Raw genomic sequence first — 115,343 nt, 5'->3', positions numbered from 1 at the left:
TTGCGAGGCTGCACCGTATAATGGAATCAGTTAATATGTTAACATATCAATATTATAAGATAATTGAGATTGTTCGTTAATATACTGACTGAGGAGGAATGAAGATCTATGGAAATTCAGAATTATAACCAGTGCTATGAACAGGCGGTTGTTGATCTGTGGAACGCCTGTCTGCCCTGCGATCCGCTGACCTTACAGAAATTCCGCAAGCAGGCGCTGCTGGACGACAACTTCGATCCATCGCTGTGCTATGTGGCGATGGCGGATGAGAAAGTCGTCGGCTTCCTGTTGGCCACCCGCCGCAAGTTTCCTTATCTGGAACGGGGAACGGAGCCGGACCGGGGCTGGATCAACGTCTTATTCGTCGAAGCCGGACATCGCCGTCAGGGAATCGGCCGGGCTTTAGTCGAAAGAGCCGAAGCCGACATGAAGGCGCGCGGCGCTAAAAACGTCACGGTCGCCGCGTACAGCCCGAATTATTTCTTCCCGGGCATCGACAAGCAGAACTATCCGGAATCGGCCGCCTTCTTTGATGCAATGGGCTATCAAAGCGGCGAGGAAAGTTACTCGATGTGCAAGGATCTGCATGGTTACCAGCTCGATGAAGCGGCGCTGGCCCGCAAGGCGAAAGCCGAAGCCGCTGGTTTCCGGTTCATTCCGTTCAGCTGGAAATATTGCGTCGACCTGCTTGAATTTGCCAAGGTGGAATTCGGCGGCGGCTGGAAGCGCAACCTGCTGATCAGTATGCAGAACAATCTGGCGGAAGACAACGTGCTGCTGTGCGTTGATCAAAACGATCAGCTCGCCGGCTTCTGCATGCGTCAGATCGACGGCAATCCGATGCGGTTCGGTCCGATCGGCGTCATGGCCAGCCAACGCAACTGGGGCTTAGGCAGTATTCTGCTCGATCTGATGCAGCTGGAAATGGAGAAGCGCGGTATCTATCACATGTATTTCGTCTCCACCGACGCACCGGGACGCCGTTTCTACGAGCGTCATGGAATCACCGTTTTCCGCACCTTCACCGATTACCGCAAGAATTTGGATTAACCGAAATCCGCACAAAAAGCATGCTCTATTAAAGAAAGGAAGAACACATTATGACCTCAATCCAACGCGTCGTCAGCATCGGCGCACATTCGCTGGACGCCGAGCTGATGGGCGGACCGCTGATCCTCAAATATGCCCGGCAAGGCGCGCACTGCACGCTGATCCACGTCACTCAGGGAAGGCTGGAAGATCCGGCCGCGACGGAGGAAGCGAAGCAGCAGTATCTCAAAGATCTCTTGACCATGAATCAGAAAGCTGCGGAAAAGCTGGGCGCCGACACGATCTGGCTTGGCTACGTTTCCAGCAATATGCCTTCGCTGGAGGACTTCGCTCAGCGGATGGAGCAGTATTTCGTCGATGAGAAAGTCGACCTGGTCATCACCCATTGGCGCGGTTCAATGCATCCGCGGCACATCAACACTCACGACGCCGTCGTCACCGCCGTCAAGCGGCTGCGTGAAAAAGGCAATCCGATCCGCCTGGTCTACGGCGAAACGTTTGAGGATCTCGTCGGCTTCCTTCCGCAGGCCTACTTCACGCTGAATCCAGAGGAAGTGACCCAGTGGTACGACGCAATGAAGGAATACGCCGTCTTCCGCGGCGAGGTCAACGACTTTCCTTACCAGCAGTATTATCCGACAATCGGCAAAGTCCGCCAGATCGAATCCAACAACAGCGGCTATACCGTCGCGTATATGTACGCCAGTCTGATCGAACCGCAGCTGTGGTAAAAAGAGAGGAGAAATAACCATGGGTAAAATTGTAGTCCGCGTCGATGACCGGCTGATTCACGGCCAGACCATCGTCGCCTGGTGTCCGACCTTGGCGATCCAGGAAATCATTGCGATCGACGATGAAAGCGCCAAAAATCCAATGCTGAAATCGATCATGACGATGAGCGTGCCGCCGCTTTATAAAACGCACATTGTCACCACGGAGGAAGCCCGCAGCCTGTTAAGCCAGGACAGCGGCACCAACCGGCTGGTCATCGTGCGCTTCCCAAAGCAGCTGGAAGAACTGGAAGACACCGTTCTGAAAGCTGACTTCGTGATGCTGGGCAACATTGCCAAACGTCCGGATTCCGTGCATAAGGTTTCCGGTGCGACCGGCATCTTCTATCTCAGCCAGCAGGACGTGGAAGTGATCGACGCCTTGAGCGCCAAAGGCGCAGACGTCTGCTTCCAACAGCTGCCGAACACTACCCGGACAAGCTGGGACGCTTTCCGCAAAACGATTGAATAGAAAGTCAGAGGGGTAATTATGTCAATCATTCAAATCATCCTGATCGCAATCTTTGTGTATCTGGGATCCATCGGTTCTATCGTCGGCAACACTATCGGCTGGTACACTTTAGGCCGTCCGTTAGTCGCGGCGCTGGTCGTCGGCGTCATTTTAGGGGATATTCAGACCGCCATGGTCGTCGGAATTCCGTTACAGATCATGTATATGGGCAACGTCACGCCGGGCGGCGCGGTTGCCTGGGACTTATCGTATGCCACCTACATCGGCGTCGCTGCGGCGATCGTCTTCGGTCAGGGGATGGACGCGACCGGAACGATCGGTCTGGCTGTGGTCTTCGCCGGGATCGGCGGACTGGTCGGCCAGGTCATGTGGAATTTGTCGTATGCCCTAAACCTGCCGCTGAACCGGGTTGCCGCAAAATATGCGGAAGCCGGGGATACCCGCAAAATGATCGTTCCAAACGTCTTCATGGGTCAGGCAATCGGTTTCTTATGCCGTTTTGTTCCGGCGGTGCTCGTTCTGACGTCGATGACCGCAGCTTCCGGCCAGGCTGATTTCGCAACGCTGATTCCGGGCTGGGTCACCACCGCACTGAGCATTTTCGGCGGCATGATGGCTTCGTTGGGAATGGGCATCATCTTATCGTTCTTATTAAAGAAGAAATATCACATCGTCATCTTCTTAGCCGGATTCATTCTCGTCACTTATTTCGGTTTAAGCACGATGGCGGTCGCGGTTGTCGCGATCATCACCGCGGTTCTCTACTATGTCGCAGCCTCCTCGTTGGCTGATCGGAAAGGAGCTTAATCATGGCTAAGAAAATCAGTGAAAAAACATTAAAGAAATCCTTCCGGACGTGGTTTTTCTGGAACGGCTGTTCCCAGCAGGCAGAATCAATGCTGGGCATGGCGTTCGGTCAGGCGATGGCCCCGGTCATTGAAGAATTATACGACACGAAAGAAGAACGGGCAGCTGCGCTGCAGCGTCATATCACATTGTTCAATACTGAAGCACAGGTCGGTTCCATCTGCAACGGCATCGTCTGCGGTCTGGAAGAGGCCAATGCCAATGGTCAGTGTACTCCGGAACTCATCAGCAGCGTCAAAGTTGCCTTGATCGGCCCGACATCCGCCATCGGCGATTCGCTGTGGGTTGCGACGATCATCCCGATCCTGCTGACAATCTGCCTGTCGATCTCTCAGGCTTCCGCCAATATGCTTTGGCTGGGACCGGTCATCTACATGCTTGTCTATCCGATCGGCACCTGCGCGCTGAGCTGGTTTCTGTTCAAGCTGGGCTATAAGTCCGGACTGGAAGGGATGCAGACGTTTATGGCGACAGGCCGGCTGAATTTACTGACGGACACGATGACCGTGCTGGGCCTGATCGTCGTCGGCGCCCTGACCGCTTCCTTCGTTTCCTGCACGCTGCCGATTCAGATCGTCAAAGACGTTTATGACGCCACGACCAACACGATCCTGGAAAGCCAGGTGCTGTTCAACGCCGATTCCGTACTGAACTCCATCTTCCCGCAGATCCTGCCGCTGGGCCTGACATTAGGCGTCTATGGTTTGTATGCGAAGAAGAAATGGTCGCCGTTGAAATTGATGGGGCTGATCCTTGTTCTGGCGTGTGTCCTGACCTTCATCGGTTATGCCACCGGTTTCTACGCGTAAATCCGTAAACTGAATTCATCCATCCTCTTTTGGACAGATGAGGAAACACTCTCAGCGCTGCTTCACTCACAGCGCTGAGTTTTTTTGTGGAAAAAGGACAGCGGTGACGCGCTGCCCTGATCTAATCTGTACTCTCTGTTTTAAAATGGGAAACAAGGCTGCGCGACGCTGATGTTTCGCATTCGTTTGCGAACCGCAATCTGATCGACGTTCTCAGTCGCTTTCCTCATCGGGTTGTGCAGACATTCATCCGCATTTCTTGCCTGAACAGCCTTAATGCACTTCTGGACCTCATCGAGCTGATCAGCTGGTATGCTGTACCGTCGTACACAAACTTTCTGACACAATTAGCGGAAAGCTCTTCACGATTCATGATCGGTTTGATTTTGACTTTCTGCCTGATTACCAACATTCTCTGCCGACGTTATTACGCCGGATAGATGAAGGAAAGCATTGTTTGCGGCGGCGTCCTGTAAGGTCGCAAGCAGCGCGTCCGCATAGCCGCCTAAATTTCCGATCAGTTCCTCCCTATTTATTAATTCAATTTCAAAAGGTTCCTGCGCGGTGCTTAAAATATCATAGAGAGCGTCGAGATTATTTCCATAATAATCGGGAAAGGCAAGCTGGTCTTTAAGCTGCCGATGCAGCGTCTGTTTATCCCGGCATTCGCGTCCGTCAATCAAAGCACGCTTCATTCGTTTCCCCTCACCGCTTCAAAGCTTGCGTAATGATCATCCGAATAATAGATCAGACCGTCATCGGAAAAGACAAGGCGTTCCTTTCCCCGATAACCACCTTGATAATCAATGTCGCATTCATACCAAGTCCGGCCGTGAGCGTTGGGAAGCAAACCTTCGCGGTTGCCGAAGCGGTCGCCGCCGATGGATTTGCCTTCGGCTACGTCCCACAGATTTCCTTTCGCGTTATCCCAGCCCAACGCCTGAGCTTCTTTTTTCGTGATGTAATTCTCCGGCAGATGTCCATAGGTTTCCAGATACTCCGCGACTTCCTCCTTCGTGGAATACCAGCCGTCCTCCTGAACCGTTATTGTTTCTTCCATCGGCTGGGAAGTGGCCGGCGGGATCTGCGGCACCGACGTCGAAGCACATCCCAACAAGCTCAGCATCGCCCATAACGCCAAGCCTAATTTAAATCGCAGTTTCATAAACACGCTCCTTTTTTAACATCATAAAACAAAATAGAGAAGAACGCAAAGTCCATTCTTCTCTGTTTCACGGCAAAATAAGTTATGCTTCCCCTTCCCTCCTCTTTTTATAAGGAATCCCTTGAAGTCCTCCTTTTTCCAGTGTTAAAATAGGGGCGTTGTTTGCCGCGGAAGGCAAACAAAGAAAGAGGGGATTTGTTGATGATCATCGAAGGAAATCCAAAAGAACTCGCCGCGATGGAGCAATTCCATAACGGCAATCGTCAGGCCGGGTTGGCGCTTCAGGAAGAATTCGCCGCCGCTTTCCGTGAAGAGTACAAGGAAAAGGACCATTGTCCTTGCCGGAAAGCTTGCCGCTATCATGGCAACTGCAAGGAATGCGTCGCCATTCACCGCGCCCATCAGGAACATGTGCCGAATTGCATGCGGCCGCTGATCAACAAGAAGCTTAAGCTGCTTTCCGAATTGACGGAGCACACCCTCGCCCGCGAAATCGAAGCACCGCAGGAAATTGAACGAAAAGAATTCCAGACGGTTAAATAAAGAAGATTCTTTCCACATCCCTGAGCCTTAATCTGAGCAAGCTCAGCTGGCCTGGCGAGAAACAGCCTGAAACTTCCTGCAACAGGAAATCTCAGGCTGTTTTTTTATTTCTGTTTCCAAGCTGGGGAAAATGATAAGTGAGTCGATCCAGTTACAACTGAGAATTAGAGTGGAGCTGGGCTGCGAACTCCGCCAATCCACTGCTTTCCAGAATAAATTTCAGCAGTTCCTTTTCTTCGCCGCTTCCATCACGTTCTCCACGATCTGCGGGTTCAGAAAGACCAGACTGCTGCGTTCGGCGCCGAACACCGCTTCGCCCCACACAACTTCGTCGTCTTCCGTTTGCGCTAAATCCCGAAAGTCGCGGCTGCAGAAGGTTTTTATTTCGGCCATCAGCTGGGCAGCGCAAGCTTCCCGCCGGCGGACACAGGCTTCTGCTTCCTCGCTCGGAATCAGCCAGGCGTCGGCCAGAACTCCGCCCCGGGTAATCGGGTAGTCCAAAAAGGTTTCCGGCCCCCTGTGTTTGGCCTGAAGTTTTCGTTTCTGCGGCCGGATTCTTTTCTTTTCTGGATTCACCGGCACGTCCGCTTAGCGCCGGTCATTGCGCTGAACGATATTCAAAAGACGCAGAAATTGTGTAATCGCGACCGCCAGCGCCGCAACATACGTCATCGCCGCCGCTGACAGCACTTTCTTGGTTGAGCCTACTTCCTCGCTTGTCAATAAGCCGCAGTTTTCAATCGCGGCCACTGCCCGGTGGCTGGCGTCAAATTCAGTCGGCAGTGTGACCAACTGGAACACAACGCTCAATGCAAAACAAGCCACGCCGATATACGCGATCGTGATCGCCGAGCGCCCCATATTGGAGAAAATCAATCCCATCAAAATCAACGGCGTGGACATCCGGGAACCGATATTCGTCAGCGGAATGATCGCGTTGCGAATCCTTAACGGTGCATATCCATGGGCATACTGGATCGCATGTCCAGCTTCATGCGCGGCCACACCGACCGCGGCGGTGGAAGCAGAACCATAAACTGAATCGGATAACCGGATGACATTCGTGCGGGGATCGAAATGATCGGTCAGATTTCCTGATATCCGCTCGATCCGGACATCATACAAACCGTTGGCATCCAGCACTTCCCGTGCCGCGTCATAGCCGGTCATCCCGTTGCGCGTGCGCTGCTGGCTATATGTGCGGAACGTCGAATTCACCCGGGCGCTGGCCCACATGGAAAATCCAATCGCCGCCAGAACCAGCAAATAAAAAATATCGTAAAATGCGTAGAACATAAACATTCCTCCCTATCAGGCAGGTTTATTCTACACGATTTTACGATACTTTCCACTAGACAACCGCACGGCTTTGTCAATCCCGGTGACAAACCGGGAATTTTATAACGAAACTAACCAGGAATCGTTCTTTCCATTAAAACTTGCTTATCCTTATCTAAAGCTCGATAGATCCCCGGCCAACAGGAAACAGACGCCTCCGGAATTTCCAAGGTGATCAGCGCAAAATCATCATGTCCCTGTTCCACAGTCCACGTCAAACCGTTATTCAGCTGGGCTTCCACCCGATCTACACGCGGATCCCTGCGCACGATCACTGCCATATAAATTCCGTCGTTTTCCATCCTTTGAAGATCACAGGCTTCCTCCGGATTCATCACAAGGTTGATCTTGTTTCCCTCGATTTCTTTTGTTGCAGAGGATCACGGATAGATCTGTTCCTCAACAAGGTTTCCCTGCGCATCATAGGCCCGGTAGGTTCCCTCCCATGTCGCCTCTTCAGAGTTTTCCAGTTGCTGGATCTTGATTGAAAAATCATGCTCCCATTGATCAAAAACAATTACTGGCCGGCCTTTACCGGGATCCATTTCCACCTTCATGATTTCAGGCTGGCTGCGATGGATGACAAACAACTGATTTTTCCCATCACTCAGTCCGTCGATTTGAAATGCTTCGTCAGCATCCGCATAATCATTGTGTGTGCTCCCTCCGGTCGTGATATAAAAGATACCTGCCGTCTTCTCAGCGCCATGCAGCGCATATTGATGATCGTTCGCATACAGATAATAATAACGATCCCCAATTTGAACCTCGTCGATCTTTTCAGCCGGGCTGAAATACAGTCCCCGCAGCGAATCTTCCACACATGCCTGGGGTGATAGATAATAACCGCTAATCCATCCCAACAATACAAGTGTGATCAGAATCAAGGCTATGCCTGCCACAATCTCTCTTTTCCGTTTCATTTTTTCAGCTCCCATTCCTTCAGGTCTAACGACACCCGCTGTCCGTCGATCAAGGAAAGCTCAATTACATCGGAAGCCGGCGCTGTAAAAGTAAGCATCCCTTTCGAGCCGAAGAAAGAGGTCGCTTCAAAATAAGGATAAACTGGAAGGCTGTCGTCTCCATTTTGGATAGAGAAGAAGTTCACCGACCAGCCGGAACGAGAATAGGACAGCTTATTGCGGATATGATACGTTAAGATCAACTCGCCTTCATCAGATTTCCAAAGGGCGTCCAAAGTCACGGTATGTCCGGCTAATTCAATCTTTTCATTTACGGTCGCGATCTTTTCGGCATGTTCAGGGGTCATAGGCAAAAGGTATTGAATTTCATTCCATCCTGCAGTAAGCAATAAATAAACGAAGACAATCCCGGCAATCGCCGCACAGGACATCGTGATCAGCCAGAGCCATCCTAAAAGCGGATGATGAATTCGGTTCAGTTCCCGCCCAACGGCCTGTGGATCCCCCATTCTCGCTGCCGCTTCCGCCTGCGCCTGTTCCAGGGTTAAGCCCTCTTCCTGCATCAGATCCTCAACGCTGTCCTGCAGATGAGCGCGCAATTCATCGCCGATTCTGCCGCGGTCCAGAAAGAAATGAACCTGCGCCGTTACGGCTTGGACATAAGTCTCAATCGGATTCATGATCCGCTGCCCTGAAACGAAAGCACCTGATTGACTGCGGAAGAAAAGCTTTCCCACTGTTCCTGCTGAGCTTCCAGCTGCTTGACGCCCCGAGCCGTAATGGTATAGTACCGGCGCGTCCGCCCGTTCACCGTTTTGCTTACCGAACGGATCCAGCCTTCATTTTCCATTTTGTGCAGAATCGGATACAATGTGCCTTCCTTAAAATCAAACGCGTCATTCGACCGGTCTTTGAGCGTCTTGATCAATTCATAGCCGTAGCGTTCCTGTTCCTTCAACAAACTTAATACCAACAAAGCGGAACTGCCGGCGATCAAGCCTTTATCATAATTCATAAACAACCTCCTTCCATACCTAGAATTTCTATGCTTCTATTATACATAGTTCTTCAAGGTATAACAAGGCATTATCTATCAATACTTCATGCTTTGTGATCAAGAGGATTCGATGCCAAAATAAAAGCTGTGTTCCTGATGATTCAAGCACACAGCTTACCATTAGATTCAGCCACTTCCCCTCATTTCAATCCAGATAAAAAACAGATGTGCCGCAGCTTTGGGGGAAAATCTGTTTTTTCGCGCCAGCGCTTCCTGAATCCGTATTATCATCATTTCGGTATTGCATTTCTGATCCCGCGGCAGATTTTCAACACATTCATTGATATCCCCCAGACAAACGCCCTTGCCCTCAGCTTGCCTGTCGTCTTCCCTCTGATTTACCGCAAAGACTTCGCCTCAGATAAAATCGAAAGGAAAAGCAGATGTTGTTTCATTCATGGTTTCAACTTCTTTTGTTTACCAAGTGTCAGAAGTCCCGCAAGCTCCATTCCATAGGCGATGAAGCTGACGAGCATTCCCCATTTTCCATATTGAATCACCATCAAAAGGAACAATCCCAGACCAAACTCCGCCAGCCGCTTCACCGAATCATCTGCGAATAACCGCCGGAACAGCTGGGCCAGAATCAGGAAAACCACCACCAGTTCAATTAATGCCAGAATTAGCTCCAGCGGACCAAGAGAAGCATAAGCGGCGCTCAATATCGCGGCCGATGCCGCAGGAAGCTGGGCAGTCTGACCGCTGACCTCCAGTAAACCATACTGAATCAGCGGAGAATAGCTGGCCATCGTCACGACAAACGTATTGATCAGCGCATAGCCGCCATAAATCAGACTGATTCTGCCGAGCGAAGCCGGACGAAAACGGCGAAAAAACAACGCGGCGGTCAGCGTCCAGGTCAAGACCGCCGTGATCAAATAAAAGACCGTGGAGGTGGGCGTATCCAGATTCAGCGACCAGGCATTTTTAAACACATTCAAGAACAGATTGGCGGTTAAGTAAAATGTGGCTCCAAACAAGACGCCTGGGATTTTCGGTTTCTCTTTCGCCGTGAGAATCAACGTGAGCGGCAGAGCCAGCCCCATAACGCCCAGGACTGACAACAAAATCAATTTGAGCATGATTCAGTCCTCCTTCCTCTTTGAAACCGATGGATCAGCGGGCCCGTCGTGACAATGGAAATCACCGTACCGACGCCCGCGATGCCGCCAGCCAGACAGCCCAGCACCGTCAGCGCCAGATCCGCGCCCCAGCGCAGAATCGAATACGATATGCCCAACCGGGCCTGTGCTGCATGAAGCAGGCTGTCCAATCCGTTCATCCCCAACTGACAGCGGATCAACATCGCGAGGCTGAACGCATATACCATTTGCCCGAGGAGGAAGACAAGCAGGCGTCCGGGCAAAGTAAACCCGGCGATCAGACTGCCGGTCAGGGCCACTGTGCCGTCAATCGCGAAGCCGGTGACCAGCGCTGAAATCACAGTACCGGCCCCGAAGTAGTTCCGTGCAGTCAGAAACGCCGCCGCAATCAAAACCAGATTGTACAGCCGCGACGCCTGACCATAGCTGATATGCAGCTGGCAATGCAGACCGTCCTGAAAAACCGTGACCGTGTCCGAGCCGATATTCGCGTTTAAGATCAAGCCGACGCCCACGCCGATGCCCACGCCGGCCAGCGCCGCCAGGACCGCTGTCTTCCATCTCAGGCTAGAGATCCGCTCCATTCGTTTCAATCACCCGCTTATACCAGTCAAAGCTCTTTTTCTTAAACCGTTTCCGGCTGCCTGTGCCGTCGTCGTTCAGATCAACATACACAAACCCATAACGTTTGGACATTTCATTGGTCGTGCAGCTGACAATGTCGATCGGTCCCCATGCGCAGTAAGCGAACACCTCGACGCCGTCGCGGATCGCTTCCTTGATCGCCTTAAGATGCTCACGCAGATAATCAATCCGGTAATCATCCTCAACCGTTCCTGCTTTCAGCTCATCCAGCGCTCCCAGTCCGTTTTCCGCAATCATCAGCGGCAGCTGGTAGCGGTCATAGTACACGTTGAGCGAATTGCGCAGACCCAGCGGATCAACGCACCAGCCCCAAATCGAAGCCGGAAGCAGCGGGTTGCGGGAGATATCGTTCAGATCGGCCGTGTTGTGAACCGCTGAATTCATTCGCGAGTAATAATAGCTGAACGCCATATAGTCGGCGGTATAGTTGTGAATCAGATCCAGTTCCTCCTGCGTCATCACGATGTTCAGCTGATGATCCTCAAAATACCGCAGCGCATAGCCCGGATACTGTCCGCGGATCCGCACGTCGCCATAGAAAAACTGACTCATCTGATTCTTCTGCAGGGTGCTGAACACATCCTCCGGCGACGCGGTTTCCGGATAGCAGTTATGATCGGAAATCATCATACCGAGCTTGAATTCCGGATCGATCTCCCGTCCCAGCCTGGTCGCCAGCGAACAGGCCACAAACTGATTGTGAATCGCCTGGTATTTCGCTTCTTCCAGATTGTCGACCTGATCGCACAGAATTCCCAGAGAATTAAACGATTCGACATAAATCAGGTTGATCTGATTGATCAGAATCCAATATTTCACCTTTCCCCGATAGCGCTCAAAACAAGTCCGGGCAAAGCGGGCGTAAAAGTCGATCAGGCGTTTATCGCGCCACCCGCCGTATTCCGTCACCAGCTTTAACGGCAGTTCGTAATGAAACAGCGTAATGATCGGCTCCATGCCATTGGCTACAATCGTGTCGATCAGGTCGTCGTAGAATTGCAGACCTTCTTCGTTGGGCTGCTCGTCGTCGCCTTTGGGATAGATCCGCGCCCAGTTGATCGAGGTGCGGAAGGCTTTCAGTCCCAGCTGCTTCATCAGCGCCAGATCGTCCTTGTAGGTGTGATAAAAATCAATGCCGCTGCGCTTGGGGAACTGCCAGTCCTCCCTGATCGCTAATAATTCATTTAACCGGGTGCTGGTCATTTCTGAATCCGCATCGCGCTTGCCGCCGCGGACTAAATGGGGATCGTGCCAGTCCACGTCGGGTACGGACAGCCCTTTGCCGCCTTCCTGCCATGCCCCCTCTGCCTGATTGGCTGCAATCGCGCCGCCCCATAAAAAATCGTCTGGAAATCCGTGTTTCATCGCTTCCTCCTTCTTCAAGTTTTTGACTTCTGCGTTTTTACTCTGTATTCTGCTTTCGCAATTCACTTTATTGTTTTACTTCCGTTTTTAATTTTGCATTTTACTTTCACCTTTTGTTTTGTGTATTTCTACCCGCTTTCGTGACGGCCTTTCCGAGGCTTGCTTGTTCAGTCTGAAATAGTCTGACCTGAAATAGTCTGATTGGAAAAGAAGCTGCCTGGAATGCAGGCAGCTGTCTGTCGTTTATGCGTGCCGCAGGAAATACAGTTCGCTGAGCTCTTTGATCAGATCGATCGTCGCCATTGTCGTCATCAAATGATCCTGAGCATGCACGACGATGATCGAAAACTCGGCGTGCATCTGTCCGGCGGCTTCCTCCTGAAGCATCGCGTACTGCGCTTTGTGAGCCTCGTTAATTTTATTTTCCGCTTCTTCCATCTTCGCTTCATAGCCGGCATGATCGTTCTGTTTCGCCGCTTCCAGCGCTTCGTAAGCAGAGCTTTTTGCGTCCCCGGCATACGAGATAATTTCAAAAGCTGTCATTTTGATATCGGTCATGTTTCTGCCTCGTTTCTTTTGTCTTATGCGGATGCGTTGGCGGACGCTTCCAATTCAGCGGCTTCCCCGCTTTCCTGCTCGATGCAGCGTTTTTCATAGATCTTGAAGAACGGATAATAGATCACCCAGTCGATCGCAAACATCACGACGACTAACAGGCAGGAACGCCAGTCCAGCGTCGAGATGAACGCGCCCAGCACGGTCGGCGTTGTCGAGGTCAAAAACAGGAACGAATGATTGACCAGCCCCAGCGAGGTACACAGCCAGCCCAGCAGGATATTGGCCGATGGCGCTAACATGAACGGAATGACCAGAATCGGATTCAGGAAGATCGGCAGGCCGAAGATCACCGGCTCGTTGATATTGAACAGCGATGGAATGATCGCCACCTTGCCGACGGCGCTGAGCTGTTTCGACTTACTCTTGACGCACATTGCGCACAAGGCCAGCGTGGAGCCCGCTCCGCCGATGCAGGAATAATACGCCCAGAACGACTGGGTATAGACGTGCGGCAGAGCATTCAGCGCGGTACCGGCCGCGAAGGCTTCGGCATTGGCGGTCAGCGTGACCAGCTGGAGCGGATCCAGAAGCGGCCCGACGACCGTCGTCGGATGAATGCCGAACGAGAACAACAGGTTTTCAAACGCGGTCAGCACGGTGACGGCGACCGGGTTTTCCACCGCCACGGTAATTAACGTGAAGATGTACTGCCACAGCTCCGGCAGCAGCTTGCCGAAAGCCAGCTGGGAAATCACGCTCAGTGCATAGAAGAGTATCAACGCGTAGACATATGGGAAAATCGTACTGAACGTATTCTCAATGACCTGCGGGACGCTGGGCGGCATGTGAATCGTCCAGCCCTTCTCAATCGAAATCCGCATGATTTCCACCGATCCCAGAGCGACCAGACAGGCGACCAGAATGCCGACGGAGCCTAAATAGGCAATCGACATCGCGCCGGAAATAACCGGTGAGGCGATCAACAGATATATCGAGGTTGCGCACACCGCGAAATTGACGGCGTTCTTTTTATAATGCTCGGCCAGCGAATACGCTACGGTGAAACAGATGAAAATCGAGATGATGCCCAGCGTCGCTCCATACGGCGCATAACAGATGTCCTTGAAGTTCGTCGACATCTGGAACCAGGCGTTCATGAAGGCGTCAAAGAAACCGACGCCGGTCGCGTAGCCTTCCTGCCACGGACACTTGTAGATTAAGAAAGCAATGCCGCCGACAAACGTAAACGGCAGCGCGCTGACGACGCCGTCGCGCAGCGCCAGAAAGTGCGGTTCGGTTCCGAAGAAGGTCGCCATCGGCATACATAATTCTTCAAACCGGTCGAGGAATTTCTTTTTTTCGTGCTGTTGTTTCGCCATGGAATAAAGTCCCCCTTTTCCCTTTTATTTTTGTTTTGCCTGTTCGCAGCGGCGAATCTGATCCAGAATCGCCTTGCCATTGCAGCGGCCGAAGTCTGCCGGTTCAATGTTCATGACCGTTAAGCCCTCATACGGCTCGGCCAGACTCTGCACCGTTTTGATCTGATAGCGGATCTGCGGCGCCAGCAGGACATAGTCATATTTCCCCATGACCTTCTTCGCCTCCGACAGCGACTTTGCTTCGATTGTCCACGGTTCGTCGCTTGTCAGGTTTTCTTTCATTTTCTGCAAGACGACGCTGGTGCTGGAACCGCAGGCGCAGACCAGTAAAATGTTCATTGCATTACCCTCCTCTTGGCTTCTGATTTATTTATACCACCGGAAAGAAAACGGTGCAGGAAAGGAGTTCCCTATCGAAAAGGTAAACTTTATTTGAAGAATTTACCTTTGTGTTAAAGAAGATAAAGGCAATTTCAAATTTTATAATTGTTTATAATGAAAAAGAAAAGAGGGGCGTTTTATGTACGAAAAAGACCGGCTGATTCTGCTTCAGAAGCTGATGGCTTCCTCGGAACCGCTGTCCAGCTCGGCGCTGGCTTTTACGCTGAACGTCAGCGTCAAGACATTGTTGAAATACATCAATCAGCTCAAGGATGAATTGATGGAAAACGGGGCTGATATTTTAATCAAGCGCGGATCAGGATCGGTATTGATCGTCTACGATCCGGATAAATTCAATCATTATGTCCAGTCTTTAAGCGTGGGGGAAGTCAATGACGTCGGCTCTCCGGAAAACCGCAAAAAATATCTGCTTGCCCGGCTGATCACAGAAAATGAATATCTCAATTTATACGATCTGGCCGATGAAATTTATATTTCTCCTTCCTCGCTGCGCAAGGATCTCAAGGAGCTGAAGCCGACGCTGGAACGCTATCATCTGACACTGCAGCACAGTCACAGCAACGGCTATCGGATCACCGGCAAGGAAAAGGATATCCGCCGATGTCTGTCCAAGGAAGCGTCGATCAGCGGAATCATCGACTTTCTGCCGCAGGAGACCAGTTACAAATCGAAGCAGCTGAGCCTGATTCAGCACGTCATCGCGGAATCACTGATGAACGCGAACATTTCGATCACCGCCGATTCCTGCAGCGCGCTGTCGCTGCATATTCTGATCGCGATCAACCGCGTGGAAACCAACAATATCATCAATCAGGAAGTCAGCGAAGCCATGCGGCAGTCGCTGGAATACAAAACAGCGATTGATATCAACCGCTCGATCGAGGAAATTTTCCATGTGTCGCTGCCGGAAGCGGAGCTGTGTTATTTTGCCTTCCATATCAACGGGAAAAAGAAAATCAACGCCGATCATGGAAGTCTGGGTGAGGATCTGCCGCAGGACGCCGTTGTTTTTTATAATTTATTTCTGCGCAATATCTTGAAGCTGTCCAAAATCGATTTGTTTGAGGATAAGGATCTGCGGGCGAATCTCTTAACGCACATCGTGCCGTTTCTGCACCGGCTGGAAAATAACATGCAGGTCACGCAGTCGAATCTGTCGTCGATCCGCGACGAGTTTCCGTTCGCCAACGAGCTGGCGGTCTGCGGCCTGTCGTTTATTCCCAGAAAATATGGCATCGCCGTGTCCGAGGAAGAAATCATGTACTTCACGCTGCACATCGCGCTGGCTCTGGAGCGGGGCCCGGAAGCGCGGGTAAAAGTGAATATCGCCGTGATCTCCAACGATATTTCCAGTTTGTTTAAGCTGATCGCTTACCGGCTAAACAAAACGCTGGCGGATTTTATCAATCTGGTCAAGCTGTTCGATGCGAAATCGCTGGATGCAGAGGAACTGAAAAAGTTCGACGTGATTCTTAATGCCACGGAAATGAATCTGCGTTTCGATAAACCGACGTTAAAAATCCAGCCAAGTCTTTCGGAGAATGATCTGCATATCCTGCGCCTGCTGCTGAACAATCTGAATGAGAAGTTTCATCTGGACAAACTGATCCGTCCCGAGCTGTATCTGGAAATCAGCGCTTCTTCACGGCAGGAAGCCTTGATGAAACAAATTGAACACATTCGAAAAAGTTTGCCGCTGCCTGCGAATTTCTATGATTCCGTCGCCGCCCGGGAGCGCATGGGGACAACCGAATATAATAATAAAATTGCGATTCCGCATCCGTTAAACCCGGAACAGCTGCCGAATTTTATCTCCATCTGCAAGCTGAAAAAACCGGTGACGTGGAATGCGAAACCGGTTCAGATTATTTTCTTGGTCTGTATCAATGAGAATCAGGCATTGACACGGATTTTCTTTGATAAAATCTCCAAAATTATTCAAAATAGTCATCTGGCTTTTGAATTGTTGGAAACGAGAAATTATGATGAATTCATGGCAAAGTTCAGTCAGTTCTAAAGGAGGGATTTGATGTTTACTGCATTTCCCAGCTGTCAGTTTCAGGCTGCCCATCCGCAAACTGCCGCTGAAATAAGGGATTATCTTCAATGTCGCTGGAACGCTGAAACGACGGGCTGCTGCCGGAGTGAGGGATTGAAGTTTCAGTCCGGCGATACCCTGATCACGGTTTGTCTCAGCTGCACAGCGATTCTTAAAGAACGATTTCCTTCTTGTTCAGTCATAACACTTTATGACTTGTTGGAGCAGGATTGTGAGTTTCTCTGGCCTGATGTGCACGGACAGGTCATCACGCTGCAGGACTGCGCCCGGGCAGATGTCCCTCTGCGCCGTCAGGTTCGCAGCTTGCTGGCGAGAATGAATTATACCGTGCATGAAATGGGTGAGACAGCGCCGCCCACCTGCGGCACCCTTTTGATGAATCCGATCAGCGAGCGAAATCTGCAAAGCGCCCCGACTTACTTCAAAGCGCTGCAGGCTCAGGTTAAAATTCTGGATTTTGCCAAGCAGCAAAAGCTTTTGCAAGCTCAGGCTGGTTACTATCCTGACAAACGAGTGGTCGCCTATTGCAACAGCTGTTATCAGGCGCTGGGTTCTTTGGATATCGAGCGTTTCCATCTGTTAGATCTTATTTTTATGAAAGACTGATCTATAAATGAATCCAAACTTTGAACCTTTTTACTGCGATCAGAAAGCGTATATCCCTGTGTCGTCATGATATTCTTCAGCTCATTTTCAATTTATTTGCGAATTTCCATCCTTTGTTTGTCATATACAAAAGCGGAATGATGAGAAATAGAGGCATCTGCGGCTATCCCGGAGGCGATCTCAAAAACATTGCGGCCGGCACGACTGTTTCAAGATTGACCGCAACGGAGTAATTTTTACGAATATCAGTTATCAAACCTCGCTTTTTATCTGTATAAAGCAGCGTGTCGGCAATCCGAATCTATGTATTAAATCAGCTGCACTCTCACGTCAGAAACATCCCATTTTGAGAAGCTGTACATCGTAATTCATAGACTCATCACTTTTTCCAAATTAACATGATCTACCTTAATCCCCATGTATTATCGTGAATATTTAAAATAGTTAGTTAAGCCTGCGATCGAATAACGAATGAAACAATCTTTTTGCCTTTCTTGAATTAATTTCAGCGTTGATCTGCTTTTATTCCAACTCAATAAAATAACACAAAAAAATCCTCTGCTCCCTAGAGGAACAAAGGATTGATAATTCATTGTTCTAAATTAGCGCTGAACACGTCCAGAGCCGTCACCGCCTGCCAGCGCTTCGACTTCCTCGGCGCTGACCAGATTGAAATCGCCGTTGATCGTGTGCTTCAACGCCGAAGCCGCAACCGCGAATTCCAGAGCTTCACCCTGCGTCTTCTTGGTTAACAGGCCGTGAATCAGACCGCCGGAGAACGAATCGCCGCCGCCGACCCGGTCAACAATCGGATTGATCTCATACCGCTTGGACTGATAGAATTCCTCGCCGTCATAAATCAACGCCGACCAGCCGTTATGCGTGGCGGAGAAGCTTTCGCGCAGCGTTGTGCAGACCGTCTTGAAACCGAACTGGACGCGCATCTGCTCAAAGATTGTCTTGTAGCCGTTCAGATCCAGCTTGCCGCTGGAAACATCCGTTCCTTCCGGCTTAAAGCCCAGGCACAGCTCCGCATCTTCTTCATTGCCGATGCAGACATCGACATACTGCATCAGATCCTTCATGACCGCCTGCGCTTCGGCTGGTGTCCACAGCTTTTTACGATAGTTTAAATCGCAGGAAACAGTAACGCCGTGCTTCTTCGCCGCAATGCAGGCCGCTTTGGTCAAAGCCGCGCCGTTGGCGCTGATCGCCGGCGTGATGCCCGACCAGTGGAACCAATCGGCCCCCTCCATGATCGTATCGAAATCGAAATCATCGACCGAAGCCTCGGCAATCGAGGAACCCGCACGATCATAAATAACCTTGGAAGCCCGCATTGAAGCTCCGGTTTCCAGATAATAGATGCCTACCCGATTACCGCCGCGGGCGATGTAGTCGGTATGCACGCCATACCGGCGCAGTGCGTTGACCGCCGACTGACCGATTTCATGCTTCGGCAGCTTGGTGACATAATACGCGTCATGACCATAATTAGCCAAAGAAACCGCGACGTTCGCTTCGCCGCCGCCGTAAACGACGTCAAAGGAATCAGATTGAACAAAACGAGTATTGCCCGGCGTGGACAAACGAAGCATAATTTCGCCTAATGTAATGATTTTCATAATTGAGATTTACCCCTTTCCTTATGCCGCATTTTTCAGATGAATCGCAAAGCCGCCGATTTCACCTTCAAAGTAAGCAAATTTCAGATGCCCCCTGGCATCGAACTGTTTCGTTTCTTCAACGAATTTATAACCCCGTGCTTCAAAGTAACGGACAGCGCGATCCACAGAATTCACGGTATAACAGATATGCCCATGCGTTCCGCGGCCGTTTTCATTCATCACTTCCACGGTCTCGCCCGCAAAGAAGCTCTTGGATGTGGCGCGGACATCGCACTGAAGCAGACCTGCCATTTCGTTCGCAATCCCTTCAGAGGTTGACGGCGTAGCGTTGATGCCGACATGATCCAGCTTCAGACCCAGCATCGTCTTAACTGCGTTCTGCGTCAGTTCCTTAATCTTATCGAATTCACCGTTGGCAATCAGCTTGGAATCGATCATCCAGGTGCCGCCGCAGGCCACGATCCGGTCGTAAGCCAGGTATTCGCAGATATTATTTTCCTTAATTCCGCCGGTCGGCATGAAGTTGACGTTCACATACGGAGCCGCCAGCGCCTTAATCATTTTCAGGCCGCCTAACGGCTCAGCCGGGAAGAATTTCACCGTGGTTAAGCCAAATGACAACGCTGCTTCAATATCGCTGGCATTCGCGCAGCCTGGCAGAATCATGATGTTTTTAGACTGGCAGTAACGGACGATCTCCGGATTCAGTCCCGGCGAAACGATGAACTTCGCTCCCGCTTCGATCGCATCGTCGACCTGCTTGGTCGTCAGAACGGTGCCTGCACCCAGGATCATTTCCGGGAACTTTTCATTGATGATCTGCATCGCCTGCCTGGCATGTTCAGTACGGAACGTCACCTCGGCGACAGGCAGACCACCCTCGCACAACGCCCTGGCCAGCGGTTCAGCATCCTCGATCCGGTCGATTTTGATGACCGGCACAATGCCGATCCGGCTGATTTTTTCTAAAATTGCATCCATGATTTCCACTCCTTTTTTTTATGAGTTGATACACTTCTAGTATACATGCTTTCCCCGGTTTGTAAAGAGATGTTCTAAATTTTTTTTAGATATTTAGTAATATGCTAAAAATATTTTAGGTTTCATCCGGACTATCTTGACATTTATCCACTCCTCTGAAACAATATTCATTAGAGAAAAAGGAGGAATTCGCAGGTGAATTCGATCGAAGAACAACGTCTGCTTTTTTCCCAGATTCTGGATCTGCTGGAACATCATTTCGGACCGCAATGCGAAATCGTGCTGCATGACAACACGAAGGATTATGCGCACACGATCATTGATATCCGCAACGGCCAGATCAGCGGAAGAAAGATTGGCGACGGCGGCGGCGCCTGGGGACTGGAGGTTCTCTCCAGCGAACAAACCGACACTCACCGCTATAATAAAGTCATGGTGACCGACGATGGCCGGATCATCCGCAACAGCTCAATTTTCTTTCAGGACAGCGAAGGGAAGAATATCGGTTCACTGTGTCTGAATACCGACATCACGCCGCTGGTGGAAGCTCGAAAAAATCTGGACGCATTTACCCTGCTTCCGCAGGAAGAAAAAAAGATCGGCGAGGAACCGTTTACCAACGACGTCAATCAGATTCTGGAGCTGCTTCTGCAGGAATGCCGCAAGCGCATGGACAAGCCTGCCAGGGAAATGAATAAGGAAGAAAAGATGGAAATCGTTCGATTCCTTGATCACAAGGGCGCTTTCCTGATCACAAAGAGCGGTGATAAGATCTGCGCCTTCCTCGACATTTCCAAGTTTACGCTTTACAGCTATCTGGATACCATCCGCAAGGAAGATAAGGAATGAATCCCACGCTGCGCAGCGCCGGATTGACCGGCCTGAAGTGCCTTAACGAAGCGGGTTATGAAGCCTGGTGGGTGGGCGGCTGCGTTCGCGACGCATTGTTGGAACGGCCGGTGCAGGATATCGACGTAACGACCTCCGCTTTGCCTGAACAGACGATCGCCTGCTTCCGCAATGCTGGATACCTGGTGATTCCGACGGGGTTGAAGCACGGCACAGTGACGGTCATGATTCACGATTTCCCGATCGAAGTCACGACTTACCGATCTGATGCCGGCTGCCACGATCACCGGCATCCCGAATCCGTTCACTTTTCACGATCTTTACAGGAAGACTGCGCGCGGCGGGATTTTACGATCAACGCGCTGTGCTGGCATCCGGATCTCGGACTGCGGGATTATTTCGATGGCCAGCAAGACCTGAAAAACAAAATCATTGCCTGCATTGGCGATCCGGTGCAGCGATTTGACGAAGATGCGCTGCGGATTCTCAGGGCGCTGCGGTTCGCTTCCACCCTGGGATTTACAATCCATCCTGACACGCGTTCCGCGCTCTTTCATCAGAAAGAACTGCTGCGGGTGTTGTCTGCCGAGCGCATTGCCCGGGAAATGGAAAAGATGGTCGTCGGACTTCGCTGGCCGGAAATCTTCGCCGGCAATCATGAAATTCTGGCGGTTCTGTTTCCTCAGCTTCCCGCCCTGCAATCACCGCAGGCGATTCAAAAAGCGTTCGACGCATTCCGATTCTGTCCGCCGGTGACGCTGCCCCGGCTGGCCTGTTTCTTTCTGGAATTGCCGCAAGCGCCGTTGACCTATTGCATTGATCAGGCTCATCATTGGGCTGGGCAGCTGAGGTTTTCCAATCGAAACAAGAAGAATCTGATCCAGCTTGTCCAATATCAAAATCGCCTGCTTCCCCAGGATCGGATTGGTTTGCGGCTTCTGATCAGCGAACTTCCGGATTTGGTCGTGGAATGGATCCAGCTTCAACAGGGCTTAAACCGGCTTACGCCGCAACAAGCCGCTCGCCTGATCGCCGCCAGTGAAGAAATTCGCGGCCAGGACTGCCTGACCCTCAAGCAACTGGCGGTCAACGGCGCCGACTTGATCGCCGCCGGCTGTCCCCGCCCCCAGATCTCCGCACTTTTAACGCAAACGCTGAAAGCGGTGATGGAAGATCAGATTCCGAATCAAAAAGAAGCACTTCTGAGCTTTGTCCATCAACAACGAAAGCCGGAACACCCCGAGTAAACACTCTGGGCTCCGGCTTTTTTTGTCTTCTTCATGTTTTTTGAAAACCAACTTTTTTTCTGACTCCCGTTAATTCCAGTTGGTCGTGAAATATCCGTTTTCCTGAATGAACTCCAACGTGCGCCACATTTCCACCGCGCGGGTTAATCCTTGTTCGTAATCCGGCAGCGGCCAGCGGAAGAACTCAAAGGTCGCAGTGCCTGGATAATTGATCGCATTGAGCGCTTCAATAACTTCAATCCAGTTCACCGTACCAAAACCGATTGGCAGATGCTGATCCTTTTTCCCGTTGTTGTCATGCAGATGCACTTCGTACAGCTTCTTTCCCATGCGCTGGATCGTGGCCGGGATATCCACGCCGTCCACATTCGCGTGGCCGACGTCCAGACAGAAACCGACATTCTCCAGATTCACTTCTTCTACCAGCGCAATCAATTCGTCGATCTGACTGTAAAAACGCCCGCCATAGATATTCTCGATTGCCAGCCGGATTCCTTTTTCAGCAGCCCGCTGACCAAACCAGCGCAGGTTTTCCACAACCCGCCGGTGCGTTTCTTCTGCACCCCATTTTTCTAACGAAGCTTGATGAACGATTTTATTTTTCTTAAATCCCCCGTCTGAAAAAGTCCCCGGATGCACAACGAACACCCCCGGTTCCAATACACTGTAAATATCCAGACTTTTCTGCATATAATGACGGACCCGTTTCTGTTCAGGATCGTCCTCGTCCAACACGGAACCGACGAAATGATAAGACGACAGCTTCATCCCTTTTTGGACAGCCAGCGCATGAATCTGATCGGCAAATTCCTGATCTTCGGCATCCTTTTCCGGATACACCTCCTGATCCCAATAGGTATTGAACGTATGAATGCCTAATTTCAACGCCATTTCCATGAGCGTGTCCGCCTTGTTGAGATCCAGCTTGCCCTCGGCGTTGACAAAATCAAAGTGCAGTGAACATTCCCGCATGTTTCCCTCCTGTTTCCGCTCTCTGTAAGCAGAACCTTTCTGTTTTTATTATACGGCCAATCCCGTCAGGAAACAAGCAAACACCCCCGATGTCTGACAAGCCGCATCTTCGTTATTTTCCTTTTTTGATCCTGATCTTCATTCTTACCAACACTAAAAAAAGAAGTCTTCCAGAAGAGGAAAACTTCCAATGAGCTTCGATTCGCAGCGTTTATTTTTTTTCGTTTTGAAATTGAAACCGGTTGAGCAGCTGCTGGAAAAGCAAAACTTCAGCGTCTGAGAAACTGTCCATACATTGCATACAATATTTTCTGAATTCCGACTGAATAAGATCCGAAGCGGTTTTCCCTCTCTCCGTCAGGAAGATGTTCATTACTCGGCGGTCTTTATCGTTGCCGATTCGCATCACCAGATCCTCACTCTCCATTTCTGAAATGATTTCTGAAATTGTAGAGCGCTTACTGGCGGAAATGACCGCAATTTCCTGCTGATTAATTCCATTGTGGTCAGACAACAGATGCAGGATTTTTAGATGGGATAACTTGAGATTCAAAACTTTAAGCGTATCGGATTTTACTTCATAAAACTGTTTGATTAAATCTGAAAACATAATAAACGCTTTGGTGTCCAAATTCACAACGTCCCGAATTTGATTCATGAACTCACTCCTTTCTTTTTTCTTATTATAAATCAAAAGTCCAGTTAAACGTTACAATTTTACCGAATTCAATGTGAATTAAACGTTTTACTTCACATTTCACGCTGATTAAAAAGAAAAGAACGAAGCGTTTCGTTCTTTTATCCGTCATTGTGAGTGAGTTCAATTACGGGAATTTCAACCGGATTGAAGATTCGCGGCAGATACCATCGCCGGCATAATCCCCGGGAAACGATTAAATCCGAGTTCTGTTCCTGATACAAACCGCCTGCCCGCTTCGGGAACCAGCCTTGCCGGGGCGCAAACAAACCGTTGATCAAACCGGGAATTCGAACCTGTCCGCCATGGGCATGGCCGGACACGATCAGATCAAACCCGAACTGCGCGTAGATCGGCGAACGTTCCGGCCGGTGCGCTAAGAGTATCGTATATTCCGGGCAGGTCTGCACCGACCCCAGCGCCTTCATCAGTTCAATTTCCTCTTGTGAATCCCGATCAATATACGCATATTTGCGGGGGTCGTCAATTCCGCACAACGTAAATCGTGTTCCGCGGATCGTGATGGTTTCTTTCCTGCTGTCCAAAACGGTAATTCCCGCCTGACGCACCCGTGCTTTGACCTCCGGGAGCGTGATCAGAGTATCAATATTTTCATGGTTGCCTGTGCAATAATAACACGGCGCTATCGCCGCAGCCTGATCAAGGAATAATTCCGCGCCCCGCAGCGGTTTGATATCGTCGATGATATCTCCCGGCATGAGAATGAGATCGCACCGGGATTGCCGCAGTTTATCCAACAGCCGCTTTTGATTCGGACCGTAGACCGTGCTGTGCAGATCGGAGACGACCGCCAGTCTGACCAGCGTTTTGATCTTCGGACTGGACAGTGTATAGGATCGTAATTGAATTGGAAAACTGATGAGCCAGCCGATCAACAGATAGGCGGCGATCAGGCCGAAAAAGAGAAGGGCCAGCTTCATCGCCAGCCTCCCTCAGTAACCCTGATGGTATAGTAAACCGGTTGTTTCATTGTGATTCTCCTTTTATGTTGGATTCGCGTTGGCCTTAAAAACACGGCGGCGATTTGCTTTTTAATAATCGCCCATCGCGATCATTCCGTCAATCACCTTCTGAACACCGGCGATGTTGGCGGCCGTCACATAATCCTTCGGATCCAGCGCATACTGCCGGATTGCCTCCTGGCATTGCTTATGAATAGAGATCATAATCCCGCGCAGCTTGTCGTCGACTTCTTCAAACGACCAGGCCAGACGCATGCTGTTCTGGCTCATTTCCAACGCGGAAGTCGCAACGCCGCCGGCGTTGGACGCCTTACCCGGGGAGAACAGGATTCCCTGCTGACGAAACAAAGCGATCGCTTCGTTATCGTTCGGCATGTTCGCGCCCTCGGCAACGAGTTGGCAGCCCGCTTCGATTAAGCGCCGGGCACGTTCCTTGTTGATCTCGTTCTGTGTCGCGCATGGGAAAGCCAGATCAACCTTCAGGTTGGCGTCATAGACCGAACCTTCATGATATTCGCCATGGCCCGCCATTTCCGGATATGCCGAAAGCGAGGTGCGCAGCTGTTCCTTGATTTTCTTCACCGTATTCAGATCCAGCTGTTCATCGACGATATAGCCTTTGGAATCGCTCATCGCGATGACCTGAATTCCATTCTGCAGCGCTTTTTCCGCGGCATAGATCGCGACGTTGCCGCTGCCGCTGACAATCGCTTTCTTCCCCTGCGGATCCATCTGCGCCGCTTTCATCATTTCCAAGACGAAGTAGATCAACCCGTAGCCGGTCGCCTCCTTGCGTGCCAGACTGCCGCCATAGCCTACGCCCTTGCCGGTTAGCACACCGCGCTCGCTGACACCTTTTAAACGCCGGTACTGACCGTATAAATAACCGATTTCCCGTGCGCCGACGCCCATATCGCCCGCTGGCACGTCGACATCCGGTCCGATATGCTTGGACAATTCAATCATAAAGCTCTGACAGAAGCGCATTACTTCCGCGTCGCTCTTCCCTTTCGGATCGAAATCGCTGCCGCCCTTGCCGCCGCCGATCGGCAGCGTCGTCAGCGCATTCTTGAAGATCTGTTCAAACGCCAGGAATTTCATCATGCCCAGCGTGACCGCCGGATGAAACCGCAGACCGCCTTTATAAGGGCCCAAGACGCTGCTGTACTGGACGCGGTAGCCGCGGTTGACATGCATCTGGCCCTGGTCGTCTGTCCACGGTACTTTAAACTGGATGATCCGCTCCGGCTCCGTCAAGCGTTCCAGAATCGCCATTTTCTCATATTCCGGATGATGATCAAAAATCAGGCTGACCGACGTCAGCACTTCTTCCACCGCCTGCAGAAACTCGGGCTGCGAGGCGTCTTTTTGTTTCAGCTGATGTAAAACACGTTCACAATATGAATTCATTGTTATCCCACCTTTTTTATTATGATATGCTACTCGGCCTGAAAATTCAATGAAAAAAAGAGGGACATTCCTTTCGGATATTCCCTCTCTCGTTCATTTTAGACCGCCGGTTCAGCGTGGTTGCCGAGCATTTCTTCCGGAAGCTTGACATCTTCTTCCAGATCGACGGAACATTCTTCCCGTTCCTCGCGCAGCTCCGCTGCCCGTTCTTCGATCAGGCGCGTCGTTTCACGCTCGAATTTTGAGCCGGTTCCCGCTGGGATCAGCTTGCCGATGATAACGTTTTCCTTCAGACCGATCAGATGGTCGACCTTGCCCTTGATCGCCGCTTCGGTCAGGACCTTGGTGGTTTCCTGGAAGGATGCCGCGGACAGGAAGGAATCGGTTTCGACAGATGCTTTTGAGATACCCAGCAGCGTCGGACCAAAGACCGCCGGATGCTTGCCCGCTAACAGACAAGCGCGGTTGATGCCGGTGATGTTGTTCAGGGACAGCGTCTGACCTGCGCTTAAGCCGGTGTCGCCGCCGTCGATGACAATGATCTTCCGCAGCATCTGCCGGATCATGACTTCGATGTGCTTATCGGAAATTTCGATACCCTGAGAAGCGTAAACCTTCTTGACTTCCTTCAGGATATAGTTTTGAACTTCCATGACGCCTGCGACTTCCAGCAGTTCCTTCGGGTTAACCTGACCTTCGGTCAGCTTATCGCCCGCAACGACCTGGGACCCGACTTTCAGCCAGGAACGGATCGTCTGCGTCAGATCGCATTTGTGTTCGATGCTTTCCTTTTCGTTGGTGACCACGATGCGCATGCCGCTCTTGTTTTCCAGTTCGCTGATCTCGGTGATCTCACCGTCGATCTTGGACAGGACTGCGACATGTTTCGGGCAGCGGGCTTCAAACAATTCTTCGACTCGCGGCAGACCCTGCGTGATATCGCCGTCGTTACCGGAAGCGACGCCGCCGGTATGGAACGTACGCATGGTCAGCTGTGTGCCCGGTTCACCAATGGACTGCGCGGCCATGATGCCGATCGCTTCGCCGGCTTCCGCCAGTTTGCCAGTCGCCATGTTGCGGCCATAGCACTTGCGGCAGACGCCGTTGACGCTTTCGCAGGTGAACGTATTGCGGATATAAGCCTTGGTGACGCCGGCATTGACCACCTTCTGCGCCATCGCTTCATCCATGTAGGTATCCGCTTCAACCAGAATTTCGCCGGTGTTCGGATCGACGATCGCATCCTGGCTGTAACGGCCGATTAAGCGTTCAGCCAGCGGTTCAAGGATCGTGTTGGTCTTGCGGTCAACAATATCCTCAACCAGATAGCCGCGGTCGGTTCCGCAGTCTTCCTCAATGATGACGACATCCTGAGCTACGTCGACCAGACGACGGGTCAGGTAACCCGATTCAGCCGTCTTCAGGGCGGTATCGGTCAGACCTTTCCGCACGCCGTGAGTGGAGATAAAGAACTCGGACACATTCAGACCTTCACGGAAGGAAGAGTAAATCGGAACTTCGATGATCGAAGGCTGGTATTCTTTCTTGGACTTCGACTGTGTCGGACGGGCCATCAGACCACGCATGCCGCACAGCTGAGTAAAGTGGGATTTGTTGCCTCGCGCTCCGGAAACCGCCATCATGTTGATCGGGTTCTTACGCGGCAGGGATTTCATAACGGCATCGCCGATTTCATCCTTGATATCCGCCCACAGCTTCGAGAAGTGGCGTTCCCATTCCGGCGGCGTCAGCATGCCTCGTTTCAGCAGCTTATCCAGCTTATCAGCCTGAGCACGGCCTTCTTCAACATATTTCTGTTTGTTCGGAACGACGTTGATATCCGCCAGAGATACGGTCATGCCCGCAACTGTGGAATATTCAAAGCCAAGATCCTTGATGTTATCCATGATATCGGAAGTGCCTTCCGTTCTGTACCGGTTGAACACTTCGGCGATGACATTGGACAAATCCTTCTTCTTGAATTCCGGATTCAGCGGCATTGCGGCGATCGCTTCCTTGATGTTCGTGCCTAACGGCAGGAAGAACTTATCCGGCGTCGCCTGTAAGCTTGCCTTGTTGACATCGTTGATATATGGGAAGTCTGCCGGGAACATTTCGTTGAAAATGACCTTGCCGACCGTCGTTACCAGGTACGAATGGTTCTGCTTCTCCGTGAAGCAGCTCTTATGCAGCGCGTATCCCGGCAGGGCAATGCGGGTATGCAGATGCACCTGCTTGCTCTGATACGCGATTAAGACTTCGTTGGTGTCCTTGAAGACATGGCCTTCGTTGGTGCCGAACCGGCGCCACATTTCAGCCGCTTCATGATCGCCCAGAGAATCCAGGAAATCTGCCTTCGTGAAGAATTCGTCCGCCGTTTCTTCCATGTTCAGATAGAAGTTGCCCAGAACCATGTCCTGACCCGGCGTAACGATCGGCTTACCATCCTTCGGACCCAGAATGTTGTTGGAACCGAGCATCAGGATTTCCGCTTCGGCACGGGCTTCTTCGGACAGCGGCAGATGGACAGCCATCTGGTCGCCGTCAAAGTCGGCGTTGAACGCGGTACAGACTAATGGATGCAGACGGATCGCACGGCCTTCGACCAGCTTCGGCTTAAACGCCTGAATGCCCAGACGATGCAGCGTCGGCGCACGGTTCAGGAAGACCGGATGATTGTCGATCACCTGTTCCACGACGTCCCAGACGCGCGGATCCTGGCGGTCGATCAGCTTTTCAGCCGTTTTCGGATTGCCGGCGATGCCCTGATTGACAATTTCATTGATGACAAACGGCTTGTACAGCTGAATTGCCATTTCGCGCGGAATTCCGCACTGATACATCTTCAGATCCGGTCCGACCGCGATAACGGAACGGCCGGAGAAGTCGACACGCTTACCTAACAGGTTCTGACGGAAACGTCCCTGCTTACCCTTTAAGGAATGCGACAGGGATTTCAGCGCCCGTCCGCCCGCGCCGGTGATCGGCTTGGAACGGCGGCCGTTGTCGATCAAAGCGTCGACCGCTTCCTGCAGCATACGTTTTTCGTTCTGGACGATGATCGCCGGAGTTCCCAACTCCAGCAGCTTCTTCAAACGATTGTTCCGGGTGATGACACGGCGGTACAGATCGTTCAAATCGGAGGTCGCGAAGCGGCCGCCGTCCAGCTGCAGCATCGGCCGTAAATCCGGCGGAATGACCGGCAATACGGTCAGAACCATCCATTCCGGCTTGTTGTCGGAATGACGGAACGCGTCGATGGTTTCCAAGCGCTTGATCAATTTCTTGCGCTTGTCGCCGTTCGCGTTTTCCAGTTCTTTAATGACAATCTCGTGTTCTTTCTCAATATCGACCTTTTCCAACAAGGTCTTGACCGCTTCCGCGCCGGTCTGGGCAACAAAGCTGCCCGGACCATACAGTGCGGTGTTCTCACGGTATTCTTTTTCTGACAGGATCTGTTTGACAGCCAGCGGCGTATCCATCGGATCGGTAACGACCCAGGATACGAAGTAAACGACTTCTTCCAGCGCCTTCGGCGTGATGTTGAGCAGCAGGCTCATGCGGCTTGGAATGCCGCGCAGATACCAGATGTGCGCAACCGGAGCTGCCAGTTCAATGTGACCCATCCGTTCGCGGCGGACGGAACTCTTGGTGATTTCTACGCCGCAGCGGTCACAGATTACGCCTTTATAGCGTACTTTCTTGTATTTTCCGCAATAACATTCCCAGTCTTTGGAAGGACCGAAAATCCGTTCGCAGAATAAGCCGTCCCGTTCTGGTTTTTGAGAACGGTAGTTAATCGTTTCCGGCTTTTTGACTTCGCCATAGGACCATTCGCGGATTCGTTCCGGGGATGCCAGACCGACCTGAATGGCGGCAAATTTATTGACACTCATCGCTTACGCCTCCTTTACTCAACGTCTTCGTCATCAAATCCGATTACAGCCGCTTCTTCCGGCAGATCCTCCTCGTCGATGACCTGGGCCGGAATCTCTGCCGAGGTTTCGGATACGACGTTCTCCAGGGCTGCAACTTCGTTAATCTCGTCCGCTTCCATCTTCTTCATATCGACTTCCAGACCTTCTTCATCCAGCATCTTGACGTCGATCGCCAGCGCCTGCAGCTCATGCTTTAAGACGCGGAACGATTCAGGAATGCCCGGTTCCGGCAGATCCTTGCCCTTGATGATGGCTTCGTAGGTCTTGGTGCGTCCAACGATATCGTCAGACTTCACGGTCAGGATTTCCTGCAGCGTATGCGCGGCGCCGTAAGCTTCCAGCGCCCAGACTTCCATTTCACCGAAACGCTGGCCGCCGTTCTGCGCCTTACCGCCTAACGGCTGCTGCGTGACTAAGCTGTATGGGCCGGTTGCACGGGCGTGCAGTTTATCGTCGACCATGTGCGCCAGCTTGATCATGTACATGACGCCGACAGAGATCCGTTCATCGTACGGCTCGCCGGTCTTGCCATCGTGCAGCACAAGCTTGCCATCCGGCGAGGTCTGCGCTTCTTCCATGATCGCTTTCAATTCGTCATTGGAAATACCGTCGAAGACCGGTGTCGCAAACTTCACGCCTAACGTCTTCGCGGCCATGCCCAGATGGATTTCCAGAACCTGTCCGATATTCATACGAGATGGAACGCCGAATGGGTTCAGCATGATGTCGATTGGTGTGCCATCCGGCAGATACGGCATATCCTCGATCGGCAGGATCTTGGAGATAACGCCCTTGTTGCCATGACGGCCGGCCATTTTATCACCTTCAGAAATCTTACGTTTCTGAACGATATAGACTTTAACGACTTCATTGACTCCCGGCGGCAGATCGTGACCCTCGTTGCGCTTGAAAATGCGGATCGAATGGACGATGCCGGCGCCGCCATGCGGAACTTTCAGCGAATTGTCGCGGACTTCTCTGGACTTTTCGCCGAAGATCGCCAGTAACAGCTTTTCTTCCGGGGAGATTTCGCTCTGGCCCTTCGGGGTAACCTTACCGACCAGGATGTCGCCTTCCTTGACTTCCGCGCCGATCATGACGATGCCGCGGCCGTCGAGGTGACGGCAGGCATTTTCACTGACGTTTGGAATATCGCGGGTAATTTCTTCAGGTCCCAGCTTCGTTTCGCGGCATTCAATGTCATATTCCTCAATATGAATAGAAGTGTAGACATCGTCGCGGACCATCCGCTCGGACATGATGATCGCGTCTTCGTAGTTGTAACCGTGCCAGGTCATGAACGCGATCGTCACGTTCTGGCCTAACGCCAGCTCGCCTTTTTCCATCGAAGGACCATCGGCCAGAATATCGCCGCGTTCCACGCGTTCGCCATGCTTGACGATCGGCCGCTGGTTGATGCAGGTGCCGGCGTTGGAACGGCGGAATTTCTGCAGCTCGTAAACGCGCTGTTCGCCTTCATCTTCCGTAACGACGATCTTATTGGCATCGACATAGGTGACGACCCCGTTGCCGGTGCAGATGCACGCGCTGCCGGAGTCCCGCGCTATGCGGTGCTCCATGCCGGTTCCGACATATGGAGAATGCGGATTCAGCAGCGGTACGGCCTGACGCTGCATGTTCGCGCCCATCAGGGCACGGGAAGCATCGTCATTTTCCAGGAATGGAATACATGCGGTCGCAACCGAAACGATCTGTTTCGGCGAAACGTCCGCCAGTTCGACCTGATCGCGGTGAGCCATGATTGTTTCTCCCGCTTTTCGGGCAACGACCATGTCGTTGATCAGACGACCTTCGTGCACTTCGTTCGCCTGCGCGATGATGTAGTCGTTTTCTTCATCGGCTGACAGATAAACATATTCCTCAGTAACCTCGCCGCCTTCTTTGACCAGACGGTACGGTGTTTCGATAAAGCCATATTCGTTGATCTTGGCATACGTTGTCAAGTTGGAGATCAGACCGATGTTCGGGCCTTCCGGCGTCTCGATCGGACAGATCCGGCCGTAATGGCTGTTGTGAACGTCACGGACTTCAAAGCCGGCGCGCTCACGCGTTAAGCCGCCTGGACCCAGCGCGGAAATACGGCGCTTGTTGGTCAGCTCGGCCAGCGGATTCTGCTGATCCATAAACTGCGACAGCTGCGAGGAGGAGAAGAACTCCTTGATCGCCGCCGTCAGCGGACGGATATTCGTTAACTGCTTCGGCGTCAGACCTGCGGCCTCGGCAATCGACATTCTTTCTTTAACGACTCGTTCCATCCGGCTTAAACCGATCCGGAACTGATTCTGGATCAGTTCGCCGACCGTACGGATCCGGCGGTTGCCCAGCATATCAATATCATCGACGCTGCCGACGCCGTCCATCATGTTCAGCTCATAGCTGTAGAAGGCATACATGTCGGAAATCGTGATCGTCTTTTTCTGGTTGATCGGGTCGATCGCCACGATCTTGATCGGATTGCTGCAGTCCGCAGATGTCGAAACCTGAATCGTCTGCACAGCCGCGCCGACCAGCCAGGCTGTGATCGCCTGATTCTGATGCGCACGTTCGATGATGACCTGCTGCTCGGAAGCGCTCAGCTTCGAGTAATCCTCATCCGGGATGTAGCGGTCAACCACCAGCTCGCCGTTGTTGGTCATGTCTTCGTTATTCGCCGTCAACCGGCCGATCACGAAGAAACGATGACCGTAATTCAGGACCGCGGAGGCGTTTTCTGCCGTCAGTGCGACCGGCTTGGCCACCAGTCCGGAATAGACGCGGACTTCTTTGACTTCCTTCGCCAGGGCTTCAATATCTTTTTCCGTCAGAACGGTGCCCTTTTCAAACAGGCGGTCACCGCACTCGACGTCATTGGCCAGAATCCGGCCGATCAGCCCCAGGCTCCAGGACGTATCCATCATGGAAGTATCTGGATGTGAGAATTCATGCACGAATGGGAAAGCTGTGACATGGCTGCCCTTGAGCATTTCCACACGCAGGACGTTTCTTTCCTTCTTCGTGACAAACGTGCCTTTTTCAAACAACACTTTGCCCTCGCCGCTCAGGACGTCTTCAGCCAGATAAGTGCCTTCCATCCGGTCCGTCAGCGACAGTTTCTTATTTAATTTATACCGGCCGGCCTTGGTCAGGTCATACCGGCGGTGATCGAAGAACTTGGCGTTCATCAAGTTGATCGAACCGTCGATCGTCGGAACTTCATCAGAGCGCTGGTTTTCATAGATCGCCAGCAGCGCTTCGTTGCTCGTCTTGATCTTATCGGCGGCCAGCGTGTTGCGGATTTCTTCATAGTTGCCGAAGAACGAGGTATATAAAAGCATATACAGGTTCAGGAATTCGCGCGGTTCGCCCTCAACGATGTTCTCTTCGAACACTTCCAGTCCCAACGCTTTTAAGAACCGGCGGATTTCCGCCGTATCAAAACCGTCTTCGCTCTTTTCCAGGTTCAAGGACATCCCGATCGCCTTGAACAGGATTGTGGATAAAATTTTACGTTTGCGGTCGACCGACATGTTGACAATCCGGCCTAACGCCGCCTTCTTGCCGTCGGTCATGAACTCCAGCCACGTGCCGCGGCTTGGGATCAGTTCACAGTTGTAGCTATCTTTGCCAGTTTTGTCTTCGGAAGCAATATCAAAATAAGCGCCTGGCGAACGTACAATCTGAGAAACGATAACACGTTCAGCGCCGTTGATAATGAAAGTTCCGGTTTCCGTCATCATCGGGAATTCGCCCAGGAAAACGTCTTCCCACTTTGTCAGTACTTCACCGGTTGTATTGTCGACCATTTCCAGCTCCATTTTCGCTTTCAATGGCGCGGCGAAATTCGCCTCCCGGTATTTGCACTCGTTGACGGTATACTTTGGCGTGCCGAATTCGTAATCTACGAATTTCAGGCGAATATTTCCACCGTAGTTCTGAATCGGGTAAATATCTTCAAAAACTTCCCTGATGCCTTCTCTGATAAACCATTCAAAAGACTGAGTCTGCACTTCAACCAGATCAGGAAGATCGAGGTTGCCGCTGACCTTGGAATAATTCCGGCGTTCTGCCTTTTTACCCAGTTTTTCAATACGGTAGTTCTGCATTTTTTCCATGTACGCCATCCTTTCATAACAGTGTTAACAACGGCTAAAAGGGCGTGAAACCCCCTTAACTTTTATACATTTTTGCAATTTAATATAGTACCAAACTTAACACAAGTTGTCAATCTGTTTTTGTCGATTTTAAAATGTAATATCCCTTTTCCTTGTTGATCACTTCACAGTTGCCAAACATTTCCTCAATTTTAGCTTTAGCGCTGAGCGCGCCCTGCTGCTTGCGGATCACTACATACAGATGTCCCTGCGGACGCAAATGATCATACGCCTGCTCAAACATCGCATAGATTACTTTTTTGCCCGCCCGGATCGGCGGATTGGTCAGAATATCGCTCAACGTTTCAGTGACATTCCCAAAGATATCCGATACCCGAACTTCAGCCTCCACGCCGTTCTTCTGCGCATTAAGAACAGCCAGCTCAACCGCCCGGGGATTGACATCCACCATCAGCATTTCAGCGTCCGGAAACATTTTTTTCACGGTGACGCCGATCACGCCGTAGCCGCAGCCCAGATCTAATATGTGATCTCCCAGCGGTTCTTCCTTGATCGTTTTCAACAGGACATACGATCCAAAATCCACTTCACTTTTACAGAACACGCCGTTATCCGTGATCAAAGGGATAATAAAGCCCGAAAACCGGAAAGAAATCTCCTTCCGGTTTTGTGGTAGTTGACGATTGTCAGTAAAGTAATGACTCATTCGATCGCCTCCCATGGGCTAATTGCATTCCGCGCTCAATGACGGAATTGTTCTGTTGTCGGATTGTGCGAAACTTATTTAATTTCGACAGAAGCGCCGGCATCCATCAGTTTCTTCTTGATTTCTTCCGCTTCTTCCGGCTTGATGTTTTCCTTGATTGCGCTTGGGCACTTGTCAACTAAGCCCTTCGCTTCAACCAGGCCTAAGCCAGTGATTTCACGAACAACCTTGATGACGCCAACCTTCGAAGCGCCGACTTCCTTCAGGAATACGGAAACTTCAGTCGGTCCTGTAGGCGCTGCAGCTTCAGTCGGAGCCGCAACTGCAACCGGAGCCGCAGCCGTTACGCCGAATTCTTCTTCGATCGCTTTTACCAGTTCGTTCAGTTCCAGAATTGTCATCTCTTTCAGAGATTCGATGATTTCAGCATTTGTTAACTTTGCCATGTTCTTATTCCTCCTTGGTCAGTTTTGTTATTCAGCAGCTGCTTCTTCAGCAGGAGCAGCTTCTCCGTCTTTGTCAGCGACTGCTTTCACAGCGCAAGCGAAGCTGCGGACAGGCGCCTGCAGGCAGCTCAGCAGCATCGACAGCATGCCTTCACGGTTCGGCAGGCTGGAAAGTTCTTTAATCGTATCGACGCCGACGACTTTACCTTCGACGATCGCACCTTTCAGAACCAGTTTGTCGTGCTTCTTGGCGAACTTCGCCAGCACGCGGCTTGGCGCAACAGCATCATCAGAGAATGCGATTGCGTTTGGTCCGGTCAGCTGTTCTGTCAGTTCGTTGAATCCGGCAGCCTCAGCGGCACGCTGGGACATGGAATTCTTGTAAACCTTGAATTCAATGCCTTCAGCCCGCAGGCTTCTTCTCAACTCAGTGACTTCGGCAACTGTCAGACCACGGTATTCAACAACGACTGTTGACTGGCTGGCGGTCATTTTTTCCTGAATTTCGGAAACGACTGCCTTTTTCGATTCTAATACCGCATCTTTCATTCCGTACACCTCCATTTTATACTGTCACAATATACCTGAATATAAAAACCCGCACTCAAGACAGCACGGGTTTTGAAAGTTCAAAGTTGATCTTCCTACCTCGGCAACCTGATTAAGCCGTTAGGCCGTTGCTGTCTATGGTATATTGATAACAAACTAATTTTAACAGGGTTTGCGTAATTGTCAAGCAATTACTCAGCAGCGACACGAATCGCCGGTCCCATCGTTGTGGAAACCGTGATGCTCTTCATGTAGTTACCCTTGACTGCCGCCGGACGTGCCTTCGCGATCACGTTGTACAGCGCTTTCGCGTTTTCCGCCAGCTGTTCGTCAGTGAAGGAGCACTTGCCGATCATAACGTTGATGTTGCCTTCTTTGTCAACACGGTAAGTAACCTTACCTTTCTTGATTTCGTTGACGGCATTGGCGATGTTCATCGTGACGGTGCCCGTCTTCGGGTTCGGCATCAAGCCCTTAGGGCCCAGGATCTTACCCAGCTTACCGAGTTCGCCCATCATATCCGGAGTTGCGACGATCACGTCAAATCCGAACCAGCCCTTTTTGATATCTTCCAGGATTTCCTTGCCGCCGACAAAATCTGCGCCGGCATCCTTGGCTTCCTGTTCCTTCGCGCCCTGAGTCACAACTAAGACCTTCTGGGAACGGCCTGTGCCGTTTGGCAGAACCATCGCGCCGCGGATCTGCTGATCAGCGTGACGTGGGTCAACGTTCAGGTTGAAGGAAATTTCGACAGATGCGTCGAACTTTGTTGTGTTGATTTTCTTCGCCAGAGCTACCGCTTCCGTCAGGCTGTACAGCTTCGCTGCGTCGACCTGCTTCAGGGCCTCTGTGTATTTCTTACCTCTTTTTGCCATCGTGATGTCCCTCTCTTATTCCATGCCTTCGACAGTAACGCCCATATTGCGCGCTGTCCCGGCGATAATCCGCATTGCTGCTTCTACATCATTGGCGTTCAGATCCGGCATCTTGTACTCAGCGATTTCTCTGCACTTTTCCAGAGAGATCTTTCCGACGATGTTGGCTTTGGCACTGCCCGATCCGGACTTGATACCGGCAGCCTTCTTGATCAGAACTGAGGCTGGTGTCGTTTTCAGAACGAAATCAAAGCTCTTGTCTTCATACGCAGTGATGATGACAGGGACGATATCGCCTGCACGATCCTTGGTCGCATCGTTAAATGCGTTGCAGAACTGCGGCATGTTGATGCCTGCAGAGGCCAGCGCCGGTCCCGGACGGGCTCCGCCGGCCTGGAACTGGAGCTTACAAATCTTTGCAACTTTCTTGCTCACAAGACATTCCTCCTTAAAATTGATTGTCTGTGCTGTGGTTAGTGGACAGGTGCAACACCGTCCTCCCACGCATAATAAAACTTGCTGCTTTCGACAGCATTACTATTCTAAGCGGATTTAACCCTTTAGTCAAGGGATATTTTCGATTTTGACCGGATTTATCAACGCGTCACACGAATGACAGGATCGCCGGTCTTAACCACCCCGGGCTTGGCAATTTCCAGCTGATACCCGCTGCCGTTGGTTACGACCAGCATCGTCGTCAGATCAATATGATTTTTTTCCATAATGCCCCGATCAATTCGGATCAGCGGCTCTCCCGCTCGAACTTTTGCACCGGGCTGAACGTAAACCTCCAAGCCTCGGCCCTGAAGCTCCACCGTGTCCATGCCGACATGCAGCAGCACCTCAACGCCATTGGCGCCTTTTAATCCGACCGCATGACGCGTTGCCGCTACAAGCAGCACTGTGCCGGTCAGCGGCGACAGAATCTTTTCGCCTTCAAAACGAAACGCAATTCCTTCGCCCATCATCTTCTGCGCAAATACCGGATCCGGCACTTCTTCCAAGGGCAAACTGACACCGTCAACCGGCGACAGGATGTCGCAATACACAGGTTTCTTAAATAAATTAAACATGGCAGCCTCCTTGCGCAAGCTCATCCAAAGTTCTGCTTAGATTTGATAAGCGAGAAAGATTCGGATGATTTGCGATGTTTCATTGTTCTCATTTTAAAGAATACCGTTCTAATTCGCAACGGTTAATCCTGTGGTTTAAGGATTCCTTCATTTTTCTCTGTTCTTTCTGCTGATTTTCTCTTGTCTCAGAAACCTTTCCTGATCTCAAATTCTTAAGCGATGCCTTTTAGATAATCAGCCGCTTTGTATTGGCAGTGTTGCCGATGTCTTCGGCCTAAATTACAAAAAGCCGGAATCTATGCCTTCCTTGGGACGTATTCCGGCCTGGCATACATAAGCAACGCTCAGCTTAAGCAACAAAAGTAATCCAGCTGCCTCGTCTATTCCGCCGATCAATTTCATCAACAATTTTCATAAATAGAAATCAGAAAAGGAAACTCAATTCTAGCTTCTTATTCTCGTTGCAATCTGATCTGCAGTCCATTCAGGATGTTCTTCATGACAGGAAAATATCTGACGGATTACAGTTTCATCTTCATCTAAAATCTCCGCGATCTCTGAAATGGGCTTGCCTTTTTTCATATTTTTCAGCACCTGTTTAATGACTTTGCATAATTCGCCTCGTTCTAAACCTTGTTCCAAACCTTCCTGCTTACCCATCCGTTTGCCCTGTTCCAGCCATTCCCGCTGACGATCCGCTCTTTCCAATTCCGCCATGATCGCCTTTGTTTCTCTGAAATAAGCTTCAAAGTCCATCGTCATCTCACTCATCTTCCTGACCACCTTTCTGAGATTCTCATCTTGTTTACAAATCTGTTCGATCCATTCCCGCTTTTCCGGTTTCGCCAGGTTTCCATACAGGATTGCCCACCGCTCCAGTCCGCTCAGTTTCCAAACCGGCTTCGCCGTCAGATAATCGGTTCTTCCTGTCTCCACAATACTCAAATGAGTCATTTGTGTCAAGGGGATCTGCATTGTTCTTAAACTCATTTCCGTCTCATCCGTCACAATCCCGGATCGGGGGAAAAACGGATAATCCGCGATCAGGATCAGCCACGCCGCTTTCATCTGTTCATATTCCTTCCCCCGCAGCTTCTGTCCCGCTAAAAGCCGGGCCAGGTAATACTGCATCCGCTTCATGATCGTTTTAAAATCGCCATGCCGTTGCGATTCGATCACAAAGAAGATTTCGTCATTGATGATCCCATGGATATCGTAACGGATCGCTTTCTGGTCCGCATGATCTACACGGGCTTCCTGCGCCTCAACGGTCAGCGAGCGAATCGTGCAGTAATTCCATTGCGACAAAAAACAAGTCAGTGCTTCGGTATCATCAGAATTGCCCAAGACAGACTTCAGGATCCAGTCGGTGAGAATGGACGACTTCGATACAGACGGCTGTATTCCGATATTTTGATCTCCCTTTTCTTCGGTACGCCATCTCGTTGGTCTGTACCCCGCTTTGTCTTCATGAATCTGATTGGCTTCAACGATCATTTCTTTCATCTCCCATCACTTCTAATATTGCGGTTTTTTTGAAAAAGCCTTGTTTATTTTGATGAAATTTGACATAAATTGCTATAAATTAAAAATTTTTATGAAAAGTGTTTCATTCAGTTCAGGATTTTTCGAGACTCTGCCGGCGTTATCAATCCCCTTCCTTCGCTTCCCCTTTCTATAGAAGAACGACTTTTAAACAGGTTCCCTCAGATTTCATAGTAAACGAAGAACAATTTCTCCCTTAAGACCTCCCCCTTAATCCTCACAGAAAAGAAAAAAGGAAATTGAACATGGCTGTCCGATTTCCTTGTGTATTTCCTTAAGCTTTCATATCTATTAATGGAATAAATTCTTTACCCGATCCCAGAAAGAAGTCTTCACTTCCGTCTTTGTTTCCACCACCGTTGTTTTTTCCTCCGGCAACTTGATTTCATCCGTCTTCATGATGAACTTCACCGAAGTTTCCATCGTGTCCGCGGCGCCGGCGTAGCTGCGGTATTCCTTCGACTGATCCAGCGCCGCTTTCGCGGTATCGAGCACATCGTTCAGATCGTCCATCGCATCGGTGACTTTCCCACTTAACTCGTCGATTCCCTCACGGCTGAATTCATCAACGCCGTCGTTCAATTCGCCGGTTTTCTCCGCCAGCTCCTGCGTCGCGCCTTTAAACTTGTTGATGGCGTCGGTAATGTCCCCGGACGCGCCGTTCAGCTTATCCAATCCGGCATTCATCGCCACGGTTCCTGCCGCCAGCTGATCTGTGCCTTCCTTCAAGTCATTTAAGCCTTCCGGCAGCTGCTGCAAGCCAGCCAGCGCATTTTTCAGTTCATCAACGCCGCCGATCTGTTCGATCATGCCGTTGATCTTGTCGATCATCGCCGTCATTTCCGTCGTCAGCTGCTGCGCCTGGCTCATCAAGCCTGCCATTTCCTGAACCTTGGCGCTCATTGTATCCTGCACGGTTTGAGCGATCTGATCAACCGTTCCCACCGCCGCCTGCTTGCCATAACCACTCATCGTATCGACGCCGGCATCTACCGCCTGACCCAAGCCGGCCGCGATCCTTTCCTGCGCGCTGCCCAGCTGGGCATTCAGCTGTTCGCCGACTTTTCCCGCAATCGCCTGGGTTAAGCCCGGAATTTCTTCCTCGGCCACCCCCTGTTCCGCCAGCGCAGAGCCAATCGCGGAGACTAACGCGTTCTGATCCATTTCCACGTTCACCGCCGGCAAGTTCTGCTTAACGCCCGCTCTGACCTGCTCGGTCACGGCAGCCCAGGTATTGTTAAATTCATCGCTCTGACCGGCCGCCCGAATCGCGTCGCCGGTTGCCTGCGGCATCGTTGCCAGCGCCTGCATGCTGCCGGCCAGCTGTTCCATTAACGCCGAAGCGCCCTGCAGCTGTGTCAGGCTGCCGTTCAGCTGTTGAAGCAGTCCCATCAGCTGTTCGTCCGTCAGGTTGTATTTCTGCAGCATCGCCGTTAACTGCGTCTGAATCTGACCAACGCCATCCGACAGCTTCTGCGCCCCTTCCTTCAGCTCCTTCGACGAAGTCACGGCAGTATTTAACCCATCTGAGAATTCCTTGTATTTTGACTGGAATTCTCCCATCTTATCATTCAGTTCGATATTCGCGTCATGCAGCTGCACCGTGCCGTCTAAAATCTTCGCCGTGGCGTCCTTCAGATCATCGACGCCGTCAGTCAGCTTATCGAGATCACTGCGGTCGATCTCCTTGTCTTCCAGATTGGAAGTCCCGGCCGCAGCCAGAATGATCGACGGCATTTCAAAGTTTTCCACATTCGCCGTGATCACGAATTCATCTTTCAGCTTATCCTTGATGTCATCCAGGGCGCTGACGTCGGAGTCCTTCAGCATCTGGCTCATCCCCGACACCGTGGCCAGGGCGACGATCTGATTCTTTGATTCATTCAAAATCAAGCCATCTTCCGCCTTTACATCCTTAAATGTTTCCGTCGGCAGATCGGTGACAATCGCGCAGGGGAACAGCGTGGAAATATACTTCGTCTTCCCGTTGATCGTTTCCGTTATTTCCAGATGATTGATCAGCTTGATCGTGATCGTCAGGGAGCCGCTCTGGCCGACGATCTCATGCGGATCCACACGCTTGCCATTGAATTGGTAGCTGACCTCCATCGTTAACGGCAGCTCCGCCGTCGTCGTGCCCTGGTAGTACAGGTCATGCTCGTCGGAATTCCACATTAGCGACGTGCCGTTTTGTTCAGGCAGATCATCGCCTTTGATATTCTTGATATTTTCCAGGATACTCTGATCCGCCGTCTGGCGGAAGCCCTGTTCGTTATGCAGCCATTCGCTGACTGTCGCGGATTTCAGCTGTCCCTGCCAATCCAGGAAGGCATAGACGGTTTCTTCCTTTTTCGTGCCTTCATCCGGCTTGTCCTCTGCCCGGACCGGCGTGCACAGATTCAGCGCCAGCACCCCGGAAAGGGCCAGCGTCAGCCAACTTCCTTTTTTATTCATCGTGATTTCTCTCCTTTTTTATTCAGAAATTGAAATGATGTTTTTTCGATAACGCCGCCGAAGACCATCAACAAGGCCGGCAGCACGAGCAGAATGACCGCCATGCTGATCAGCGCGCCCCGCGCCAACATGCCGCACAGCGAGCGAATCAAATCGATTTTGGAAACCAGCGACACGCCCACAGTGGCCGCGAAGAAGCTCAAACCGCTGGTCAGGATCGACGAACTGCACGCATAGACCGCCGTCTGTACGGCCGCTTTCCGATCCTTGCCCCGCCGGCGTTCCTCCTGGTAGCGCGTCATCGTCAGAATCGCGTAGTCGATCGTTGCGCCCAGCTGGATCGTCCCGATGACGATGCTGGCGATAAACGGTATCGTTTCCCCTTGAAAATAAGGAATGCCCATGTTGATCGTAATCGCCATTTCAATCGCCGCAACCAGCACAATCGGCACGCTCAGCGACTTAAATGAAATCGCGATGATCAGGAAGACCGCCAGAATGGAAACGATGTTGACCATCTGAATATCGTGATCGGCGATCAGCACCAGATCGCGGTTCAGCGCGCCCTCGCCGGTAACTAACGCTGTCGGATCGATCGCCTTGACACGGTTTTCCAGCTCGGTGATCTGCGCGTTTTGTTCATGCGTCGCCGAGGTGTAGCTGGAATTCGCCATGATCATCTTCCATCCGCCGGCATTAAAGACAGAACGAATCCCTTCCGGAAGCATCTCTTCCGGAATCCCGGCGCCTAAAAACCGATCTAATGTCGCAACGGAATTGATCCCATCCGTCGTTTCAATCGCCTCCAGCACCGCGTCCATCTGCGTGCTGCTGAGCTGATCGCTGACGAGGATGAAGTTGGTCGTCGGCATGTCGAATTCATCGCGCAGCTTCTGTGTGCCGGCGGTGGACGTCAGATCCTGCGGCAGCGAGTCCAGCAGGTTGTAGTACACGTCGGTTTTTTTCTGCGCCGCCGCAAACGGAATCAACAGCGCGACGGCAGCGATCAGAATGCCTTTATAGTGGGTTGTCGTAAAGTTGGCAACGCCTTGCAGCTTGGGAATTAAAACCTTGTGCTTATGTTTGTGAATCGGTTTATCGAAGACCAGAATCAGAGCCGGCAGAATCACCACCGCGGAGAACACGCCCAGCACAACACCCTTCGCCATGACGACGCCCATATCGGTGCCCAGCTTCAAATCCATGATGCACATCGCCAGGAATCCGGCGATTGTGGTCAGCGAACTGGCGCTGATCGCGGTAAAGGTGTTGACGACTGCTTCGGTCATCGCTTCCTGACTTTTCAATCCCTTGTGCAGTTCCTCGTCATAGCGTTCCAACAAGAAGATCGAGAAGTCCATCGACACCGCCAGCTGCAGGATCGCCGCCAGAGCGGAGGTGATATAGGAAACCTCGCCTAAGAAAATATTGGTTCCGAAGTTATACAGCACGGCGTACAGGATCCCCAATAAGAAGATGAACGGCGCCACGCTGTAACGTAAGCCCAGAAATAAAACGACTAAGGATAATCCGACCGCAACCGCCACATACAGCGGCAGTTCCTGTTCGATCAACATTTTCGTGTCGTTGATGACGGCCGCCAGACCGCCTAAGAACATCTGGGAATTCATCAGCGATTTAATCTCGTCGACGGCCTTCAGCGTCCGGTCGGATCCGTTGCCTTCTTCAAACGTGACCATCATCAGCTGGCAGTCGCCGTTATCCAGCATTTTCCGCAAGTCTTCCGGAATCATTTCCGAAGGCATGGTCTGTAAGAAATCCCCCAGCCCCATCGCGTCGCGGACGCCGTCGATCGCGCGGATTTTGTCCGCGATCCGATCGACCTGTTTCTTTTCCATGTTTTCAACGGTAACAATCGCCATACTGGCGGAATGGAATTCCTGATCCAGGATGTCCTGGCCCTCGATGGAATCCAGCTGATCCGGCAAATAGCTCAAAATATCATAATTGATGCGGGTGTTGATATAGCCGATCAACGACGGAACCAACAGCACCGTCGCCAGCGCCAGAATCAGAATTCGTTTTTTTACGATCTGTTCTGCAATTTTCCTCACTGCAGATCACTCTCCCTTTCAAATGACTATCAGTCATTACGTCAGACAGAATACCTCCGAAATGACTGATGGTCAATAGACGGATCGGCGAATTTGTCTATCAGATTGACTTTTAGTCATTTTGATTTGACTCTGATTTAAGGTATGTTACAATGAGGCTGAGGAAGTGAGAATATGGCCCGGCGTACATTAAAACAACAGAAAGAACAGAAACAGGGTGATTTACTAAGCTCGGCCTATCAGTGTTTTCTGACCAAGGGATTTGCCAAAACCACGATTGACGATATCGTGAATCGGGCCAAGGTCGCCAAGGGAACGTTTTATTTGTACTTTCATGATAAAGAGGATATCATGAAGCATCTCGTCATCCAGATCAGCTCGCAGATCGTCATCCGCGCATATACCAAAACGAAGGAGCGGGGCATTCAGGATTTCCTGCCGTCAGTCTTGTGCTTTATCGACATGATCATCGAGTATTTCAAAGCGAATAAAGCGGTGCTGAAACTGATCGAGCGGAATTTCTCATGGCCGTTGGTGATGGAGGTTCTCAGCGAAGGCAATCAGGCGGAAATCACGCAGATTCTGGAGGAATTGTTAAATTATCCGCAGCTGCGGCGGTTTGACCGGGACGAAGCGTTCCGGATGATCTACATGATCGTCGAGCTGGTCGGCTCGGTCTGCTACACCTCGATCATCGAGGAACAGCCGGCGCCGATTGATCACCTGAAACCGACACTGTACCGGATGGTGGAAAAAATCTTGATTTGAAGCAATGATAACGCAAAAAAAGCGAAGCCGATCGAAATGTCAGCCTCGCTTTTTTATGGTTCAGATTTGCTTGTTTATTTTACCTGATTTGGTTGTTTTCCTTTTTTTCCGTTCCTGCCTTTCGCCTCAGATCGCTGCGCTTTTCTATAAAATCTGATTGAGGTTGCCGCCTGCGGCGTTCAGCTGTGTCTGCGCTTCTTCCCGGCTGACGTGCTTCAGCTCCATGATCAGGGCCGGTTTAATCTGATATTCGCATTCTGTTAACAACTGCCGTGCTCTATCCAGCGTACAGCTGGTCGCCTGAGTCAGAATATACGCCAGACGGGTGCGCATCTTGTCGCTGACCGGCGGCACGTTGATCATCAGATTCTCATACACATTGCCCAGCTGCGCCATCGTCACCGTCGTGATCATGTTCAGAATCATCTTCTGGCAGGTTCCCGCTTTCAATCGCGTCGATCCCGTGATGACCTCCGGCCCCGGCACCGGCGCCATGACCCGATCGCAGACCTCGCTGACCAGCGAATGCTTGTTATTGACCAGTCCGGCGCAGGGGATCCCCTGTTTTTGGCACCAGGATAGCGCGCCGATGACATACGGCGTCCGGCCGGATGAGCTGATTCCGATCACAAAGTCCTTAGCCGTAACCTCCCGGGCCTGCAAATCCAGCGCGCCGTTTTCCGCGCTGTCCTCCGCGCTGCCGTCAGTCTTCATGATATCGGTGAAATTGCCTGCCACGATGGAAACAAATTCGCCGTGGGTGCCGAAGGTCGCGTTGGCCTCGTAGGCGTCCAGCATGCCCAGATAGCCGGAATGCGCCGCGCCGGTGAAGATGATCCGTCCCCCGCGCCGCAAAGCGGCGATGCACTGTTCGATCGTCTCGTTGACTTCGGGCAGCACCTCCCTGACCGCTTTTGTACAGGCTTGGTCTTCCCGGTTCATCAGCGCCGTGGATTCCGCGACGCTCATGTGCGGCAGATTCACTGAAGCGGGATTGCGCTCCTCGCTGGTCAAGGTCATTAAATTATCACGCATCAGAACAACCCGATAATCGCCCCGACGGCCGCAATGACGATCAGCAGCGCCATGACTTTCGTCGCCTTGACTTTCTTATTCTTCAATAAATACAGCGTGCCCAGTGTCAGCGCCAGCGGAAGCAGGCCGCGGAACAGCTTGTCGAGAATATCTGTCTGCACGCTCATGCCGGCACCCTGAATGTTGATCAAAAGCGGCGTCGATACGCTGACAAATCCCGCCGTCAGCGCACCCATGACAATCGCGCCCAGAGCGCTGGCCCCGGTGATGACCTTTTTGATCAGATTGCTTTCCAGAATCCGCTGCAAGCCTTCCTTGCCCAGCTTGTAGCCGGTCATCCAGACATAATACGCGATGCTTAACATGATCCCCATCATCAAGACGGCATAGACCAGCGGTCCGGCCAGACTGCCGGAGGACGCCAGCGAGATTCCGATCGAAAGCAGGATCGGCGTCAAGGTTCCCTGCCACAGCGTATCCCCGATTCCGGCAAACGGTCCCATCAGGCCGGTTTTAATGCCGTTGATCGCTTCGTCGGAAATCGGCGCGCCGTTGGCCCGTTCTTCTTCCATCGCAATGACCATGCCGTTGATCACGCCGCCGAAGTGCGGTTCCGTATTATAGAACTCGATATGCCGCTGAACCGCCGCCTTGTATTCTTCCGGGTTGTCCTTGTACAGCTTTTCAATGATCGGCGCCATCGCATGACAGAAGCCCGTCCCGGCCAGCCGTTCATAATTGTAATTGGCGTGGGAGAAAAAGGTCCAGCGCCAGAAGGACTTCACAACGTCCTTTTTGCTCAGTGTTTTCCGTTCTTTATTCTGTTCCATAATTATTTCCTCCTAACCGTTCTCTTTCTGCAGCTGGGTGTAGAACCAGGCGATGATGAAGCCCAGCACGGCGATGACGATCGTATCCAAACCGAGATACACGCTCAAGATGAAGCCAATCATGTAGAACGCCATGCTGTTGGGACGGCTGATCGAACGCAGATTCATCGCTACGCCCAAAGCCGGCAGCACGCCGCCGATGACCTGCAGGACATGCAGCACGTCGTTGCTTAACATTGCGACCAGGCACGCCATGTAATCCGCACCGAAATACGCGCCGAGCATGACCGGAATGACGCTGATCGCAAACGCCACGATCTGCGGCGGGACGACGTGCAGGAAGCAGACCTTTTTCAGATCGCCCTGTTCGGCCGCTTTATCCGCCATGTGGACAAACGCGACGTCAATCGTCATATGCAGCACCCAGACCACGGTGCCCAACAAGCCGAACGGAATCGCAATCGTGATCGCGGTCGCCGGATCGACATGACCGACAATCGCAAACGCCGTGCCCAGCACCCCGGCCAGACCCGGATCGGATGGAATCGTACCGCCGGCTGAAATAAACGCGATATACGGCAGCTGGATCGCCGCACCGATGATGACGCCTTCGGTCGGATGCCCTAAGATCAAACCGACGAGGGTGCCCGCGACCAGCGGCTTCTGAAACAAGCTGGCTGAACCGAGGACGGTTGTCCACGGCGTTCCGATGATGCCCAGATAATAAACAACGCCCATCAGAAAGGCTTGAAACAACGAAATACTCACATCAATCACCTCTTCTAATTAAATAAACCGTTTGAAATCGATCGCCGGATCTTCTGCCACCATCTGAATCTCGACCGGAATCCCCTGATCGATCAGCTGCTTCAGTTGGCTGATTTCCGCTTCGCTGGCAGAGATATTCTTGTAGATGGTTTTACGGCCCGGCTTGATCCCCATCCCGCCAAGATTGACCCGGGTCAAAGTCACGCCGTTTTGTGCCAGACGCACATAGGCTTCCGGGGTTTTCGCCAGAATGATCGCCTTGTCGTGATCCTGCAGCCCCTTGATCACCGCAGGGCTGTCCGCCACCGTCGTCACCTGCGTGACAATGTTGGCCGGAACCAACGTTTTAATGATCATCGTCAGAAACGAATCCTTCGCCGTAACATCGTCGATGACAATAATTTTGTTAGCCCCGGTATAATTCAGCCAGGACGTCATGACCTGTCCGTGAATCAGACGGTCGTCGATGCGTGCCAATACGATACTCATCTGTTATTCCTCCTCTGTCAAACTCTGAATCCGCGCACCGGCGTCGAAGATGCCGCTGCGGCCGTTTTCCACCGCCATGGCAATCAGCTGCTGCGCGGTTACGTCTTCACGATTGGACAATACCGCCTGCAGGATCATCGGCAGATTGACGCCGACCACCACCTGCAAAGGATATGTCCGCAAGAGCCGGATCGTCTGGTTGCACGGCGTGCCGCCGAACAAATCCAGCATCACCACTACCTCTTGATAACCACGCTGATGAAACTGTTCGATCTTGCCGGCAATCAATCGGCCGAAGTCCTCCGGATCCTGCCCTGCGCAAAGACCCACGCTTTCCACAAAGTCATGCTTGCCGGCGATCATTTCCACGGTTTCGAGGAAAGCCCCGGCTAAATTGTGATGCGTCGCTATGAGAATGCCTGTCACAATGTCCCTCCTTTCTTTTATGAGGAAATGCAGATCATCGGTTGTATCTGCATTCTATCATTCTTAATTCCCTACGTCGTTTTATCCTTTACACGGTTGCTTCGTGCAATGTCAAAATTTATCAAGCAGCGCAGCCCGGAAAACGGCGATGAAGTTTTCATACGATCCTTCGCGCAGGATTTCCGTCACCCGCTGCGGTTCGCAAACTAACGACGATAGATACGGCCACAGCTGAAACGCCTTGGGGTTGTTCATCTCCGTGGAAACCAGCATGACGATCCGCACTTTCTGACCGGTATCCCAGACGATCGGTTTATCCAGCACCGCCACGGCAATGAACGTCTGCGCCGTGATCGGATACAGCGGATGAGGCATCGCAACCTGATTGCCGAAATAGGTCGAGCTGAGCTTCTCTCGTTCCCGCACCAGTTCCTCAAATTTCTTCGGCAGACGGCAGGAGCGGGACGCCATCGTGATCAGCCGCCCCACGATTTCCCGGCGTGTTTGCGCTTCCCCATGCCAGAACAGATCCAAAGAAAAGCGGGACAGGATGGAATCGACACTGTCGTAGCCGTTGATCGCCAGATTCATCTTGGCAAAATCTTTCTCCGTCGGAAACAGGCTGATCCGCACGGCGGCTCCGCGGGTAACGGTGTCCTTGGTTTCCGTTGTAAACATCGCGTCGTAGCTGGCCGGATCAATCCGGCTCAGATCCAGCGGATTCACGAAATCAAGCTGAAGCAGCTGCCTGCGGAACCATTGATCGATCTTCTGCCGCAGCAGAATCGTTTCGCTCGGCTTGAGACTGCTGATGACCAGAATTTTCTTGCCTTCCGAATTCATCGTGATGTTTTCCAGCCCGTAATTGAAATACAGCGTGAAATACGCCGCTTCATCCTCGCTGATGCGCACGTGATAATGATCGTCGATCAACAGGCTGAAATAATTGGCAATGTCAAAGGCAAACGGGAAGGTCTGCTTGATTTCCGTCAACAGCACATTTTTCAGCTGACGGTTGTTCTGCATGCGCGAAAGCAGCGGCACAAAATGGAGCGCCAGCGCGATTTTCAGATCAATGCTGCGGGTGAAGTCAACGCCGTATTCGACGTGGATTTTCTCCAGCGAATCCATGATGAACACATTGATCTCTTCCGAAACGCCCGCAAAGTCGTCGTAATCCCGCTTGCCGCGCAGATTGATGGCCAGATAATTGATCTCCTCGCCTAACCGGCTGCCGGGCACCGTTGTGCAGCGGCGCAGGATATCGCGGGCGATCTTCGTTTCCTTTTCCGTCACGCTGCGCTTAGTCGATCCGACTTCAATGAAATAGCCTTTTTCAATCCGCTGCAGCGTCAGAAGCAGATGGATGATCAGACTTTCCAGCAGCACTTCGCTGATTTTATATTCATTTTCAAGGAAGATTTCCACAAGCAATTCTTTCAGCTCCGTGATTCGTTTCAGATTGGCTTTTGTTTCATGGGTCTCTTCCGTCAGCGAATAAATATCTTCGCGGGCCAGACAGGTTCGCTTGTCCTGTTCCAGTCCTTCAATCCGATATCCGCTGCCGGAGCGATAGGTCAGTTCCAGATTGTATTGGACAAGGATTTTCCGAACGGCTTTCAAGTCAAGATACAGCGTGGAGTCCGAGATGTTCAGCTGCTGCAGAAGCCAGCGCTTGCGCACATAGCCGGTGTGATCGAGCAGCTTCAGCAAAATGATTTTAATCCGCATCGGCTGTTCGTTCAGCGAAGCGCTTTGCGGCGGGTTCTGAATGTGTTTCAGTAAGAGTGCGGCCTGCTGCGGATCATGAATTAAAAGCTGGTAGCCCTTGGAAGGTACCGCGATCAATTCCATCACGGCTGACGAATTAATTTCCTGACGGATCGCCGCGATCTCGCTTTTCACAGTGCGCACGCTGACGCCGCTGATTTGTGCCAGCGCGGCGGCGGAGTGAAACTGACCGCAGTTATCCGCCAGCCAGCGCACGATTCCCTGCTGCCGCTGCGTTAACATAAGCGGACCGACGGCGCCGGGACCGCAAGCTGACCGGGGTCATTCCAGCAGCGGCTTTTTTGCGGCCATGGATTTAAGCCCCGGGGAGAAACGATGAAATAAAGTAGTGTCATAAGCGTTCTCCTTTCCGGCTTCATCTTAGCATAAGCGGGCTGCGGAATCGTTGATTCGTGCAATCTGGTTTTTGAGGTTTTGCACGAAATACCGTGCAGAAAAAAACGAGGGTGTTTCCTGCAAGCGTCAAACGTTTTCCTTGCGGTTTCCATTCAGGCGTTAACCCTCTTCGCAGGCATAATAAAAACCGGAAACAACGAATTTCCGGCTTCCGCGCCTCGCCGCGAAGAAATGCTTGAAAGGGGGACAGGCAATAAAAAAAACAGCCCTGAATTCAGGCCTGCTTCTTTCGATATTTACAGTTCAACTTTTTCCAGATCGTTATACGCGATCTCGGTCGGCGTTTCACGGCCGAACAGGATGCACAGAACCGTGGCGGTCTGAGTATCGTCGTTCATCGCGTCGATCGAGCCTTCGATTCCGCTGAACGGTCCGGTCAGAATCTTGACGCGGTCACCCGTCGTGAAATTGACGCTGACCTTGCGGTCGCTCATGCCAATCCGGCGCAGGATCGAATCAATTTCTTCCGGGGAGACCGGGAACGGCTTCGCGCCGCCGCCGCTGGATCCGATAAATCCGGTGACGCCCGGCGTATTTCGAACGATATACCAGGCTTCATCCGTCATAATCATTTCCACGAACAGATATCCTGGGAACAGGTTGTGCATTTTTTCTACTTTTTTTCCGTTTTTGTATTCAATCTCCGGTTCCTCGGCGACCAGGATGCGGAACAGATAATCGGAAATGCCCATCGTGTCCACACGACGCTGCAGGTTTTCCTTAACCCGGTTCTCATGGCCGGCGTAGGTATTGACGACATACCATTCTTTCTTGGACTCTGTCATGACTTACGCTCCGATCCCGATTAATTTGAGGAAGAAGGAAACGAAAAACTCACAGGCGACGAAGAAGACGCCGAAAAACGCGCAGAAAATCAAAACTTCCACTGAATTTCCGCCCAGTTCTTCTTTCTTCGGCCAGCGAATTCGCTTGACTTCTTTGGAGATACCGCTGAAACTAAACCATTTTAACATATCTGTATCCTCCTACTTCGTTTCTTTATGAAGTGTATGTTTGCCGCATTTTTTACAATATTTCATCAGTTCAAGACGTTGATTATGCGTCTTGGGATTCCGGTGTGTAACATAGTTGCGTGAAAGGCACTCTGTGCATGTCAGAATCACTTTTGTTTCTTTCGCCATCGAGGTCCCTCCTTACCGTGCTTATCCACTTTACCATAAAGAAAAGGGTTCGTCAAATAACCCTTAACTTAAGCGGATTATAGCACCATCCCGTGCTCTTTTCAAGCCTCTTCGGAAAATTTCCTGAGGATGTGCTCGAGTTTCCTGCGAATTCGCCCCAGTTGATTGCCATAGCTTTTCCGGGAGATGTTTAAAATCGCCGCAGCTTCCTGATAGGATGTGTTGTCCAGCGACAGACACAGAATCTGCCATTCCTTCGGCGTGAAGTAGCGCCGCAGCTGTTTTACCTGCTTCGCCGCTTCGTTTAAGGTGAAGCGATAGACAGGGTCAAAGAACCGGTCGTTGGAGGCCAGCGTGTCCGCCTTATACATTCCCCGGTCCTCGCCGACCACCGTATCCAGCGAATCGCAGGCATAAAACGCGGCGTCGCTGGAACATTGAGAATGCCGGTAAATCGTCAGCAGGCGCTTCCGCAGACAATTCTGCAAATAGGTTTTAAAGGAGCAGGGATAATCTTCCCGGTAATTCTCCGCGGCGCCGATCAGCATCATCCGGCTTTCCTGCTCAAGATCTTCCTTGTATGCCTCGCTGGAAACCGAGCAGCTGTCCAGCTGAGAGAGCTTGAAAATCATCCCGCAGATCATCGGCTTGTATTTGTTCAGCAGATTCTCCACCGCCCAGTCGTCCTGTTGGCGGATCATATAAAGCAGTTCGTTGTCTGTGGACACTTCCTCACACATCGTCTATCCTCCTGTTATTTCAGAGGGAAACGTTTCGCATGGATCTGATAAAGCAAGACAGCGCAGGCGACCGAAGCGTTCAATGAGGAAATCGTGCCTTCCATCGGCAGCGTCAGCATCACGTCACATTCTTCTTTGACCAGCCGGGAAATGCCTTTTCCCTCCGAGCCGATCACCAGCGCCACGGACGTATCAAAAGCCGGCTGGCGGTAATCCTGGGCATTGCGCATATCCGTACCGTAAACCCAATAGCCCTTTTCTTTCAGCTGCCTGAGCGTCTGGGTCAGATTGGCGACCATCGCCACCGGTACCGTTTCGATTGCGCCGGTGGATACTTTGGCGACCGTCGAGTTCAGCGATACCGAGCGGTTCTTGCGCAGGATCACGCCGTCAGCGCCGACCGCGTCGCAGGTCCGCAGCACCGCGCCCAGATTGTGCGGATCTTCCAGTTCGTCCAGAACGACGATCGTGCCCAGCTTGCCGCTTGGAATGCGGTTCAGCATTTCGTCCACGCTGACTGTTTTGTAATCCTCGCAATACAGCGCGATCCCCTGATGGTGCGTATCCATGCAGCACTTATCCAATTCCCGGCGGCTGACCCGCTGAACAGGGATTCTGCGGCTTTTCAATAACGCTTCCGCTTCCGGAAACTTCGTCCCTTCAGCAACGAGCGCTTTTTCAATTTTTTTCTTGCTTTTCAGGATCTGCATTGCTGCGTTTTTCCCATAAATCCATTGTGCCATACTTCGACCTCCTGTTTCGTCCTGGAATTGTCCCAATTTTATTCCAAATCGTTTCATACTCCTGAAACGGCTTCTTTATTTATACAATGAGTTATCAGGAAATGCAATCGGATCAGGGCAAAGCTTCAACAAAGATATTCAAGCGTTCCGTTCACCCTGTCTGTTGGTTCCATTTTCTTTTCCCGTATTTTTATCTCATTTCCTCGCGGCATTGTTTCATTTGATTAGAAAACGTCCGTTCTCCGGATCGAAAACGAACGTTTTTGAACTTTGTTCTGCTGACTTAATTTTTCACTGCCGGATTGAAATCAAGAGCGACCGTTTCTCTGACCTGTTCCCACACTTCACGCAGCCGCTGCGCCTGCCCGGTCAGATGCCACCACCCGGTCAGCGCTTCAAACCCGGTTGAAATCCGGTAGATCTGCACGTCGGTGTTTTTCGGAACACTGCCGCTTTTAAAGTTGCGCCCGCGCCGGAAGATTTCTTCTTCCTCCTCGTTCAGCGCTCCTGCGGCATGCAGCTGTTCATAAAAGCGGGCCTGCGCCTTGGCGCTGACAAATTTCACGCTCAGCCGCTGCAGATCCTTCGCCCGGCCATAGCCCAGCTCGACCAGATACTCCCGCACCAACAGCGACCAGACCGCGTCGCCGATATACGCCAGCGTACTTCCGGACAGCTCGTTAGGCTGCATTACATCAAACCTCTTTCAATCAGGATCACCCGTTTCTGATCTGCCTGGGCAAAATCTTTGGCCGCCTTGGCCGCGTTCCAATCCGCGAAGACCTGCTTATCCTCATCGCTCAGCACGACTTTCGGCAGCCGGATGCCCAGCACTTCCAGCATTTTTTCCAGGGCGCCGACTTCTGCGCCGACCTGATCCCATTGGATTTCCCGCTGGCGCAGCGCCTGATTCAGCTTCTTTACCGTTTCATAAATTTCAGCGTAGCCATTCGGGGTGTTGAGATCGTCGTTCATCGCGTCGATAAACCGGTTTACCGCTTCCCCGTCGCAGCCGGTTACCATAACACCGGCCAGCTGACTCTTGATATACGCCTGTTTCATCGGCGTTCTGACCTTGTCCAGTTCCTTGCGGGCGGTTTCGATCGTTTCATCCGAGAAGTTCAGTTCTCCGCGGTAATGCACGCTCAGCATCAGCCAGCGGACTAAATCCGCGCCCAGCTTTTCAATGACGTCCTTGGCCCAGGAGACGTTGCCCAGCGACTTCGACATTTTTTCGCCGTTGATATTGATCATCGCGTTGTGCAGCCAGTAATGCGCGATGGAATTGTGGAACAGCGCCTGCGACTGGGCGACTTCGTTTTCATGATGCGGGAAGCGCAAATCCATTCCGCCGCCGTGAATGTCGATCTGATCGCCAAATTCCTTGTGGATCATAACGACGCATTCCGTATGCCAGCCCGGCCGTCCTTCGCCCCACGGCGACTGCCACTTGATGCCCATATCGGTTTCTTTCCACAAAGCAAAGTCCAGCGGATTTTCCTTTTTTGTGTTTTCCTCAATCCGCGCCCCGACCTGCAGGTCTTCCAGGTTCTGTTTCGAAAAGCTTCCATAGGAAGGCACGCTGCCGACGCGGAAATACACGTCCCCGCCGACTTGATAAGCATGACCGGTTTTGACCAGTTCGTCGATGAAATGAATAATTTCATCCATGGTTTCCGTCACCCGGGGGGTCGCGAACAACGGTTCCGTGTTCAGGCTTTCCCGGACTTTCTGATAGGCTTCGATATAGCGGGCGGACACAACGCCTTCCGCTACGTTTTCCTCATGCGCTTTTTTAATAATCTTATCATCGACGTCCGTGTAATTGGACACATATTTAACCGTGTATCCCTGTGCTTCAAATAAACGGCGCAGCGTATCGAAGACGATGATCGGGCGGGCGTTGCCGATATGCGCGTGGTTATACACCGTCGGCCCGCAGACATACATGCTGACCTCATTCGGTTTGATTGGCTTGAATTCTTCAATTTTCCCCGACAGGGTGTTGTAAAGACGAATACTCATCACTTTTTCCTCCTTGGTTTTACTTTCATTTCACTGCCTTTGTTCTGCGCTTTCCACATTGTTGGCAAACAGGTTCTCCACACTGCCAACAAGATGATTTCTCCACAAAAAAAGCATCTCTGATTTAAAAGACGCTTGAAGCGCGGTTCCACTTTTATTGAACAGAAATGATCTGTCCCGCTCGTTCTTCCGTTAACGCCGGCTGCGTCCGCCCTACTGGATTTCAGGCTGGCCCTCCAAGAGGCATTCGTCCGCCTGCTCCCTGGTCTTTTCACCGGCCAGACCTTCTCTTGACAGAGCGTTTGCGGATTACTCGTTCTTGTCTTCGGTTTTTTTGTTCTTTTTTATTCTACCACTTTTTACTCAGAATTTCTTTCTTTTTCATCTCATATTCCGCGGAAGATTTTTTTTAATTGTTCCGCCGGATCCGCGGCCGAGTTCAATCGGGAATCGTCCGTCGTCTCCGTCACAATCTCATGTTCCGCAATACCGCCGCGCTTCAGTGCGATCAGTCCGTAAAGAATACTGGCGATCCCTCCAATCAAGCCAAATGCGGTGAAGAACAGAGCCGGATTCATGGAAGGTCCGCCAAATCCCATCCCCATTCCGCCATCCAGATGAAGCAGGTTTGGGACAAAAAGTCCAAACAAGATCAACGCGATACCGGAGATAATATTGCTTATCGCGCTGGAACGGGTTGTGCGAATCTCTGTTTTTCTTCTCATTGCCGCCACCTCCCGACCCTTCTGGTCTGCGTTTTTATCTTTATTTTCAGTATATCACAATCCCGCTGAATCAGCCATGTTCGACGTCGGATCCCTCGCATCAATCCTGCAGACTGACTGAATATCAATTTCTTCTCTATGGAGTTTTACTAAACCTCAAAAGTAATTTTACATTTTCCATTTTCTCAGGAGGCTTTTTTGAATTTTACGCAATATTAAAGATGTAGGGTCTTTGATAAAGCGGCTGCCCGTCCTGGATGGATCTTTCTTTTGATTCATTTGTTTTTCGAGCTTGTTTTTTGCAGCTCTGGAAAGGAGGGGCTTTCTATGAATTTTTTCATGGAACTTTTGTCTTCTTTAACGATAAGGGACATTCTGGCGGTTGCCCAGCTTTTGACAACCAGCTTGGACTGCATCTTAAAAATTATAGAACTCAAAAGAAATTAGATAATAAAAAACAAGAGTTTTTTGCGTGAATTTGAAAAATCTCAAAATCTCAAAAAACATCAATACAAAAAGATTGAATCTCTTCAACTTTTTGTAATTTGAGATATAATATAGGTGGTTAGCTGGTGAACACAGTACCCGTCTTGCACATCCCATGGATTGTGCGAATTAGCTTGGTGATACAAGCTACCTTGGCAGCTTTCGACTTTAGTGGGGTTGATTGTTGCCTTTTCTTTTGATAGAAAGCGTTAATGGGATTCTCTTTCCTTGATCGTATACTACAGGTTACCGCTAAATATAAAATGCATCTTAATCGTTTATTCCCTTTTTTGGAAATCGATAAATGATAGCCTTCTATGTCCCCTGATTCTGCTCTGTTGGGATCATTCCCCACATAGGCCACCATTGCACCTCTGGTTTTGAATTTGCTTATATCGCCAAACTCTGCGATGATTCTTGATGCCAGATTGGGACCGATACCATCAATACTTAAAATAATAGAGTAGTAGGGCGTTGCTTTCGCAAGCTCTATAATTTTATCGAGCTTCGCCTCTGCCTCTTCCATCGTATCCTGGAGATGATGAATGTCATCGACCAACACCGCAACCCAAGCATCCTCTTTATCACAGCCCGGATACGTTTTGTTCGCAAACTCAATCACCTTCTCTGCCGTTTTCAAACAAACTTCAAAACTATGATCAGTGTGCTTATTCAGTTTTTTTGCCACTTTCTCTGGCTGCTTGTTCTTCAACCTATCGGGATGGGGATACATTTCCAGTAACTGCAGCGAGATTTGACTGTATCCGTCTTGAAAGAGCTTCATATAGCCTGGAAACACGATACTCAGGTGACTTTGAAAGGTGACTTTATACTTTCTTAAATGAACAAGACAGTCTTCATATACACGATTGGCAGTACGCAATTCATGATAGAGATCCGCTTCTTTTTCATTCTCTCGGAGCTCTTTAATATAATAGACTTCCGCGATGGATTCTGGGTCTTTTTTATCTGTTTTCTTATTATGTATTTCTGTTTTCCTTTGTTTCGCTGACTGTAACGGCGAGATGGAGTATTGTTTGATTTCGTTCTTTTCTAAAAATCTTTCTAATGGCTTCGTATACACGCCGGTTGCTTCATAGACCGCAACCACTTCTTCGTTTGTTTTCTTCTCCAGTTCTTCTATTTTTGATTTTAAGAAGTTAAAGCCTTCTACGGTGTGAGAAATCCGATGCACCTTTCCCATTTTAGTGCCTCTTTGTGTAAAACATTGGAAGTGACTGTTTCCGTTGGATACATCAATACTAACGATAGGCCCTTTCATTGACAAAACCTCCTTTCACAAATAAGAGAGAGAATACTTCCATATTCAATTCAACTTTGTTTCGTAAGAAATCCAGACGATTCCACTCTTGTGGCGGATGCCTTTTTAGATTTAAACAAGCTTATGAATTTGAATAGGAAGAATGGCATTTTCTTTTACGAACTAGATTGTTCCAAAAAGTGCCAAGCCATTTCTTCTCTATGAGCTTCTCAACTTAGGTTGGCCCACAAAAGAAAAGAAGCTAAGAATATTATATCCTAACTTCTGATACCCTTGATGAGATACTAAGATTAACTGAACATCACCTGTATGATTTCTTCTCAATTTCAATATTTTATACTCATCTAATTCTATTTCGAGTAGGATACTTTATTCCTACTTTTATAATACGAAAAAGTGCCGCATCCCACAAAGATACTCGGCACTTATCTATCCACCGCTTCCCTTCAATGAAGAGATAGCGAACGATGGGTATCGCTTTCTCAAGCGTCCCTACACTTATAGTATATTCCATTCCTGAGTTATTTCAAGGTTTTTTATCAATTTGTTTTTTGCCCCCGATTATTCTTAATTGCCCGCTGGATCCGCTACGCTGTTTTGTTATCCTTGATCGCGCCCTTGCGCCATTTCAGCTGCAGCTTTTCAATCCAGCCCGTCTTATAACGCAGCGACAGGTAGCCGACAAAGGACATGATCAACGCTCCCAGACAGTCGACGATCAGATCCTTCATCGTGTCCAATAACGCCGCCCGGCCGATCAGCTGCGTTCCGTTTTCCAACATGAACTTCTGCATATTCAGACGCAGGATACCGTCAAAGGTAAATTCATAGATTTCCCAGAAGACGCCCAACGTTACCGCGAAGCAGAACGCGAAGACCGCAACAAAGACCGGCGACAGGTTCATCGGAATCTTTTCCGACTTATTTAAGATCGTGACGAAGGAAAAGCCCAGTGCCCCCAGCATTCCGCCGCTGAAGGTATGCAGGATCGTATCCCAATGCGGTACATTGTAATAAAACGCCCGCACCTCGCCCAGATAAATCGCACAGTACAGAAAGACCGCGTATAACAGAAGCATGTTGCTGGGAATCTGGATCTGAATTTTATGCTCGATAAAATCCGGCAGCCGCATTGCGACAACCCCCAGAATGCACTGCACCAGCATCAGCAGATAATCGCTCTTCACACGGACATCTTCGGCGACAGCCTCGGAAGGCGACAAGGCGATCCGGATGATCAGGAAGATCACCGACAGGATCATCGTGACGAAGACAAAGTTATAGATAAATGAATTCCAATTAAATTTCTTCTTCATAGCGTTTCCTCTTTTCAAACATAGCTTCTATTTTAATCACGACGCAGGCGACTTGCAATCTTTTCCCTCTGTTTTGCAGTAAATTATTGTTCATTTTCAACCATTTTATCCTGTTTAAAACAAGCTGCGCACAAAAAAATCAGAAATCAAAGACCTGTCTGCGGCAGATTGGATTCCTGATTTTCAAATTCAGTTTAATTGGACGACGATTCTGCCGCAGGTTCCTTACTGCGGCGGCGACGGGTGGCTTTCTTCTTTTCTTCCAGCATCGTATTGAAATTGACGATGCCGTTTCTTGCGGTTTCTTCCAGCGTCTCCATTGAAATTTCACCGCCCATGCGCATGCCCAGGCATTCCATGACCATTGGCAGATTCATGCCGGTCAGCACCGTAACCTGTTCGTTCAGCACAAATGCCGACTGATTGCACGGCGTACCGCCTAGTAAATCCGCAAAGACCAGAACACCTTCTCCGGTGTCGACCTCCTTGACCGCTTCCTGCAGCCGTGTGCGGAAATCCTCCGGATCATCCTGCGTATTCAAAACGACCGCTTTCATCTGCGGAATGTTTTCGCCGAAAAAGATCTCCGCTGTTTTCAACATTCCTTCGGCCAGAGGGCCGTGGCTGATTAACAAAATACCTTTCATCTCTACCTCCCGGCAGTCTGTTTTTCATTCGGCTGCCTGTATTTTCCTTGATTATTCCTTCATCTTTATTCCGATTCTGATCCTGCGGTTTTCCCGGGGCTTTGTGCTTCAGGCATTGTCCGCCGTTTAATCATTCATCTGGATCAGCCAGCCGATCAACCCGACTGCGGCCCGAATCTGATCGCTGTCCATCTGCACGTCGAACTTGCCGCCCGGCATTTCGCAGGTCATTGTGGCAGGATCCGCCGTGCTGATCAGAATGCCGCTGTCCCAACTGCGGATCAGGCTGTCGTCTGGTTCCGCCGCTGCCTGAACGACAGTTTCCGGCCAGGCTTGTGCGCAAAGCTCACAGAGCTTCGCTTCCTTCCCTTTTAAAATGACGCACAGCGCTTTTTCCCGGCCGAGCTGATTCAAATAAACCAATCGGGCCTGCGGGAAGTGCTCGCGCAGCTGCTGCAACCCCAGCTCCGTCCCGGTTTCTTCCAGAAAGCAGAACGCAACCGGCTGATGGCGGTAAGTGCGGGCGCATTCCAGCATCGCGAACAACGCCGCGTTCTTTCCGGCATTGCCCGCCGTCTGTCGCCGGCCCAAGCCGAAAGCAATTAGAAAAATCAGAGCCGCAAGGATGAAGAAATACCAGCGCCCGTCTTCCTTAGTTCCCGCGATGCACAGCAGCACGCCCATCACAGCCAGCAGCACGCTCAGCACCAACGTCACCGTCAGATTATCCAGTTGATTTTTCCGGTTCGCCGATTGATCAAGCAGCCGCTGCCGGCCGGGGATCATTCGGGCTTCACGCAGATTGAAATCCGCCGCCACAATCAGGCGGGCATGCTCCGGATCGCCGCCGATCAGCTGCTGCCCATGAATGCCCTTTTTCCCGATCAACGCCGTGCGGTAGCCCAGCGTTCCCAACATTTCGCTTAACTGCAGCAGCGTGCGCTTTTTCTGACCTGCGCTCTTGCGCCGCGCCATCCGCTGACATAACGTCAGCAGGCGTTCCTTCATATTCTCCTGTACATCCATCGCGTTTCTTTCCTTTCCCGGTGAGAAAAGGCCGACGAATACGGTCGGCCCTGCAAGCTAAAACTTTACGAGATCATGAACCATTTTTTTGTTATATTCCGGTGAAATCTGATGCGTGAGCAGAACACCATGATCTTCCAGAAAACGGAATGCTTCTTTATCTTTATCGTCGACAAACAAGCAAGCTTCCGCTTTGACCTTATTTTCATTGTCTTTGGCGTACATGCCGCTGATGACGATCTCGTTCATGGAATAGCCGAGTTTAACTAATTCCACAGCGTCAAAGATCTCTTTGAAAACAACCATCACGCGGTAGTCTTCCAGCTCATCGCCGGTTAGTAAATCATACGCATCCTGCGGGGAAACCGCATCGACTTCGGCATTGAGCGCCGCCAATTCCAGCAGCATGACCTGGGTCGGATCGTTCGCCGTTTTCTCGTTGATCACCACAAATTCCTCGATGTTCAGCGCACGCGCAAAGTTACTGACCTGTCCATGCAGCATTCTTCCGTCCAGCCGATACTGAATAACTGCCATATCTTATTTCTCCTTTCAAATCGTAGTGAATTCCGCCCTTGTTTTTCTATTTTATGATCACAGAATCAGGGAAATAATCAGCGAGAAGACGAAGATCAAACCGACCAGCTTCAATGAAGAAACGTTCTTCTTATACAGCCAAGCCAGACAGATCGTCAGCGCCAACGGCGCCAGACCCGGGATGATGTTGTCCAATTCCTGCTGAATGTTCAAGACGTAATCGCCGATCTGAATCGCGCTGGTCAGCTTGAAGCCGACCCAGGAAGGAATCAGCGCGCCGACCGCGGTCATGCCCAGGATCGTGGCGCTTTCCATCAAGCGGTCCAGAATTCCAGATTTGTTCATATCGCGGATAACCTTCATACCATTTTTATAGGTGTAGAAGAATCCAAAATAGGAAATTCCAAAGTAGTACGCGTTGCCTAAGACAAAGAACAGGATTGCGCCGAAGATCGAGCCGTTCATCGCGAAGCCGGCAGCCAGCGCGCCGATGATCGCTTCAACGGTCGCCCGCAGCGAATCGCCGATGCCGGCCAGCGGTCCCATTAAGGACGCCTTGATCGTATTGACGGATTCTTCCAGCGCCGTGCGTTCCTCGCCGTACGGCATATTGGCGATCTGTTCTTCCTGCGCGCAGTTCATGCCGAGCGTGAAGCCCATCCATTCCGGCGTCGTGTTGTAGAACGCCATGTGGCGCTTAGCCGCAGAAATCTGATCTTCTTTGTTTGGATATAATTTTTTAAGAACCGGAGCCAGCGCCGAGAAATACTGCAGCGTCTGGAAACGTTCGTAGTTGATCGTGACCATCGGGAAGCAGGCGAATCGTAAGAAGACGCCCATCAATTCTTTGCGTTCCAGCGAAATGATCTTGTTATCGTTGACAGGCTGTTCCATTCTGTTTTCCGTCATTAGATCGCACCTCCTTTTCTCCGTTTACCCTGCGGACCGAAGAAGAAGACAAAGATTGCCATCGAAACGCCCAGCAGCGCGATCGCCAGCAGCGAGCCGCCGAAAACGGCGCACATTACGAAACCGACGATAAAGAACGGAATGTATTTGACTTTGTACATCATCGCCAGCAGCATGCCGAAGCCTAACGCCGGAAGCATACCGGTAGCGGCTGTCAGCCATTCAGAGATCCACACCGGCATATTTTCGTTGACCATGGTAACAAAGCTGGAGCCGAAGTAAATGCACAGGAAGACCGGGATGAATTCCGTAATGAAGAACACCAGCGAGCCGACCAGCTGCAGCCGGGTCATCTTCTTGTAATCCGCCGTTTCCGCGTACTTATCCGCAATATGCATCAACGGTGTGTTGATCGTCCAGGCGGCCATCCGGCCCAGCTGACCCATAACGGAAACCGGAACCGCGATCGCAATCGCCGTTTCCATTTCCACGCCCGTAATAATGCACAGCGCCGTCGTTACCGTCGTCGCTGTCGTCGCATTGACCGGAATCGCTGCGCCGACGCCCTGCACGCCCATGTAAACCAGTGTTAAGGTACCGCCGATAATAATGCCCGTTCTTAAATCCCCCAAAATAAGACCGACCAAAGCGCCGCAGACGACCGGTTTGGTAGTCTGTAAGTTGACGAAGCCATAGTTTGTCCATCCAAAGAATGCACACACAACAGAAACAAATAAAGCATATCCTAGTCCAATATTCATATTGTACCTCCTCTCTAGGATTTTCCTTTATTCCTGCCCTCTCTTTTTGTTTTCCCAACCTCCTCTACTATTCAATTCAGCAGGCAGTCCCACCATGCCTACTTCTTGATATAATCCGCAAATCGTTTTGTAATGCTCATCGGATTGGTAATCGCCGTGCCCACGACAATCACATCCGCGCCGCATTCAAACGCCTTTTTCGCTTCTTCGCGCGTCCAGATCCGACCTTCAGCATTGATGAAAATATTTGGGAATTCTCTGCGGACCTGCTCGATCAGATCAAAATCCGCGCCCAGTGCATAGCGATCCAGACTGTCCTCGGTATACCCGGACAACGTCGTCGAGATGATATCCGCACCGGCTTCCACACTGCGGCGGGCGTCGTTGATCGTGGCGATATCCGCCATGACGACCTGATCCGGATACTTTTCCTTAATCTCGCGGATCAGCTCATAGGCTTTGCGTCCGTTGCAGTTATTGCGGTCGGTGCCGTCCACCGCGATGATGTCGCTGCCGATCTCCCGCAGGACTTCGACTTCCTTCATCGTTGGAGTGATATACACGTCGCAGCCTTCCGTGACGACTTTCCAGATTCCGATCATGACTTTATCCGGGAAAGCTTCTTTGATCATCCGCACATTCTCCGGCCGATTCGCCCGGAAACCCGCACAGCCGCCGATCGCGGCAGCCTTCGCCATTCTTGTCATTTCCTCTGGCGGATTGAACGGATTTTCTTCCTCGTTGGCTTGACAGGAAACGATCAGTTTTCCTCGAATCTGTTGAAAAATTTCCTCTTTATTCATAACTGCTCCTCTCTCTTTTCGTGTCCGCAAAGGTACACCTTTATAAAACTTATGCAAGAGAGCGCGGAACAGAACTAAAACAGGTAAAATTTAAATTATTTATTCACCAACTTCTTCCACCGAGGGGGTATTTTATTTAGTTCCGATTTGAAAACGCTTGCGTTCTGAAATGATGATGTTATAATAAAACCATGAAAGCGCTTTTATAAAGGTGTACCTTTATAAACGGCAGACAATTTCAGCTATTCAAGGGAGGGGATAGCTGTTTTTGTCTTTCGTGCCAAACGTTTGTCAAGGAGGAATTAAAAACGTGAATTATGGCTATGCGCGAGTATCTTCTCGAAGTCAGAATCTGGATCGCCAGATTGAAGAATTAAAGGCTTTCGGCTTGACGGAATCGCAGCTTTATATTGATCAGCAGAGCGGCAAGGATTTTGACCGTCAGGCTTACCGTCAGTTAAAAGAAGTTCTGCGGCCGCAGGATTTATTAGTGATCAAAAGTATCGACCGGCTGGGCCGCAATTATCAGGCCATTCTGGAGGAATGGGCGGATTTGACCAAACGCCGGGACGTTCAGATTGTCGTGCTGGACATGCCGCTATTGGATACCCGCAGCCGCCCGGATAACCTCGTCGGCTGTTTCATCAGCGATCTGGTGCTCCAGATTCTCAGCTTTGTCGCGGAGAATGAGCGGATCAACATTAAGACCCGTCAGGCGGAAGGGATCCGGATCGCGAAGGAAAAGGGTAAGCACTTAGGCCGCCCCCGCTACATCCCGCCGGAAAACTTCAGCCTTGTGGCCGCCCGTTATCTGCGGCATGAATGCACGCTGCAGCAGGCTTTAGATCAGCTGCAAATCAAAAAAAGTACGTTTTATAAATACATCCGGAACCTCGATGCAGTATAATGAAGTTAACAAATGGATTGAACAGCGGACGCCGTTGTGAATCATAGAAAGAGGATTGTTATGAAATACAGAGAAAAAGGGAAAATCCCGGCGCGGACTTCCTTGCTGGGCTTCGGCTGCATGCGTTTCCCCGTCAACGAAGATGGAAAAATCAATCGCCCGGAAACGATGAAAATGCTCGACTACGCCTACGAACATGGCGTCAACTATATCGACACCGCCTATCCGTACCACAACTTTGAAAGCGAGGAAGTCGTCGGCCAGTGGGTCGCCACCAAACCCCGCGGCAGCTTCTACCTGGTCACGAAATCACCAACCTGGATGTGCAAGGACATCGCCGATTTCGATCGGATTTTAGAGGAACAGCTGACCAAGCTGCAGACCTCCTACATCGACTTTTATCTGCTTCACGCCTTAAGCCGCGAGCGGTGGGAGCACATCAAGGAAATGAATCTGCTTCCGCATCTGAAATCCGTGCTGGACAGCGGCAAGGTTCGCCGGATCGGCTTCTCGTTCCACGACGATTATGAGGTCTTTGAGGAAATCCTCAACGCTTACGACTGGGACTTCTGCCAGATTCAATTCAATTATATGGACACCGAGATTCAGGCGGGATTGCGCGGCTACGGGCTGGCAAAAGCCAAAAATATCCCGATGACGATCATGGAGCCGGTCAAGGGCGGCATGTTAGCGAACGTTCCGGAGGAAATCCAGGCGGAATTCCGGCGCGTCCATCCGGATTGGAGCGACGCTTCCTGGGCACTGCGCTGGGTCGGCGGCCACGACAACGTGCAGACCGTGCTTTCCGGCATGAGCACGATGGAGCAGGTCATCGACAACGTCAAGACGTTCAGCGAAATTGAACCGCTGAACACAGAAGAACAAGCGACCATCGAACAGGCTCGCCAGCTGTTCCAGGCCCGGATTCAGGTGCCGTGCACCGGCTGCCGCTATTGCATGCCATGTCCGTTCGGCCTGGACATTCCGAAAAACTTCCGGCTGTTAAATACCGCTCACGTCTACAATGTCCACGCGGCCCAAAAGGAAAGCTACGACGCGCTGGACGTCACCGCGAAAGCATCCCATTGTCAGAAATGCGGCGCATGCAAAACCAAGTGTCCGCAGCACATCGACATCCCGACGGAAATGGAAAAAGTCGTGCGGGAATTTGAAAAATAAGCTCAGCGTTAAGGCGGAGGCGTTCCGGATTCTATCCCGGATCAAGTCCGCCTTTTTCTTTTACCCGGAGTGCGTTATAATGAGAAAGGAAAAACAAGAAAGAGGAAAATACCATGAGTCTTTTAGGGATCTCTCTCTACCCGCATCTGCAGTCAGAAGCGGTGATGAAACAACAATTAAACCTGGCCGTTACGCTCGGTTACAGCCAGGTCTATACAACCGTCCAATCGCCCCAGGCCTGGAACGGACCGACACAGTTAAAGCCGCCGTTTCAATGGCTGATCGGTGAATGCCGGAAGCTGGGGCTGACGCTGCATGTCGACATTAATCGACGCGTCATGGAACAGGTCGGCGCCCAACCGGACGATTTATCGCCATTTGTCCGTCTTGGCATCCGGATCATCCGTTTGGATTTCGGCTTTGAGGAAGATCACGAGCTGGTCGCGCAGATGACCTGTAACGAGGATGGCGTATTGATTGAAGACAACGCGTCGATGCAGGCGGAACCGATCAATCGGATCAAGGCGATCCAGCGCCATGGCAACCTTGAAAATTACATCGCCGTGCATAATTTTTTCCCGCATCCGGACACCGGCATGTCGTTTACCGACACGTTTAAAAACGCGAAGCTGTTTAAAGCCTGCGGCATCCGTACCGGGGTATTCATCAACTCGCTGGACGCCGACAACCTGTTATTCCGGTATGGCCGCGGGTTATGCACGGTGGAAAATCACCGCTACAAACCGGCTTATTTAAGTGTTGGGGAACTGACGGCAACCGGGATGTTCGATTACATCTTTTTCGGCGATGGCAATCCTTCCCGCACCGAAATGGAACAGGTTCAGGAAATCGTACATCATCATTGCGTTTCCGTTCCAGTCTACTTTAATTCCCGACTGGATGATGAGCTGCGTCAGAAGCTCTTGAACGTGGTTCTGAAATCCCGCAGCGATCAGCCGGAATTCATCCTGCGCGCCACGCAGACCCGCGGCTTGGGGCATGTCCCAGCTCATCCGGGATCGGATCGCGATAAACTGTGTATCACCCTCGATAACGAATTATCCGGCAAATATGAAGGCGAATTGCAGATTGCCTTAAAAAGCATGCCGGGCGTGGAATATGCCACGGTGATCGGACAGGTGGATATGTTAGCGGAAAATCTGATCTCGCTGATCCGTTATGGCAAGGTTGCCTTCCGGTTAGTGGAAGCAGAAAAGATCCAGAATGCGACTGTGGGTCAGGAACAGACGCATCAGGAGTAATTTCCCAGGCAATATGGAACAAGGCCCCGCTTTCCCTGTCGGACAGTTCCCGCGGATGGCGCTGACCTTCGCCTTTCACTCGCCAAGACTTCCGGTTTACGGATGCTTTAAAAACTACGCAAGCAGCTCTCAGGAACACTCTGAAGCTGCTTTTTTCTGTTCCTTGTTCATGAAATAGAGCAGAATAGACAAAGAAAAAGAATGCTTGAAATGACAGTGGATAACGCTGAGAAAGCAGCTAGAACACGAAAAAACCGCAATCCGGCAGGGACAGCTTGTCCTCCATACCGATTGCGGTTTATTAAATTTTTACAATGCGATGCGATAGCGCAGCCGCAGCCGTTCTTTGCCTGTCAGCGATTTCCGGTTGGCGTAAATCTGTTCGATCACAGAAATCAGGACGCGTTGTTCATGGGGCTGCAGCGACTCTTGAGCATAGATCAGCTTTTCAATCAACGCCTGCGCCCGCAGAATATCCGCTTCCGCGATCCCCGGCAGTTTCTGATTCAGCCTCCATGCGGTAAGCTCAGCTTTCCAGCCAGGCTGATAAGGAACTGCCAGAGCTTTCATCAAGCTGCCGATCAGCTTGTACAATATTTCATCCCGCGCCGAAGCGTCTTTCCAACGCCGCCGCCAGCGGCTTATCCGCAGCTGACGCCGGACTTCCAGCACGATCAGCAAGAACAGAACAAAATCGCACAAAAGCAGGATTGCTCCAAGAACACCGCTGACTGGCGAAAGCAGCGGCGTCTGGGGTTCGGTTGGTTGGGAAGCGAGATCGTCCAACAGCTCGCCCGGATCTTCCGAGTCCTTCAAGGCTGCCGTCATTTCAATATCCTGCGGTTGTTCCGCCATCTGCAGCAATGCAAATGTATCGTAATAACAGCCGGGAGTTACATCGACAGGAATCCAACCCAAGCCATCCAGATACACCTCGCACCAGGCATGGCTGTCCTGAGCGGTCAGCTCTGCGATCCCCCCGGCGCTGATCTGTTCTCTGGTCAGCCGGTAGCCTTCCGCGTAACGGGCTGGAATTCCCATAACACGAAAAGCCATGACGGCCGCAGAGGCGTACTGCACTGCATTGCCGGTTCGGCTCTCGCTTAAAAACCAGCGGACCGGATCCGCTGACTGCGGCGTTTGCGGCGGTGTTTCGGCATATTGAACCTGCTTTTCCAGAATATCCCGAATTCGCGTCACAGCCTCATAAATTCCCGGAGAGCTCATCGGTTCCTTGAGAAACAAAGTGCGGATCAGCGACTCAGTTTCCGCATCGACATCCAGATAATTCTGATAGACAAAACTACGGTAGACGGCTTCAGCCTGAATGTATTGACGCTGCGCATCCGTTTGAGGTGCTTTTATCCAATCCGGGGCGTGAAGCAGTTCGCCCGGCTGATCGCCAGACCATTCGACAAACTCCCCATGCCGAAAACCCAACAGAGCGTTGGCATGATAGCCCATATCCAGCCAGCTGCGGACTGAACCTGTTATAGTGTCTGCTTCCACTGAATAAGGAAAGTAGGAATATTTCCGATTTGCGCCGTGATTGGCCACTTCTATCCGATTTGCCTGCAGCGGGGTATCCGGATCCAGCCTCAACGTTGCGGCTGACTGCGCCCCGACGGGGAAGTTCTCCATTTCCAGCCACTTTAACATGCCTTCATTGCTTCCGGCATAGGCCGCTTTCTTCAGCGCCAGCCACCGGCCCCCTTCATACCGGCCGCCAATATAGCCGCGCAGATAAAAGGTTTTCAGCTGCTCCGTCGTAACCGTCAGCGTCGCTCCTTCCCCGCTTAATAAACGATCCGCTTTCCAAACATCGCCCTGCGGCAGGGAATCCCCACCATAGCGCAGCGTATCCAGATTGGCAAAGAGATCCTTCCGCAGCCGCGTCATTTCCATTAATTCCTGATTCTTTCCGATGAATGTCAGAAGCAGCGCGCTGATCACGCCAAGCCAGAGCCAGCGTTTTCCCACAGACGCCGCGTTGACCCATTGAAGCCAGAGAGCTGCAATCCCCGCCAGCATCAGCACCATCGCCCAGGAAGACACACAGCGTAACCGCAGCCCGGGCATCATCAGAAGCAGAACGGTCAGTCCCATCCGGCCCGGATGGCTGCGCCATGTCCAGATCAGAATCGCAAATCCGCTCATCAAGACGGTGAAAAAGATCGAATAAGAGAAACGTGTTAACAAGGGATTAGCCAGAATATTCCGGGCGTCCTCCTCATAGACATTCCAGGCCTGAATCAGGCCATTCACGCACGCCACCAGTCCGGAAACCAGCCATGGCAAAAGAAGCAGCGTCAATCCCAGCCATGCCAGCCACAGGCTTCGGCAAAGCCGCAGCCGGCTGGTTTTCGTCAATCCCGCCTGCAATCCAAGCAGCGCGGCGCCAACCAGCCACGGACCCCAAAGGCCGCTGACTGGTCTTGCGCAGATCACAGCCAGCTGGGCGGCAAAACCGGCAAGCAGAAGAAAACCCGCGATAATCTCCATCGCGTAAACAATTTCTCTTTCGGTTTTCTTCCGACGCCCTTTTTCACTCATGCTCTCTCTCCTAAATCATCAACTGCACGGCTGCGTTGTCCAATGCGGACAGCGGCAGCTCAATCTGTTGGCAGCGCCCTTTTTCACTCATGTGGATCGTCTGTTGATCCGCTCTGACAGTAATCGCCGTCACGTCCAGCTGCGGATCCAGCGAATTCAGCATCCGCGGGAAATCCCCGGCCGTCACATAAATCATCTTATTGTATTGCTTCCAATCCCCCAGGCCCGCGAACAAGCGCAGGCCATTGCCCGGACTTGAAGGCAGACGCAGATGAATCCAGAATGCCGCCAGCTGAGCGCCGTCCTGAACTGAACGTACCGGTTTTGACGCCAGCTGATTTTCTGCCGCAAACACCGCCTGATGACCTACACCCTGTTCGATCAGCTTCTGACTGAACGATAACGCCAGTTCCACGACAGCGGAAAGCACTGTCGGCTCCTGATTTTCCAGACTGGCGTCCAACATCAAAATCGTATCGTAGTGACTTGTATCACTGGCTTCCTTGACGACCATCGTATCGAGCTTACTGGAAAGCTTCCAGTGGATTTGACGGATATCGTCCTGCGGTTGATAATCGCGCAGATCGAACACCTCGCTGGGATCGCTGCCTTTGCGGTTTTCATAGACGGTTTCCCCTTCCAGAATCCCATGCGGCATCTTTGTGATCTTTAACTGGACCGGCACTGACTGCGGATAAACCGTCAGGCTCTGGCTGGACAGCGGAGGCAATCGGAAAGCGCACAGACCGAACAGATCGCTGACCCACAGCGCCTGACAGCTCATTGAATATTCGCCGCAGCAATCCGGAATCCACTCGACCGCGGCCTCCCGTTTCTTATCCAGCGCAAAAACCGCGGATTGTTCTTGAATTTGTCCAATCAGATGATTTTCAACCGTCAGCTGAACATGCAGCTGGCCGGCGGCCAACAGGGGAAAACGATTGACGATTATGCGATAGAACGTTTTTTCTCCCCGCAAAATGCTGCCATCCAGACAGACCTCAAAGCGCATCCGTTTGACATCCAGAAATAACAAGATCGCCAGGACCGCCGGTAAACTCAGTCCCAGAAGCAGGATCAGAAACACAAGCCGGCTGCTGAAAAACCACGTCAGAAGCAGACAGGTCATTAAGAAAACGACGTAAGCACGCCGGCTTTTCTTCATGCCCGGGCGCCTCCCGGTTTCTGCGGCGGCGCAATTTCATCCAGGACCGCATTCATCAAAGCCTTCGGCATAATTCCTTCTACCCTGGCCTGCGGACGTAAAATCAGACGATGCGCACAGACGTCGTTAAACACAGCGCGGACATCCTGCGGCAGCGCATAATTGCGGTCCATTAATACCGCATGGGCTTTGGTCATCTGCGTCAGCGCCAAAACACCGCGCGGACTCACGCCCAGCTCAATCGCCGGCAGCTCGCGCGTCCGTTCGCACAGGCGGATCAGATAATGCAGCACATCGTCATGAATCCGAACGGAAGTCAGATAATTCTGCACCTCGCGGATATTCTAGCGGGATGCGATTTTCTGGATCTCATCGAGCGGGTTCACATAACGGCGGGCTTTGAGAATCCGCACCTGATCCTCCGTTGCCGGATAACCGATCGAAAGCCGTACCATGAAACGGTCCATCTGCGATTCCGGCAGCGGCTGCGTGCCGGTCGTTCCCAACGGATTCTGCGTTGCGATGCAGATAAACGGATCAGGCAGCCGATGCGTCGCACCATCAACGGTGACGCGATGTTCCTCCATGGCTTCCAACAGCGCGGATTGTGTCTTCGGCGACGTCCGGTTGATTTCGTCTGCTAACAAAAGGTTGCAGGCAGCCGCGCCTTCACGGTATTCAAATTGATTCGTCTGGCGGTTGAACATGCTGAAACCAGTGATATCGGAGGGCAGCGTGTCCGGCGTAAACTGAACTCGTTGATAATCCAGCCCCAGCGCTTTGGAAAAAGCCAGGGCCAGCGTTGTTTTTCCCACGCCCGGGCAATCTTCCAACAGGATATGGCCGCCGGCATAGATCGTCATCAGCACCTTGCGGATGATTTCATCTTTCCCGGTAAACGCTTTGGAAACTTCGCGGATAATTTGTTCCGATTGTTCAATAATCATGACTGTCCCTCCTGTGTCTGCGGTATTGCCTCTGATGGCGGCGTTGCTTCAATCGACGGCGGGATGACCGCCGGGTCATTGTTCTCTATTGCTTTGGGCGGAATCGAATCCGGTGCGGCCGTTGATTCCGGAATGGGCGCTGTTACCTCAGGAGTCGGAATTGCCGGATCCCATTCTGGCGCAGATTCTATTTCCGGAGAAGGTTCGGGACTGAGGGACGCCGCGGGCTCCATCAAAGAGGTCGCAGACCGTTGTCCCCCAAACAGCTGCCAGGCTCGCCGCTCGCCCTCATCCAGTTCCCCGGCAGTCATTTCATCCGGACTTCCATAGCCCATTAATTGTGTTTTCCACTGGTCGACATACGTTTGCGTCCAGGCTGGATCGGTCAATGTGACATGGAAATCTTCCGGCAGCGCGTCGCCGAAATAAAATGGCATTGCGTAGCTCGGCACGACCAGCGTCGGCGGCTGCGGATTGTGAAAAATCACTTCGCTCAACTGAGTGCATCCATAGAAAACTTCAGTTCCCAACGCCGTCAGACTGGCGGGCAGATCAATGGTTTTCAACGCCGTATTGGCAAAAGCCGCTGTGCTGATCATGTCGATCGCGCTGTCCTGTGCAAATTCAACTGTCGCCAGCGAGACGCATCCTTCAAATGCAGAATCTTCTATCTGCGTCAGAGAGCTGCCGGTAAAGCGGACAGCTTCCAGATTCACACAATTCGAAAAGGAACGGATTCCAATATACTCCAGACCTTCCGGCAAGATGAACGTTCCGGAGTACCCTGAATTTTCAAACGCGGAATCCATGATCCAGGTCAGTTCTTCTCCATTTGTTAAGGTAAACGGATTGGCGCAGTCTTTAAACGCCGCCTCGTCGATCCCCCGCGTATGCGGAAGCAGCGGAATTTCGCCTGCCGCATTCCAGGTAGACTGCAGAACTGCCAGTGCCTGGGGATCCAGATCTTCGCCCCAGCCATACAACAAGCCCGTCTCCCCGACCTGTTCCAGAGAATAATGATGATTTGCGTAATGGAAACTATAGGGATATTCATAGTTGAAATAGGTATCTTCCGGCGCGAACCCCGGTATTGAAGGCTGATAGTCATTGACAAATTCCGCATGACCGGCATTGAATGCTGCAAAATGCAGTTTGGGTGCGCCTTCCAGCGCCTGATCCTGCACGGTGATTGCGGTCGGATTCAAGCTGACCAGTCCTTCCAGCTTAAGACAGTCGGCAAAAGCATGCCTGCCGATCGCTTCCACGCTTTCCGGAATCTCCGCTGCAAACAGCGCAGCGTTGCCGGCAAAGGCCCGGCTGCCAATTCGGGTAATTCCCTGCGGCCAGTCCCCGGCGCTTAAGAATGTCGGACACTTTTCCGCGCTTAACAGAATCCGTTCCTGGTCCAGCGTCAGAATTTCAAAGTTGCCTTCCGCTTTGACGCTCAGCTCTGCGGCGGTCCGCAGCATCTGCGGCTGCTTCTCCAGCAGTGCTGCCCAGCGGCTGCGATAGCTCTCCGCCTGAGCTTCGCTGACCCAGGCGCTGACCGCGGTCAGATCCGTAAAGCTGTCCGGCTGAATTTCCGGCGCTTCGCCCAGACATACGATCTGCGGAATATTCGCGGTTATACTCGCGGAATCCAACTGGCTTACACTTGCGGGCAGCAGAAGCAGTTCCACGTTTTCCAGATTTTCCAAGGCGCCTGGCAGAATTTCAACGACGCCCTCAGGAATTCTTACAATCCCCTCAGCGCTGGCAAGCATGCTTAACAGCTGCGTACCGTCTTCCGAAAGCAGCGCTTCACCTTCAACCCGATACCGAATCGCCTGGCCATCGTCGCGGACCAGCTGATTATCGGCAAGCTGACTGCCCCAGCGGGACAAATACCGCCACTCCGTTCCCGAAGGCACTACAATTTCCGCGCCGTGAAGCTGGCTCAGATCCATTTCCACCGGCTGATCAGAGGTCAGAATCAGCCGCTGAATATGATTTCCCGTCGTAAGTTCTACCGCCTCGACTTGCTCGTCCAGCGTTATTTCCGTGCGGGATAACGGGATCTGAAGCAGGCGGGTTTTCGCTTTGTTGTAAAGCAGACCATCTTCTGAACTCAGATACGGATTTCCCGCATCCACGCTCCAGGCAAAGCGCGGCGTCAGTTTCTGATTGCTGATTTTATACACGGACTTCGGCAATGAAACCGTATCGACGGAAGCCGAAAGATCAACCCACTGCACGCCTTCTGACACGCTCAGCTGTTCTGCCGGTTGGACAAGTCCGGTCAGCGTTTGCACATATTCCAAATAGGCAAAAGAATTTTCATCAAAATCCTGCTGCCAAGATATTTCCTGATTGGCGTCCAACTCTGCCAGCGGCAGCGGAACAAGCACCTGCCGGCCGGCATGATCCGGGACAAACAACGGATTGACCGCAGTTTTCCCATCCAGCGACCAGCCTAAGAATAAGGTCTTCAGCGGGCCTTCCTGCGGCAGCATGGAGTGATAATAATGAATCAGATTGATCTTCTGGCCCGGACTGTAGGTAGTCAGATAATCGCCCGCCTGCCAGTTTTGAACAAAAATCTTATAGGACTGGATCGTATAGTCGACCGTGATCGTCTGCCAGGGACTTTGCGGATTCCGCCGGATCCGGAACGCTACTGTAAAGTCCTCAAGCGCGACCGGCGGATAATCGCCAATTTCAAAATTTTCGCCATAAGCTTCAATCCGGTAGATCTCGCCGCCCTCAAAAATATAAAAATTCGCAGCACATAACAATTTCCAGTCGTCCAATACCGCGCCATAATAAATCAGGCTGAGATCTCCTTCATAGACGTTGACTTCGAGTTTCTGATCGCTTCCCTGCGAAATTCCCTCTTCCGGAAACGGCTTTGTACCCCAGAGTTCAAAGATGTCCGGCGGCAGCTCAGGCACCGGATCGGGATCGACAACCGGCTCAGGTTCCGGTTTATGGTCAGGCACACTTCCGCCTTGATGACCGCCATCGGGCTTAACGATTACATGCTCGCTGTCCGGATCGATCACAATCTGCGCGCCTTGCCCTTCCCCGCCGATGACCAGCTGATGAGCGTCGTTCGCTTCCGTTTTCTGCAGCGTATCGGCAACCCCGGGATTCTGTTTTGGTTTCTGCGTATTCTCAGCGTCCGGATCCTGCTTTAAAAGATCGTTATCATTTTCACCGCCTGCCTGTGTGCCAAGCTGTTCCTGATCGGAGAACTGAATTGGGTTCTCCTGAAATTGTTCGTTCAGCGAAATCCGGGAAGGATCAAACAGGCTGCCGGCCTGATAGATTTTCCACAGTGCCAAACCGGCGATGATCCCCGCCGCGATGCCGACAACCGTCAGCCCGATTCGCAATCTTATTTGTTTTTTATCGTTCATAGGTAATCCCTCGTTTTCAGCGCATCAGCCAGTGTTTTCTGCATTTCTTCAAAATTGATCGGCTTGGAAAAATGTCCATTCATCCCGGCTTCCAGCGAAGCGCGCTGATCCTCGACAAAAGCGTCGGCGGAAAGAGCGTAAATCAAAATCTGGCGGGCATCCTCGCGGGGTAAAGCGCGGATGGTCCGGGCCGCCGTTCTTCCATCCATCACCGGCATCTGGATATCCATTAAAATTGCGTCGTACGTATGCGGTTCATGACTTTCAAACATCGCGACCGCCTGCGCGCCGTCCCGGGCAATATCCAGCGATGCTCCTGCCATTTCAAGCATGCTTTCGGCAATTTCCGCATTGATTTCATTATCTTCAGCCATCAGGAAGTGCCGCCCCTGCAGCGAGGTGGTTCCGGAAGCGGCTGCCGGCGATGGCACACGTCTGGTTTTCACGGTCTGATCCGCGGCGATCGGCAGGTTCAGCAGGACTGTAAAATCCGTACCCTGTCCCGGCGTCGTATCAACGACAATTTCGCCGCCCATCAGCTGTACAAGCTGATCAGTAATCGCCATCCCCAGACCCGAGCCGCCGTATTTTTTCGTAACTTCCGTGCTTTCCTGTTCAAATGGATGAAACAGATGGCTGATAAACTCCGGATCCATGCCGATTCCCGTATCATGGACGCGAATTAAAAGATCCAGCCGGCCGTTTAAGCGCTGCATCTGACGGAAGGTTACGCGGATTTCCCCCTGCTCGGTAAATTTTACGGCATTGGAGATAAAATTGATTACCACCTGCGAAATTCGCAGTTCATCGCCGATTAAATTATGCACGTCAAAATCCAGCAACTCGACAATAAACTGCACGCCTTTGTTCTCCACATTTTTCTGAAACAGACTGCGCAGCTTTTCCGCTAAATCCTGAATGTCGAATTCTTTTTCTTCCAGCTCGATCCGCCCGGCTTCAATGCGCGACATGTCGAGAATATCGTTGATCAGTGAAAGCATATACTGAACTAATTCTTCTGCTTTGTGCAGATAAACGATGGCCGGCGCGTTTTCGTCGAGCGCATGGTGAGCCAGCGTCAGCATGCCGACAATGCCGTTCATCGGCGTGCGGATTTCATGACTCATCTTGGACAGGAACGTCGTTTTCGACTGGCTGGCGGCCTCGGCTTCTTCCAGCTGAACTTCCAATGCCCGCATCGTTTCATGATTTTCCGTCCAGTCTTCAAACAGAAAGATGTCAGCCGTCTGATCCTCGCTGCGCTGTACCGTCAACCGCAGCCACCGATTGGAATTTACTGTCTGAAATTGCTGATGGAGCAGCGCAGTCCCGTCCCAATTCTGGTAACGTTTTAAAAAAGCCCGGCTTTCCGCAGGATCGCCAATGTCCATCAGCTTTCGAATATCGCTCTTCAGCTCTGAAAATGAAAGTCCCGTAAGCGCGCTGAGACCGCTGGACGCCGCCAGCGGCATCTTGTCGCTTAAACGCAGCGTCAGCAGCGCCGCTTTCGTTTGTTTTAAAAGCAGAGCGTCGCCCTGATTCCGGGCTGAGGTTTCGATCTTGTCCTGCTTTTGCTTCGCCTGTAAGCGCTGCCATACAGACAACAGAAAAAGTGCGGCCAGCAGCTCCGCAAGAAAAAATAATCCCAGCATCAAGGCTGGCTCAAGCTTTGTCAAAAGCGTCCCCATCGTCATCTTACCCTCTTTCGGCAAGTAAATTGTTATCGTTTTCATTTTAACATCATTCCTTAAAGAAGTATAGAAAAGCAACTAATTTGGTCAAGATTCAACCCGTTTTGGACAATTCTTATTCTCCTGACCGTTGTTTGAACTCCAATCCCGGGCAAACAGGCCCTGATGTTCCCCCTTTAAAGCACCGATCAGATCCTGATTATGCGTAACGGCGACATCGTGGAATGTGGAAATCATCAGGAACTGTTTGCGTTAAACAAATTCTATACTTCGGGGCAACAGTCCATACGCAGCGGCTTGAAAGAACGGCCAGGCAGCTCCGGTTCCAGCCTGACCGCTTTGCGGCTTTCTACCGAATTGGAAAACTCCGGGAAGATTGGGGACTGGATCTGGCCGACACTGATACGTTAAGCCTGTTGAACTGTCTGTTCATTTTAAAGGATCAGCGGAACAACGACCCTGACATGTAACACCGGTTTCCCACACAGAGCTGTAATGTTTAACGCTCGTCTCTCTTTTCTCACCCAATAAAAAAAACCGGTTCCTTCACCCAGAAATCGGTTTTTCTTTATGCTTCTTAAACTTGTTCGTCAGCTGCGGATTGAACTTCCGTTTGTAACGCTACTTCAGTGTCTTCCAGGACGAACGGCATTTCTTCACGCGGCAGATAGAAACTGTAAATGGAATCTTTCAATGCCATCCAGTCGGTCATCTTCATCGTCCAGATTTCATCCTCCGGCTCGACGATCCCCTTACTGATCAAAGCAGCCAGCTCCGCGTCAGAGAAACTGCCATCTTTCTTTCCATCTTTTCTGCGCACATACCAGCGATTATTCGTTTCCATGATTATCCTCGCTTTCCTGATCTGCGCCTTGGCCCCCATCCTCCGGAGTCGGCGTCGGCTCTGATGATTCTGACGGTGACGGAAGCACCGTTGGTGTTGGCGTTGGGGTTGGCGTTGGCGTCGGGGTCGGCGCGATATAATTGTAATTGGTAACGGATTCCACCGAATTCTCATACAGCGTGCTGTTGGATCCGGCGATGATCGTGATCGTTACCTGTCTGCCATCCTCAAAGGAACTGTTGGGCAGCGTAACCGAGTTCCCGCTGACTTTCTCATGATAGCCGTTTTGATTGGTAACGCTGACTTCATAGTAATCGGCATTCTCCACCGCATCCCAGCTGATTCGGACATTGTTGGCGTCCTGACTGATCTTGACGTTAGCGACGGAAGCAAGCGTCTGCGACGGCGTAGCGGTCGGAGCGAAATAATTGAAAACCTGCGTTGCCGCTTCCGACGGCTTGAAACCATCCTGCCGCGAATACGCGACGATGCTGAAAGTCACCTGCTTGCCATCCTCGAACAAATTTCCATTTAAGGAAACGGAAGTTCCGTCGATCTTGGCCGAATATTCCTTTTTCAAAGCGGCGCTGACTTCATAGTAATCCGCGTTTTCCACTTTATCCCAGCTGATTTTGATCTGATCGCCAGTCTGACTGATCGTGATATTTTTAACCGCCTCCAGCTGTTTTTCTTCTTCGTGGTTATCGTTCATTTCGCTCTGACCGCGGCTGTTATCTCCGGATGCAACCAGACTGCCATTTTTCAGCAAACCGACGGAATGCTTGTCTCCCGCGGCAACCGCGATCACATCTTTCCATGCTTCAACTTCCAGCCGGCCGTATTCCTTATCGCCTTCGGCGCTCACCGTGCCATCGCTGCCAAGCAGCAGGACGTGCTCTGCGGAAGCAGCGGCCATCGTGATGTTCGACGGCGTCTTCGCCGGACAGACGCCGGTTTTGCCCGGGATGCAGTCAAGGCCTCCGGACTTGTTTATAATCAACAACGTATCGCCGCTGATCACGACATTCTGCACGTCGGTGAGGGAGGATACATCCGCGCTGCTGCCGGCGGTCAGAACTTTTCCTTCCCGGGTAATGCCGACGCTGATATCTCCGCCCGCGGCGATTTTCGCAACGTCCTTCCATTCAGAAACTTCACATTGTTTAGCGCTGTTGTCGCCAGTGCAGACAACAGTCCCGTCTTTTTTTAATCCCAGCGTGTGATTTTCACCTGCCGCAATGGCCGTGATCCCGCTCCATTCGCCGACTTCGGTCTGATGCTGCCGGGAACTGCCGGCCGCGACGACCATGCCGTTTTTCTTCAAGCCGACGCTGTGCCGTGCTCCCGCCTTGATGGAGGTGATGTTCGCCCAGCTGCCGACGTCAAGCTGACCTTCGTCGTTGCTGCCCTGGCCTTTCACCGTCCCGTCGGTATTCAGCACTAGCGTGAACTCCTCGCCCGCCGCAATCCGATTTTCCGCGGTCATGATGTTGGTGACGTTCTCCTTTTTTCCGCCACTCAAGCTGTTCAGCGCCAGAATCAGAAGCAGCACGCCTAATCCGATCCCCACAGCCGCGCCGATCAGTTGAGTCTGTTTCTTCTTTTTGACGCTGGCCGGTCCGGGTTTCGGCCGGGCTGTACCGGCGGCATGCGGCGATACCGGGGATTCTTTAACAACGTTCAGCGGTTTGGTCTTCTCCAGATCTTTCACAGCCGGAATGACGCGCGTCTGACCCAGCTTTTCCTGCGGCGGAATCGGCTCATTGATCAGCGGGGGGGCAGGCACTTCCTCCTCCGGCTTCTTCATAAATGGAATATCCAGTGTTTCATGCAGATCCTTTTCCGGAAGCTTCACCGCTTCGTTGCGGACCATCTCATCCAGACTGACATTGAAGCATTCCGCTAATAAGATCAGATGATCCACATCCGGAATCGCTCTTCCGTTCTCCCATGCCATATAATCCAGAACCGAAACCTGCGCTTTCTCGGCGACAGTCTGTTGTGAAAACCCGTTATATTTTCTTAGCTGTGTTAATTTTTCAGGCAGCTTATTCATGTCCAGCACTCCTTTCCTCTGTTGTGATATAAAAAGGGCCATAAAAATCCATTAATATCATCCCTGTTTTCACTCCGATTGTCAACCGCTGTGGACCGCAAAGTCCGTTTTTACCGGGGATTTCCTGTCAAATTTTTATTTTTTTCCACAAAAAAGCGCAAAAAAAAGCGACTTTGGAAAAGCCGCTTTCTTTATGCCTTTGACTTTCGCTCTTACAGTTCAGCGAAGTATTTGATTGTACGAACCATCTGGCTTGTGTAGCTGTTCTCGTTATCGTACCAGGAAACAACCTGAACCTGATAAGTATCGTCGTCAATCTTGGTAACCATGGTCTGTGTTGCATCGAACAGAGAACCATAAGTGATACCGATGATATCGCTGGAAACCAGTTCTTCTTCCGTATATCCGAAAGACGGGTTGGAAGCAGCCTTCATCGCAGCGTTGATGCCTTCTTTCGTAACATCTTTGCCCTTAACAACCGCAACCAGCAGCGTTGTGGAGCCTGTCGGAACCGGTACACGCTGAGCAGAGCCGATCAGCTTGCCGTTCAGTTCCGGGATAACCAGACCGATTGCTTTGGCAGCGCCGGTGCTGTTTGGAACGATGTTGATCGCAGCCGCGCGAGCACGACGCAGATCACCTTTACGCTGAGGGCCGTCCAGAGTCATCTGATCGCCTGTGTAAGCATGAACTGTCGTCATGATGCCGCTGACGATCGGAGCGTATTTGTTCAATGTGTTCGCCATTGGAGCTAAGCAGTTCGTGGTGCAGGAAGCCGCGGAAATTACGGTGTCTTCCTTTGTCAGAACGCCTTCGTTAACGCCGAAGACAACCGTCGGCAGATCGTTTCCGGCAGGAGCGGAAATGACGACTTTCTTCGCGCCGGCTTCGATATGAGCGGAAGCCTTTGCCTTCGATGTATAGAAGCCTGTGCATTCCAGAACGACGTCAACGCCCAGTTCTCCCCAAGGCAGTTCTTTCGCGTCAGCCTTCGCATAGATTTCGATTTCGTGTCCGTCGACAACGATCGAAGATTCCTTCGCTTCAACCGTATGTCCTGTGAAAGGGCCCTGAGCTGAATCATATTTCAACAGATGAGCTAACATTCTAGGGCTTGTCAGATCGTTGATGGCTACAACTTCATAACCTTCGGCTACAAACATCTGGCGGAAAGCAAGACGTCCGATGCGTCCAAAACCATTAATCGCAACTTTTACTGTCATTTTATAGACCTCCTTATGACACGACTTAATTATAGTGTTTAAGGCATAAAATGTCAATTGTGAATGACTTCACTTGACGGTTTTACAATTTTTTTTCATCGAGGTATTGATCCGCTGAATTCTGGCATACTGTAAAAGGAAAGGAGTCTTCTCCATGACCTTAATTCCTACGATTATTGAACAGTCCGCCCGCAGCGAACGGGCTTACGATCTGATCTCCTGTCTGTTGAAGGAGCGGATCATTTTATTGACCTCGCCGATTGACGACACGGTATCCGGCAGCCTGTGCGCGCAGCTGTTATACCTGGCCTCGCGTTCGTCTCAGGATATCCAGCTGTATATTAATTCCCCCGGCGGCAGCGTCAGCGCCGGGCTGGCGATTTACGATACGATGCGGCTGATCCGCTGCGACGTATCGACGATCTGCATGGGCATGGCTGCCAGTATGGCCGCCGTCCTGTTAGCCGGAGGAACCCGCGGCAAGCGCTATGCCCTGCCCAACAGTGAGATCATGATTCACCAGCCCCTGGGCGGCGTCCAGGGACAGGCCGCCGACGTCAAGATTGCCGCCGAGCATATCCTGCAGATCCGCCAGCGCTTAAATACACTGTTAGCCGGCGACACCGGCCGCAGTCTGCGGGAAATCAGCGAAGACAGCGACCGCGACCGCTACTTCAGCGCCGAAGAGGCAAAGAATTACGGTTTGATCGACGATCTGGTGCATAAACAAAAATAGCGCTGCGAAGATTGCACGAATTTCCAATCCCCGTTTCCCATCCACCGAGCTCTTAAATCGCCCGCAGGTTCTCTGCGGACGTTTTTTTTATGTTATGGCCGGTTCTTGCCGCTTCCTTCAATCCGACTGATTTCCGCCTGTTTTCCCATCGTTTGAATTCAAGGCGAGTGAAGTGAAACTTTGCCGCTCAAGACCGGTTTGCCCACCCTCAGTCTGCCCGTTTTTTTATCCGCCCCCTGCCGCTCCCGAAAATTCGCTGTCCGCGCTGACCCCGCGCTGGTTTTTGCCCCGGGGTTATGCTATCCTTATATTATTAAATGAGAATCAAACTCGCACGGATATCGAAAATGAGGCAAACCGATCATGGAAAAAAATACAGTTAAATTACGCGAAGCCTTTGAACAATTAGTGGACGCCGTCTTTCTTTGCCGGGATTGGCCGGCATTGAAGGAAGCGTTGAGCGAAGCGCTGATCTGCCGCGGGCTCTATCCGGACATGATTGCCGGCCGCGACGATCTGCTTTTGTCGTTAAACCGCTACTATAAACAGACCCTCCCGCCTGTGCAGATCCGCTGGATCAGTCTGGAAGTCCTGCGCGAACAGCCCCATCTCTGCGCCCTGTTCGCCGCCTTTGAGCTGGACTATCCCGACGGGAAGACCGCCTGTCTGCAGCTGCGGGCAACGTTGGAAGAACTACCCCGGCCCGTCTATGTGCGGCTGGACCTCGATCTGCCTGCCTCGCGGGTCTTCTCGCCGCAGCCGCAACTTTTCACTGCCCATCCGCGGCTGTTCACAATGGCGGAACCGGCGCTGCAGGCGGAGATGGCCGGTGTGTATCTGGAAGCCAACATGCCGTTGTTTTATATCAGTTCCCCGCTGCTGAAGCAACTCGGATTCACCTACGAAGAATTCTATGCTCATTGTCGGAATCAGCTTGATCTGATCCTGGTTCCCGACGATGTCGGAACGATGAAAACCCAATGTGAAGACGCGTTTCAGCATGGCGATGAATTTCAGATGCCTCTGCGGTTTGTGCGCAGGGACAGAACGGCTTTGTGGCGGCAATGTCAGGGCTACCGCTTTCTGACAGATCAGGGCCGCATTGCGATCCTGCTTCGATTTGCCGATATCCACGCTGTGAAAGAACGTCAGGCTGAATTGGAGACGCAGATTCGTCAGCTGCGCCAACGCAACGATGAGATGGCGATGTTAACGGACAATCTGCCGGGTGGAATCTGCCTGCTTCAGCTCGACGACGCGCAGACCCTGCTTTACGGCAACCGCCGGTTTTATCAGCTGCTTCAGACTTCGGAAGATGAAATCCGTCAGCGTTATCAAAACGAATGGATCCGGATGGTTCATCCCGATGACCGAAACGCCGTTTTAGCCCAGATCAAAGAAGCCTTCACCGCCGGCTTGCCCGGCTTGCACTATCAGCTGCGGGTTCCGACAAAAACCGGCATTTTATTTCTGATGGTCTATGCTTCTTTCGCGCTGACCGGCAGCGTCCAGACGATCAACTGCGTTGTGCTCGACATCACCGAGGGCAAGCAGCGGGAAATGAATATCGCGATCAACGAGCAGAGGATGACGAAAGCTCTTGAACAGGTCGGCTGCGTGCTGTTTGATTATGACTTTAAAACCAATCAGATTCTCGGTACGCCGCAAGCCTGCGCCCGCTACAATTTTCCAGACACCGCCGTCAATCCGGAATATTTTATCGACCGCGGACTGATCCTGCCGCCCTTCGGGGAATCTTTCCTCGCGATGATTCACCGGCTGCGTCAGGGAGAGGAACGCGTAAGCTGCATTATTAAAAACCGCAATCAGGACAACATCGTGCACTGGTCGCAGCTAACGCTGGTCACGCTGCCCGACGAGTTTGGGCAGACGGAACAGGCCGTCGGCATCATTGAAGACATCACGCTGCAGAAAGATGCCGAACTGGCTTACGCCAAGGAGCAGCAGTACCGCAAGGCCATCGCGGCCGGCGCCTGTCTGATGATTGAGATCAATCTGTGCGACAATCTTGTGGAAAAAATCAGCGGCGACTGGGGCTTTTTGATCGACGACGCGCTGCGGACGCCTTACGATCAGTTCCAGCGCCGCATCGCCCGGCAGCAGATCCATCCCGACGACCGTCCGACGTTTCTTTCGACGTTCAGCCGGGACGCTTTGAAAGCCGCGTTTAATCAGGAACAGCGGGAAATCACGCTGCAATATCGCCGGTTGTCGGAAAAACGCCAGATGGTATGGGTGGAAACGACTGCGCATATCATTCAGGATCCGGCGACCCAGCATCTGAAGGTGTTGTTTTTTATCCGCGATATTGATAAAGAAAAGAAACATGAGCTGATCCTGCAATATCAATCCCAGCGGGATTCGCTGACCGGCTTATTGAACAAAGGCTCCTCTGAAGCTCAGATTCAGTCGGTGCTGGAAAACGATCCCCAGGCAATGCACGCGCTGTTGGTTCTGGATATCGACGAGTTTAAAAAAATTAACGATACCTTCGGCCATCTCTATGGTGATCAGGTGCTTTCCCGAATTGCCCGGCAGATCCGCGAGGTTTTCCGCGGCGATGATGTTTTGGGCCGGATCGGCGGCGATGAATTCGCGATTCTGATGAAAAACTGCAAGACGGAACAGATCGTACGGGAAAAAGCAGGACAGCTGTGTCAAAAGCTGGCGGCGTTGTTTGACGACAGCGTTTCCTGCAGCATCGGCGTTTCTTTCTATGCCAAGGACGGAACTTATTTCTATCAGCTCTACCAGAACGCAGACATCGCGCTCTATCAATCCAAACGTCAGGGCAAGAATCAGGTGCAGTTTTACCTGCCTTCGATGAAGCAGGAAAGCTGGACGGTCAACAGTACCGAAATCGACGAGCTGCGCACGGAAATGCCGGTGATCGCAGCAGCGCCGGGGCTGGAAGAACATCTGACCTCGCAGCTGCTTGAGGAATTAAACGACGTGATCTATGTCAGCGATCCAAAGACTTACGAATTGTTATTCATCAACCGGACGATCAAAGAAGATCTCAATATCATCGACGACTACATCGGCAAGAAATGTTATAAGGTGCTGCAGGGCCGCGATACGCCGTGTCCGTTCTGCACCAACGACAAGCTGAAATTCAACGAATATTATGTCTGGGAGCATACCAACGAGCTGATGAACCGGGATTTCATCGTCAAAGATAAATTGATCCAGTGGCAGGGCCGGACTGCGCGGATGGAATTTGCGATGGATATCGCTGAACACAATCATTTAAGCAAGGAACTGTCATTGCAGCTGGAGCGCGGCAACGCGCTGCTTGAACATGTGCGCCAGATCGTCGACGCGGATTCCGTCAGTCTGGCGATAGAGGAAAGCCTGACCGGTATCGGCCGCTATTACGCGGCGGAGCGGGTCGTGCTCAGCTTTTTGCAGGAAACGCCTCCGGTTTACGAGTGGATGAAGACGCCGCTGCCTTCGTTCAAGGAAGTCTGGAACAATCTGGCGGAAGTGCTGCTGGAACCGGGGTACACCTATTTTCATGCGCACGACGCCTATGTCTTAGTGGATATCGACGCCTTGAAGAGTCAGAACGCCGAACTGGTGCGCACGTTTTTACGGCTGGGTGTGCGGTCGCTGCTTGCGGTGCCGCTGCTTTCCCAGGAGAAGATTATCGGCTGCTGCGCCATCGTCAATCCGTCGGCGCAGGGACAGGATTTAAGCTTTGCGGAATCGCTGATCGCCTTTTTGGTCAGTGAACTGCTTAAATATCAGGCGGTGGAACAGCTGCGGTTTATGAGCTATCACGATCCGCTGACGGGGCTGGGCAACCGCAACCGGTATGTCGAGCAGCTCCAGCATTGGCAGCGGCATCCCTTATCGCAGGCGGGCGTTCTGGTCTGCGACGTCAACGGGCTGAAGCAGCTCAACGAGCTGTATGGGCATCACTATGGCGATCAGGTCCTGATCGAACTGGCGCGGATTCTGAATCTGCATGCCCGGCCGGAGCAGTTATTCCGCTTAGGCGGCGACGAATTCATTGCTGTCTACGAGAATATTTCGCACGCGGAATTCCAGCAGCGGCTGGCCCGGCTGAAAAACGCGTTTACGATCATTGTCAACGGCGTGTCAATGGGCAGCAGCTGGAGCGGGGACGAGCCGGACGTCAGCGCCTTAATGAATCATGCCGATCAGCTGATGTATATCGCCAAGCAGAATTATTATAAAACGACTTACAATCTGTCCAAGCATTACCGGCCGGAGACCTATCAACAGCTGATGGAGGCGCTCAAAGAAAACCGGTTCACCGTCTATATCCAGCCAAAAGCCGACTTGGAAAGCGGACGGATCCTGGGTGGGGAAGCCTTGATCCGCTATCTGCATCCGCAGATGGGTGTGATTCCGCCCGCGCGCTTTGTCCCGGTGCTGGAAAACGAACATCTGATTCGGGTCATTGATTTGTTTGTCCTCGACGAGGTCTGCCAGATGCAGCAGCGCCGGCAGCGGCAGAGCCGGAATGCCGCGGTGTTGTCGTTAAATTTCTCACGCCTGACCTTGTTGGAAGAAAACATGGCGCTGGAGGTGGAGAAAATTTTATCGCGCTATGATTTCGATCCTTCGTTAATTGAAATTGAAATCACTGAAACAGTCGGTGAAATTGAAAAGGAAACGCTGCGCACGGTCATTCAATCGTTGAAACGGTTGCATCTGCGAATTTCCCTGGATGATTTCGGGACAAAATACACCAATTTAAGCATGTTGACGGTTGCGGATTTCGACGTCCTGAAACTGGACCGCAGTCTGATTCAGGGACTGGTCGATTCCGCGCAGAATCAGATCATCGTTGCCAGCATTATTTCCATGTGTCATCAGCTGGGGGTCAGCGTCATCGCCGAAGGGGTCGAAACTGAAGCGCAGCGGGATAAACTGCGGCAGCTGGGATGCAGTCTGGGGCAAGGGTATTTCTATGGCAAGCCGATGCCGGTGGGTGATTTCCGCACGTTATTCAATAAGAATTGGGAATAATTTGATTTTCAGAGGTGAAAGAGAGGAATGGCCGATCTTTCTTACTCCGCATTCAAACCAGATAGAAAGAGAACGCCCTGCTTTCCAACCAAAACGTTCTCTTTTTTTCTATGCGATTTTCAGATTCATAAACTCCGGATTGACCAGCGTATTGCGCTGATCGCGGCCGCAAACCTGCACCCCTTTTTTAAATGTCGCGCGGCATTGGTGCAATGGGTCGACGATGATGAAGTCGGCCTGCTTTCCCACCTTGAGCGAACCCAGCCGGTCGTCGACGTTCAGGAACCGCGCAGCGTTCAGCGACGCCATGGCCACCGCTTCCGGCACTGGAATTTTCAGAGTGTCGATCAGGTTGAACACGTCCTGCAGAAGCAGCCGTCCGCTGCCGTAGATCGTGCCGTCCGGCAAATGAATTTTCCCGTTCGATTCCAGCGTTTCCGGGGTCTCACCGATCTGATACGTGCCCGGCGGCATGCCGGTCAGACTGTCGCTGTCAGTCATCATCAAAATCTTATCCCACGGTTTCATCTTCAGCAGAATTTCAATCATCTGCGGACAGACGTGGATGAAATCGCAGTTGATTTCATTGTATATCCGCGGATCCAGAAGAATCGCGCCGGTCACGCCAACTTCCCGATGATGTAATCCGCGCATCGCGTTGAAAGAATGCGTCGCCATCTGACAGCCGGCGTCAATCGCGGCCATCGTCTGATCATAGTCGGCCCCGGTATGCGCAATGCCGACCCGCACGCCTTTCTGATTTAAAACCGTGATGACCTCCATCGCTCCCGGCAGTTCCGGAGCCAGACCCAGACTGATTAAATCGCCGCCAGCGGCTTCATAAAACCGCAGGGCCTGATCAACCGAAGGCTTCTGGAAATACTGCACGGGCGTCCCGCCGTTATACTCCGGGTTGTAAAACGGCCCTTCCATATATAGGCCCAAAATTTCAGCCCCCTGCCGCTGATGGATTCTCGCCTCATGCAGCGCGCGGACGTTTTCCAGCATCACCGGGGAGGAAATGCAGGAAGGTACAAAGGCTGTCACTCCCGCCCACAACAGTGCATCGGCCATGTGGAGGATCTGCGTTTCATCGGTTGTTTTCGAGGCGTTCCAGCCCATAAAGCCATGCAGATGAGGATCGATCAAACCGGGTAAAAGCCAGTCGTCCTGGACCTCCTCTATCCGTGTGCCCACGGGTGTATCGCCGATCGCCGCAATTCGGCCTTCGTCGTCAATCGTCAGCCATCCGTCGACGACTTCAGTTTCCGTGACGATGTGATGACTGTGAATACTTTTCATAAATCATTCCACCTTCCTTTCTTGTAGTCTATGGAACAAGGTGGGACTTCAATGCTTTTTAATAGAAAAAATTTCTTTGCCTTCGTTTGTCAAGACCGCCGCATGTCCTGCGAGAAAGGAAGGATACAATCACCTCTGAAAACAAAAACATGGCGAGCCCTCGATAAGAGGATTCACCATGTTTGCCTGATGTTCTTTATTTCTCGTTGGAAGCGCTGTTTCCGGCAATGCGTCCGGAAACGATGATCTCCGTGATTGCGTTGCCGCCCAGACGATTTCCTGAATGGAAGCCGCCGGTAACTTCGCCTGCCGCATACAATCCCTTGATCGCTTCGCCGTTTTCATTCAGGACGCGGCGATCGGTATCGACCCTCAATCCGCCCATCGTGTGATGTGTAGAAGGAGCCAGGAAACGAACCCGGATCATGTCCAGCTTGTACGTATCCGGCAGATAATTGCCTTCGTCGTCCATTTCGACCTGACCGACAGTTCCGCGATACGAAAGCTTCTCCACGTCCAGCGTATCGGCAACGCCCATGACGTAGTTATCGTAATCCAGAATTGTCTGCCGCAGCGTTTCCGCGTCGCAGCCGATCAATTCCGCGGTTTCTTCCACCGTTCTGAAAATCATCCGGCCTTCAACATCTTCAGGAATGTTGTTGAAACCGCCGGTGCCGGCCGTTGTTCCCACATTGGAAATTTCAACGTAGATCCCCGGTACATATTTTAATCCCAGTTCCTTTGCTTTTGCTTCGCTCATTCCGTTTTCAAAGCCGCCTTCTGACAGAACGTCGCGTTCCGCGGATTCATCGACATACCGCTTGCCCGTTTCCGGATTGACGTAAATGACATTCTCGCCGGCGCCGCCAGCCAGATTTCCATTATCAACCCAGCCTAACGGCATCATCTGTGTCCAGCCTTCACCGATTGTCGCTGCACCAACAGCCTGACCCATCGTCGTGCCGTCGCCCTTCAGACTCGAACGATTGGTTGTCCCGATATTGTTGGCAATGAATTCATCTTTCCAGTAATCATTTGTCTTCTGGACCATCTCAATATTCGCGCCATAGCCGCCGGTCGCCAGAATGACGCCCTTGTTGGCCATGACTGTGACCGGAGTTCCGTCAAACTGCGTCGCCTTCACGCCGGTAACGCGCCCGGATTCATCCGTGATCAATTCGTTCGCCGTCGTGCGGGTCATAATTTTATTCGCTTCGTTCGCTTTTAAAACCGTATTGGCCGGGACCGCGAAATATCCGCCCCACTTGCCTTCATAGAATTCGCCGTCAACCGTGCCGCCATTGACTGCGTTTTCACGCTGCCACAAGCATCCGATTAACGTAAAGGCACGGCTTTGATCAATCGAAGCTCCCTGAGCTTCCAGCCAGTCTTTAATTTCCTGACCACCTTCGACAAACTGACGCACCAGCTTTTCATCGCCGTAAATCCATTCCGTATTCTCCCGGTTAGGACGCAAGCCGCCATAATATGTCTGGAAGATATGCAGGTTGATCGTGGAGAACAACGTCAGCTTTGTTTCATGGACGCCCGCATCCAGCTGCGGCTGGGCCCAATCCAGATAAGCCCGGATTTCTTCTTTCAGCGCTTTCAGCGTCGGCAGGTATTCCTCATGGACGCCGCGCACCGCATTCAGCGCAATATCGCCCGCGACAAACGGATGTTCGTCGTCGATCGTTCCGTCAAACGGTTCTTCCGACCAGTTCAGAATCGTTTTCAGCGTGTCAATCCGTCCCGCGTCATTTTTAACTTTTTCGTAGGTTTCGCCATTGTATTCGCCGGTCGTCGCATCCGGATTGGCCGGATCCCAGACAACAGCGTCAAAGGTCGACTGATAAGCGCCGCCGGAAACTAACGTATTTCCGCCCATTTCCGCGTTCTTTTCCAATACCAGAACCGTGTCCCCGTTTTGGGCTGCCTGCGCGGCGGCCATCATGCCTGCTCCGCCGGCGCCGACGATGACGACGTCCCAGGTCCCTGTAATTTCTTCCTGCGCCGCATGTTCTACGGTGTTCTTCTTAAAGGCGTCCAGATCAGAAGCGCCCGCCGCTTCCGCCGCTGCGTTGACCGCGTTCTTCAAAGCGATGCTCGTAAAGGTCGCCCCGCTGACAACGTCAACCCCCGTGCCGTTGGCTGCCAGGATATCCTCAATCAAAATGGGATAAGCGACATCGCCGACATGCGCCGTTTCCTTCTGTTCTTGAATCTGAATGTCCGTAATTGCGTTTTCTGAGAAAGTCGCTTCAATCGACACTTCCCCGTTGTAGCCCTGTGCTGAAGCCGTATAGCTTCCAGCCGTGAATTTGAGTTCTGCTTTCTTCGTTTCTTCCTTCGTTTGCCCGCAGGCAGCGCAGGAAAGCACCATGAAAAGAGAAATCAAGATAAGGCCAAGTCTTTTCATATTTTCCTCCCTCGTCGATATTTTCACAATCGATCTGACCTTACTATAAACCCCGTGGTTACCACGGGGTCAAGATCCCAAATCCAGACTGCAGCTGAAATAATACCAGAGTTTGCCGTCTTCCTGAACCCGTGTGATCAGCCGACCGACCAGCTCCTTGCGGATGGGTTGATCGGTGCATTCCAGCAAAGAGGCCAGCGCCGTTTTCGGGATTTGCGTTAAGCTTTCACTGCGCGAAACAATCATTACCATTTTTCCGCTGCCGCAGCTGGTCTCGGCTTCCGCATACGGAAGTTCGTTTTGTCTGGCAAAATCGGTTCGGATCCCTAATCCGACACGCGGTTCCACGATATCAGAATCGGATGTCAGCTGCTTTGGATCGATCCGGAAGGCCAGATGCAGCAGTTCAGGAAACTGCATCCATTTTTCGATCATTTTCAAGACGTTCTGGCGGTCCAGGTTGGCGGGAGAAAACTCCAGGAAGCTCAGGCTGAACAGCTGCTGCACATTCAAATACAAGGGCTGCCCCTTCTGGTGGATCGCGCGCTGAATTAAATTCCGATAATAGATATTACGCTCAATCTGCCGTTCCAGCAATGCTTTTTGTTTTTGCAGCTGAAGCAGATTTTCCTGATAGCGCCCATCCTGATCCGCCAGACTTTCGGCCTCGTTTTCGGGATGGAATTGATTCAGACTCGCCCCCAGTCCCCGTTCATGTCTTAGATAGAAGACCTCGACCGCATTATCAATGGAAAATTCCCGGTAGCCGTTCGCCAGCACTTTCGCTGGTTTTAAAAGTCCAAGGTCGATATAATGCCGCAGCGTCTCCAGGGTAATCCCTGAAATAGCGCAAAACTTCTTGCTTGTGACCATATTTCTGCGGATGCTTCCCCGAAAGCACCGCCGTTCACCTGCCTTCTTTGTTGATTTCATGATGATCATTTCTATCTTAACATAGAATCACCCGCCGTTGTACTCCGGGCGTTTCTGGTTTCACTTCGCAGGTTGGCGAAGTCCAAGATTGGAATATAGAAGAATCCCTGAAAAGTTTGTAAACTGTAAAATAAAGGCATTACGTTAAGTTGTTTCGATGACTTAACCCAATGCCTTTGTTTTTACATTGTTCCTGATTTTTATAATGACTCTTAAAAATATCATTTGAATATTGTTTTATCCAATATCACCTCAATAAAAGGGAATACCATGACGATGGCAGTCATGATCAATAAAATACCGCAAGCTTTGATAAAATAGATGGAAAATAGAGTCGGTGTTCCATCTTTAACCGTGAGGAAATGCTGGTACTCCCAGACTTTCTCAGGATTTTTAAAAGCATATCCGCCATACCAGAAACAAAACGCAATGATCAATACCATAATCATCGGCAGGATCCTCCTTCGCTTCTTTCTGATTACGATCTCTGTCCACAAGACTTTTCAAACGCTGGATCGCCAGCATGCGCGGCATAACTCTTTTCTGCGAACTACTTCCTGTCCTGACAGAATCGCGAGATAACCCTTATCATTAAAACTTGGTACTTCATTCTTTTTTATGCGTATTCGTGCATAAACAACGGCTTGCCGCTCAGCGCGAACGCCTCCTTCGGCGAAGTCACCGCACTCCCATACAGCCGGTTGAACAGATCGTAATCGTTAATCCGCGCCATCGTGAAGCCATAGTCCTGCCATGTGAGGCCCTGAATAATCTTTTCCAGATGCTCGTCCTGCGTGGTATGCAGGATAATCTCCGGTTTCAGCTGCAGCGCCAGATTCAACAATTTGAACAACGCGACGCTGTTGAGATAAATACACTCGCGCACCTCGATGCCCTGCGCGGTCTGATATAATGACGCGTAGCCCTGAATCTGTTTGTTCTGATCATAGTAGGCGATCAGCTTGCCGCCCTCGGCATTGCACTCCTCCTGCAGATGATCGAAGTCTTCTTTCGTCCGCAGATAGAAACCATCGAAGCGCCGCACATACGCCGTATACACATCGAGCAGATCCTGCGACTGCACCTTGTAGGTCAGGCCCTCGTTGCTGCAAAGGGGAATCTGGGAGCGATGGATGGAATACCGCCGGCGATAATACACCATTTCAAAGCCAAACTGCGTATACATCGACGGATTGTAAGCCTGAATCAAGGTCACCAGCTCCCTGTGCTCCACCTCGTCCAGCACGTCGTTCATCAGCTCGTGCATGCAGCCCCGCTTGCGGTAAGACGGAATCGTCGCCACCCCTAAAATCATCGACGTTTCCAGAACATGCCCGGCTAACATTATAGAATGCGGAATCCGCATCAGCGTCGATACGATATTTCCCGACTCTTTCAGCACCAGCGTATTCTCCGGCTTGTACAGCGTGCGGAAGAAATAATCCGTATAACCACCGTCATCGCCGGCAAACACCTGCTTCCAGATGCCGTACACAATCTTTTTTTCCTGCGGCAGCGCCTTGCTGATCATAGCTGATTCTCCTTTCCGCAAATCCGGTACTTCTCGATCAAAAACTCCGGATGATACGCCAGTTTAGCCTGACGGATATTCTCATGGCCCATGTCGTCTTCACGGTTGACATACTCGGCTCCATCAAACTCATGCGCCAGCCATTCCTTCATGATCGCCTGGTATAATCCCCGGATCTCGTCGTCAGCTTTTTCGATGTTTTCCTGGCACATCCGCGCGCTTAACCAGGAACCGACCGCAAAGGCCTTCACTTTCCCGTCGATGCGGATCAGACCGCCGCGGTAAGGAATCTGCCCGAATAATTCCAGAATCCGGAAGACGCCGCGCCGTTCCGCCTGCAGAAATTCATCCGGATCCTCGGCATGCCACTGCCGCAGAAACGCTTCACATTCCTTCACATTGTCCGCGTTGAACGACTCATATTCCCAGCGTCCCGCATACTCCTTATAGAATGCGTTGAGATGATTGCGCTTCTTCTGCAGCTTCTTGCCTGCGAAGGTTTTCAACTTCTCGCACAAGTAGACATAGTCTGCGCTGTCGCGGTTTTCCTCCAGACAGGTGTTGGGAAACGTATCCGCAAACCACTGCGCCGCTTCCTTTGTGAAGCAGCTCAGCACAAACGGCAGCCGATAATGCTCAAAGATGCCTCTGGCTGCCAGAATTGCTTCCTTGAAATATTCCGGTCGGCATAAGGGCATGTAAATAAACAACGTGCCTTCGTGCACGCCCAAAAGAAGCAGCCAGTTTTCATTCTGGCACTTAAACAGCGGATAGGAATCGATCCACAGGATCATGTTGACCAAGTTGTGGTTGCTTTCTTCATACTGCGCCAGCGATAAATAGCGCTGGATCAGCGGATAATCGTCTACGGTAACGGGATCAAAGTCCCTTTGTATCTGACTGGCTTCCATCCTCATCCGTCCTTCTTTCAGTGTATTCCGCCTCAAAAACCTCAGGCTGAGCTACCCGCTGTTCAAACGGGCTGTCCTGAGTTTGTTCGTCAATCCAAATCGAATCCTGATTCTGATCCATCGACGACCACTGGTCGTTCATCGTCTTGGTCATCTTTCTGATCTTGAACATGCCAAAGACCCCCAAGACCGCCATGACTGCCAGCATCGCCAGAATAAACGGCCAGGCCATGCTGAGAAAGGCGATGATCAGCAGGATTGTAAAAATCATCGTTAGAAATCTCATGTTTATCACCGGTTTCATTATATCCTAATTGACCGCAAAAGAGAAAAGTTTTGCAACCCGAACCTCAAATTTAAGAATTTCTTCAGCTTCTCTGCGGATGACGGCGGCGGGCATGACGGACGCCAAGAATCCACAGGACAAGAAAGCCGGACGTCATAAAGCACAGCACCGCCAGTCCCACCTCGCCCCGCCGGCGGCTGTACTCCGTGACTGAATTGACAGAGCCGTGGGCGATCACCGGCTGAGATTGGGCGGCCTGCAGCTGGGCGGCATAGGTGTATTCCGGGTTGGAGATCGAAACCGAAGCCAGCCCTTCCTCAATCAACAAGCGCTGCACCAGCTCCCCATCCGCAAACAGCCATACCGGCAGCGGCGAGGTCTGGGCGACATGATCGTCAATTTCCAACGTCAGTGTTTCCGCCTGACTCACAATTTCGCAAGCCCGTGTTTTCCCGGCGTCTGTCAGCTCGACATCAAACAGGGAAATCGGCAGCGATTGTTCGTGGAGCACGACGGTAATCTGCCCCTGATCGCAGTTCCATTCTTCCGCGGTGTACGTTAAATTCCAGGATAAACCGGCCAGCTGGATTAATAAAAGAAAAAAAGCCAATGTCCTCACCTCCTTAGAAGTATGGAACATCCTGGCTTTTTTTATGCGGATTCTTCAGGATTCATTCTGGATTTCCGAAATTGGGGGAAGCTGCTCCGCGATCTCGTGGAGCTTGCCGAAGCGGTGCTTCATGCCGGATTTGGACATGGCAACCCCCGTCTGTTTTTCATATTCCGCGCTCAGTTCGTTCAGACTGGCCTCCGGGAACTGCACGCGCAGCTGGGCCACAGCTTTCAGCTTTTCATCGAGAAACCGCAGCCGGCCGGCTTTCTCGATCCGGGCGATATCCTCCAGCTGCTTCTTGGCTGCCGCCTGACTTTTCATTTCATTGGCAACCTCGCAGTTGTCCAGCCGCGTCAGGTTGTTGCGGAAATCGCGGTGGATGCGGATATCCTCAAACTTCATCAGCGCTTCATACGCGCCGGCGCAGCGCAGGAAATCAGCGATCTTATCGGCCGCTTTCAAATACACGACAAAGGCCGTGCGGCGGGCGATCACCTTGGCCGGCAGATCAAATTTATGCATCAGCTTCTGAATGAACAGCGCGTGAGCTTCGTCGTTGGTTACAATTTCGAGATGATAATTGGTCTTCTGCGGGGAATTGACTGAACCCATCGCCATGAACGCCCCGGCCAGATAAGCCCGTGCGCAGCATTCTTTCTGAACGAGCTTGCGGGTCGGGTGGTTCTGCAGCCCGTGATCGGTGAACAGGCCCAGATCGTTGAGAATCTCGGTCGTCTTGTTCAGCACCTGCAGCCGGTAGATGTTGTTTTTTTTCAGATTCATCTTCTTGATGACCGACAGATCGGTTTCCACGGCGTAATTTTCCTTCAGCAGCTTGAGGATTCGTTTTGCCGTCGCCGCGTTTTCCGTCTTGATCATCAACGACATGCCCTGAGCGTTGATCGTTAACGACGAACACAGCTGCACCAACGCGGAAAGCTCCGCCTTCTGGCAGCAGGGTTTCAGCTCATTCTGAGCGATTTCGGATTTGACTTCAGTGGTAAACGACATACTTACTCCTTTATTTTCGCTAACAGCTGCTGCATGCAGCGGCGGATCTTATCGGCGTCGTGGCGGACCAAATCGTCGCTGAAATCCAGCAGCGGCGCCGGGGTAACCTGATAGGGATGCTCTTGCTGCAGGATGCTGACAGGCTTTCCGCCTTCTAACGCATAGCGGTTCAGGACCGCATCCGGGATCGGATCCTGAGCGACCAGCACCTCGTCGATCTTCGCACCGTGACGGACCAGTGCGTCGACATGATCCTCCATTGTAAAATCGTCGGTTTCACCCGGCTGGCTCATCGCGTTGCACAAATACACGCCGTAAGCGTCCGACTGGCGGATCGCTTCGGCGATCTCCGGAATGATCAGATTCGGCAGGATACTGGTGAAGATGCTGCCGATGCCGTAAATGATCACATCCGCTTCGCGGATCGCCCGAACTGCCTTCTCGGAGGCCTTGACGGTTTCCTGATAAAACACCGTGTCGATCCGGTTATTGATATTGGGAATGTTGGACTCCCCGCGCACGATCGTGCCGTCGGCCATCCGGGCGAACAGCGTGATCACCTGAGTAGTAGCGGGAATGATATCGCCGCGCACATTGAGGATCTTGGAAAGAATTCCGATGCTTTCCAGAAAGCTGCCGCAGCTCTGCGTCAGGGCGGTCAGAATCAGATTGCCGAGGTTGTGGCCCATGACGCCCTGATCTTCCTGATCAGGATCCGGATCGCCTTCAAAGCGATACTCCATCAGATTTTTAAGCAAGGTTTCCGACTCCGCCAGCGCGATCAGCACCGCGCGGATATCGCCCATCGCGGGGATATGAAACTGACGCCGCAGCCGTCCGGTGCTGCCGCCGTCATCCGCCACGGTGACGATCGCCGAGATTTGAATATCCTGAATGAATTTAATGCCGCGCAGGATGACCGACTGGCCATGCCCGCCGCCGATAACGACGACCTTCAACGGGTTATTGTTCATCCAGCCCCCGCTTATCGCGATGTTCTTTATAGCAGTTATACTGGATCTTATAGTGATCATACAGGAAATTCGTGATCGCGACGGAGCGGTGCTGGCCGCCGGTACAGCCAATCGCTACGGTGAAGTGATTCTTGCCTTCCTTGACATATTCGGTAAACGCGTAATCGAGAAATTCCAGCAGCCGCTTGATAAATTCCCGGGTTTCCGGTTTGTCCATGACGTAATGGTAGACCTGCGGATCGTCGCCGGAGTAGGGACGCAGTTCGACTTCCCAATAGGGATTGGGGAGAAAGCGCACGTCGATCATCAGATCGGCATCCAGCGGGACGCCGTGCTTATAGCCAAACGAGATGAAGCTGATCGAAAAGACCGGCGCGCTGCTCAGTGAGAAATACTTCTCGATTTTCTGCTTCAGTTCCGACGCTTTTAAAAACGTCGTGTCGACGGAAAGAAACGCGGTGTCTTTGTAATTCTGAAACATCTGCCGCTCGACGCTGATCGCTTCCTCCAGCGTATTGCAGACGTTGGAGATCAGCAGCGGATGCGTGCGCCGCGTGGATTTGTAGCGGTGCAGCAGCACATCATTGGATGCGTCCAGAAACAGTACGCGCACATCCATATCCTCACCCTCAAAAGCATTCAGGAACTCCGGGAAATCCTTGGCCGACGTTGCCAGCGCCAGATAGGAATAGCGCGGATCGGTACTGCTTTCAATTAGATCCACCAACAGGCTTAACAGCTGAACGGGAAACTGGTCGATGCAGTGATAACCCATATCTTCCAAAACGCTGGTCGCGCTCGTCTTGCCTGCGCCGGACATTCCGCTGACCAGGATTACACGCTTTTTCTTCATCTCGATCACCTCTTGTTTTGTTAGCTGTATTTTACCACAGCCCCTGGCGGTTCTCAATCGGGAACATGCCGATTTTTATTCGGAGAACTTTCTTCTTCAGCTTCAGCGTTTAGTCCGGAAAAGATTCCTGAGGAGCGCATCTGTTTCACAAAAAAAGAGAAGTCAAAATCCGGCGGCTCCTTGTCAATAAGATGGCGGCGGCTTATCAAACCTTGTAGCCTTATCGCTTTCTTATCCCGAAACGCCCGGCCGACTTCCCGATCAGCTGATTTTAACCTTGCGGTGATGAATATAATAGGCATACGGATCTAACAGACTTCCCGCCTCATCCCTCAGAATCCGGGGCTGTCCCTCCGTCATCCGCCGGATCAATGTTTCCGCCGTATTTAACCGGATCGGGTCGCCGCCGGTCTGAATCACGAAAAAATAGATGCGTTTGATCTTCTTGTTTTTGACCGGCAAGGGTTTCGCAAGATCGAACAGCTTGGTCATCATCCGTCTTTTTTCCGAGGTAAACAGAATGATATTCAGCGTCTCATCCCATACCAGCCAGTCCAGATGCAGAAATTTCCGATACAATAAATAAGCCAGCCACTGCTGGTCAAGCTCTTCCAGATAAAAACTGATCAGCGTCTGCTTCAGTTCCTCCATACTGGAAAAACGGGCGTCCAGATAAACGTCCTCCCGGCTCAGCGGCGAGAACGGCGTTTCATATTTCAGCGACGGCTGAATCATATTCTGATACAGCGACTGGTAGTCATCGTTGTTGAGATAGTAGTCAATTTTTAAAACCGGGATGGAAGAGGACACGGAAACCGGCACGCTTTCGTCAAAGCAGATTAAGAAGTCCACGGTTTCCGAAGAAATGTCCGCCAGTTCCCGCTCTCTTAGAATATCCACGGATTTGACATAATAATGCAGCCGTTCCAGCAGCGCTTCCTTTAGCGCCTCCCCGACAAACACATTCGCGACCGGATACAGGGCCAGCCGCAGCTGCATCCGCTTATTCTCGATCTTCTTGATCTGACGATAGATGAACAGTGAAATCAGACATTGCGAGACCTCGCCGATATCGCAGTCGAACCAGTTCTGAATGATATCGTGAATGATGATCGCGATCTGACAGGAAACTGGCGTCTGCTTGGCAATCCGCACCAGCTCGGAGGTCGTGTTGTTTTCCGGGATTTTAAACGACATCCGCACGACGATCGGGATCAGAAAACGCAGAAATTCCATCTTCATCGCCTCCATCGCCGTGAGGTTTAAAATGTCTAAAGAGGCGAATTTTCTGCGGATTTTATCAAACAGGACGACTGCCAAATCATAAAAAGGCCCGAATCGGGTTTCTTCGATCGCCGTATCGGACAGGTCCAGATTGCATAAGAGAAACAACAGCTGAAAGCGCTGTTCCTGCGGCGGCAGTGGTTCTCCATAATACGCTGCCAGCTGCGAACCCAGATCATCCAACGGAAACAGCGGCCGGAATTGATCGAGCAGCTGCGCCTGTTCCTCAGAAAAGCTCACAAAATGACCGGCTTTCCGGCGTTTTTCCGACAACATGATCATGACGATCCATTTCCGGGTTTCCAGGTCGCTGATCCCCATTTCCCGCGTGCAGATCAAATCGGAAACCATTTTCGCGATCGCCTCGCGTTCCTCGCCTTCCATCTGATCCTTGTGATCGACGTCCAGAAACACGTCCATCATCTTTACCTTGTGGTTGTAGTAACAAATTGAATCCATGTAGCAGAATCGGTAGTTGATTTCGTTGCCTTCGATCTTCATCCCCCGGTAAGGGCGGCTGATCAGTTCCAGATTGTAATCGCCCAGCATTTTCCGGACTTCCTTCATCTCCCGGGAAATCGACTGTGGATTCAGCCACATCCGATCGGCGATCGTCTCCAGCTTGATATACTCCTCGCTGATCAGAAGCTGTTTCAAAATGGTGTTGATGCGCAGCTTGAAGTTCTCCTGAAGATCGTAGACATTGTAGAACCGGTAGCGGAACTGGTTTTTCAGCTCCCGGATCACCCGCGGATCCTGCGCCTGCAGAAGAAATCCCCGGTTCTTGCGCAGACAGATCTGAAGGTTATTCTTGCGGATGGTATCGTTGATCACCTGAATATCGTTATGGATTGTTTTCTCGGAGACGTTCATCTGTTCGCACAGCATCGAATAAGTCAGATATTGTCCCGTATGATTAAGAAATTCGTAGAGCAGGGACAGCTGCCGGTAATTTGCGTTCATGCCCAACATCCTTTGCTTTTCATGCCTGTTTCCTCCTCATTATAGCATTGCGCCGCTTTCTTTCAGGTCAGCAATCCTATGCCAAATTTTTCCTTTTGCCTTGGGAATTCCTGTCTTCTCAGCTTGAATCAACACAAAAAAGGAAGGGGACTTCCTTTTTTGCGAGCCGATCAGAAAATGCCGAAGAATGAGCCGGTGATCGCCATGACCAGAATCAGCGCGATCACGGTGATCGGCTTCCATTTGCGTTTGAGCAGGGCGACGATGCCGAACAACAATCCCAGTTCCAGCAAGCCCGGCATGATCTCGTCGAAGATTGTCTGGACGACCATCTCCGCGCCGCCGCCCATCGGGACAACCAGCGGAATCTGCACGGAAACCATCTGCGCCACCAGCGCGCCGACCATCATTAAGCCCATGATGCACGCCGACTGGGTGATCATGCCGATGATGCCGGAATGGAAGGCTTCGGTGATAACGTTAGTACCCAAGCCATAGCCGAGCTTGATCAGCGTCCATTTCAGCACCAGAAACAGACCGCCGTAAATCGCCACGAACAACACGACGCCTAATGGATTGCCCTGCGAGGCCAGCGCGATGCCGATGCCGCCGGAAATGACGCGGATGCAGTTGAAGAACAGGGAATCGCCGATCGCTGCCAGCGGTCCCATCAGGGACGTCTTGATGTTGGTAATCATCTGCGGCGAGACGGAATCCGGATTGGCCGCCCGCTCTTTTTCCAGCGCGTAGCTGACGCCCAGACACAGACCGGACATACTGGCATTGCAGTTAAAGAACTCGGTATTGCGCAGCATCGCTTCCCGGCGCAGGTCTTCCTTTCCGGCGTAGACTTCGTTAAGAATCGGGAACAGGCAGAAAGCATAGGTCTGGCCCATCATCTTCACCATGTTGAAGGTCGCCCAGAAATGACCGGAACGCCAGAACAGGTGTCTCAGGTTTTTCTTTTCTTCCGGTGTATACGTCTTTTTCATCCGAACAGGTCCTCCTTCCCTTCCTGATTTTCAGGCAGCTGCGCGATGATTTCATCCTTCATTTTCTTAATCTGGCTTTGGCGGGTGTAGTTCAGAATCGCTGCGGCGAGGGCAAAGATACTGACGCCGATGATCGGCAGATGGAGGAACTTGACGCAGGCGAAGCCGATGAAGAAGTAAATCCCCAGCTCTTTCGACCAGATCATCGAGGTCAGGATCGCGAAGCCGACGGCCACTAACATGCCGCCGGAGACGCTCAGCCCGTTCATGACGAAGGCTGGAAGCAGGTTGGTAACCGCCTGCAGATTTTCCACGCCCAGCACAGCGGCCAGGAAAACGACCATCGTTTTCGGCAGCGGACGGATGATAAACAGGCTTGCATAATGCAGCAGCGTATAAGATTTATCCTTGCCTTCGCGGGCAAATTTTTCAAACAAGCCGACTAACGAAATATCAATCGGGGAGATCAGCGTGCTGACATACTGCATGACCGTGCCGATCGGCACCGCCAGCGCCAGCACCAGATTGAGATCTGCGCCGGTCAGCACGACGAAGGCCACCGACAGAATCGAAGCTGAACAGGGATCGGAAGGAATTACGCCGCCGATCGCGGAGATGCCCATGTAGATCGCTTCCAGGGAAGCGCCCATGATCAGACCGGTTTTCATATCCCCTAACGCAAGTCCGGTCAGAAATGCGACGAACAGCGGACGCCAGGTAGCGTCCCAGGCCATGCTGCAGTCCAGCAGGTAGACGATGTAGTACACAAACGCCAGAATCAAGGCACTTTGTAACATGGATTTTCCTCCTCTTTCTTAAAGAAATTGTTTCAGGTCTTTTTTGGGCAGCGACGGCAGCACCTGCACCTCGCAGCGGACGGATCGGGCGATTTCCCGCAGCTGTTCCAGCTCTTCTTCACTGGCTGAGAAATTGTCAGTCAGCGCCCGGCGCCCCCGGCGGTCGCCGACGCGGCCGAAGTTGCCGATATTGACACAGGGAATCCCGGGCACCTGCCGAACCAGCTTCAGCGCATCGCACGGCTTGTCCACAACGATCAGAATCTTTAACCCTGCCGTGCGCTTGTCGTGGAACAGGCTGACCGCTTCCCGGACGGTTTTTACCGCGACCTTTATCCCCGGCGGTGTTGCCATCCGCAGCGTCATGGTAACCAGCTCGTTGGCTGCCGCCTCATCGTTGGCCACCACCACGGCGGTGATCCCCAGCTGGCGCGTCCAGGCCGTAGCGACCTGCCCATGGATCAGACGTTCGTCAATCCGCAATAACTGAATCATTCACTTTCACCTCGCTTTCTCTTTCCAGAAATTCATCTTTCTTTTGGGATCGTGTGAAGAGATCCTGCGGTACGCTTCTGATAACTTCATTGTAAAGAGCTTGGGAAGCAAATACCATCGCACAGAATTCGTGTTTAACCGGTAATTTCTCCAGGCTTTTTTCCTGCGTAAAAGGTTCCTTTTCCCTGCATTTTCAAGACTGCCTGTTTGTCAAATATAAAAACAACGGGATGAACCCGGAGTTTATGCAGGGAATTTCGCTGGCAGGAAATCAAAAAAAAGATCTGAAACTCCTCGGTCAACCCCGAGTGTTCCGGACCTTTATTGCCATTTTGGCATTCAGCCGATTTTGAGATCTGTAATCGCCGGATTCCGTTCGATCTTATCATTCTGGCGATAGACCGTCCGTCCCTGCACAATGGTCTCCAGGACGTGAAATTCCTTGTCAATGACGATCAAGTCCGCCTGTTTCCCCGGCTTGAGACTGCCAATCCGAGAATCCAGCTGGAAATGCCGGGCGGCGTTGAGCGAAGACATTTTCACCGCTTCCGTCAACGGTAAGTGCAGAGCGGAGGTCAGATTGCGCAGACCGTCGATGACGAACAGACTGCTTCCGCACAGGACGTCGCTGCCCTCCACAACCACCCGGCCATCCGGCTTCAGCCGCACCGGCCGGGGCTGAGTATCATAGACGCCCTCCTCCAGGCCAGCCAGCTCCGAGGCGTCGGCGATCATGCACAAGTGATCGCTGCCCTTGACCTGAAGCATCAGCTGGATAAATTCCGGGCTGAGATGGATAAAATCACAAATCAGCTCGGCCATCACTTCCGGATGAAGCATCAGCTGGCCCAACACCCCGATGTCCCGCTGATGGATCATCGACATCGCGTTGCCGGCATGACTCACGCTGCGCACGCCCCATTCAATTCCCTGCTTCATCTGGCTCGAAGAAGCGTCGGTATGACCGGCCGCCACCTGAATTCCCGCTTTCCGATACGTTTCAATCGCCGCCTGCGCCCCCGGCAGCTCCGGGGCCAGCGTTACATATTTCAGCAGACCGCGCCCGGCTTCGATGAAACGCTCAGCCAGTTCACGGCTCGGATTCGGCATCCATTGCGGCGTCATAAACCCGGCGCCGGATTTCTTCAAGCTGAAACACGGCGCCTCCAGATTGATGCCCAGAATCTGTGCGCCCGGCATTTTTTCATGATGGACCAGATCCGCGATGCCAGACATGATCGCGCCCATTTTCTCCTCGGACCACAGCGATACCGTCGCCATAAACGAAGTGACGCCGCGGGAAGCATAGAACCGGGACAGCTTGCGGATTTCATCAATCGAGCCGGAATTGGCCAGATAATTTGTGAGATATCCGCCGCCCCCATGGGTGTGAATGTCGATGATGCCCGGCAAAATCGCCCAGGCTTCACTTCCTTCCGCTTCATTCAGCGATTCCGGCTGAATGGCGGTAATCGTATCTCCCTGAAACGTCAAACTGCCTTCAACGATGCCCTGTTCTGTCACGATCTGACGGGATAGTAGCTTTCTCATTCGTTTGTACCTTCTTTCTGCAATGCTCTGATTTCACTATAAAGAAGCAGCGCCTGAATTTCCATCAGAAAAAGTTCGGGTTTCAATGGAAACCAAAACCAGGGAAGAACCCATCCGGATCGTTCGCAGGACGAGCCTTATTCCTCATCTGCACGGAATTCATCAGGATAGAAACGGTTTTTCAGAATTCGATCTGAATCTGATCCCGCAAAGCTTCGACCCTTTCCCGCCGGGCGATCCCGCGGCTCAACGCCGTCGCGGTGCCGCAGGCGGCTGCCCAGCGCAGACTGTCTTCCAGCGTGCAGGCAGGATTTTCAAGCGCTGCCAGAAAGCCTGCGACCATGGAATCGCCGGCCCCGACGGTACTGACGGTCGGGCCTGCCAGCGGCAGCTGGCGATAGACGCCGCCCCCGGCCGCAAAGAGGACTGAGCCTTCCGCCCCCATCGACACCAGGATATGCCCGGCACCCTGATCCCGCAGCTCCTGAATCTGATCCGATATAGGCGCTTGAGGATTGGCAACGAGCTGGCGTAGTTCCGCAAGATTGGGCTTGATCAGAAACGGATGAAAGGGCAAGGTATCCCGCAGGAGTTCGCCTTCGGCGTCCACAACGACGCGAATGGCGGGATCCGCAGCCTGTGCCAGAATTTGTTGATAAATCGATCCGGGCAGCGTGGGCGGCACATTCCCGGACAGCACCAGCGTATCCCCGGGCTGAATCCGGCGGATCCTGTCTAACAGCGCTTCTCTTTCCGATGCGCTGACCTGGGGTCCCCGGCCGTTGATCTCTGTTTCCACTCCCGCACTGATTTTGACGTTAATCCGCGTCTGCCCCCTCGCACAGCGGATAAAATCCGCATTGACGGCCTGATCCCGCAGCTGGCGGATCAATTCCTCGCCGGTAAACCCGGCGGCGAAGCCCAGCGCCGTGGTCGGCACGCCCAGCTGCGCCAACATCAGCGACACGTTGATACCCTTGCCCCCGCCGATCAGACTCTCGGTGACACAGCGGTTCGTTGCCCCCAGCTTGAACGTTTCCATGGTGCAGTAATAATCCAGCGCCGGATTTAAGGTGACAGTATAGATCATAATTTTCCTCTTTTCTTCGTGCCGTTTTCCCTTCATCAAAAACCGCAGATGATTGAAAAAAACCTGAACCGGATAAGGTTCAGGTTCAATTCGTAACGCTTAGGCAAAATGCAGCTCGTAGCTCATTTCCGCCACGTGGCTGATCGTCTGGTAGACAGAGCAGTATTTCGTCGCCAGATCAAAGGATTTGCGGACCGCGTCTTCCTTATCCGTTCCGTGAATCGTTACGGTCAGATGCACCGTTTTTAAGGTTGTCGGAACCTCTGTGCGCTTTTCGCCTGCGACCACGATTTCCGCGCCTTCAATTTCAATCCGTTTCTTTTCCAGAATGCCTGAGAACGTCGCGTACAAACAGGACGCCAGCGCGCCGTAAAGCATGTCGTAAGGCGCTGCCTCGCCCGCCCCGCGGCCGATCTTGACGCTGCCCTCGTCCAGCAGCAGCTCGCCGTTGAAGCCGTTGGCAAATCGAATTGTTCTTGATGTCATCTTTTTCGTTCCTCCTTTTTGCTTCTTCATGAATCCGCAGGATTCCATTTCCGGTTTCCCTGCGCGTTCCTTCTTACTCTACGCTTTGACGATTATGTCGATGCGCTTACTGCTTAATCTGATGGAAAGCCTGCTGCGCGGCGATCGCGCCGTCGTTGGCCGCGGTGACCACCTGCCGCAGCGTCTTGGCCGTCACATCGCCGACGCCGTAAATGCCGGCCCGGGCAGTTTCCATATTGTTGTTGACCCGGATATAACCACGCTCGTCCAGAATCCCCAGATCCTGCGCAAATTCCGTGCACGGATCTGCGCCGATGTACGGGAACACCGCTTTGGTTTCCAGCTTCATCAGCTGCCCGTCATGAACATTTTTCAATACGATGCCGCCGACTTTCCCCTCCTGTTCCAGAATTTCGACCGGAACATGGCTGCGGATGATATCGATTTTCGGGTTCTGTTCGATCGCCTGCTGGATGATCGGCTCCGCGCGGAAGACGTCGCGGCGGATCACGATGTGAACCTCGCTGGCAAACTGCGTCAGATATAACGATTCCTCGAGCGCAGAATTGCCGCCGCCGATGACCGTCACCGGCTGATCGCGGAAGAAGCTGCCGTCGCACACCGCGCAATAGGATACGCCCTTGCCCGTCAGTTCTTTCTCATTTGGAATGCCCAACAGCCGCTCGCGCGTTCCCGTGGCGATGATCACCGCCGGAGCGGCATAGATCTGACCATCCGCGCAGACCACCTGCTTGATCGGACCGTCGATGATTTTTTCGACGTCGCCATAGAGATATTCCGCGCCGAAATGGGTGGAATGCTCGAACATCTGATACGCCAGCTCCGCGCCGTTAATCTCCTTAATTCCCGGCCAGTTCTGAATTTCAAAGGTTTTAATCATCTTGCCGCCGGGCGCCGCTTTTTCCAACATCGCCGTTTTCAGACCTGCACGGCTGGCATACACCGCCGCGGTCATGCCGGCGGGACCGGCGCCGATGATGATTACATCATATTGTAAGTCCATGCAAGATCCTCCTTCACCAGTGCTTCCACCTGCCGCAGATCGTCGATAATCCGGTTCGGTTTCTCATTTTCCAGCTGTTCCCGGCGTTCCAGATTAAACAGATAACCGACCGAGAAGACGCCGGCATTACGGGCGGCCTGAATGTCCATCGGACTGTCGCCGATGTAGATCACGCTGTCGTGACCCTCGTTGACCAGCCGGCAGGCCGTCAGAATGCCTTCCGGATCCGGCTTGCCGTTTTGCACATCGTCATGACCGACGATCACATCGAAATAATGATCCATGTGATTCAACGTCAGCCCCAGCAGAACCATTTCCTTAACCTTCGTGGACACGATGCCCAGCTTATAGCCCTGTGCTTTTAGACTTTCCAGCAGCTCGACCGCCCCGTCCATCGGCTTGACCAGATCGGCGTGTGCGGCGCGGTTGTGCTCGCGGTATTCTTTGACCAGCTGCTCGGTATCCTGCTCTGGGAAATATTGCGCAAACATCGTCTGCAGCGAAGGCCTCAGCACCGCCAGCTGTTTATCGCGGGTGAATTCTTCTTCCGTTCTATACTTTTTAAACAGTTCGCGGTAGCTCTTTAAGATCGCCGGTTCCGTGTTCAGCAGCGTTCCATCCAGATCGAACAGAATCACCGGCTTCGGATTTTTCATGACCTTGCGGAAGACGCCGAGCATCCCCAACAGACCGACGACGATAAAGACGACCGAAATCACCTGCGCCATCCGCAGCCGGCCGAACATCAGACTGTCTGTACGCAGACCCTCGACGACGATCCGCACCGCCCCATACCAAAGCAGATACGCGTAGACCATATCGCCGCGCTTCGGTTTGGAATATTTCTTATAAACAAAGACAATCAGAATGAAGCCCAGGATATCGCCGACGCTTTCATAGAAGAACGTCGGTTCACGGTAGGCTCCCTGGATATACATCTGGTTTTTAAACCACTCCGGGAAAAACCGGTAGAAGGATTCGCTGACCGTGCGGCCGAACGCCTCCTGATTGATGAAGTTGCCCCAGCGGCCGATCCCCTGCGCCAACAGCACATTTGGCACGATCGCGTCGGCCATCCGCATGAAATTGATCTTATGCTTGTGCGCATACCACAGACCGAACAGCACCCCGCCGAACAATCCGCCCTGGATCGCCAGACCGCCCTCAAACGTATAGAGAATATGGATCGGATTGGCCAGGTAATATTCCAGATTGTAGAACGCGCAGTACCACAGCCGCGCGCCGACCAGCCCGCAGATCAGACAGCCGAGGAACAGATCCTCCGCGGTTTCGGCTTTATACCCCATCTTTTTGATTTCCTTGACGCAGAAAGAATACGCCAGGACCGCTCCGCAGAGGATGATCACTGCGTACCATTTAATTGACAGACTTCCGATAGCGATAAAAGTCTGCGGATCAGGAAAAAACTGCATTGTCGATTACTCCTTTTCTGTTTCCGGCGGTACGGCATTGGCGGCGTTTTGCCGCTCGATGTAGTCGTACACCCGGTTTTCAAACGCTTTCGCGCTGTCGAAGCCCATTTCTTTCAGGCGGAAATTCGTGACCGCTGATTCGATCAGGACCGCGATTGTCCGGCCTTCTTTGACCGGCAGCACGATCTTCGGCACGTCGACCTCCAGAATGTGCATGAACTGTTCCGTTTCAATTCCCACCCGCGCATACTCTGCGCTGGAATCAAACTTCTCCAGCGACACGACCAGGTCGATCGTTGCCGAAGGCAATAACGCGCTCGCGCCGAACATCTTGGCAACGTCGATGATACCGATGCCGCGGATTTCCAGCATTCCCTGAAGCAGCTCCGGGGAATGACCGATGATGCTGTTGTGAACGCGGACCACGTCGACGCGGTCGTCCGCGACGAGAATGTGACCCTTACGGATCAGTTCCAGCGCGGTTTCACTCTTGCCCATGCCGCTTTCGCCGCAGATCAGCACGCCCTTGCCATAGACGCTGATCAGGACACCATGAATACTGTCGGACGGCGCCAGACGTTCGTCCAGAAAGCTGATCAGATCGACCATCAGCCGCGAGGTCGTCATCGCCGTGCGGAAAATCGGGAAATTCTTGTACCCCGCGACTTCCAGCAGCACCGGCGGACATTCGCGGTGATGGGTGAGAATGATCGTCGGGGTATACCCGTCGGTCAGCTGCTCAAAACGCTCTCGCTGGATTTCCACGGAGAGCGTGTCGATATACGCTTGTTCTTTATCGCCGATGATGACGATCCGGCGCGGCTCGGTATGTTTATAGAAGCCCGCCAGCTCCAAGCCCGGACGATTGACATCCGGAACGATCACCCATCGGTTTAATGATTCCTCATTGCCAGAGAGCTGTTCAAATTTAAAATAACTTTGCAGCTCGCTGATCATGACCTTGCCTTCGTATTCCATAGCCTCATCCTTTCTCAAGCATGGATTTCAGATATTGGCCGGTATAGCTCTTTTCCACCTTGACGATCTGTTCCGGCGTGCCCTTGGCGATGATCGTACCGCCCTGGTCGCCGCCTTCCGGGCCAATATCAATAATGTAGTCGGCACATTTAATCACATCGAGATTGTGCTCGATGACAATGACCGTATCTCCATTATCGACGATTCGCTGTAAGACCGCAAGTAATTTTTTAACGTCATGGGTATGCAGGCCGGTCGTCGGTTCATCCAGGATGAAGACGGTCTTGCCCGTCGCCTTGCGCTGCAGCTCGCTCGCCAGCTTGACGCGCTGTGCTTCGCCGCCGGACAACGTCGTCGCCGGCTGGCCCAGCTTGACGTAATCCAGGCCGACGTCATGCAGCGTCTGAAGCTTGGATTTAATGCGATGGATGGAGGAAAAGAACTCGATCGCTTCCTCAACCGTCATCTCCAGCACGTCATAGATATTCTTCCCTTTATAGGTGACCTGCAGCGTTTCCTCGTTGTAGCGCTTGCCATGGCATTCCTCGCACGGTACGTAGACGTCCGGCAGAAAGTGCATCGAAATCCGCTTTACGCCATCGCCCTGACACGCTTCGCAGCGGCCGCCGCGGACATTGAAGGAGAAGCGCCCCTTGTCATAGCCGCGCAGCTTCGCTTCCGGCGTCTGGGTGAACAGATCGCGGATATCGTCGAACACGCCGGTGTAGGTGACCGGGTTGGAACGCGGAGTGCGGCCGATCGGATCCTGCGAGATCTCAATCACCTTATCGATGTTTTCCAAGCCCAGGATCGCTTTGTGCTTGCCCGGCTTGATGCGCGTGCGGCCGAGCGAATGCTGCACAGCTTTGCACAGGATTTCATTGACCAGCGAGGATTTGCCGCTGCCGCTGACGCCGGTGACGACGGTCAGGGTGCCTAACGGGAACTTGACGTTCACATTTTTCAGGTTGTTCTCCTGCGCGCCCTTGATTTCCAGAAACAAACCGTTGCCCTTGCGGCGTTTGTCCGGAACGTCGATCTTTTTGCGGCCGCTGAGATATTGGCCGGTAATCGAGTTTTCACATTGCATGACTTCCTGCGGTGTTCCGCTGGCGATCACTTCGCCCCCATGCACGCCTGCGCCCGGCCCGATATCGACGATCCAGTCGGATTCCATCATCGTTTCCTCGTCATGCTCGACGACGATCAGCGAGTTGCCCAGATCGCGCATATTCTTCAACGTCTTGATCAGCCGCGCGTTATCACGCTGATGCAGCCCGATCGACGGCTCGTCCAGCACGTACAGTACGCCGGTCAGCTGTGAGCCGATCTGCGTCGCCAGCCGGATCCGCTGCGCCTCACCGCCGGACAACGTGCCCGCCAGCCGGTCCAGCGTCAGATATTCCAGACCCACGTCCTTCAAGAACGTCAGCCGGCTGACAATTTCCTTAATCACCAATCTTGCGATCTCCGCCCGCATTGGATCGAGCTGCAGGTTTTTCATAAAGTCCAGCGCCTGAATGACCGACATCGTCGTCCATTCATAGATGTTCTTGCCGCCCACGCGCACGCTCAGCGCCATCTCGTTCAGCCGCTTACCGCCGCACTTCGGACACGGCGACTCCGCCATAAACGAAGCATACCATTCGCGCGACATCGTCGAGGTTGTTTCGACAAAACGCCGCTCGATCAACGTCTTGACGCCTTCAATGTAATCGTTGCGGCTGAAGCGGTTGCCGGAACGGGAAGCGATGCTGTAAGCAATCGGTTCTTTAGAACCGTATAAAACAATTTCCAGTTCTTCCGGCGTGAAATCCCGAATCGGTTTATCCAGGTCGATATGGTAATATCGGCACAAGGTATTGAATGTCTGCCATTCAATGTTCTCCGTGTCGACAATATTTTTGTAATACACGATGCCGCCCTTGCGGATCGACTTCGACCGATCCGGAATCAGATAATCAATGTCCACCCGCTGGGTGATGCCCAGACCCTTGCATTCGTCGCACGCCCCCAGCGGCGAGTTAAACGAAAATAACCGCGGTTCCAGTCGCGGAACCGAGAAGCCGCACTTTGGACAGGAATAATTCTGAGAGAACAACAGCTCATCTTCGCCTGCCAGCACCACGACGATGCCATTGGCCAGCTTCACTGCCGTTTCCAGTGAATCATGCAGCCGGGAGCGGATACCGTCATTCTTCACAATCCGGTCAACAACGACGTCGATCGAATGCTTTTTGTTTTTCTCTAATGGTTTGACGTCTTCCAGCAGAATCATCTGTCCGTCGACGCGGGCCCGCAGATAACCATCCTTCAACAGTTTCTCAAAGACATCCTTAAATGTTCCCTTTTCCCGATGCGCCACCGGAGCCAGGATCTCCAGCCGCGTCTTTTCCGGCTGTTCCATAATCCGGTCAACCATCTGCGTGATCGTCTGGGAAACGATCGGTTCGTTATGAACCGGGCAATACGGAACGCCCACGCGGGCATACAAAAGCCGCAGGTAATCGTAGATTTCCGTGACCGTGCCGACAGTCGAACGCGGGTTGTTGCTCGTGGTCTTCTGATCAATCGAAATCGACGGCGACAAGCCTTCGATCAAATCGACGTCCGGTTTCTCCACACCGCCCAAAAACATCCGCGCATAGGCGCTTAACGACTCGACATACCGACGCTGTCCTTCCGCATAGATCGTATCAAACGCCAGCGACGTTTTCCCTGATCCGGACAAACCTGTCATGATGACCAGCTTATCCCGCGGGATCGTCAGATCAATATTCTTAAGGTTGTTTTCACGCGCGCCTTTAATCACAATTTTATCATGTTGCATGTTCTTACACCTCGCTTCATATAGCTTTCCCAAGAGTGCTTCTATTGTACATCATTCTTTAAAAAAATGCTTGGGAATGACTACTTCCTCCTTATTATAGAGGGTGAGCGGGACTGCCGCAAGCTTTTCTTGAACGATATTCAAGTTAAATTCATGAATTTCAACAATCGTTGACAAAGACGTCAGCTTTTCATCACCTGTTCGTGATAGAATAGAGGAGATAAAAAAAGGAGGCTGCCATGAAAAGCGCTGAAGAGAGAAAGCAACAATCCATCGCTTTGCTGAAAGAGCAGGGCGTGCCTTATATTGAACATCTGCCAGTCATTGAAACCGCCGACGACGTCCGCCTGCGCAGCGCCGAGGAAATCGCGCGCCGGGCGATCTGCTGCCTGATCACGATCCAGCTGGCCTGCGATTTACAGAATCAACAGGACGTTGAGGACTCGCGATTGTTTATGACCGGACTGTTAGACCGCTTCGGCGTTCGGCTGTTTCTGACGGAGAAAGAAAAAGCGATCTTTAACGGTACGGCAACGGAACAGGACTGGGTCAACATGGTTTGGAAATACGAAGCCTACTGGCCGCTGATCTGGGCGCTGGGTCTGGTCGATTCGCTGGCCTTCCCGGATCAGATCTGCGATTGTCAGAAAGCAATTGAAGTCGTCAGCACCAAAGCGACGTTTGACGAATTCATGAAGGACGTGCAGCTGCGGCCGATCGACGACATTCTCGACGAAGCGGATTTAATCTTCCGCTATGACTGGGCGTGCGTCGACGCGCGGATCAAAGGCGAACCGGCTCCGGCCGGCTTGAACAGCGAAGTCGTCTATGAACGGCATTGGGGACTGAACTGGCTGATCGACGTCGACGGACAGAATGACTGGGATCACGTCAGCTGCAATACCTGAAGTGAAATCGGCGATCTTTATTTAAGGAGACGGCTTTACCTGCGGAATACCGCAGGAAAGCTGTTTTTTTTGATATCCTTTTCAGCTTTGTTTGATCTTGGAAATTTTTCTTAAATCAAAAAGACACGAACCCCTTCCTTTGACAGCTGCTTGCCTGAAAAAGGAGAAGACGTGTCTTTTTTATCCGTTTATTCAATAGGATTATCGGTGATCACCCATGAAAAACAAGCCGATAACGCCCGCGCCGGTATGACTGCCGATCACCGGTCCGGTATAACTGATCAGCGACTGGGAAATACCGAAGCGGTCTTTCACCATCTGCGCAACCTGTTCAGCTTCCGGCTGGACATCGCCCTGGCAGATCATGAAAATCTCATCTTTGTCTTTCCAGCTGCCCATTTTTTCTTCCATCAGATCTACCAGCGTCTTCAATGATTTATTGCGGCCGTGGACTTTTCCGATCACCTGCAGCGTGCCGGCGTCGTCGACATGCAGGATCGGTTTGATACTGATCATTGAGCCAACAATGGCGGCGGTCTTCGACACCCGTCCGCCGCGGTAGAGATGATTCAGATCATCCACGGTAAACACATGGCAGACGTTCAGCTTATGCGCTTCAATCCACGCCGCCGTTTCATCCAGCGAAGCGCCGCTGACTTTCATCTGATTGGCCTGATAAAGAAGCAATCCCATTCCCGTTGAAGCGCACAACGAGTCGATCACGACGATCCGGCGGCTGAAGCCTTCCTCACTCAACATCTGTGCCGCGATCCGGCAGCTGTTGTACGTGCCGCTAAGCGCCGATGAGAAGCACACGCACAGAATGTCTTTATCCTGCCGCGCCGCTTCGCGAAAGCCCATCAAGGCCGCTTCAGGATTCACCTGGGAAGTGACTGGCATTGCGCCCTGCCGGAGCTTGTCATAAAATTGCGTCATCGGCAGGCTGTCCGCCAGCGTATAGGTATGATCGTCAAGTGTATAAGTCAGGGATAAAACAGGAATCTGATTCTCGCGATAGAAAGACTCCGGCATATCCGCCGTGCTGTCAGTCATCAGAATAAATTCGCTCATAGGAACTTCCTCCTCGTTATAAACTACAAGTCATGGTGTTTTTTTATCATTTTGGAGAATAAGCAACACCTGGTACTTATTGCATGATAGAAGTATAAGCCCTATCGTTATCTGAAACAACGGTCAGATTCTTGTGCAGCGTGGTTTATGTGACTTATTTCACAGCATTTGTTGTTTTATTAAGAAATTTTTCTGCTCTGAAATGAAATAGAAAGGCTTTTGTTCAACAAACCTGCTTCTTTATTGACATAAGCAACACATGGGGATTATACTAGGCTCAAATCAGGTGAGGATATGGAAAAAAACTTAAATGCAAAAGACAAGCGCGTGATCAAAACCCGAAAAGCAATTATCGGCGCAACCATTCAACTTATGGGCGTTAAACGAATCGAACAGATTACTGTTAAAGAAATAGCGGATACCGCGTTGATTAACCGCAAGACCTTTTATACTCATTATGATTCGATTTACGATGTTCTTAACGATATTGAAAACGAAATCATCCAATCGCTGATTCAGATTCTGGACAGTACGGATTTTTCCGCAGAACGGCTGAATCCGTATCCCCTGTTCGAGAAATTAACGGCGATGATCAATCAGGACGCGGAGTTTTTCCATTGTCTGCTTCAATCCTCAGGGCATAGTCACTTGTTAAATAAAATTAAAGGCGTCATCAAAGATCATCTTCTGATTCAATTTGATAAATACTTCCCCAACGATACGGTTTTGCCGCAATATGTGCTGGAATTCATCGCATCCGGTTTGATCGCCGTTTATCAGCAGTGGTTCGATGCGAATGAATCAGAGCCTTCATTGGAAGAGATTTCCAAAATCACCGGTTTGCTTATCTTTGACGGTGTCAACGGCGTGTTTCGTCAAAAGCAGCAGGAATTACTCGATGCCGCAAACTCACATTCGCAGAGTTTTCAGTAAAGTGCAAGAGATCACTCCCAGCCAGTGGGGCGTTCACTTTTTTCCGACTTGCCTCTTTTGAAACCGGGGATTTCACATCGCAGATTGATCGGTTTCGGAACACTTTATCTGAACACATTGTAAAAAACCTGTTGATTCTGTCCTTCAATAAGGCAAAAACAACAGGTTTTTTTATGAGAATCTCAATATTCCGTATTTCTTATTTATACGGCTTATCCATCTTTAAGTGCGGATAACGGGGAACAATCTCTTCATTCACCGCCTGATCCAGAGCTTGAAGCAGCGTGCTGAAATGCCGGGGATCAAATTTTTCGATCATGTCCTGCAGCAGCTTTAAACCTTTCTCTCCGCGCTGTTCGCGTTCTTCTTCTGTAACAGAATACTCCAGTCCGCCATGTTCTTCTAATTCCGCATAGAACGAGCCGAATCCGCCGGTGCCGGAATTCAGTTTATGCAAATCTTTCTTAAACCATTGTTTCGCATTTCCTTCCCGGCGTTTAGTCAGGAAGGCTTCCCGATCAAAGTCAGGCAGAACCGGAATGAATTCCAGCTGATTCATCGCTTTATACGCACCATACATCAAATCTGTGAATGTTTCCATGCGATCCTCGCCGCATTCCCAACCGTTTTCCCTTGCGATTTCCATGACGTGGCCAAGCTCAAGATGACATATTGGATTCTGTGTTTCATGAAAAAAATCCATGCAGACGGAATTGATCGTCAGATAGGCCGGTCCATGCATGCTCAGGAAAAAGATCCGCTTGAATCCCAGTTTATAAAAGGCATAAACCAGAGTTTTCAAGTAATCATATCCCGCTTTAATGGAGATATTCACCGTACTTTGTCCGATCGCGGTTGGCCCCGGCATGAAAAAATGGAAGATTAATCACCGCCAGCCCATCAGCCTTCTCCGCCATCATGATGGCGGCGGCTTCTGCCAGAATGGATTCGCAGTCCACCGGAAGCTGACCGTGAAGTTCAGTCACCCCGACGCTCATAAACAGCGTATCCCCGCCGTTTTTCAAATATTCCGTAATTTCTGCGTCAGTGCATTTATTGTAGATTCTTGTTCTCATTGTTCATCCTCCTTATTTTCAATTATATTTCTTCACAAATTGAGCCGCAAGCTTGACGTCGCTGCGATCAGGAAAGAAATTTTCCGCTTTATTGAAGCCGCATTCTGCCTTTTTCTCTGCGAATTAATTTTCCACACGTTCAATTTATACAACGTGCTTTATCATCTGTTTGGGTTTGAATGATGCGAGAAACAAAAAAAGGCTCCCTGAGAAAGGGAACCGGAGAACCTGGCAACGAGCTACGTTCACTATGGCAGGCATAGCTATTCTCGCCGCGGAAATGCTTAACTTCTGTGTTCGGGATGGGAACAGGTGTGACC

At 51.7% G+C, this 115,343-nt stretch carries 109 protein-coding genes and 2 other annotated features; of the genes, 20 read left to right on the top strand and 89 right to left on the bottom strand.

The annotated features are described in order from the left end of the window. Nucleotides 1-108: 108 nt before the first annotated feature. The 5 genes from BQ7364_RS01405 to BQ7364_RS01385 are packed head-to-tail and all read left to right on the top strand — an operon-like array spanning nucleotide 109 to nucleotide 3,968. On the top strand, nucleotides 109-1,050 hold the full coding sequence (locus tag BQ7364_RS01405; RefSeq protein WP_072683048.1) for a GNAT family N-acetyltransferase: 942 nt from the start codon (nucleotides 109-111) through the stop codon (nucleotides 1,048-1,050). Nucleotides 1,051-1,100: 50 nt separating this feature from the next. Next, entirely contained in the window at nucleotides 1,101-1,781 is a 681-nt protein-coding gene (locus BQ7364_RS01400; RefSeq protein WP_072683047.1) for a PIG-L deacetylase family protein, read from the top strand. Between the two features lie 19 nt (nucleotides 1,782-1,800). After that, nucleotides 1,801-2,292, top strand: a complete 492-nt coding sequence (locus BQ7364_RS01395; RefSeq protein WP_072683046.1) for a PTS sugar transporter subunit IIB — start codon at nucleotides 1,801-1,803, stop codon at nucleotides 2,290-2,292. A gap of 18 nt (nucleotides 2,293-2,310) precedes the next feature. Next, on the top strand, nucleotides 2,311-3,099 hold the full coding sequence (locus BQ7364_RS01390) for a PTS sugar transporter subunit IIC (protein WP_072683045.1): 789 nt from the start codon (nucleotides 2,311-2,313) through the stop codon (nucleotides 3,097-3,099). 2 nt (nucleotides 3,100-3,101) lie between these two features. Then, a complete protein-coding gene (locus tag BQ7364_RS01385) occupies nucleotides 3,102-3,968 on the top strand; it encodes a PTS system mannose/fructose/sorbose family transporter subunit IID (RefSeq protein ID WP_072683044.1) in 867 nt (288 codons plus the stop codon). A gap of 362 nt (nucleotides 3,969-4,330) precedes the next feature. Here BQ7364_RS01385 and BQ7364_RS01380 read toward each other — a convergent pair whose 3' ends face one another. Both BQ7364_RS01380 and BQ7364_RS01375 read right to left on the bottom strand, forming a co-directional pair. Then, nucleotides 4,331-4,663, bottom strand: coding sequence for a barstar family protein (locus tag BQ7364_RS01380; protein WP_072683043.1), 333 nt, complete (start codon nucleotides 4,661-4,663; stop codon nucleotides 4,331-4,333). Next, entirely contained in the window at nucleotides 4,660-5,133 is a 474-nt protein-coding gene (locus tag BQ7364_RS01375; protein WP_072683042.1) for a ribonuclease domain-containing protein, read from the bottom strand. The genes BQ7364_RS01380 and BQ7364_RS01375 overlap by 4 nt, the downstream gene beginning before the upstream one ends. 201 nt (nucleotides 5,134-5,334) lie before the next feature. On the opposite strand from BQ7364_RS01375, the gene BQ7364_RS01370 reads away from it, so the two are divergent. Beyond that, nucleotides 5,335-5,676 (top strand): hypothetical protein, encoded by a 342-nt coding sequence (locus tag BQ7364_RS01370; protein ID WP_039863535.1) that lies wholly within the window; start codon nucleotides 5,335-5,337, stop codon nucleotides 5,674-5,676. A gap of 219 nt (nucleotides 5,677-5,895) precedes the next feature. On the opposite strand, the gene BQ7364_RS01365 is transcribed toward BQ7364_RS01370, so the two are convergent. The 12 genes from BQ7364_RS01365 to BQ7364_RS01310 form a co-directional block, all read right to left on the bottom strand. Next, entirely contained in the window at nucleotides 5,896-6,177 is a 282-nt protein-coding gene (locus BQ7364_RS01365) for a hypothetical protein (RefSeq protein ID WP_139248530.1), read from the bottom strand. Between the two features lie 87 nt (nucleotides 6,178-6,264). Continuing rightward, nucleotides 6,265-6,972 carry a zinc metallopeptidase gene (locus tag BQ7364_RS01360; RefSeq protein WP_083538343.1) on the bottom strand — a complete coding sequence of 236 codons (708 nt, stop codon included), beginning with the start codon at nucleotides 6,970-6,972 and terminating at the stop codon, nucleotides 6,265-6,267. A gap of 113 nt (nucleotides 6,973-7,085) precedes the next feature. Further along, nucleotides 7,086-7,349, bottom strand: a complete 264-nt coding sequence (locus tag BQ7364_RS01355) for a hypothetical protein (protein ID WP_234973133.1) — start codon at nucleotides 7,347-7,349, stop codon at nucleotides 7,086-7,088. Between the two features lie 45 nt (nucleotides 7,350-7,394). Further along, entirely contained in the window at nucleotides 7,395-7,937 is a 543-nt protein-coding gene (locus BQ7364_RS01350; protein WP_072683038.1) for a hypothetical protein, read from the bottom strand. Beyond that, nucleotides 7,934-8,617, bottom strand: coding sequence for a permease prefix domain 1-containing protein (locus BQ7364_RS01345; RefSeq protein WP_072683037.1), 684 nt, complete (start codon nucleotides 8,615-8,617; stop codon nucleotides 7,934-7,936). The genes BQ7364_RS01350 and BQ7364_RS01345 overlap by 4 nt, the downstream gene beginning before the upstream one ends. Continuing rightward, nucleotides 8,614-8,952, bottom strand: a complete 339-nt coding sequence (locus BQ7364_RS01340; protein ID WP_072683036.1) for a PadR family transcriptional regulator — start codon at nucleotides 8,950-8,952, stop codon at nucleotides 8,614-8,616. Before BQ7364_RS01340 ends, BQ7364_RS01345 begins: the two co-directional genes overlap by 4 nt. A 437-nt stretch (nucleotides 8,953-9,389) precedes the next feature. After that, nucleotides 9,390-10,076 (bottom strand): hypothetical protein, encoded by a 687-nt coding sequence (locus tag BQ7364_RS01335; RefSeq protein ID WP_072683035.1) that lies wholly within the window; start codon nucleotides 10,074-10,076, stop codon nucleotides 9,390-9,392. Beyond that, nucleotides 10,064-10,681: a YczE/YyaS/YitT family protein gene (locus tag BQ7364_RS01330; RefSeq protein ID WP_072683034.1), complete on the bottom strand. Its 618-nt coding sequence runs from the start codon at nucleotides 10,679-10,681 to the stop codon at nucleotides 10,064-10,066. Before BQ7364_RS01330 ends, BQ7364_RS01335 begins: the two co-directional genes overlap by 13 nt. Further along, nucleotides 10,665-12,107, bottom strand: coding sequence for a family 1 glycosylhydrolase (locus BQ7364_RS01325; protein WP_072683033.1), 1,443 nt, complete (start codon nucleotides 12,105-12,107; stop codon nucleotides 10,665-10,667). The genes BQ7364_RS01330 and BQ7364_RS01325 overlap by 17 nt, the downstream gene beginning before the upstream one ends. A gap of 243 nt (nucleotides 12,108-12,350) precedes the next feature. Then, a complete protein-coding gene (locus BQ7364_RS01320) occupies nucleotides 12,351-12,665 on the bottom strand; it encodes a PTS sugar transporter subunit IIA (protein WP_006057311.1) in 315 nt (104 codons plus the stop codon). Between the two features lie 23 nt (nucleotides 12,666-12,688). Further along, nucleotides 12,689-14,044 carry a PTS sugar transporter subunit IIC gene (locus BQ7364_RS01315; protein WP_083538341.1) on the bottom strand — a complete coding sequence of 452 codons (1,356 nt, stop codon included), beginning with the start codon at nucleotides 14,042-14,044 and terminating at the stop codon, nucleotides 12,689-12,691. 24 nt (nucleotides 14,045-14,068) lie between these two features. After that, nucleotides 14,069-14,383 (bottom strand): PTS sugar transporter subunit IIB, encoded by a 315-nt coding sequence (locus tag BQ7364_RS01310; RefSeq protein ID WP_072683032.1) that lies wholly within the window; start codon nucleotides 14,381-14,383, stop codon nucleotides 14,069-14,071. Between the two features lie 181 nt (nucleotides 14,384-14,564). Here BQ7364_RS01310 and BQ7364_RS01305 point away from each other — a divergent pair, with 181 nt between their 5' ends. Continuing rightward, complete coding sequence (locus BQ7364_RS01305) at nucleotides 14,565-16,463, top strand: BglG family transcription antiterminator (protein WP_072683031.1); 1,899 nt, start codon at nucleotides 14,565-14,567, stop codon at nucleotides 16,461-16,463. Nucleotides 16,464-16,475: 12 nt separating this feature from the next. After that, entirely contained in the window at nucleotides 16,476-17,111 is a 636-nt protein-coding gene (locus BQ7364_RS01300) for a hypothetical protein (RefSeq protein ID WP_072683030.1), read from the top strand. 602 nt (nucleotides 17,112-17,713) lie between these two features. Here BQ7364_RS01300 and BQ7364_RS01295 read toward each other — a convergent pair. Together BQ7364_RS01295 and eda are read right to left on the bottom strand one after the other, a co-directional pair. Beyond that, nucleotides 17,714-18,736: a sugar kinase gene (locus BQ7364_RS01295; protein WP_072683029.1), complete on the bottom strand. Its 1,023-nt coding sequence runs from the start codon at nucleotides 18,734-18,736 to the stop codon at nucleotides 17,714-17,716. Nucleotides 18,737-18,757: 21 nt separating this feature from the next. Further along, nucleotides 18,758-19,720: a bifunctional 4-hydroxy-2-oxoglutarate aldolase/2-dehydro-3-deoxy-phosphogluconate aldolase gene (eda, locus tag BQ7364_RS01290; protein ID WP_072683028.1), complete on the bottom strand. Its 963-nt coding sequence runs from the start codon at nucleotides 19,718-19,720 to the stop codon at nucleotides 18,758-18,760. 195 nt (nucleotides 19,721-19,915) lie between these two features. Here eda and BQ7364_RS01285 point away from each other — a divergent pair, with 195 nt between their 5' ends. Together BQ7364_RS01285 and BQ7364_RS01280 are read left to right on the top strand one after the other, a co-directional pair. Next, nucleotides 19,916-20,569 (top strand): helix-turn-helix transcriptional regulator, encoded by a 654-nt coding sequence (locus tag BQ7364_RS01285; RefSeq protein ID WP_072683027.1) that lies wholly within the window; start codon nucleotides 19,916-19,918, stop codon nucleotides 20,567-20,569. Beyond that, complete coding sequence (locus tag BQ7364_RS01280) at nucleotides 20,566-21,816, top strand: CCA tRNA nucleotidyltransferase (RefSeq protein WP_072683026.1); 1,251 nt, start codon at nucleotides 20,566-20,568, stop codon at nucleotides 21,814-21,816. The genes BQ7364_RS01285 and BQ7364_RS01280 overlap by 4 nt, the downstream gene beginning before the upstream one ends. Nucleotides 21,817-21,885: 69 nt before the next feature. Here BQ7364_RS01280 and BQ7364_RS01275 read toward each other — a convergent pair whose 3' ends face one another. From BQ7364_RS01275 to BQ7364_RS01205, 15 genes are all read right to left on the bottom strand, one after another. Further along, complete coding sequence (locus BQ7364_RS01275; RefSeq protein ID WP_072683025.1) at nucleotides 21,886-22,788, bottom strand: sugar phosphate isomerase/epimerase family protein; 903 nt, start codon at nucleotides 22,786-22,788, stop codon at nucleotides 21,886-21,888. A 211-nt stretch (nucleotides 22,789-22,999) separates the two neighbouring features. Then, on the bottom strand, nucleotides 23,000-23,446 hold the full coding sequence (locus BQ7364_RS01270; RefSeq protein ID WP_072683024.1) for a MarR family winged helix-turn-helix transcriptional regulator: 447 nt from the start codon (nucleotides 23,444-23,446) through the stop codon (nucleotides 23,000-23,002). A gap of 140 nt (nucleotides 23,447-23,586) precedes the next feature. Next, nucleotides 23,587-24,426, bottom strand: a complete 840-nt coding sequence (locus BQ7364_RS01265) for a metallophosphoesterase (protein WP_083538339.1) — start codon at nucleotides 24,424-24,426, stop codon at nucleotides 23,587-23,589. 111 nt (nucleotides 24,427-24,537) lie between these two features. Next, the gene (gdhA, locus tag BQ7364_RS01260; protein WP_072683023.1) at nucleotides 24,538-25,878 is read right to left on the bottom strand and encodes an NADP-specific glutamate dehydrogenase; all 1,341 of its coding nucleotides are present in this window, start codon (nucleotides 25,876-25,878) and stop codon (nucleotides 24,538-24,540) included. A 98-nt stretch (nucleotides 25,879-25,976) separates the two neighbouring features. After that, a complete protein-coding gene (gene rpoC / locus BQ7364_RS01255) occupies nucleotides 25,977-29,774 on the bottom strand; it encodes a DNA-directed RNA polymerase subunit beta' (protein WP_072683022.1) in 3,798 nt (1,265 codons plus the stop codon). Between the two features lie 14 nt (nucleotides 29,775-29,788). Further along, nucleotides 29,789-33,928 (bottom strand): DNA-directed RNA polymerase subunit beta, encoded by a 4,140-nt coding sequence (locus tag BQ7364_RS01250; RefSeq protein ID WP_072683021.1) that lies wholly within the window; start codon nucleotides 33,926-33,928, stop codon nucleotides 29,789-29,791. 109 nt (nucleotides 33,929-34,037) lie between these two features. Continuing rightward, nucleotides 34,038-34,634: a class I SAM-dependent methyltransferase gene (locus BQ7364_RS01245; RefSeq protein WP_072683020.1), complete on the bottom strand. Its 597-nt coding sequence runs from the start codon at nucleotides 34,632-34,634 to the stop codon at nucleotides 34,038-34,040. A gap of 74 nt (nucleotides 34,635-34,708) precedes the next feature. Then, the gene (rplL, locus tag BQ7364_RS01240) at nucleotides 34,709-35,080 is read right to left on the bottom strand and encodes a 50S ribosomal protein L7/L12 (RefSeq protein ID WP_072683019.1); all 372 of its coding nucleotides are present in this window, start codon (nucleotides 35,078-35,080) and stop codon (nucleotides 34,709-34,711) included. Nucleotides 35,081-35,107: 27 nt separating this feature from the next. Next, complete coding sequence (gene rplJ, locus BQ7364_RS01235) at nucleotides 35,108-35,629, bottom strand: 50S ribosomal protein L10 (RefSeq protein WP_039863550.1); 522 nt, start codon at nucleotides 35,627-35,629, stop codon at nucleotides 35,108-35,110. A 33-nt stretch (nucleotides 35,630-35,662) separates the two neighbouring features. Then, nucleotides 35,663-35,788, bottom strand: a sequence feature (ribosomal protein L10 leader region). A 32-nt stretch (nucleotides 35,789-35,820) separates the two neighbouring features. Continuing rightward, a complete protein-coding gene (gene rplA, locus BQ7364_RS01230) occupies nucleotides 35,821-36,504 on the bottom strand; it encodes a 50S ribosomal protein L1 (protein WP_072683018.1) in 684 nt (227 codons plus the stop codon). 15 nt (nucleotides 36,505-36,519) lie between these two features. Further along, complete coding sequence (gene rplK, locus BQ7364_RS01225) at nucleotides 36,520-36,939, bottom strand: 50S ribosomal protein L11 (RefSeq protein ID WP_072683017.1); 420 nt, start codon at nucleotides 36,937-36,939, stop codon at nucleotides 36,520-36,522. 161 nt (nucleotides 36,940-37,100) lie between these two features. Further along, nucleotides 37,101-37,577 carry a PTS sugar transporter subunit IIA gene (locus tag BQ7364_RS01220; RefSeq protein WP_072683016.1) on the bottom strand — a complete coding sequence of 159 codons (477 nt, stop codon included), beginning with the start codon at nucleotides 37,575-37,577 and terminating at the stop codon, nucleotides 37,101-37,103. 444 nt (nucleotides 37,578-38,021) lie between these two features. Beyond that, on the bottom strand, nucleotides 38,022-39,083 hold the full coding sequence (locus BQ7364_RS01215; RefSeq protein ID WP_072683015.1) for an Rpn family recombination-promoting nuclease/putative transposase: 1,062 nt from the start codon (nucleotides 39,081-39,083) through the stop codon (nucleotides 38,022-38,024). Between the two features lie 330 nt (nucleotides 39,084-39,413). After that, nucleotides 39,414-41,576, bottom strand: coding sequence for a methyl-accepting chemotaxis protein (locus BQ7364_RS01210; RefSeq protein WP_072683014.1), 2,163 nt, complete (start codon nucleotides 41,574-41,576; stop codon nucleotides 39,414-39,416). Continuing rightward, nucleotides 41,573-43,651 (bottom strand): efflux RND transporter permease subunit, encoded by a 2,079-nt coding sequence (locus BQ7364_RS01205; RefSeq protein WP_072683013.1) that lies wholly within the window; start codon nucleotides 43,649-43,651, stop codon nucleotides 41,573-41,575. The genes BQ7364_RS01210 and BQ7364_RS01205 overlap by 4 nt, the downstream gene beginning before the upstream one ends. Nucleotides 43,652-43,825: 174 nt before the next feature. Between BQ7364_RS01205 and BQ7364_RS01200 the strand changes: the two genes are divergently transcribed. Further along, on the top strand, nucleotides 43,826-44,419 hold the full coding sequence (locus BQ7364_RS01200) for a TetR/AcrR family transcriptional regulator (protein WP_072683012.1): 594 nt from the start codon (nucleotides 43,826-43,828) through the stop codon (nucleotides 44,417-44,419). Between the two features lie 144 nt (nucleotides 44,420-44,563). Here the strand turns inward: BQ7364_RS01200 and BQ7364_RS01195 are convergent, their stop codons facing one another. From BQ7364_RS01195 to BQ7364_RS01130, 14 genes are all read right to left on the bottom strand, one after another. Beyond that, nucleotides 44,564-45,454, bottom strand: a complete 891-nt coding sequence (locus BQ7364_RS01195; RefSeq protein WP_072683011.1) for an N-acetylmuramic acid 6-phosphate etherase — start codon at nucleotides 45,452-45,454, stop codon at nucleotides 44,564-44,566. Next, complete coding sequence (locus BQ7364_RS01190) at nucleotides 45,454-46,284, bottom strand: PTS system mannose/fructose/sorbose family transporter subunit IID (RefSeq protein ID WP_072683010.1); 831 nt, start codon at nucleotides 46,282-46,284, stop codon at nucleotides 45,454-45,456. Before BQ7364_RS01190 ends, BQ7364_RS01195 begins: the two co-directional genes overlap by 1 nt. 12 nt (nucleotides 46,285-46,296) lie before the next feature. After that, complete coding sequence (locus BQ7364_RS01185; RefSeq protein WP_072683009.1) at nucleotides 46,297-47,052, bottom strand: PTS mannose/fructose/sorbose/N-acetylgalactosamine transporter subunit IIC; 756 nt, start codon at nucleotides 47,050-47,052, stop codon at nucleotides 46,297-46,299. Between the two features lie 18 nt (nucleotides 47,053-47,070). After that, on the bottom strand, nucleotides 47,071-47,541 hold the full coding sequence (locus BQ7364_RS01180) for a PTS sugar transporter subunit IIB (protein WP_072683008.1): 471 nt from the start codon (nucleotides 47,539-47,541) through the stop codon (nucleotides 47,071-47,073). Nucleotides 47,542-47,544: 3 nt separating this feature from the next. Next, a complete protein-coding gene (locus BQ7364_RS01175; RefSeq protein WP_072683007.1) occupies nucleotides 47,545-47,967 on the bottom strand; it encodes a PTS sugar transporter subunit IIA in 423 nt (140 codons plus the stop codon). A 111-nt stretch (nucleotides 47,968-48,078) separates the two neighbouring features. Next, on the bottom strand, nucleotides 48,079-49,980 hold the full coding sequence (locus tag BQ7364_RS01170; protein ID WP_072683006.1) for a BglG family transcription antiterminator: 1,902 nt from the start codon (nucleotides 49,978-49,980) through the stop codon (nucleotides 48,079-48,081). Nucleotides 49,981-50,390: 410 nt separating this feature from the next. Further along, nucleotides 50,391-50,939, bottom strand: coding sequence for a transcription termination/antitermination protein NusG (gene nusG / locus BQ7364_RS01165; RefSeq protein WP_006057353.1), 549 nt, complete (start codon nucleotides 50,937-50,939; stop codon nucleotides 50,391-50,393). A gap of 3 nt (nucleotides 50,940-50,942) precedes the next feature. Next, a complete protein-coding gene (gene secE, locus BQ7364_RS01160) occupies nucleotides 50,943-51,128 on the bottom strand; it encodes a preprotein translocase subunit SecE (RefSeq protein ID WP_072683005.1) in 186 nt (61 codons plus the stop codon). Between the two features lie 12 nt (nucleotides 51,129-51,140). After that, a complete protein-coding gene (gene rpmG / locus BQ7364_RS01155; protein WP_020225370.1) occupies nucleotides 51,141-51,296 on the bottom strand; it encodes a 50S ribosomal protein L33 in 156 nt (51 codons plus the stop codon). A 101-nt stretch (nucleotides 51,297-51,397) separates the two neighbouring features. Beyond that, nucleotides 51,398-52,036 carry a sigma-70 family RNA polymerase sigma factor gene (locus BQ7364_RS01150; RefSeq protein WP_072683004.1) on the bottom strand — a complete coding sequence of 213 codons (639 nt, stop codon included), beginning with the start codon at nucleotides 52,034-52,036 and terminating at the stop codon, nucleotides 51,398-51,400. A 14-nt stretch (nucleotides 52,037-52,050) separates the two neighbouring features. Beyond that, on the bottom strand, nucleotides 52,051-52,779 hold the full coding sequence (gene rlmB, locus BQ7364_RS01145; protein WP_072683003.1) for a 23S rRNA (guanosine(2251)-2'-O)-methyltransferase RlmB: 729 nt from the start codon (nucleotides 52,777-52,779) through the stop codon (nucleotides 52,051-52,053). A gap of 283 nt (nucleotides 52,780-53,062) precedes the next feature. Next, nucleotides 53,063-53,470: a Mini-ribonuclease 3 gene (locus BQ7364_RS01140; protein WP_072683002.1), complete on the bottom strand. Its 408-nt coding sequence runs from the start codon at nucleotides 53,468-53,470 to the stop codon at nucleotides 53,063-53,065. Continuing rightward, nucleotides 53,470-54,798: a cysteine--tRNA ligase gene (cysS, locus tag BQ7364_RS01135; RefSeq protein WP_072683279.1), complete on the bottom strand. Its 1,329-nt coding sequence runs from the start codon at nucleotides 54,796-54,798 to the stop codon at nucleotides 53,470-53,472. Before cysS ends, BQ7364_RS01140 begins: the two co-directional genes overlap by 1 nt. A gap of 130 nt (nucleotides 54,799-54,928) precedes the next feature. Then, nucleotides 54,929-55,139, bottom strand: a binding site (T-box leader). A 51-nt stretch (nucleotides 55,140-55,190) separates the two neighbouring features. After that, nucleotides 55,191-55,529 (bottom strand): hypothetical protein, encoded by a 339-nt coding sequence (locus BQ7364_RS01130; protein WP_072683001.1) that lies wholly within the window; start codon nucleotides 55,527-55,529, stop codon nucleotides 55,191-55,193. Between the two features lie 257 nt (nucleotides 55,530-55,786). Here BQ7364_RS01130 and BQ7364_RS17625 point away from each other — a divergent pair, with 257 nt between their 5' ends. Then, a complete protein-coding gene (locus BQ7364_RS17625) occupies nucleotides 55,787-56,005 on the top strand; it encodes a hypothetical protein (protein WP_139248528.1) in 219 nt (72 codons plus the stop codon). An 89-nt stretch (nucleotides 56,006-56,094) separates the two neighbouring features. On the opposite strand, the gene BQ7364_RS01125 is transcribed toward BQ7364_RS17625, so the two are convergent. From BQ7364_RS01125 to BQ7364_RS01090, 8 genes are all read right to left on the bottom strand, one after another. Continuing rightward, the gene (locus tag BQ7364_RS01125) at nucleotides 56,095-57,297 is read right to left on the bottom strand and encodes an IS110 family RNA-guided transposase (RefSeq protein ID WP_072683000.1); all 1,203 of its coding nucleotides are present in this window, start codon (nucleotides 57,295-57,297) and stop codon (nucleotides 56,095-56,097) included. A gap of 587 nt (nucleotides 57,298-57,884) precedes the next feature. Next, nucleotides 57,885-58,613, bottom strand: a complete 729-nt coding sequence (locus BQ7364_RS01120) for a DUF2238 domain-containing protein (RefSeq protein WP_072682999.1) — start codon at nucleotides 58,611-58,613, stop codon at nucleotides 57,885-57,887. A 194-nt stretch (nucleotides 58,614-58,807) separates the two neighbouring features. Further along, a complete protein-coding gene (locus tag BQ7364_RS01115) occupies nucleotides 58,808-59,260 on the bottom strand; it encodes a PTS sugar transporter subunit IIA (protein ID WP_072682998.1) in 453 nt (150 codons plus the stop codon). A gap of 126 nt (nucleotides 59,261-59,386) precedes the next feature. Then, nucleotides 59,387-60,286: a hypothetical protein gene (locus BQ7364_RS01110; protein WP_072682997.1), complete on the bottom strand. Its 900-nt coding sequence runs from the start codon at nucleotides 60,284-60,286 to the stop codon at nucleotides 59,387-59,389. 57 nt (nucleotides 60,287-60,343) lie between these two features. After that, on the bottom strand, nucleotides 60,344-60,823 hold the full coding sequence (locus BQ7364_RS01105; protein WP_072682996.1) for a PTS sugar transporter subunit IIB: 480 nt from the start codon (nucleotides 60,821-60,823) through the stop codon (nucleotides 60,344-60,346). Nucleotides 60,824-60,880: 57 nt separating this feature from the next. Then, on the bottom strand, nucleotides 60,881-61,732 hold the full coding sequence (locus BQ7364_RS01100) for a PTS system mannose/fructose/sorbose family transporter subunit IID (protein WP_072682995.1): 852 nt from the start codon (nucleotides 61,730-61,732) through the stop codon (nucleotides 60,881-60,883). After that, the gene (locus tag BQ7364_RS01095) at nucleotides 61,732-62,493 is read right to left on the bottom strand and encodes a PTS mannose/fructose/sorbose/N-acetylgalactosamine transporter subunit IIC (RefSeq protein ID WP_006057367.1); all 762 of its coding nucleotides are present in this window, start codon (nucleotides 62,491-62,493) and stop codon (nucleotides 61,732-61,734) included. The genes BQ7364_RS01100 and BQ7364_RS01095 overlap by 1 nt, the downstream gene beginning before the upstream one ends. Before the next feature lie 98 nt (nucleotides 62,494-62,591). After that, a complete protein-coding gene (locus BQ7364_RS01090) occupies nucleotides 62,592-63,296 on the bottom strand; it encodes an N-acetylmannosamine-6-phosphate 2-epimerase (protein WP_072682994.1) in 705 nt (234 codons plus the stop codon). A 310-nt stretch (nucleotides 63,297-63,606) separates the two neighbouring features. On the opposite strand from BQ7364_RS01090, the gene BQ7364_RS01085 reads away from it, so the two are divergent. From BQ7364_RS01085 to BQ7364_RS01075, 3 genes are all read left to right on the top strand, one after another. Further along, complete coding sequence (locus BQ7364_RS01085) at nucleotides 63,607-64,203, top strand: recombinase family protein (RefSeq protein WP_072682993.1); 597 nt, start codon at nucleotides 63,607-63,609, stop codon at nucleotides 64,201-64,203. Nucleotides 64,204-64,263: 60 nt separating this feature from the next. Continuing rightward, a complete protein-coding gene (locus tag BQ7364_RS01080) occupies nucleotides 64,264-65,382 on the top strand; it encodes an aldo/keto reductase (RefSeq protein WP_072682992.1) in 1,119 nt (372 codons plus the stop codon). A gap of 113 nt (nucleotides 65,383-65,495) precedes the next feature. Further along, a complete protein-coding gene (locus BQ7364_RS01075; protein ID WP_072682991.1) occupies nucleotides 65,496-66,644 on the top strand; it encodes a MupG family TIM beta-alpha barrel fold protein in 1,149 nt (382 codons plus the stop codon). A gap of 309 nt (nucleotides 66,645-66,953) precedes the next feature. Here the strand turns inward: BQ7364_RS01075 and BQ7364_RS01070 are convergent, their stop codons facing one another. From BQ7364_RS01070 to BQ7364_RS17885, 7 genes are read right to left on the bottom strand one after another with little or no spacing between them, the layout of a single operon-like run. Then, nucleotides 66,954-69,197, bottom strand: a complete 2,244-nt coding sequence (locus tag BQ7364_RS01070; RefSeq protein WP_072682990.1) for a transglutaminase-like domain-containing protein — start codon at nucleotides 69,195-69,197, stop codon at nucleotides 66,954-66,956. A gap of 10 nt (nucleotides 69,198-69,207) precedes the next feature. Further along, nucleotides 69,208-70,362 carry a DUF58 domain-containing protein gene (locus tag BQ7364_RS01065; protein ID WP_072682989.1) on the bottom strand — a complete coding sequence of 385 codons (1,155 nt, stop codon included), beginning with the start codon at nucleotides 70,360-70,362 and terminating at the stop codon, nucleotides 69,208-69,210. After that, a complete protein-coding gene (locus BQ7364_RS18280) occupies nucleotides 70,359-70,694 on the bottom strand; it encodes an AAA family ATPase (RefSeq protein WP_234973132.1) in 336 nt (111 codons plus the stop codon). The genes BQ7364_RS01065 and BQ7364_RS18280 overlap by 4 nt, the downstream gene beginning before the upstream one ends. A 12-nt stretch (nucleotides 70,695-70,706) precedes the next feature. Continuing rightward, entirely contained in the window at nucleotides 70,707-71,309 is a 603-nt protein-coding gene (locus BQ7364_RS18275) for an AAA family ATPase (protein ID WP_234973131.1), read from the bottom strand. Next, nucleotides 71,306-74,707: a leucine-rich repeat domain-containing protein gene (locus tag BQ7364_RS01055; RefSeq protein ID WP_072682988.1), complete on the bottom strand. Its 3,402-nt coding sequence runs from the start codon at nucleotides 74,705-74,707 to the stop codon at nucleotides 71,306-71,308. Before BQ7364_RS01055 ends, BQ7364_RS18275 begins: the two co-directional genes overlap by 4 nt. Beyond that, a complete protein-coding gene (locus BQ7364_RS01050) occupies nucleotides 74,704-76,440 on the bottom strand; it encodes an ATP-binding protein (RefSeq protein WP_083538333.1) in 1,737 nt (578 codons plus the stop codon). The genes BQ7364_RS01055 and BQ7364_RS01050 overlap by 4 nt, the downstream gene beginning before the upstream one ends. A 45-nt stretch (nucleotides 76,441-76,485) precedes the next feature. Continuing rightward, complete coding sequence (locus BQ7364_RS17885; RefSeq protein ID WP_159432741.1) at nucleotides 76,486-76,635, bottom strand: hypothetical protein; 150 nt, start codon at nucleotides 76,633-76,635, stop codon at nucleotides 76,486-76,488. Between BQ7364_RS17885 and BQ7364_RS01045 the strand changes: the two genes are divergently transcribed. Beyond that, nucleotides 76,623-76,868 (top strand): hypothetical protein, encoded by a 246-nt coding sequence (locus tag BQ7364_RS01045; protein WP_139248527.1) that lies wholly within the window; start codon nucleotides 76,623-76,625, stop codon nucleotides 76,866-76,868. The genes BQ7364_RS17885 and BQ7364_RS01045 overlap by 13 nt on opposite strands. A gap of 107 nt (nucleotides 76,869-76,975) precedes the next feature. Here the strand turns inward: BQ7364_RS01045 and BQ7364_RS17495 are convergent, their stop codons facing one another. The 3 genes from BQ7364_RS17495 to gap form a co-directional block, all read right to left on the bottom strand. Next, entirely contained in the window at nucleotides 76,976-77,242 is a 267-nt protein-coding gene (locus BQ7364_RS17495; RefSeq protein WP_072682985.1) for a DUF4339 domain-containing protein, read from the bottom strand. Beyond that, nucleotides 77,229-79,298, bottom strand: a complete 2,070-nt coding sequence (locus tag BQ7364_RS01035; protein WP_072682984.1) for a helix-turn-helix domain-containing protein — start codon at nucleotides 79,296-79,298, stop codon at nucleotides 77,229-77,231. The genes BQ7364_RS17495 and BQ7364_RS01035 overlap by 14 nt, the downstream gene beginning before the upstream one ends. 212 nt (nucleotides 79,299-79,510) lie before the next feature. Further along, complete coding sequence (gene gap, locus BQ7364_RS01030; protein ID WP_072682983.1) at nucleotides 79,511-80,521, bottom strand: type I glyceraldehyde-3-phosphate dehydrogenase; 1,011 nt, start codon at nucleotides 80,519-80,521, stop codon at nucleotides 79,511-79,513. Nucleotides 80,522-80,675: 154 nt separating this feature from the next. Between gap and BQ7364_RS01025 the strand changes: the two genes are divergently transcribed. Next, nucleotides 80,676-81,257 carry an ATP-dependent Clp protease proteolytic subunit gene (locus tag BQ7364_RS01025; RefSeq protein WP_072682982.1) on the top strand — a complete coding sequence of 194 codons (582 nt, stop codon included), beginning with the start codon at nucleotides 80,676-80,678 and terminating at the stop codon, nucleotides 81,255-81,257. A 363-nt stretch (nucleotides 81,258-81,620) separates the two neighbouring features. Next, nucleotides 81,621-86,279, top strand: coding sequence for a GGDEF and EAL domain-containing protein (locus tag BQ7364_RS01020; protein ID WP_072682981.1), 4,659 nt, complete (start codon nucleotides 81,621-81,623; stop codon nucleotides 86,277-86,279). A gap of 108 nt (nucleotides 86,280-86,387) precedes the next feature. Here the strand turns inward: BQ7364_RS01020 and nagA (BQ7364_RS01015) are convergent, their stop codons facing one another. From nagA (BQ7364_RS01015) to uvrA, 22 genes are all read right to left on the bottom strand, one after another. Then, a complete protein-coding gene (nagA, locus tag BQ7364_RS01015) occupies nucleotides 86,388-87,581 on the bottom strand; it encodes an N-acetylglucosamine-6-phosphate deacetylase (protein ID WP_072682980.1) in 1,194 nt (397 codons plus the stop codon). Nucleotides 87,582-87,777: 196 nt separating this feature from the next. Next, on the bottom strand, nucleotides 87,778-90,000 hold the full coding sequence (locus BQ7364_RS01010; RefSeq protein ID WP_072682979.1) for an FAD-dependent oxidoreductase: 2,223 nt from the start codon (nucleotides 89,998-90,000) through the stop codon (nucleotides 87,778-87,780). A gap of 69 nt (nucleotides 90,001-90,069) precedes the next feature. Continuing rightward, the gene (locus BQ7364_RS01005; RefSeq protein ID WP_234973130.1) at nucleotides 90,070-90,933 is read right to left on the bottom strand and encodes a helix-turn-helix domain-containing protein; all 864 of its coding nucleotides are present in this window, start codon (nucleotides 90,931-90,933) and stop codon (nucleotides 90,070-90,072) included. Between the two features lie 221 nt (nucleotides 90,934-91,154). Further along, nucleotides 91,155-91,382 (bottom strand): hypothetical protein, encoded by a 228-nt coding sequence (locus BQ7364_RS01000; RefSeq protein ID WP_072682977.1) that lies wholly within the window; start codon nucleotides 91,380-91,382, stop codon nucleotides 91,155-91,157. Nucleotides 91,383-91,549: 167 nt separating this feature from the next. Further along, nucleotides 91,550-92,464, bottom strand: a complete 915-nt coding sequence (locus BQ7364_RS00995) for a GNAT family N-acetyltransferase (protein ID WP_072682976.1) — start codon at nucleotides 92,462-92,464, stop codon at nucleotides 91,550-91,552. Then, the gene (locus BQ7364_RS00990; protein ID WP_072682975.1) at nucleotides 92,461-93,375 is read right to left on the bottom strand and encodes a DUF2156 domain-containing protein; all 915 of its coding nucleotides are present in this window, start codon (nucleotides 93,373-93,375) and stop codon (nucleotides 92,461-92,463) included. The genes BQ7364_RS00995 and BQ7364_RS00990 overlap by 4 nt, the downstream gene beginning before the upstream one ends. Beyond that, on the bottom strand, nucleotides 93,344-93,646 hold the full coding sequence (locus BQ7364_RS00985) for a hypothetical protein (RefSeq protein ID WP_072682974.1): 303 nt from the start codon (nucleotides 93,644-93,646) through the stop codon (nucleotides 93,344-93,346). Before BQ7364_RS00985 ends, BQ7364_RS00990 begins: the two co-directional genes overlap by 32 nt. Nucleotides 93,647-93,743: 97 nt before the next feature. Continuing rightward, on the bottom strand, nucleotides 93,744-94,271 hold the full coding sequence (locus tag BQ7364_RS00980) for a hypothetical protein (RefSeq protein WP_072682973.1): 528 nt from the start codon (nucleotides 94,269-94,271) through the stop codon (nucleotides 93,744-93,746). Nucleotides 94,272-94,325: 54 nt separating this feature from the next. Continuing rightward, nucleotides 94,326-95,285 (bottom strand): DNA-binding protein WhiA, encoded by a 960-nt coding sequence (whiA, locus tag BQ7364_RS00975; protein WP_072682972.1) that lies wholly within the window; start codon nucleotides 95,283-95,285, stop codon nucleotides 94,326-94,328. 2 nt (nucleotides 95,286-95,287) lie between these two features. After that, complete coding sequence (gene yvcK / locus BQ7364_RS00970) at nucleotides 95,288-96,259, bottom strand: gluconeogenesis factor YvcK family protein (protein WP_072682971.1); 972 nt, start codon at nucleotides 96,257-96,259, stop codon at nucleotides 95,288-95,290. Continuing rightward, a complete protein-coding gene (gene rapZ, locus BQ7364_RS00965; RefSeq protein WP_072682970.1) occupies nucleotides 96,249-97,112 on the bottom strand; it encodes an RNase adapter RapZ in 864 nt (287 codons plus the stop codon). The genes yvcK and rapZ overlap by 11 nt, the downstream gene beginning before the upstream one ends. 261 nt (nucleotides 97,113-97,373) lie before the next feature. Next, on the bottom strand, nucleotides 97,374-99,359 hold the full coding sequence (locus tag BQ7364_RS00960) for a BglG family transcription antiterminator (protein WP_159432739.1): 1,986 nt from the start codon (nucleotides 99,357-99,359) through the stop codon (nucleotides 97,374-97,376). Nucleotides 99,360-99,529: 170 nt separating this feature from the next. Then, nucleotides 99,530-100,351 carry a PTS system mannose/fructose/sorbose family transporter subunit IID gene (locus BQ7364_RS00955; RefSeq protein WP_072682968.1) on the bottom strand — a complete coding sequence of 274 codons (822 nt, stop codon included), beginning with the start codon at nucleotides 100,349-100,351 and terminating at the stop codon, nucleotides 99,530-99,532. Continuing rightward, nucleotides 100,348-101,148, bottom strand: a complete 801-nt coding sequence (locus BQ7364_RS00950) for a PTS mannose/fructose/sorbose/N-acetylgalactosamine transporter subunit IIC (RefSeq protein ID WP_072682967.1) — start codon at nucleotides 101,146-101,148, stop codon at nucleotides 100,348-100,350. Before BQ7364_RS00950 ends, BQ7364_RS00955 begins: the two co-directional genes overlap by 4 nt. Nucleotides 101,149-101,166: 18 nt before the next feature. Continuing rightward, nucleotides 101,167-101,643: a PTS sugar transporter subunit IIB gene (locus tag BQ7364_RS00945; protein ID WP_072682966.1), complete on the bottom strand. Its 477-nt coding sequence runs from the start codon at nucleotides 101,641-101,643 to the stop codon at nucleotides 101,167-101,169. A 339-nt stretch (nucleotides 101,644-101,982) separates the two neighbouring features. After that, a complete protein-coding gene (gene nagA / locus BQ7364_RS00940; protein WP_072682965.1) occupies nucleotides 101,983-103,194 on the bottom strand; it encodes an N-acetylglucosamine-6-phosphate deacetylase in 1,212 nt (403 codons plus the stop codon). Between the two features lie 181 nt (nucleotides 103,195-103,375). Next, nucleotides 103,376-104,284 (bottom strand): 1-phosphofructokinase, encoded by a 909-nt coding sequence (gene pfkB, locus BQ7364_RS00935; protein WP_072682964.1) that lies wholly within the window; start codon nucleotides 104,282-104,284, stop codon nucleotides 103,376-103,378. Between the two features lie 99 nt (nucleotides 104,285-104,383). Next, complete coding sequence (locus BQ7364_RS00930; protein ID WP_072683278.1) at nucleotides 104,384-104,770, bottom strand: OsmC family protein; 387 nt, start codon at nucleotides 104,768-104,770, stop codon at nucleotides 104,384-104,386. Between the two features lie 106 nt (nucleotides 104,771-104,876). Then, a complete protein-coding gene (trxB, locus tag BQ7364_RS00925; protein WP_072682963.1) occupies nucleotides 104,877-105,794 on the bottom strand; it encodes a thioredoxin-disulfide reductase in 918 nt (305 codons plus the stop codon). Further along, nucleotides 105,773-107,227: a prolipoprotein diacylglyceryl transferase gene (gene lgt / locus BQ7364_RS00920; RefSeq protein WP_072682962.1), complete on the bottom strand. Its 1,455-nt coding sequence runs from the start codon at nucleotides 107,225-107,227 to the stop codon at nucleotides 105,773-105,775. Before lgt ends, trxB begins: the two co-directional genes overlap by 22 nt. A 6-nt stretch (nucleotides 107,228-107,233) precedes the next feature. Then, nucleotides 107,234-108,205 (bottom strand): HPr(Ser) kinase/phosphatase, encoded by a 972-nt coding sequence (gene hprK, locus BQ7364_RS00915; RefSeq protein ID WP_072682961.1) that lies wholly within the window; start codon nucleotides 108,203-108,205, stop codon nucleotides 107,234-107,236. Nucleotides 108,206-108,209: 4 nt separating this feature from the next. Next, nucleotides 108,210-111,035 carry an excinuclease ABC subunit UvrA gene (gene uvrA / locus BQ7364_RS00910; protein WP_072682960.1) on the bottom strand — a complete coding sequence of 942 codons (2,826 nt, stop codon included), beginning with the start codon at nucleotides 111,033-111,035 and terminating at the stop codon, nucleotides 108,210-108,212. Nucleotides 111,036-111,274: 239 nt separating this feature from the next. On the opposite strand from uvrA, the gene BQ7364_RS00905 reads away from it, so the two are divergent. Beyond that, entirely contained in the window at nucleotides 111,275-111,943 is a 669-nt protein-coding gene (locus BQ7364_RS00905; protein ID WP_072682959.1) for a DUF4272 domain-containing protein, read from the top strand. A gap of 201 nt (nucleotides 111,944-112,144) precedes the next feature. On the opposite strand, the gene BQ7364_RS00900 is transcribed toward BQ7364_RS00905, so the two are convergent. Next, nucleotides 112,145-113,014 carry a DegV family protein gene (locus BQ7364_RS00900; RefSeq protein WP_072682958.1) on the bottom strand — a complete coding sequence of 290 codons (870 nt, stop codon included), beginning with the start codon at nucleotides 113,012-113,014 and terminating at the stop codon, nucleotides 112,145-112,147. 294 nt (nucleotides 113,015-113,308) lie between these two features. On the opposite strand from BQ7364_RS00900, the gene BQ7364_RS00895 reads away from it, so the two are divergent. Next, complete coding sequence (locus BQ7364_RS00895; protein WP_072682957.1) at nucleotides 113,309-113,947, top strand: TetR/AcrR family transcriptional regulator; 639 nt, start codon at nucleotides 113,309-113,311, stop codon at nucleotides 113,945-113,947. Nucleotides 113,948-114,146: 199 nt separating this feature from the next. Here the strand turns inward: BQ7364_RS00895 and BQ7364_RS00890 are convergent, their stop codons facing one another. From BQ7364_RS00890 to BQ7364_RS18270, 3 genes are all read right to left on the bottom strand, one after another. Next, entirely contained in the window at nucleotides 114,147-114,815 is a 669-nt protein-coding gene (locus BQ7364_RS00890) for a hypothetical protein (RefSeq protein ID WP_139248525.1), read from the bottom strand. Further along, nucleotides 114,766-115,023, bottom strand: coding sequence for a hypothetical protein (locus BQ7364_RS00885; protein WP_072682955.1), 258 nt, complete (start codon nucleotides 115,021-115,023; stop codon nucleotides 114,766-114,768). The genes BQ7364_RS00890 and BQ7364_RS00885 overlap by 50 nt, the downstream gene beginning before the upstream one ends. A 139-nt stretch (nucleotides 115,024-115,162) precedes the next feature. Next, nucleotides 115,163-115,343 (bottom strand): hypothetical protein (locus tag BQ7364_RS18270; protein ID WP_234973129.1); only part of this gene is annotated, 181 nt, incomplete at its 5' end.

It is taken from the genome of Holdemania sp. Marseille-P2844 (genome assembly GCF_900120005.1).
GTDB lineage: Bacteria > Bacillota_I > Bacilli_A > Erysipelotrichales > Erysipelotrichaceae > Holdemania.
Note: the sequence above shows the minus strand (reverse complement) of the source record. Positions and strands in the feature narration are given on the sequence as shown.

Bases quoted from the DNA above. Each gene is read 5' to 3' on its own strand.
- yvcK (WP_072682971.1), bottom strand. From the start codon at position 96,259: ATGAACAATAACCCGTTGAAGGTCGTCGTTATCGGCGGCGGGCATGGC.
- BQ7364_RS01065 (WP_072682989.1), bottom strand. From the start codon at position 70,362: ATGAAGAAAAGCCGGCGTGCTTACGTCGTTTTCTTAATGACCTGTCTG.
- BQ7364_RS01045 (WP_139248527.1), top strand. From the start codon at position 76,623: ATGTGGAAATCATCAGGAACTGTTTGCGTTAAACAAATTCTATACTTC.
- BQ7364_RS00960 (WP_159432739.1), bottom strand. From the start codon at position 99,359: ATGAACGCAAATTACCGGCAGCTGTCCCTGCTCTACGAATTTCTTAAT.
- rplJ (WP_039863550.1), bottom strand. From the start codon at position 35,629: ATGAAAGATGCGGTATTAGAATCGAAAAAGGCAGTCGTTTCCGAAATT.
- BQ7364_RS01190 (WP_072683010.1), bottom strand. From the start codon at position 46,284: ATGGAACAGAATAAAGAACGGAAAACACTGAGCAAAAAGGACGTTGTG.
- BQ7364_RS01050 (WP_083538333.1), bottom strand. From the start codon at position 76,440: ATGAAAACGATAACAATTTACTTGCCGAAAGAGGGTAAGATGACGATG.
- BQ7364_RS01200 (WP_072683012.1), top strand. From the start codon at position 43,826: ATGGCCCGGCGTACATTAAAACAACAGAAAGAACAGAAACAGGGTGAT.
- BQ7364_RS01295 (WP_072683029.1), bottom strand. From the start codon at position 18,736: ATGAAAATCATTACATTAGGCGAAATTATGCTTCGTTTGTCCACGCCG.
- BQ7364_RS01335 (WP_072683035.1), bottom strand. From the start codon at position 10,076: ATGCTCAAATTGATTTTGTTGTCAGTCCTGGGCGTTATGGGGCTGGCT.
- uvrA (WP_072682960.1), bottom strand. From the start codon at position 111,035: ATGCAACATGATAAAATTGTGATTAAAGGCGCGCGTGAAAACAACCTT.
- BQ7364_RS01220 (WP_072683016.1), bottom strand. From the start codon at position 37,577: ATGTTTAATTTATTTAAGAAACCTGTGTATTGCGACATCCTGTCGCCG.
- BQ7364_RS00900 (WP_072682958.1), bottom strand. From the start codon at position 113,014: ATGAGCGAATTTATTCTGATGACTGACAGCACGGCGGATATGCCGGAG.
- BQ7364_RS01320 (WP_006057311.1), bottom strand. From the start codon at position 12,665: ATGACCGATATCAAAATGACAGCTTTTGAAATTATCTCGTATGCCGGG.
- BQ7364_RS01270 (WP_072683024.1), bottom strand. From the start codon at position 23,446: ATGAATCAAATTCGGGACGTTGTGAATTTGGACACCAAAGCGTTTATT.
- nusG (WP_006057353.1), bottom strand. From the start codon at position 50,939: ATGACAGAGTCCAAGAAAGAATGGTATGTCGTCAATACCTACGCCGGC.
- gap (WP_072682983.1), bottom strand. From the start codon at position 80,521: ATGACAGTAAAAGTTGCGATTAATGGTTTTGGACGCATCGGACGTCTT.
- BQ7364_RS01280 (WP_072683026.1), top strand. From the start codon at position 20,566: ATGAATCCCACGCTGCGCAGCGCCGGATTGACCGGCCTGAAGTGCCTT.
- BQ7364_RS01115 (WP_072682998.1), bottom strand. From the start codon at position 59,260: ATGAAAGGTATTTTGTTAATCAGCCACGGCCCTCTGGCCGAAGGAATG.
- BQ7364_RS01400 (WP_072683047.1), top strand. From the start codon at position 1,101: ATGACCTCAATCCAACGCGTCGTCAGCATCGGCGCACATTCGCTGGAC.
- BQ7364_RS01170 (WP_072683006.1), bottom strand. From the start codon at position 49,980: ATGTTAACGCAGCGGCAGCAGGGAATCGTGCGCTGGCTGGCGGATAAC.
- BQ7364_RS01345 (WP_072683037.1), bottom strand. From the start codon at position 8,617: ATGAATCCGATTGAGACTTATGTCCAAGCCGTAACGGCGCAGGTTCAT.
- BQ7364_RS01210 (WP_072683014.1), bottom strand. From the start codon at position 41,576: ATGAATAAAAAAGGAAGTTGGCTGACGCTGGCCCTTTCCGGGGTGCTG.
- nagA (WP_072682980.1), bottom strand. From the start codon at position 87,581: ATGAAAAGTATTCACAGTCATCACATCGTCACGGAAACTGAAGTCGTC.
- BQ7364_RS01075 (WP_072682991.1), top strand. From the start codon at position 65,496: ATGAGTCTTTTAGGGATCTCTCTCTACCCGCATCTGCAGTCAGAAGCG.
- BQ7364_RS00985 (WP_072682974.1), bottom strand. From the start codon at position 93,646: ATGATTTTTACAATCCTGCTGATCATCGCCTTTCTCAGCATGGCCTGG.
- rapZ (WP_072682970.1), bottom strand. From the start codon at position 97,112: ATGAAGAAAAAGCGTGTAATCCTGGTCAGCGGAATGTCCGGCGCAGGC.
- BQ7364_RS01095 (WP_006057367.1), bottom strand. From the start codon at position 62,493: ATGAATATTGGACTAGGATATGCTTTATTTGTTTCTGTTGTGTGTGCA.
- BQ7364_RS00885 (WP_072682955.1), bottom strand. From the start codon at position 115,023: ATGAGAACAAGAATCTACAATAAATGCACTGACGCAGAAATTACGGAA.
- BQ7364_RS01300 (WP_072683030.1), top strand. From the start codon at position 16,476: ATGTTTACTGCATTTCCCAGCTGTCAGTTTCAGGCTGCCCATCCGCAA.
- gdhA (WP_072683023.1), bottom strand. From the start codon at position 25,878: ATGAATTCATATTGTGAACGTGTTTTACATCAGCTGAAACAAAAAGAC.
- BQ7364_RS01140 (WP_072683002.1), bottom strand. From the start codon at position 53,470: ATGCAGCCTAACGAGCTGTCCGGAAGTACGCTGGCGTATATCGGCGAC.
- BQ7364_RS01080 (WP_072682992.1), top strand. From the start codon at position 64,264: ATGAAATACAGAGAAAAAGGGAAAATCCCGGCGCGGACTTCCTTGCTG.
- BQ7364_RS01055 (WP_072682988.1), bottom strand. From the start codon at position 74,707: ATGAACGATAAAAAACAAATAAGATTGCGAATCGGGCTGACGGTTGTC.
- BQ7364_RS01380 (WP_072683043.1), bottom strand. From the start codon at position 4,663: ATGAAGCGTGCTTTGATTGACGGACGCGAATGCCGGGATAAACAGACG.
- BQ7364_RS01215 (WP_072683015.1), bottom strand. From the start codon at position 39,083: ATGAAAGAAATGATCGTTGAAGCCAATCAGATTCATGAAGACAAAGCG.
- BQ7364_RS01130 (WP_072683001.1), bottom strand. From the start codon at position 55,529: ATGAGAAGAAAAACAGAGATTCGCACAACCCGTTCCAGCGCGATAAGC.
- BQ7364_RS01195 (WP_072683011.1), bottom strand. From the start codon at position 45,454: ATGCGTGATAATTTAATGACCTTGACCAGCGAGGAGCGCAATCCCGCT.
- BQ7364_RS00930 (WP_072683278.1), bottom strand. From the start codon at position 104,770: ATGACATCAAGAACAATTCGATTTGCCAACGGCTTCAACGGCGAGCTG.
- BQ7364_RS01020 (WP_072682981.1), top strand. From the start codon at position 81,621: ATGGAAAAAAATACAGTTAAATTACGCGAAGCCTTTGAACAATTAGTG.
- BQ7364_RS01120 (WP_072682999.1), bottom strand. From the start codon at position 58,613: ATGAAGAAGAAATTTAATTGGAATTCATTTATCTATAACTTTGTCTTC.
- rplL (WP_072683019.1), bottom strand. From the start codon at position 35,080: ATGGCAAAGTTAACAAATGCTGAAATCATCGAATCTCTGAAAGAGATG.
- rpmG (WP_020225370.1), bottom strand. From the start codon at position 51,296: ATGGCGAAAGAAACAAAAGTGATTCTGACATGCACAGAGTGCCTTTCA.
- BQ7364_RS01390 (WP_072683045.1), top strand. From the start codon at position 2,311: ATGTCAATCATTCAAATCATCCTGATCGCAATCTTTGTGTATCTGGGA.
- BQ7364_RS01395 (WP_072683046.1), top strand. From the start codon at position 1,801: ATGGGTAAAATTGTAGTCCGCGTCGATGACCGGCTGATTCACGGCCAG.
- BQ7364_RS01005 (WP_234973130.1), bottom strand. From the start codon at position 90,933: ATGAAATCAACAAAGAAGGCAGGTGAACGGCGGTGCTTTCGGGGAAGC.
- BQ7364_RS01180 (WP_072683008.1), bottom strand. From the start codon at position 47,541: ATGAGTATCGTATTGGCACGCATCGACGACCGTCTGATTCACGGACAG.
- BQ7364_RS01035 (WP_072682984.1), bottom strand. From the start codon at position 79,298: ATGAATAAGCTGCCTGAAAAATTAACACAGCTAAGAAAATATAACGGG.
- lgt (WP_072682962.1), bottom strand. From the start codon at position 107,227: ATGCAGTTTTTTCCTGATCCGCAGACTTTTATCGCTATCGGAAGTCTG.
- BQ7364_RS00990 (WP_072682975.1), bottom strand. From the start codon at position 93,375: ATGGAAGCCAGTCAGATACAAAGGGACTTTGATCCCGTTACCGTAGAC.
- BQ7364_RS01250 (WP_072683021.1), bottom strand. From the start codon at position 33,928: ATGGAAAAAATGCAGAACTACCGTATTGAAAAACTGGGTAAAAAGGCA.
- BQ7364_RS01325 (WP_072683033.1), bottom strand. From the start codon at position 12,107: ATGAAACACGGATTTCCAGACGATTTTTTATGGGGCGGCGCGATTGCA.
- BQ7364_RS01275 (WP_072683025.1), bottom strand. From the start codon at position 22,788: ATGCGGGAATGTTCACTGCACTTTGATTTTGTCAACGCCGAGGGCAAG.
- rlmB (WP_072683003.1), bottom strand. From the start codon at position 52,779: ATGGCACAATGGATTTATGGGAAAAACGCAGCAATGCAGATCCTGAAA.
- BQ7364_RS17495 (WP_072682985.1), bottom strand. From the start codon at position 77,242: ATGGAAACGAATAATCGCTGGTATGTGCGCAGAAAAGATGGAAAGAAA.
- pfkB (WP_072682964.1), bottom strand. From the start codon at position 104,284: ATGATCTATACTGTCACCTTAAATCCGGCGCTGGATTATTACTGCACC.
- BQ7364_RS17885 (WP_159432741.1), bottom strand. From the start codon at position 76,635: ATGATTTCCACATTCCACGATGTCGCCGTTACGCATAATCAGGATCTG.
- BQ7364_RS01310 (WP_072683032.1), bottom strand. From the start codon at position 14,383: ATGAACATTTTACTGGTCTGCGCCTGCGGTTCCAGCACCAGCGTCGTC.
- BQ7364_RS01330 (WP_072683034.1), bottom strand. From the start codon at position 10,681: ATGGAGCGGATCTCTAGCCTGAGATGGAAGACAGCGGTCCTGGCGGCG.
- BQ7364_RS01010 (WP_072682979.1), bottom strand. From the start codon at position 90,000: ATGAAAAGACTTGGCCTTATCTTGATTTCTCTTTTCATGGTGCTTTCC.
- BQ7364_RS01360 (WP_083538343.1), bottom strand. From the start codon at position 6,972: ATGTTCTACGCATTTTACGATATTTTTTATTTGCTGGTTCTGGCGGCG.
- nagA (WP_072682965.1), bottom strand. From the start codon at position 103,194: ATGAGAAAGCTACTATCCCGTCAGATCGTGACAGAACAGGGCATCGTT.
- BQ7364_RS00955 (WP_072682968.1), bottom strand. From the start codon at position 100,351: ATGAAAAAGACGTATACACCGGAAGAAAAGAAAAACCTGAGACACCTG.
- trxB (WP_072682963.1), bottom strand. From the start codon at position 105,794: ATGGACTTACAATATGATGTAATCATCATCGGCGCCGGTCCCGCCGGC.
- BQ7364_RS01370 (WP_039863535.1), top strand. From the start codon at position 5,335: ATGATCATCGAAGGAAATCCAAAAGAACTCGCCGCGATGGAGCAATTC.
- BQ7364_RS01070 (WP_072682990.1), bottom strand. From the start codon at position 69,197: ATGAGTGAAAAAGGGCGTCGGAAGAAAACCGAAAGAGAAATTGTTTAC.
- BQ7364_RS01025 (WP_072682982.1), top strand. From the start codon at position 80,676: ATGACCTTAATTCCTACGATTATTGAACAGTCCGCCCGCAGCGAACGG.
- BQ7364_RS01000 (WP_072682977.1), bottom strand. From the start codon at position 91,382: ATGATTATGGTATTGATCATTGCGTTTTGTTTCTGGTATGGCGGATAT.
- BQ7364_RS01340 (WP_072683036.1), bottom strand. From the start codon at position 8,952: ATGAATTATGATAAAGGCTTGATCGCCGGCAGTTCCGCTTTGTTGGTA.
- BQ7364_RS01305 (WP_072683031.1), top strand. From the start codon at position 14,565: ATGTACGAAAAAGACCGGCTGATTCTGCTTCAGAAGCTGATGGCTTCC.
- BQ7364_RS01315 (WP_083538341.1), bottom strand. From the start codon at position 14,044: ATGGCGAAACAACAGCACGAAAAAAAGAAATTCCTCGACCGGTTTGAA.
- BQ7364_RS01150 (WP_072683004.1), bottom strand. From the start codon at position 52,036: ATGTGTGAGGAAGTGTCCACAGACAACGAACTGCTTTATATGATCCGC.
- BQ7364_RS18275 (WP_234973131.1), bottom strand. From the start codon at position 71,309: ATGATTATTGAACAATCGGAACAAATTATCCGCGAAGTTTCCAAAGCG.
- BQ7364_RS01355 (WP_234973133.1), bottom strand. From the start codon at position 7,349: ATGAATCCGGAGGAAGCCTGTGATCTTCAAAGGATGGAAAACGACGGA.
- BQ7364_RS01090 (WP_072682994.1), bottom strand. From the start codon at position 63,296: ATGAATAAAGAGGAAATTTTTCAACAGATTCGAGGAAAACTGATCGTT.
- BQ7364_RS17625 (WP_139248528.1), top strand. From the start codon at position 55,787: ATGGATCTTTCTTTTGATTCATTTGTTTTTCGAGCTTGTTTTTTGCAG.
- BQ7364_RS00905 (WP_072682959.1), top strand. From the start codon at position 111,275: ATGAAAAGCGCTGAAGAGAGAAAGCAACAATCCATCGCTTTGCTGAAA.
- BQ7364_RS01245 (WP_072683020.1), bottom strand. From the start codon at position 34,634: ATGAGTCATTACTTTACTGACAATCGTCAACTACCACAAAACCGGAAG.
- BQ7364_RS01100 (WP_072682995.1), bottom strand. From the start codon at position 61,732: ATGACGGAAAACAGAATGGAACAGCCTGTCAACGATAACAAGATCATT.
- BQ7364_RS00995 (WP_072682976.1), bottom strand. From the start codon at position 92,464: ATGATCAGCAAGGCGCTGCCGCAGGAAAAAAAGATTGTGTACGGCATC.
- BQ7364_RS01350 (WP_072683038.1), bottom strand. From the start codon at position 7,937: ATGAAACGGAAAAGAGAGATTGTGGCAGGCATAGCCTTGATTCTGATC.
- BQ7364_RS01385 (WP_072683044.1), top strand. From the start codon at position 3,102: ATGGCTAAGAAAATCAGTGAAAAAACATTAAAGAAATCCTTCCGGACG.
- BQ7364_RS01375 (WP_072683042.1), bottom strand. From the start codon at position 5,133: ATGAAACTGCGATTTAAATTAGGCTTGGCGTTATGGGCGATGCTGAGC.
- BQ7364_RS01125 (WP_072683000.1), bottom strand. From the start codon at position 57,297: ATGAAAGGGCCTATCGTTAGTATTGATGTATCCAACGGAAACAGTCAC.
- eda (WP_072683028.1), bottom strand. From the start codon at position 19,720: ATGGATGCAATTTTAGAAAAAATCAGCCGGATCGGCATTGTGCCGGTC.
- rplA (WP_072683018.1), bottom strand. From the start codon at position 36,504: ATGGCAAAAAGAGGTAAGAAATACACAGAGGCCCTGAAGCAGGTCGAC.
- BQ7364_RS01110 (WP_072682997.1), bottom strand. From the start codon at position 60,286: ATGGATGTACAGGAGAATATGAAGGAACGCCTGCTGACGTTATGTCAG.
- BQ7364_RS01105 (WP_072682996.1), bottom strand. From the start codon at position 60,823: ATGGCAGTTATTCAGTATCGGCTGGACGGAAGAATGCTGCATGGACAG.
- secE (WP_072683005.1), bottom strand. From the start codon at position 51,128: ATGTTAAAATGGTTTAGTTTCAGCGGTATCTCCAAAGAAGTCAAGCGA.
- BQ7364_RS00945 (WP_072682966.1), bottom strand. From the start codon at position 101,643: ATGATTCAGTTATTGCGGATTGACGAACGTCTGATCCATGGGCAGGTC.
- BQ7364_RS01405 (WP_072683048.1), top strand. From the start codon at position 109: ATGGAAATTCAGAATTATAACCAGTGCTATGAACAGGCGGTTGTTGAT.
- BQ7364_RS00895 (WP_072682957.1), top strand. From the start codon at position 113,309: ATGGAAAAAAACTTAAATGCAAAAGACAAGCGCGTGATCAAAACCCGA.
- BQ7364_RS00950 (WP_072682967.1), bottom strand. From the start codon at position 101,148: ATGTTACAAAGTGCCTTGATTCTGGCGTTTGTGTACTACATCGTCTAC.
- BQ7364_RS00890 (WP_139248525.1), bottom strand. From the start codon at position 114,815: ATGCCGGGGCCAACCGCGATCGGACAAAGTACGGTGAATATCTCCATT.
- rpoC (WP_072683022.1), bottom strand. From the start codon at position 29,774: ATGAGTGTCAATAAATTTGCCGCCATTCAGGTCGGTCTGGCATCCCCG.
- BQ7364_RS01265 (WP_083538339.1), bottom strand. From the start codon at position 24,426: ATGAAGCTGGCCCTTCTCTTTTTCGGCCTGATCGCCGCCTATCTGTTG.
- whiA (WP_072682972.1), bottom strand. From the start codon at position 95,285: ATGTCGTTTACCACTGAAGTCAAATCCGAAATCGCTCAGAATGAGCTG.
- hprK (WP_072682961.1), bottom strand. From the start codon at position 108,205: ATGGAATACGAAGGCAAGGTCATGATCAGCGAGCTGCAAAGTTATTTT.